Origin of the sequence: Lysobacter niastensis, from assembly GCF_015453285.1 — a bacterium.
In the GTDB taxonomy this organism is placed as follows: domain Bacteria; phylum Pseudomonadota; class Gammaproteobacteria; order Xanthomonadales; family Xanthomonadaceae; genus Lysobacter_J; species Lysobacter_J niastensis.
Map to the genome: position 1 here is coordinate 1 of NZ_JADLZT010000008.1, position 115343 is coordinate 115343.

93 protein-coding genes and 2 pseudogenes (1 of these 95 running past the window's edge) are annotated in these 115343 nt (G+C 68.0%); 45 read left to right on the plus strand and 50 right to left on the minus strand.

Translation table 11 applies throughout. The features are described from left to right. The 4 genes from IU514_RS14435 to IU514_RS14450 all read right to left on the minus strand — a co-directional run. Window positions 1–625 (minus strand): 2OG-Fe dioxygenase family protein (locus IU514_RS14435; RefSeq protein WP_425492010.1); only part of this gene is annotated, 625 nt, incomplete at its 3' end. Between the two features lie 21 nt (window positions 626–646). Continuing rightward, window positions 647–1051 carry an MAPEG family protein gene (locus tag IU514_RS14440; protein ID WP_228760757.1) on the minus strand — a complete coding sequence of 135 codons (405 nt, stop codon included), beginning with the start codon at window positions 1049–1051 and terminating at the stop codon, window positions 647–649. 105 nt (window positions 1052–1156) lie between these two features. Then, window positions 1157–2899, minus strand: coding sequence for a M28 family metallopeptidase (locus IU514_RS14445; RefSeq protein ID WP_194931846.1), 1743 nt, complete (start codon window positions 2897–2899; stop codon window positions 1157–1159). A gap of 98 nt (window positions 2900–2997) precedes the next feature. Further along, the gene (locus IU514_RS14450; protein ID WP_194931847.1) at window positions 2998–3663 is read right to left on the minus strand and encodes a hypothetical protein; all 666 of its coding nucleotides are present in this window, start codon (window positions 3661–3663) and stop codon (window positions 2998–3000) included. Window positions 3664–3841: 178 nt separating this feature from the next. On the opposite strand from IU514_RS14450, the gene gpmI reads away from it, so the two are divergent. The 3 genes and pseudogenes from gpmI to IU514_RS14465 all read left to right on the plus strand — a co-directional run. Next, a complete protein-coding gene (gene gpmI / locus IU514_RS14455) occupies window positions 3842–5410 on the plus strand; it encodes a 2,3-bisphosphoglycerate-independent phosphoglycerate mutase (RefSeq protein WP_324187849.1) in 1569 nt (522 codons plus the stop codon). Continuing rightward, the gene (locus IU514_RS14460) at window positions 5410–6633 is read left to right on the plus strand and encodes a murein hydrolase activator EnvC family protein (protein ID WP_228760758.1); all 1224 of its coding nucleotides are present in this window, start codon (window positions 5410–5412) and stop codon (window positions 6631–6633) included. The genes gpmI and IU514_RS14460 overlap by 1 nt, the downstream gene beginning before the upstream one ends. Window positions 6634–6800: 167 nt before the next feature. After that, a pseudogene (locus tag IU514_RS14465) lies at window positions 6801–8096 on the plus strand (S41 family peptidase); the annotation flags it as partial. A 165-nt stretch (window positions 8097–8261) separates the two neighbouring features. Here the strand turns inward: IU514_RS14465 and IU514_RS14470 are convergent. Together IU514_RS14470 and IU514_RS14475 are read right to left on the minus strand one after the other, a co-directional pair. Next, window positions 8262–8582, minus strand: coding sequence for a DUF1820 family protein (locus IU514_RS14470; protein ID WP_194931850.1), 321 nt, complete (start codon window positions 8580–8582; stop codon window positions 8262–8264). 70 nt (window positions 8583–8652) lie between these two features. Beyond that, window positions 8653–9345, minus strand: a complete 693-nt coding sequence (locus tag IU514_RS14475) for a rhomboid family intramembrane serine protease (RefSeq protein ID WP_194931851.1) — start codon at window positions 9343–9345, stop codon at window positions 8653–8655. Between the two features lie 267 nt (window positions 9346–9612). On the opposite strand from IU514_RS14475, the gene IU514_RS14480 reads away from it, so the two are divergent. Then, entirely contained in the window at window positions 9613–10956 is a 1344-nt protein-coding gene (locus IU514_RS14480) for an OmpP1/FadL family transporter (RefSeq protein ID WP_194931852.1), read from the plus strand. 103 nt (window positions 10957–11059) lie between these two features. Here IU514_RS14480 and IU514_RS14485 read toward each other — a convergent pair whose 3' ends face one another. Together IU514_RS14485 and putA are read right to left on the minus strand one after the other, a co-directional pair. After that, window positions 11060–12817: a GGDEF domain-containing protein gene (locus IU514_RS14485; RefSeq protein ID WP_194931853.1), complete on the minus strand. Its 1758-nt coding sequence runs from the start codon at window positions 12815–12817 to the stop codon at window positions 11060–11062. Window positions 12818–13064: 247 nt separating this feature from the next. Beyond that, window positions 13065–16280 carry a bifunctional proline dehydrogenase/L-glutamate gamma-semialdehyde dehydrogenase PutA gene (putA, locus tag IU514_RS14490; RefSeq protein ID WP_228760759.1) on the minus strand — a complete coding sequence of 1072 codons (3216 nt, stop codon included), beginning with the start codon at window positions 16278–16280 and terminating at the stop codon, window positions 13065–13067. 487 nt (window positions 16281–16767) lie between these two features. On the opposite strand from putA, the gene coxB reads away from it, so the two are divergent. The 5 genes from coxB to IU514_RS14510 are packed head-to-tail and all read left to right on the plus strand — an operon-like array spanning window position 16768 to window position 20959. Further along, window positions 16768–17652, plus strand: a complete 885-nt coding sequence (gene coxB / locus IU514_RS14495; protein ID WP_228760772.1) for a cytochrome c oxidase subunit II — start codon at window positions 16768–16770, stop codon at window positions 17650–17652. A gap of 28 nt (window positions 17653–17680) precedes the next feature. After that, window positions 17681–19294, plus strand: a complete 1614-nt coding sequence (gene ctaD / locus IU514_RS14500) for a cytochrome c oxidase subunit I (RefSeq protein WP_194931856.1) — start codon at window positions 17681–17683, stop codon at window positions 19292–19294. 18 nt (window positions 19295–19312) lie between these two features. Continuing rightward, complete coding sequence (locus IU514_RS19110) at window positions 19313–19447, plus strand: hypothetical protein (RefSeq protein ID WP_267464044.1); 135 nt, start codon at window positions 19313–19315, stop codon at window positions 19445–19447. After that, window positions 19444–20034, plus strand: coding sequence for a cytochrome c oxidase assembly protein (locus IU514_RS14505; protein ID WP_194931857.1), 591 nt, complete (start codon window positions 19444–19446; stop codon window positions 20032–20034). Before IU514_RS19110 ends, IU514_RS14505 begins: the two co-directional genes overlap by 4 nt. Before the next feature lie 46 nt (window positions 20035–20080). After that, complete coding sequence (locus IU514_RS14510; protein WP_194931858.1) at window positions 20081–20959, plus strand: cytochrome c oxidase subunit 3; 879 nt, start codon at window positions 20081–20083, stop codon at window positions 20957–20959. A gap of 98 nt (window positions 20960–21057) precedes the next feature. Here the strand turns inward: IU514_RS14510 and IU514_RS14515 are convergent, their stop codons facing one another. After that, the gene (locus IU514_RS14515; protein ID WP_194931859.1) at window positions 21058–21285 is read right to left on the minus strand and encodes a twin transmembrane helix small protein; all 228 of its coding nucleotides are present in this window, start codon (window positions 21283–21285) and stop codon (window positions 21058–21060) included. A gap of 66 nt (window positions 21286–21351) precedes the next feature. Between IU514_RS14515 and IU514_RS14520 the strand changes: the two genes are divergently transcribed. The 5 genes from IU514_RS14520 (at window position 21352) to IU514_RS14540 (ending at window position 26285) form a co-directional block, all read left to right on the plus strand. After that, on the plus strand, window positions 21352–22074 hold the full coding sequence (locus IU514_RS14520) for an SURF1 family protein (protein ID WP_194931860.1): 723 nt from the start codon (window positions 21352–21354) through the stop codon (window positions 22072–22074). A gap of 12 nt (window positions 22075–22086) precedes the next feature. Continuing rightward, window positions 22087–22677: a hypothetical protein gene (locus IU514_RS14525; protein WP_194931861.1), complete on the plus strand. Its 591-nt coding sequence runs from the start codon at window positions 22087–22089 to the stop codon at window positions 22675–22677. A 22-nt stretch (window positions 22678–22699) separates the two neighbouring features. After that, a complete protein-coding gene (locus IU514_RS14530) occupies window positions 22700–23884 on the plus strand; it encodes a COX15/CtaA family protein (RefSeq protein WP_194931862.1) in 1185 nt (394 codons plus the stop codon). Window positions 23885–23894: 10 nt separating this feature from the next. Further along, on the plus strand, window positions 23895–24827 hold the full coding sequence (gene cyoE / locus IU514_RS14535; RefSeq protein WP_194931863.1) for a heme o synthase: 933 nt from the start codon (window positions 23895–23897) through the stop codon (window positions 24825–24827). Between the two features lie 120 nt (window positions 24828–24947). Beyond that, window positions 24948–26285, plus strand: coding sequence for a Xaa-Pro dipeptidase (locus IU514_RS14540; RefSeq protein WP_324187850.1), 1338 nt, complete (start codon window positions 24948–24950; stop codon window positions 26283–26285). On the opposite strand, the gene IU514_RS14545 is transcribed toward IU514_RS14540, so the two are convergent. The 6 genes from IU514_RS14545 to rpsU all read right to left on the minus strand — a co-directional run bounded on the left by IU514_RS14545 (window position 26260) and on the right by rpsU (window position 32302). Next, complete coding sequence (locus IU514_RS14545) at window positions 26260–26700, minus strand: hypothetical protein (protein WP_194931864.1); 441 nt, start codon at window positions 26698–26700, stop codon at window positions 26260–26262. The two genes, IU514_RS14540 and IU514_RS14545, sit on opposite strands and share 26 nt — an antisense overlap. A gap of 35 nt (window positions 26701–26735) precedes the next feature. Further along, window positions 26736–27440: a GNAT family N-acetyltransferase gene (locus IU514_RS14550; protein ID WP_194931865.1), complete on the minus strand. Its 705-nt coding sequence runs from the start codon at window positions 27438–27440 to the stop codon at window positions 26736–26738. A gap of 15 nt (window positions 27441–27455) precedes the next feature. Beyond that, on the minus strand, window positions 27456–29447 hold the full coding sequence (locus IU514_RS14555) for a S9 family peptidase (protein ID WP_194931866.1): 1992 nt from the start codon (window positions 29445–29447) through the stop codon (window positions 27456–27458). Between the two features lie 169 nt (window positions 29448–29616). Next, window positions 29617–31407, minus strand: a complete 1791-nt coding sequence (dnaG, locus tag IU514_RS14560; protein WP_194931867.1) for a DNA primase — start codon at window positions 31405–31407, stop codon at window positions 29617–29619. A gap of 64 nt (window positions 31408–31471) precedes the next feature. Beyond that, complete coding sequence (locus tag IU514_RS14565; RefSeq protein ID WP_194931868.1) at window positions 31472–31918, minus strand: GatB/YqeY domain-containing protein; 447 nt, start codon at window positions 31916–31918, stop codon at window positions 31472–31474. Window positions 31919–32086: 168 nt separating this feature from the next. After that, a complete protein-coding gene (rpsU, locus tag IU514_RS14570; protein WP_031371286.1) occupies window positions 32087–32302 on the minus strand; it encodes a 30S ribosomal protein S21 in 216 nt (71 codons plus the stop codon). Between the two features lie 172 nt (window positions 32303–32474). Between rpsU and tsaD the strand changes: the two genes are divergently transcribed. From tsaD to IU514_RS14590, 4 genes are all read left to right on the plus strand, one after another. After that, on the plus strand, window positions 32475–33503 hold the full coding sequence (tsaD, locus tag IU514_RS14575) for a tRNA (adenosine(37)-N6)-threonylcarbamoyltransferase complex transferase subunit TsaD (protein ID WP_194931869.1): 1029 nt from the start codon (window positions 32475–32477) through the stop codon (window positions 33501–33503). A 94-nt stretch (window positions 33504–33597) separates the two neighbouring features. Beyond that, the gene (gene folB, locus IU514_RS14580; protein ID WP_194931870.1) at window positions 33598–33951 is read left to right on the plus strand and encodes a dihydroneopterin aldolase; all 354 of its coding nucleotides are present in this window, start codon (window positions 33598–33600) and stop codon (window positions 33949–33951) included. Between the two features lie 16 nt (window positions 33952–33967). Further along, on the plus strand, window positions 33968–34450 hold the full coding sequence (gene folK, locus IU514_RS14585) for a 2-amino-4-hydroxy-6-hydroxymethyldihydropteridine diphosphokinase (protein WP_194931871.1): 483 nt from the start codon (window positions 33968–33970) through the stop codon (window positions 34448–34450). Between the two features lie 123 nt (window positions 34451–34573). Beyond that, the gene (locus tag IU514_RS14590; RefSeq protein WP_194931872.1) at window positions 34574–35401 is read left to right on the plus strand and encodes a DUF6159 family protein; all 828 of its coding nucleotides are present in this window, start codon (window positions 34574–34576) and stop codon (window positions 35399–35401) included. A 48-nt stretch (window positions 35402–35449) separates the two neighbouring features. On the opposite strand, the gene IU514_RS14595 is transcribed toward IU514_RS14590, so the two are convergent. Beyond that, the gene (locus tag IU514_RS14595) at window positions 35450–36196 is read right to left on the minus strand and encodes a pteridine reductase (RefSeq protein WP_194931873.1); all 747 of its coding nucleotides are present in this window, start codon (window positions 36194–36196) and stop codon (window positions 35450–35452) included. A gap of 59 nt (window positions 36197–36255) precedes the next feature. Between IU514_RS14595 and IU514_RS14600 the strand changes: the two genes are divergently transcribed. From IU514_RS14600 to IU514_RS14615, 4 genes are all read left to right on the plus strand, one after another. After that, window positions 36256–37482, plus strand: coding sequence for a class I SAM-dependent methyltransferase (locus tag IU514_RS14600; RefSeq protein ID WP_194931874.1), 1227 nt, complete (start codon window positions 36256–36258; stop codon window positions 37480–37482). Further along, entirely contained in the window at window positions 37479–37877 is a 399-nt protein-coding gene (locus IU514_RS14605) for a VanZ family protein (RefSeq protein WP_324187851.1), read from the plus strand. Before IU514_RS14600 ends, IU514_RS14605 begins: the two co-directional genes overlap by 4 nt. Window positions 37878–38020: 143 nt before the next feature. Then, window positions 38021–40690 carry a TonB-dependent receptor plug domain-containing protein gene (locus IU514_RS14610; protein ID WP_194931875.1) on the plus strand — a complete coding sequence of 890 codons (2670 nt, stop codon included), beginning with the start codon at window positions 38021–38023 and terminating at the stop codon, window positions 40688–40690. Window positions 40691–40823: 133 nt separating this feature from the next. Continuing rightward, on the plus strand, window positions 40824–41006 hold the full coding sequence (locus IU514_RS14615) for a hypothetical protein (protein ID WP_194931876.1): 183 nt from the start codon (window positions 40824–40826) through the stop codon (window positions 41004–41006). Window positions 41007–41015: 9 nt separating this feature from the next. Here the strand turns inward: IU514_RS14615 and IU514_RS14620 are convergent, their stop codons facing one another. The 4 genes from IU514_RS14620 to IU514_RS14635 all read right to left on the minus strand — a co-directional run bounded on the left by IU514_RS14620 (window position 41016) and on the right by IU514_RS14635 (window position 45774). Beyond that, entirely contained in the window at window positions 41016–42254 is a 1239-nt protein-coding gene (locus IU514_RS14620; protein ID WP_194931877.1) for a multifunctional CCA addition/repair protein, read from the minus strand. 91 nt (window positions 42255–42345) lie between these two features. Then, window positions 42346–42654, minus strand: coding sequence for a hypothetical protein (locus IU514_RS14625; RefSeq protein WP_194931878.1), 309 nt, complete (start codon window positions 42652–42654; stop codon window positions 42346–42348). A gap of 108 nt (window positions 42655–42762) precedes the next feature. Then, a complete protein-coding gene (locus IU514_RS14630; protein ID WP_194931879.1) occupies window positions 42763–43680 on the minus strand; it encodes a complex I NDUFA9 subunit family protein in 918 nt (305 codons plus the stop codon). A 27-nt stretch (window positions 43681–43707) separates the two neighbouring features. Next, complete coding sequence (locus IU514_RS14635) at window positions 43708–45774, minus strand: lytic transglycosylase domain-containing protein (RefSeq protein ID WP_194931880.1); 2067 nt, start codon at window positions 45772–45774, stop codon at window positions 43708–43710. Window positions 45775–45933: 159 nt separating this feature from the next. On the opposite strand from IU514_RS14635, the gene IU514_RS14640 reads away from it, so the two are divergent. From IU514_RS14640 to IU514_RS14650, 3 genes are all read left to right on the plus strand, one after another. Beyond that, the gene (locus IU514_RS14640; RefSeq protein ID WP_194931881.1) at window positions 45934–46737 is read left to right on the plus strand and encodes a sulfite exporter TauE/SafE family protein; all 804 of its coding nucleotides are present in this window, start codon (window positions 45934–45936) and stop codon (window positions 46735–46737) included. Between the two features lie 231 nt (window positions 46738–46968). Then, the gene (locus IU514_RS14645) at window positions 46969–49893 is read left to right on the plus strand and encodes a TonB-dependent receptor plug domain-containing protein (protein ID WP_194931882.1); all 2925 of its coding nucleotides are present in this window, start codon (window positions 46969–46971) and stop codon (window positions 49891–49893) included. A 145-nt stretch (window positions 49894–50038) separates the two neighbouring features. Continuing rightward, window positions 50039–50488, plus strand: coding sequence for a hypothetical protein (locus IU514_RS14650; protein WP_194931883.1), 450 nt, complete (start codon window positions 50039–50041; stop codon window positions 50486–50488). 24 nt (window positions 50489–50512) lie between these two features. Here IU514_RS14650 and IU514_RS14655 read toward each other — a convergent pair whose 3' ends face one another. The 3 genes from IU514_RS14655 to kduI all read right to left on the minus strand — a co-directional run bounded on the left by IU514_RS14655 (window position 50513) and on the right by kduI (window position 52645). Continuing rightward, window positions 50513–50956, minus strand: a complete 444-nt coding sequence (locus IU514_RS14655; RefSeq protein ID WP_194931884.1) for a cupin domain-containing protein — start codon at window positions 50954–50956, stop codon at window positions 50513–50515. 18 nt (window positions 50957–50974) lie between these two features. Continuing rightward, window positions 50975–51730 carry a 2-dehydro-3-deoxy-D-gluconate 5-dehydrogenase KduD gene (kduD, locus tag IU514_RS14660; RefSeq protein WP_194931885.1) on the minus strand — a complete coding sequence of 252 codons (756 nt, stop codon included), beginning with the start codon at window positions 51728–51730 and terminating at the stop codon, window positions 50975–50977. A 69-nt stretch (window positions 51731–51799) separates the two neighbouring features. Further along, complete coding sequence (kduI, locus tag IU514_RS14665; protein ID WP_194931886.1) at window positions 51800–52645, minus strand: 5-dehydro-4-deoxy-D-glucuronate isomerase; 846 nt, start codon at window positions 52643–52645, stop codon at window positions 51800–51802. A 232-nt stretch (window positions 52646–52877) separates the two neighbouring features. On the opposite strand from kduI, the gene IU514_RS14670 reads away from it, so the two are divergent. Both IU514_RS14670 and sigJ read left to right on the plus strand, forming a co-directional pair. Beyond that, window positions 52878–53339 carry a carboxymuconolactone decarboxylase family protein gene (locus IU514_RS14670; RefSeq protein WP_194931887.1) on the plus strand — a complete coding sequence of 154 codons (462 nt, stop codon included), beginning with the start codon at window positions 52878–52880 and terminating at the stop codon, window positions 53337–53339. Window positions 53340–53355: 16 nt separating this feature from the next. Then, window positions 53356–54240: an RNA polymerase sigma factor SigJ gene (gene sigJ, locus IU514_RS14675; protein ID WP_194931888.1), complete on the plus strand. Its 885-nt coding sequence runs from the start codon at window positions 53356–53358 to the stop codon at window positions 54238–54240. 6 nt (window positions 54241–54246) lie between these two features. Here sigJ and IU514_RS14680 read toward each other — a convergent pair whose 3' ends face one another. From IU514_RS14680 to IU514_RS14700, 5 genes are all read right to left on the minus strand, one after another. After that, window positions 54247–55356 carry a LacI family DNA-binding transcriptional regulator gene (locus tag IU514_RS14680; RefSeq protein WP_194931889.1) on the minus strand — a complete coding sequence of 370 codons (1110 nt, stop codon included), beginning with the start codon at window positions 55354–55356 and terminating at the stop codon, window positions 54247–54249. A 62-nt stretch (window positions 55357–55418) separates the two neighbouring features. After that, window positions 55419–56699 (minus strand): TRAP transporter large permease, encoded by a 1281-nt coding sequence (locus IU514_RS14685; protein ID WP_194931890.1) that lies wholly within the window; start codon window positions 56697–56699, stop codon window positions 55419–55421. 1 nt (window position 56700) lies between these two features. Beyond that, window positions 56701–57219: a TRAP transporter small permease gene (locus IU514_RS14690; protein WP_194931891.1), complete on the minus strand. Its 519-nt coding sequence runs from the start codon at window positions 57217–57219 to the stop codon at window positions 56701–56703. Window positions 57220–57226: 7 nt separating this feature from the next. Further along, window positions 57227–58225 carry a TRAP transporter substrate-binding protein gene (locus tag IU514_RS14695; protein WP_194931892.1) on the minus strand — a complete coding sequence of 333 codons (999 nt, stop codon included), beginning with the start codon at window positions 58223–58225 and terminating at the stop codon, window positions 57227–57229. After that, window positions 58222–59061 (minus strand): 2-keto-4-pentenoate hydratase, encoded by an 840-nt coding sequence (locus tag IU514_RS14700; protein ID WP_194931999.1) that lies wholly within the window; start codon window positions 59059–59061, stop codon window positions 58222–58224. Before IU514_RS14700 ends, IU514_RS14695 begins: the two co-directional genes overlap by 4 nt. A 101-nt stretch (window positions 59062–59162) precedes the next feature. Between IU514_RS14700 and IU514_RS14705 the strand changes: the two genes are divergently transcribed. Continuing rightward, window positions 59163–60539, plus strand: a complete 1377-nt coding sequence (locus IU514_RS14705) for a pectate lyase family protein (protein WP_194931893.1) — start codon at window positions 59163–59165, stop codon at window positions 60537–60539. 21 nt (window positions 60540–60560) lie between these two features. On the opposite strand, the gene IU514_RS14710 is transcribed toward IU514_RS14705, so the two are convergent. The 3 genes from IU514_RS14710 to IU514_RS14720 form a co-directional block, all read right to left on the minus strand. Then, the gene (locus IU514_RS14710; RefSeq protein WP_194931894.1) at window positions 60561–61310 is read right to left on the minus strand and encodes a rhamnogalacturonan acetylesterase; all 750 of its coding nucleotides are present in this window, start codon (window positions 61308–61310) and stop codon (window positions 60561–60563) included. 15 nt (window positions 61311–61325) lie between these two features. Beyond that, on the minus strand, window positions 61326–62474 hold the full coding sequence (locus tag IU514_RS14715) for a pectinesterase family protein (RefSeq protein WP_194931895.1): 1149 nt from the start codon (window positions 62472–62474) through the stop codon (window positions 61326–61328). Window positions 62475–62568: 94 nt separating this feature from the next. Continuing rightward, window positions 62569–65427 (minus strand): TonB-dependent receptor, encoded by a 2859-nt coding sequence (locus tag IU514_RS14720; protein ID WP_194931896.1) that lies wholly within the window; start codon window positions 65425–65427, stop codon window positions 62569–62571. A 209-nt stretch (window positions 65428–65636) separates the two neighbouring features. On the opposite strand from IU514_RS14720, the gene IU514_RS14725 reads away from it, so the two are divergent. Together IU514_RS14725 and IU514_RS14730 are read left to right on the plus strand one after the other, a co-directional pair. Further along, window positions 65637–66647: a sugar kinase gene (locus IU514_RS14725; RefSeq protein WP_194931897.1), complete on the plus strand. Its 1011-nt coding sequence runs from the start codon at window positions 65637–65639 to the stop codon at window positions 66645–66647. Then, complete coding sequence (locus IU514_RS14730) at window positions 66634–67260, plus strand: bifunctional 4-hydroxy-2-oxoglutarate aldolase/2-dehydro-3-deoxy-phosphogluconate aldolase (RefSeq protein WP_194931898.1); 627 nt, start codon at window positions 66634–66636, stop codon at window positions 67258–67260. The genes IU514_RS14725 and IU514_RS14730 overlap by 14 nt, the downstream gene beginning before the upstream one ends. 8 nt (window positions 67261–67268) lie before the next feature. Here the strand turns inward: IU514_RS14730 and IU514_RS14735 are convergent, their stop codons facing one another. The 4 genes and pseudogenes from IU514_RS14735 to IU514_RS14750 form a co-directional block, all read right to left on the minus strand. Beyond that, entirely contained in the window at window positions 67269–68027 is a 759-nt protein-coding gene (locus IU514_RS14735) for an endonuclease/exonuclease/phosphatase family protein (RefSeq protein WP_194931899.1), read from the minus strand. A 25-nt stretch (window positions 68028–68052) separates the two neighbouring features. Continuing rightward, the gene (locus tag IU514_RS14740) at window positions 68053–68877 is read right to left on the minus strand and encodes a thiol:disulfide interchange protein DsbA/DsbL (RefSeq protein WP_228760762.1); all 825 of its coding nucleotides are present in this window, start codon (window positions 68875–68877) and stop codon (window positions 68053–68055) included. Window positions 68878–68999: 122 nt separating this feature from the next. After that, window positions 69000–69659 carry a thiol:disulfide interchange protein DsbA/DsbL gene (locus IU514_RS14745; RefSeq protein WP_194931900.1) on the minus strand — a complete coding sequence of 220 codons (660 nt, stop codon included), beginning with the start codon at window positions 69657–69659 and terminating at the stop codon, window positions 69000–69002. 268 nt (window positions 69660–69927) lie between these two features. Next, window positions 69928–70716, minus strand: a pseudogene (locus IU514_RS14750) (c-type cytochrome); the annotation flags it as partial. Window positions 70717–70903: 187 nt separating this feature from the next. On the opposite strand from IU514_RS14750, the gene yihA reads away from it, so the two are divergent. Together yihA and IU514_RS14760 are read left to right on the plus strand one after the other, a co-directional pair. Further along, window positions 70904–71524 (plus strand): ribosome biogenesis GTP-binding protein YihA/YsxC, encoded by a 621-nt coding sequence (yihA, locus tag IU514_RS14755; RefSeq protein ID WP_194931902.1) that lies wholly within the window; start codon window positions 70904–70906, stop codon window positions 71522–71524. A 123-nt stretch (window positions 71525–71647) separates the two neighbouring features. Then, window positions 71648–72850, plus strand: a complete 1203-nt coding sequence (locus IU514_RS14760) for a glycosyltransferase (RefSeq protein ID WP_194931903.1) — start codon at window positions 71648–71650, stop codon at window positions 72848–72850. 51 nt (window positions 72851–72901) lie between these two features. On the opposite strand, the gene IU514_RS14765 is transcribed toward IU514_RS14760, so the two are convergent. Further along, window positions 72902–75661, minus strand: coding sequence for a TonB-dependent receptor (locus IU514_RS14765; protein ID WP_194931904.1), 2760 nt, complete (start codon window positions 75659–75661; stop codon window positions 72902–72904). 270 nt (window positions 75662–75931) lie between these two features. On the opposite strand from IU514_RS14765, the gene IU514_RS14770 reads away from it, so the two are divergent. Further along, window positions 75932–78544 (plus strand): alpha-amylase family glycosyl hydrolase, encoded by a 2613-nt coding sequence (locus IU514_RS14770; protein ID WP_194931905.1) that lies wholly within the window; start codon window positions 75932–75934, stop codon window positions 78542–78544. Between the two features lie 89 nt (window positions 78545–78633). Further along, window positions 78634–80187: a phospholipase D family protein gene (locus IU514_RS14775; protein WP_194931906.1), complete on the plus strand. Its 1554-nt coding sequence runs from the start codon at window positions 78634–78636 to the stop codon at window positions 80185–80187. An 11-nt stretch (window positions 80188–80198) separates the two neighbouring features. On the opposite strand, the gene IU514_RS14780 is transcribed toward IU514_RS14775, so the two are convergent. Genes IU514_RS14780 through IU514_RS14790 form a run of 3 tightly spaced genes read right to left on the minus strand, consistent with a single transcriptional unit; the run spans window position 80199 to window position 86429 of the window. Beyond that, window positions 80199–82037 (minus strand): alpha/beta hydrolase-fold protein, encoded by a 1839-nt coding sequence (locus IU514_RS14780; protein WP_194931907.1) that lies wholly within the window; start codon window positions 82035–82037, stop codon window positions 80199–80201. A gap of 23 nt (window positions 82038–82060) precedes the next feature. Further along, window positions 82061–84787 (minus strand): alpha-1,6-glucosidase domain-containing protein, encoded by a 2727-nt coding sequence (locus IU514_RS14785; RefSeq protein ID WP_194931908.1) that lies wholly within the window; start codon window positions 84785–84787, stop codon window positions 82061–82063. A gap of 19 nt (window positions 84788–84806) precedes the next feature. Next, window positions 84807–86429 carry an alpha-glucosidase family protein gene (locus tag IU514_RS14790; RefSeq protein WP_194931909.1) on the minus strand — a complete coding sequence of 541 codons (1623 nt, stop codon included), beginning with the start codon at window positions 86427–86429 and terminating at the stop codon, window positions 84807–84809. A gap of 319 nt (window positions 86430–86748) precedes the next feature. On the opposite strand from IU514_RS14790, the gene IU514_RS14795 reads away from it, so the two are divergent. Genes IU514_RS14795 through IU514_RS14805 form a run of 3 tightly spaced genes read left to right on the plus strand, consistent with a single transcriptional unit; the run spans window position 86749 to window position 92238 of the window. Continuing rightward, window positions 86749–89031, plus strand: coding sequence for a glucosidase family protein (locus IU514_RS14795; protein ID WP_386760315.1), 2283 nt, complete (start codon window positions 86749–86751; stop codon window positions 89029–89031). Continuing rightward, complete coding sequence (locus IU514_RS14800; protein WP_194931911.1) at window positions 89028–90521, plus strand: MFS transporter; 1494 nt, start codon at window positions 89028–89030, stop codon at window positions 90519–90521. The genes IU514_RS14795 and IU514_RS14800 overlap by 4 nt, the downstream gene beginning before the upstream one ends. Before the next feature lie 25 nt (window positions 90522–90546). Continuing rightward, the gene (locus tag IU514_RS14805; RefSeq protein ID WP_386760564.1) at window positions 90547–92238 is read left to right on the plus strand and encodes an alpha-amylase family glycosyl hydrolase; all 1692 of its coding nucleotides are present in this window, start codon (window positions 90547–90549) and stop codon (window positions 92236–92238) included. Window positions 92239–92428: 190 nt separating this feature from the next. On the opposite strand, the gene IU514_RS14810 is transcribed toward IU514_RS14805, so the two are convergent. Next, entirely contained in the window at window positions 92429–93463 is a 1035-nt protein-coding gene (locus tag IU514_RS14810) for a LacI family DNA-binding transcriptional regulator (protein WP_194931912.1), read from the minus strand. Window positions 93464–93586: 123 nt separating this feature from the next. After that, window positions 93587–94282 carry a VIT1/CCC1 transporter family protein gene (locus tag IU514_RS14815; RefSeq protein ID WP_194931913.1) on the minus strand — a complete coding sequence of 232 codons (696 nt, stop codon included), beginning with the start codon at window positions 94280–94282 and terminating at the stop codon, window positions 93587–93589. A gap of 205 nt (window positions 94283–94487) precedes the next feature. Between IU514_RS14815 and IU514_RS14820 the strand changes: the two genes are divergently transcribed. Further along, a complete protein-coding gene (locus tag IU514_RS14820; protein ID WP_194931914.1) occupies window positions 94488–95864 on the plus strand; it encodes a glutamate--cysteine ligase in 1377 nt (458 codons plus the stop codon). Between the two features lie 21 nt (window positions 95865–95885). Here IU514_RS14820 and IU514_RS14825 read toward each other — a convergent pair whose 3' ends face one another. Both IU514_RS14825 and IU514_RS14830 read right to left on the minus strand, forming a co-directional pair. Continuing rightward, window positions 95886–96575 (minus strand): Dph6-related ATP pyrophosphatase, encoded by a 690-nt coding sequence (locus IU514_RS14825; protein WP_228760763.1) that lies wholly within the window; start codon window positions 96573–96575, stop codon window positions 95886–95888. A gap of 306 nt (window positions 96576–96881) precedes the next feature. After that, a complete protein-coding gene (locus tag IU514_RS14830; RefSeq protein WP_194931915.1) occupies window positions 96882–98537 on the minus strand; it encodes a hypothetical protein in 1656 nt (551 codons plus the stop codon). 151 nt (window positions 98538–98688) lie between these two features. Between IU514_RS14830 and ppc the strand changes: the two genes are divergently transcribed. The 6 genes from ppc (at window position 98689) to IU514_RS14860 (ending at window position 106959) form a co-directional block, all read left to right on the plus strand. Further along, window positions 98689–101451, plus strand: coding sequence for a phosphoenolpyruvate carboxylase (ppc, locus tag IU514_RS14835; RefSeq protein WP_194931916.1), 2763 nt, complete (start codon window positions 98689–98691; stop codon window positions 101449–101451). Window positions 101452–101470: 19 nt separating this feature from the next. Then, a complete protein-coding gene (locus IU514_RS14840; RefSeq protein ID WP_194931917.1) occupies window positions 101471–101845 on the plus strand; it encodes a hypothetical protein in 375 nt (124 codons plus the stop codon). 94 nt (window positions 101846–101939) lie between these two features. Then, window positions 101940–103049, plus strand: a complete 1110-nt coding sequence (locus IU514_RS14845) for an S-(hydroxymethyl)glutathione dehydrogenase/class III alcohol dehydrogenase (RefSeq protein WP_194931918.1) — start codon at window positions 101940–101942, stop codon at window positions 103047–103049. Between the two features lie 61 nt (window positions 103050–103110). Continuing rightward, window positions 103111–103683, plus strand: coding sequence for an S-(hydroxymethyl)glutathione synthase (gfa, locus tag IU514_RS14850; protein WP_194931919.1), 573 nt, complete (start codon window positions 103111–103113; stop codon window positions 103681–103683). A 22-nt stretch (window positions 103684–103705) separates the two neighbouring features. After that, window positions 103706–104536, plus strand: a complete 831-nt coding sequence (fghA, locus tag IU514_RS14855) for an S-formylglutathione hydrolase (RefSeq protein WP_194931920.1) — start codon at window positions 103706–103708, stop codon at window positions 104534–104536. Window positions 104537–105207: 671 nt separating this feature from the next. Then, window positions 105208–106959: an NEW3 domain-containing protein gene (locus IU514_RS14860; protein WP_194931921.1), complete on the plus strand. Its 1752-nt coding sequence runs from the start codon at window positions 105208–105210 to the stop codon at window positions 106957–106959. 100 nt (window positions 106960–107059) lie between these two features. Here IU514_RS14860 and IU514_RS14865 read toward each other — a convergent pair whose 3' ends face one another. Continuing rightward, complete coding sequence (locus tag IU514_RS14865; protein ID WP_194931922.1) at window positions 107060–108925, minus strand: hypothetical protein; 1866 nt, start codon at window positions 108923–108925, stop codon at window positions 107060–107062. Window positions 108926–109144: 219 nt separating this feature from the next. On the opposite strand from IU514_RS14865, the gene IU514_RS14870 reads away from it, so the two are divergent. Further along, entirely contained in the window at window positions 109145–109876 is a 732-nt protein-coding gene (locus IU514_RS14870) for a LuxR family transcriptional regulator (RefSeq protein WP_194931923.1), read from the plus strand. Here the strand turns inward: IU514_RS14870 and IU514_RS14875 are convergent. From IU514_RS14875 to IU514_RS14900, 6 genes are all read right to left on the minus strand, one after another. Continuing rightward, window positions 109853–110197: a hypothetical protein gene (locus IU514_RS14875; protein ID WP_194931924.1), complete on the minus strand. Its 345-nt coding sequence runs from the start codon at window positions 110195–110197 to the stop codon at window positions 109853–109855. The genes IU514_RS14870 and IU514_RS14875 overlap by 24 nt on opposite strands. A 120-nt stretch (window positions 110198–110317) precedes the next feature. After that, window positions 110318–111265: a DegV family protein gene (locus IU514_RS14880; RefSeq protein ID WP_194931925.1), complete on the minus strand. Its 948-nt coding sequence runs from the start codon at window positions 111263–111265 to the stop codon at window positions 110318–110320. A gap of 94 nt (window positions 111266–111359) precedes the next feature. Beyond that, window positions 111360–111983 (minus strand): 2-hydroxychromene-2-carboxylate isomerase, encoded by a 624-nt coding sequence (locus IU514_RS14885; RefSeq protein ID WP_194931926.1) that lies wholly within the window; start codon window positions 111981–111983, stop codon window positions 111360–111362. A gap of 11 nt (window positions 111984–111994) precedes the next feature. Beyond that, entirely contained in the window at window positions 111995–112402 is a 408-nt protein-coding gene (locus IU514_RS14890; RefSeq protein ID WP_194931927.1) for a DUF1761 domain-containing protein, read from the minus strand. Between the two features lie 213 nt (window positions 112403–112615). Further along, the gene (locus tag IU514_RS14895; protein WP_194931928.1) at window positions 112616–113926 is read right to left on the minus strand and encodes an amidohydrolase family protein; all 1311 of its coding nucleotides are present in this window, start codon (window positions 113924–113926) and stop codon (window positions 112616–112618) included. Next, window positions 113926–115343: the 3' portion of an amidohydrolase gene (locus tag IU514_RS14900; RefSeq protein WP_194931929.1), read on the minus strand. The gene runs 37 nt beyond the window's last position; 1418 of the gene's 1455 nt are visible here — the last part of the coding sequence; its start codon lies beyond the right edge, outside the window; its stop codon occupies window positions 113926–113928. The genes IU514_RS14895 and IU514_RS14900 overlap by 1 nt, the downstream gene beginning before the upstream one ends.

Here is a 115343-nt window from a genome sequence, read left to right on the forward strand (position 1 = left end):
CGACCAGCGCCGCATCCAGCGCCTGCGTCAGCGTGAAGCTGCCCAGTTGCCGCCCCTGATCATCGTGGATCGTCGTCGTGCCGCTGAGAATGTTGGACCGGTCGATCAGCAGGACCAGGACGTAGTCGACGCCATCGCGATGCACGCCTTCGGGCGTCGGCATGCCGGGCTCACCCGGACGCGCTTCGATGCGGAACTGATGCACCTCGACGTGCCACTGGCTCGTCTCAGGTGCCAAGCGGCCGAACAGGTCGCGGGTGAACTCGAGGATCGCGCGAAGGCAGACGCTGTTCCCGACGTCGGCTTCGATCGGTTCGAACCAGCGTTCGATGTCGCCCTGCAGCGGGTTGTACTTCAGGCTCTGGTAATGCGGCTGATGTGGTTCCAGAACCATCGGCCCGGCGCGTTCTGCAGAAAACACGGCGTGGCGGCGCCGGCGATGGCGGCCGACCTGGGCCAGGTACGCATCCGGTTCGAGCCGGTCCCAACTGGCGGCGAACTCCGGCCAGTCATCCAGTGCCTGATGCTGCTCGAGCAGTGGTCGTAGCGCATCGCCATCGACGAAGCGAAAGCCTTCGTGTTTCAGGGTATCGGCCAAACCGGCCAGGCTTTGTTCGATATTCACGGCATCACGCGATCTGAGCATTCAAGGGGCGGCGGTCGCCACGCCGAGCATTGCCATCACCAGCAAAGCCAGCACGCAGGCAAGCGCCAGGGTCCAGACGAGACTGCGCAGCAGGTGACGGTTGCCGACATAGAGCAGCCCGTATGCGACGCGCAGCACGACGAATGCGACGGACAAGACGGCGATGCGTTCGGCCGGTACCTGCGCCAGTTGCGCCATGATCACGCCTGCAGCGAAGGGCGCAAACGCTTCAAAGCTGTTGAGGTGCGCCGCATTGGCACGGTTGCAAACCGGGCTCTCCTGACGCGCTTGCCAGGCTCGCGGATCCCGGTTGTTGTAGCGCTGGCCGCTGGTCTTGGCGACGACGACCCAGATGTAGGGCAGCAGTGCGGCGATCAACACACAACCGTAGGCAATGGCCAGCATCGTCGTTGTTCCTGCCTGGAATGGCGCACAGCCTAGCCGAAAACGACGACGGCGCCCGAAGGCGCCGTCGTCATGGCCTCATGCCTGGCGGTCATCCCGCCTGCATCACTTGGCCGATGTCGGCCGCAGTTTCTGCTGAGCGGCGCGGAAGGCGTTGCTTTCGTACCACGTCGGCCACTGTTCGTTTCCGGCGAGGTCGCGCCCGACGCCATACAGCGCTTCCAGGTCCTGCACGACGCCGTCCATCTTCCAGCCTGCGTCGTACTCATCTCCGGGCTTGTGATAGCGGTGGTCGCGGTAGTCCATCTGCGCCTGGCGGCCGGCGTTAGTGCCGCCGTCAATCAGGTCGTCGCCGCCCTTGGCGTACAGCGCGGGCACGCCGGCCTTGGCGAAGTTGAAGTGGTCGGAGCGGAAGTAGAAGCCGTCCTGCGGCGTGGCTTCCGGATGCAGCACGCGGCCCTGGCTGTCGGCGAAACGCTTGAGGATGTCTTCCAGCTGCGAACTGCCATAGCCGACCACGGTCATGTCGCGCGCCTTGCCGATCACCGGCATCGCGTCGAGATTGATCACGGCCACGGTCTTGTCCAGCGGCACGGACGGGTGCGCGACGTAGTACTTGGATCCGAGCAGGCCCGATTCCTCCAGCGTGACCGCGAGGAACAGCAGCGAGCGGTCCGGCGGCGGCGTCTGCTTGCTGAAGGCTTCGGCGATTTCGAGGATGCCGGCCACGCCGGTCGCGTTGTCGATCGCGCCGTTGTAGATCGTGTCGGTCTCGGTGCCGGTGGATGCCGCGCCGTGTTCGTCGGCCTCGTGGGCGTGGTTGCCGAGGTGATCCCAGTGCGCCATGTAGACGATCGCCTCGTCGGGGCGCTTGGCACCCGGCAGCATCGCGACGACGTTGCGCGACGATTTCTCGCTGATCGTGCTCTTCAGGTCCACCGACAGCTTGGCCGGCAACGCAATGGCCTTGAAGCCGGGCTTGTTGGCCGCCTGGTAGAGCTTGTCCAGGTCCTGGCCGAGATCGGCCAGCAGGCGTCGCGCGGCGTCGCCGGTCAGCCAGCCCTGCACCGGCAGGCGCGGATCCGGATCGTCCTTGGCCGGCAGGTCGAACTGCGCGCCCGACCAGGAGTTCTTGACCACGTCCCAACCGTAGGACGCGCCTTCGTTGTCGTGGATGATCAGCGCGGCGGCGGCGCCTTGGCGCGCGGCCTCTTCGAACTTGTAGGTCCAGCGGCCGTAGTAGGTCATCCGCTTGCCTTCGAACAGCTTCTCGTCCTGGCTGTGGAAGCCGGGATCGTTGACGAACATCACGACCGTCTTGCCCTTCACGTCGACGCCGGCGTAGTCGTTCCAGTGCTGCTCGGGCGCGTTGACGCCGTAGCCGACAAAGACGAGGTCGCTGCCGTCCACCTTCACTTCCGACTTGCCGGTGCGCGTGCCGACGACCATGTCGGTACCGAACTTCAGCTCGCGCGGCTGGCCCTTCACGTCGAGCTTCAGCGCGGTGGTTTCGTCGGCGGTGGTTTCCACCATCGGCACGGTCTGGAAATAGCTGCCGTTGTTGCCGGGCTTCAGGCCAAGGCGCTCGAACTGCGCCTTGATGTATTCCACGCTCTTGTCCTCGCCCGGGCTGCCAGGCGCGCGGCCTTCGAACTCGTCCGATGCCAGGCGGCTGACCAGTTCGCCGAAATCGGCGGCGTTGATCGAGGCGTCGAAGGCATGCGGGGCTGCGGGAGCGCCTGCCGGTGCCGGGGCCGTGGCGGCCTGGCTGGGCGGTGCGGACGGCTGCGAACAGGCGGTCAGTACGACCAGGCCCGCGAGCGCGGTAAGACGGGTGGAACGAGACATGGGCCCTCCGGTTCGGAATCTCGCCGGTGCCGGCGACGGGCCATTCTATGTCCGTAAACGCGCGCCGCACCGTGCCGGCGCGCGCCTTGGGATGTGCCTTATTCGGCGGGAGGCAGGGCGCCGGTGTAGCTGACCGCCGTGGCACCGGTCACCGCGCCGACGCGGGCGGTGTTGTGCACGTACAGCGTGACCTTGCGCTCGAACACCAGCGGGCCGTCGACGCGGGCGTTCGGGCCGATCACGACGCGCGGGTCGCGGTTGCTCGTCGAGAACAACTGGCGGCTGGGCTTGGAGTAGTGCAGGCCGCCCTTCACGTGGGAATCGGCGCCAACCGTGACGTCGCCGTTGACGGTGTCGATGCCCCCGCCCACCTGCGTGCCGACCAGGCCGATGGCGCCGTTGACGGTTTCGACACCGCCGCCGATGACGCCGCCGCGATCGACGTAGATGCCGCCATTGACGGTCTCCACGCCGTGGCTGACGCGGCCGTTGGTGCCGACCTTGATGCTGCCGTTGACCGTGGACAGGCCGCCGGCCTGCACGTCGTCGGCGACGGTGATACTGCCGTTGACGGTCTCGGCATCGCCGGTACGGGCGCCGGCGCCGATCCGGATGCTGCCATTGACGGTGTCGAGGTCACCGGCTTCCTGGCCGGCGTCGACGGTGATGCTGCCATTGACCTTGTCGATGTCCTGGGCGGCGAAGGCGGCCGGTGCGGCCAGGGCCAGGGCGAGCGAAACGGCGAGTACGGAGCGGATGCGCATCGTTTGGGGTTTCCGATTTGGGGCGGGCCGAATGGGTCGGGCTTGTGGTGTGGGCTTTGTATCCATGGATGCAGCCAGGGCGGCATCGGTTTACACCGCTTCGCTACAATCGCAGCCAATGCCGGTCCGGGCGCCTGCCCGAAGTCACGTCATCCCCACTGTAACTGGAATCCCTCTCGTGCCCGTTTCCTCCGTGCGTCCCAAGCCCGTTGTCCTGCTGATCCTCGACGGCTGGGGCCATCGTGAAGACCCGACCGACAACGCCCTGGCCCAGGCCAACCTGCCCAACTGGCATGCGCTGCTCGGTCGCGCGCCGCATACGCTGATCCATACTGAAGGCCGCCATGTCGGCCTGCCCGACGGGCAGATGGGCAACTCCGAGGTCGGTCACATGAACCTCGGTGCCGGCCGCATCGTCTACCAGGACCTGACCCGGATCGATGCCGCGATCGAAGACGGCAGCTTCTTCGCGAATGCCGAGCTCCGCGCCGCCTGCGCCGACGCCAAGGCCACCGGTGGCACGCTGCACCTGATGGGGCTGATGTCGCCGGGCGGCGTGCACAGCCACGAGAACCACATCTTCGCGATGATCGATCTTGCTCGCCGCGAAGGCGTGGGCCAGGTCGCCGTGCATGCCTTCCTCGACGGCCGCGACATGCCGCCCAAGTCGGCCGAGCCGAGCCTGGTGCGCCTGCAGCAGGCCTGCGACCGGGCCGGCAACGCCCACATCGCCAGCGTCAGCGGCCGTTATTACGCGATGGACCGCGACCAGCGGTGGGACCGCATGCGCCGCGCCTGGGACGCGATCGTCGACGCGCAGAGCCCGCATGTCGCGGCCGATGCGCTCACCGCATTGCACGAAGCCTATGCGCGCGGCGAGACCGACGAGTTCGTCGCCCCGACCGTCATCGCCGGCAGCACGCCGATGCGCGATGGCGATGCCGTGGTGTTCATGAACTTCCGCGCCGACCGTGCGCGCCAGCTGACGGCTGCGTTCGTCGCGCCGAACTTCGCCGGCTTCGGCCATCCCGACGAGGGCGGCGTGCGCCGTCCGGCGCTGTCGCGCTTCGTCTGCCTGACCGAGTACGACGCCAAGCTGCCGGCGCCGCTGGCGTTCGCCCCCGACGACCTGCGCAACACGCTCGGTGAAGTGCTCGCCGAAAAGGGCCTGAAGCAGCTGCGCATCGCCGAAACCGAGAAGTACGCGCACGTGACGTTCTTCTTCAGCGGCGGCCGCGAGGAGCCGTACGACGGCGAGACCCGAATCCTCGTGCCGAGCCCGCGGGTCGCGACCTACGACCTGCAGCCGGAAATGAGCTGTCCCGAGGTCACCGAAAAACTGACTGCGGCGATCCGCTCCGGCGATATCGACGTGGCGATCTGCAATATCGCCAACCCCGACATGGTTGGGCACACCGGCGACATCGCCGCGGCGATCAAGGCCGCCGAAGCAGTGGACATCGCCATTGGCGCGGTCGCGCAGGCTGTGCACGACACCGGCGGCGCATTGCTGATCACCGCCGACCACGGCAATCTGGAGATGATGCGCGATCCCCAGACCGGACAGCCCCACACCGCTCACACCGTGGGCCCGGTGCCGTTCGTCTACTACGGTCCGCGTCCCGCGACGCTGCGCAGCGGTGGCGCCCTGCGCGACGTCGCGCCGACCATCCTCGACCTGCTCGGCGTGCCGCAACCCGCGGAGATGAGCGGATCGAGCCTGCTGGAAGCGACGCATACCGCCTGATGCCGACACCGAGCGCGCCAGTTGCGACGATGGGCCTGGCCATGGCGCTGGTCCTGTCACTGGCGTCGCCGGTCGCCGCACAGAACAGTCGCGACGCCGAGCGTCGGCTGGAGAAGGTGCAGCGCGAGCTCAACGAAGTCGCGGCCGAGCGCCGCAGGATCGAAGGCCAGCGCGGCGAGGCTACGCGGCAGTTGCGCGAGGCCGACGAACAGGTCGGCCGGTCCAGCCGCGGCTTGCGCAGCGTCGAGCAGCGCATCGCCAGCGAGCAGGCCTCGCTCGCGCAGTTGCAGGCGCAGCGCCAGCAGATGGAAGCGCGCCTGGGAGCGCAACGAGAGGAACTGGCGCGCCTGCTGCGTGCGGCCTACCAGCAGGGCGAGGACGCGCCCCTGAAGGTGATGCTGGCGCAGGATCGTGTCGCCGACAGCGGTCGGCTCCTGACGTATCACCGCTACCTGCAGGCCGACCGTGCCCAGCGCATCGCCACGCTGACCGCGGATCTCGAGAACCTCAGCGCCGTCGAGCGCGAGATCGCGGCCCGCCAGGAGGCCTTGCAGAGCACGCGCGCCGACCAGCGCCGTCAGCTCAACCAACTCGAAAGCGATCGCAAGACGCGCGCGCGCCTGGTGTCAAAACTCGACACGCGCTACCAGGACAGCAGCACCCGCGAGCGCGAACTCGGCCGGGATGCGGAGGGCCTGCAGCAATTGCTCAAGCGCCTGCGCGATACCGCCGCACGCGCCGAAGCGCAGCGCAAGGCCGCCGCCGCCAAGATCGAGCGGCAACCGGCCGGCGCCGGCAAGGCCACCGCACCGCGCGCGCCGGCGGTAGTCGCCGCGGCGCCGCAGGTGGGCGGTCTGGGGTGGCCGTTGTCGGGTTCGCTGCTGGCCGGCTACGGCGCGCGGCTGCCGGACGGCCGCGGCAGCGAAGGGTTGCTGATCGCAGCGCCCGCTGGCGCTCCGGTCAAGGCGGTCGCCGACGGCCAGGTCGTCTACGCCGAATGGATGACCGGCTATGGCCTGCTGCTGATCGTCGACCACGGCAACGGCTACATGAGCCTGTACGCGCATAACGATGCGCTGCTCAAGGACGTGGGCGATGCGGTCCGGCGTGGCGACACCGTGTCCACGGTCGGAAGTTCCGGCGGAAGCGGCCGGCCGGCGCTGTATTTCGAATTGCGCCGCAACGGCCAGCCGGTCAATCCCGGCACCTGGCTGCGCCGCTGACGTCAGCGCGCGCTTTCCCGCACTCTGTCCTGTCGGGTGCTGAATGCGGTCACGGTCTTAACGAAACTTGTGCCGGCGCCGCACGGGTTGTGTCCATAATCGGAACCACGATGGCCGCACGCGGTCCATCGTGCGTTATCCATCAAGTGATACCCGCGGAGAGCTGCATGTCCAAGCGTCTACTGGCTCCCTTGCTGTTCGGCGTCGCCACGCTCGCGACGCTCCCGGCGCTGGCGCAGGAACTTCCCGCGGCAGCGGCCGTGCGGGCCAGGGAGGCTGCCGTGGACGATGAGTCCTCGAAGGTGCCGCTGGACGAGATCCGCCGCTACGTCTCGGTCTACAACGCGGTCAAGCAGGCCTACGTCGAGCCGGTCGAAGACCGCAAGCTGATGCACTCGGCGATCCGCGGCCTGCTGTTCGATCTCGACCCGCACAGCGTCTACCTGGAAAAGAGCGACGCCGAGAACTTCGAGGAACAGTCGCGCGGTGCCTACGACGGCATCGGCGTCGAACTGCTGCGCCAACCCGACGGCAGCCTGCGCGTCATCGCGCCGATCGACGAAACCCCGGCGGCGCGCGCGGGCATCAAGGCCGGCGACGTGATCACCGCGATCGACGGCAAGCCGTTCAAGGCCGACGAGGGCGACAGCTCCGGGCCGCTGCGTGGCGCGGCGGGTACCAAAGTCACGCTGACCATCGTGCGCGAAGGCCGCGACAAGCCCTTTGACATCACCGTGCAGCGCGAGACGATCCGCATCGCCAGTGTCCGCAGCCGGATGCTCGAACCCGGCTACGGCTACGTCCGGGTGAGCGCCTTCCAGGCCGATACCGCCGCGGACTTCGAACGCCAGCTCGACAAGCTCGAAGCACAGGCCGGCGGCAAGCTGCGCGGCCTCGTGATCGACCTGCGAAGCAACCCCGGCGGCCTGCTGACCGCCGCCGTGCAGATCGCCGACGACCTGCTGGACTCCGGAAAGATCGTCAGCACCCGTGGCCGCATCGCCATCAGCGACGCCGAGTTCGGCGCAACGCCCGGCGACAAGCTCGATGGCGCGCCGCTGGTGGTGCTGGTCGATGCCGGTTCGGCGAGCGCGTCGGAAGTCCTCGCCGGCGCGCTGCGCGACAACAACCGCGCCCGCATCGTCGGCAGCCGCACGTTCGGCAAGGGGTCTGTGCAGACGGTACTGCCGCTCGACAACGGCGACTCGGTGAAGCTGACCACGGCGCGTTACTACACGCCCAGCGGCAAGTCGATCCAGGCGCTGGGCATCGCGCCCGATGTCGTGCTGCACCCGGGCAAGGACGAAGCCGAGCGCGTGCGCAACCTGTCCGAGGCGAGCCTGCCCGGCCACCTGCGTGGCGACGGCGAGGACCTGCCCGGCGCCAATGCCGGCGACGTGCTCGACGGCGATGCGCCGATCACCGCTGCGCTGGCCGAGCTGAAAAAGCCGCCGGTGGCGAGCGCGCCGAAGCCGTCGACCAGCCGCTAAGAAATTGCGCTTCCCCTAGCCCCCTAAGTTAGGGGGCGGTTCGCGCCGTAGGCGCGAAAGGGCGGGGTGTGGAAGCGTACTGGCCGGGGCCCGAAGTTCGCGCTGCGAACTTTGGGGGTGACCCAGGCGCAGCCTAGGTCACCGCGGCTTCGCCGGCAGCGGGAACGGCGTGACCACTCTCTCGCCGGTGGCGGCATCGCGGATGGCCGACTGGCCCTTACGCTCGACTTCCTCTATGCGCACGATGCTCTGCATCGGCAGGTGCAGGACGCGGGTGTTGCCGAACTCGTCGCGCAGGCGCTCCTCGGTCGGATCGATCACCACGCCGTCGTGCACGTCGAACACCAGTTCGCCGACCTCGGTGAAGCCCCACAGCGCGCCGGATCCGACGTGGCGGGCATAGAGCTCATAGATCTTGCCGGCGTTGAAAAAGGTGACCTTGTAGAGCGTCTTGGCCATTGCGGACGGAGGATGTCGTGCGGGAACAGCATCGCAATGGGGGCGGGCACACCGCGCTGCAAGTGGCTGGTCAGAACCCGCGACTGCGCCGCAGCCGGCGCGCGATGCCTGCGCGCGCGGCCAGTGCGAAGAGACCGCCGAATGCGAAGCCGGCCAAGTGCGCGGACCACGCCACCGCACCGAAGGCCGGGCCGATGTAGGTAAACACCAGCTGCAGCGCCGCCCAGATGCCGATCAGCAGCGCGGCCGGCACTTTGACGAACTGCAGGAACAACCCCAGCGGCACCACCACGCCCAGTTTCGCGCCCGGAAAAAGCGCCAGGTAGGCGCCGATCAACGCCGACACCGCGCCGCTGGCCCCGATGATCAGGCGGTCGGGCGTGCCGATCATGATCGCGGCGGCCAGGTTGGCGACGGCTCCGCCCAGCAGGAACAGGGCCAGGAAGCGCAACGGACCCATCGCGCGTTCGGCGGGCAGGCCGAAGATCAGCAGGAACACCAGGTTGCCCAGCAGGTGAGCCCAGTCGGCATGGAGGAACAGCGCGGTGACCAGGCGCAGCACGCGGCCGCTGCGGATCGCAGGCCACCAGTCGGCGGGGTCGGTGAGGCCGCCCGACAGCGTGCCCCAGTCCAGCATCAACCGGCGCTGCTCGGGGTCCGGCAGCACGGCCGACCCGATGAAGCAGAGCCACAGCGCCATGAACAGCAATGGCGTGGCCCAGCGGAGCGGCGCTTTCTCGCGGGACGGGATCGCGACGAACACGGTCAGGCACCCGCCGTGGCGAGGCAGGAAGCGGACCGGGACCGATGGCAGGGGCGTGGCGTCATGGGGGGACGGTAGCTTGCGGGCCGTCCGCCTATTGTTAGCGTTGGGTTAACCCCCGCGCTATAGTGCATACGGCGTCGTACGTCGGGAGGGGTTTCCGGCGCGCGCCGGTTCCACGTTGATGGGCATGCCAGGCCCGCATCAGGGGGCCGGGCGGACGCGCCGCGCAAGACCATAACTATTAGTTCATCGGAGAGTACACGCATGCAGCAGCACCGCTTCACGCGCCTGACGGCGCTTGCGCTCGGCATCGCCGGCGCGCTGACCCTGGGCCAGGTCCACGCTTCGGGTTTCCAGCTCAAGGAAAACAGCGTCAAGGGCATGGGTGCCGCGTTCGCCGGTGCCGGCGTCAACGAGACCGACGGCTCCGTGGTCGTGAACAACGCCGCGACGATGGCCCGCTTTGAAGGCACCACCTTCCAGGTCGACGCGACCGCAATCGACCTCAGCTACGAATTCCAGGGCACGGGCACCGACGCGCTCGGCCGCCCGCTGACCGGTGGCAACGGCGGCGACGCCGGCGACATCTCGGCCGTGCCGGCGATGTCGGTGATCCACAAGCTCGACAACGGCCTGGCCTTCGGCGCGATGATCAGCGCCCCGTTCGGCCTGAAGACCGAGTACGACGACGGCTGGCAGGGCCGCTATTTTGCCCACACCTCCGACGTGAAGATCGTCGACCTGACCCTGGCCGCCGCGATCGACATCGTGCCGGACCGCTTCTCGGTCGGCCTCGGCATGATCTACTCGCACGCCGACGTGACCCTGTCCAAGTCGGTCGACTTCGGCACGCTGCTGTTCTCCAACCCGGCCACGCGTCCGCTGCCGTTCGCCCGCCCGCAGGCGGCTGACGGCTTCGCCAATGTGCAGGGCGACGACAACGGCTTCGGCTGGACCGTCGGTGCCAACTTCAGCCCGACCGACAAGCTGGCCATCGGCCTGAGCTACCGCTCCGAGATCGACTACGAGCTGCAGGGCACCGTCGACTGGACCGTGCCGGGCAACGTCGCCGCCGTATTCAGTGCCAGCCCGACCACGCGCCCGCTGTTCCAGGACGGCGCCGTGACCGCCAAGCTGACCACCCCGTCGGTCACCAGCGTCGACATCCGTTACGACTTCACCGACCGCTTCGCGATGATGGCGACGTGGGCCGAGACCGGCTGGGAATCGCTGCGCGAAGTGCGCATCGACTTCCAGAACCCGGACCCGGATTCGGTCGAGCCGTTCGAGTGGCGCGACACCGAGTTCATGTCGCTGGGCGGCGAGTTCAAGTTCAACGACGCGTGGACCTTCCGCGCCGGCGTCGCTTACGACGAAACCCCGACCCACATCGAAACCCGCACGCCGCGCCTGCCCGACGACGACCGCACCTGGTACTCGATCGGCGCCAGCTGGCAGGCCACCGAAGCGCTGGAGCTGAACTTCGGCTACACCCGCATCGAGCCGGATTCGCCGGAAGTCGACATCACCGCCAGCGGCTCGCACCTGGTCGGTCCGTTCGACGGTCATGCCAACCTGTACGGCCTGTCGGCCCAGTACAAGTTCTGATCGAGCGCAACACCGCAACACGAAAAAGCCCCGCTTCGGCGGGGCTTTTTTTGTGCGCTCCCGTTGCGAAGCAGGAGAACCATCGCGCCGTTCCGGTGCCGATTCACATCGGTGCTGGCACGTCTTGCCTGGACGCAATGGCTTCCGGATAAAGCGCAGCCAAATCGTCGCGCTCGCGTCTGTCGCGCGCGTGATCGGCTTGCGCCAGTATCCGCTCGAAGTCATAGCCGGATTCGGCTGAGCTGGTGCAACCGAAGCTCGCGGAAACGGTGAGGTGCGCGCCGAGTGCCGTCGTGTCTATCGCGGCCAGGCTCTCGTGGCACTGCTCGGCGACGAGCCGGGTGGCGGCGAGGTCGCGGCCGAGCAGGATCATGCCGAACTCCGTACCGCCCAGCCGGCCGAAGCAGTCGCTCGGGCGGCAGTGTGTGAGGCAGGCCTTCGCAACCTGCTGCAGCACGTGATCGCCACCGGTGTGGCCGAGGTGGTCGTTGATGGCCTTCAAGTCGTCCAGGTCGAACACGATCGCGCCTACCGGCTCGCCACGTGCCTGGCATTGCGCCAGCATCGCCATCGCGTGCTGGCGGAAGTGGCCGCGGTTGCTGATGCCGGTTACGGCATCGGCATGCGCCAGGCGACGCAGCGCACTGTGCGCACGCTTGACCCTGTAGACCCAGAAGCCCACGGATGCGAGCACGACTGCCAGAAGCGCCAGCAGCAGCCGCGAGTTCTGTGCGTTCCGCTTCTCCACTTCCTGCTGCAGCCTGAGCACTTCGTTCTGCTGGCTCAGCAGCGCGATGGCCTGGTTTTTCTGCTGCAACTCGTGGCGGCTCACCTGGAAGGCGAACTCGCGCGCCTTCACGTCGTCCAGGCGGGCCTTGTCGGTGTCGGCGTACTGGCGATATTCGTCCAGGGCGGTCGCCAGGTCGCCGCGCCGGAGGGCGGATGCATAGAGCACCTTGTGCGCGGTGACCAGCGGAAGCGTATAGGTGCCGTTGCCGCCTTTCGCCAGTGCCTGGCGGGCATGGGCTTCGGCGGCTGCGATGCGGCCAGCCGACAGGTTGTACTCGGCCAGCAGGCCATGGACCTCACCGATGAGGCGCGGATAACCGGTGGCTTCGACCTCGGGCAGGTGCGCCTCGAGAAGGTCGATCGCCTTCACCGTCTGCCCCTGCGACGCCAGATGACGTGCCAGGTAACCGCGCAGCAGATTGGAGGCGATCGGCTCCTGCTGGGCATTGCAGTTCGCGATCGCCGTGAGGAACTCTTCGCTGCGCACCGGCGCCTTCAGGCCCAGCATCGCCTCGATCCGCAAGTGCTGGGCGATGCAGCGGTTCCTGGGAGAGGGCGCCTGCGCGAGGATCAGTTCCGCATAGTGGCGGCCGAGCGTGAACTGTCCGTACTGGTTGTACAGGATCGCGGCCACGGCGAATCCGGCCTGTCGCACGTCGCGGTCGTCGATCCGGTCCTGCAGTGCAAGTGCGCCTTCCAGGTAACGCAGGCCGAGCGTCGAGTCCCGGGTGATGGCGGCGCTGTTGGCCACGAGCAGCGCGGCACGGAACTTCAGTGCCGCTTCCGGGGCCTCCGCGTACAGCGCACGGGCGTCGCGAATGGCCTTGTCGTATTGACCGGTGAGGGCCTGTTGATACGCGCGGAGCAATTGCAGTTGCCGCTGCTGGGCCGGAGTCGCCGTGTGCTGGAGGCGTTCGAGCCGATGCATGTCTGCCGCGAACGCATTCGGATCGGTGCCGCGCGCCCGGTCCGCGTGCAGCAACAGCTGCTCGACTTCGGTTGCAGGCGCTGCGATCGCGGGCATCGGCGTGACCGCAGCCAACATGGCTGCCAGTGCGAACCGGCGCATCATTCCCTTTGCCACGACCTTCCCCTGTGCGATATCGACTCCGAAGCGGACTCACGTGCCGCATCCGAAGACTCGAACGAACTTACCCGTCCCGCGTGATATTGCAACGCGATCAGGAGCGACGCGTCATTGCGTCAGCATGAACAGCGCCGCGTCCGCCATGCCGCTTCCGGGACTGTGCGCGCCGGCACAAAAAAGCCCCGCGTCAGGCGGGGCTTTTTCGTGCTGTCTACGCGAACAGTCCGCGCCGTCAGTCGCCTAGCGTCAGCAGCGAGGCGTTACCGCCTGCGGCCGTCGTGTTGACGGTGACAGTCTTCTCGGTGGTGAACCGAGGCAGGTAATGCGGGCCGCCGGCCTTGGGGCCGGTGCCGGACAGGTTCTGGCCGCCGAACGGCTGCACGCCGACGACCGCACCGATCTGGTTGCGGTTGACGTAGCAGTTGCCGACCTTGATGCGCGAGGCGATCTTCTCGACGGTCTCGTCGATCCGCGAGTGGATGCCCAGCGTCAGCCCATAGCCGGTGGCGTTGATTGCATCGATCACGCTGTCGAGCTGGTCGGCCTTCCAGCGGACCACGTGCAGCACCGGCCCGAAGATCTCCTTGTGCAACTGGTCCAGCGACTTCAGCGCGTAGGCACGTGGTGCGAAGAAGCTGCCGTGCGCGGCGTCGCCGTCCAGCGCGACTTCGGCGATCTTCGTGGCCTCCTTGTCCATGCGCGCGGCATGTTCCTTCAGCATCGCCAGCGCGTCCTCGTCGATCACCGGGCCGACGTCGGTCGACAGCAGGCCCGGGTCGCCGACCTTCAGCTCGGCCATCGCGCCGCCCAGCATCGAGGTGACCTTGTCGGCGATGTCGTCCTGCACGAACAGCACGCGCGCGGCCGAGCAGCGCTGGCCGGCGGAGGTGAACGCCGACGCGATCGCGTCCTTCACGACCTGCTCCGGCAGCGACGACGAATCGGCGATCAGCGCGTTCTGGCCGCCGGTCTCGGCGATCAGCACGCCGATCGCGGCGTCGCGCGCGGCCAGCGCACGGTTGATCGCGCGCGCGGTATCGGTGGAGCCGGTGAACGCGACGCCGGCGATGCGCGGATCGCGCGTCAACGCGGCGCCGACGGTGGCGCCGTCGCCGGGCAGGAACTGCAGCACGGCTTCCGGAATGCCGGCTTCGTGCAGCAGCTTCACCGCGTAATAGCCGATCAGGTTGGTCTGCTCGGCCGGCTTGGCGATCACCGCGTTGCCGGCGGCGAGCGCGGCCGAGACCTGGCCGAGGAAGATCGCCAGCGGGAAGTTCCACGGGCTGATGCAGACGAACACGCCGCGGCCGGACATCTGCAGCGTGTTGGATTCGCCGGTCGGGCCCGGCAATGCTTCCGGCGCGAACAGCTTGCGCGCCTGCGCGCCGTAGTAGCGCAGGAAGTCGACCGCCTCGCGCACTTCGGCGACGCCGTCGGACATCGTTTTGCCGGCCTCCTTGGTGCACATCGCGATGTACTGCGGCATGCGGTCCTCGAGCATCTTGGCGGCATGCTCCAGGATCGCGGCGCGGCTGGCGGCCGGCGTCGCGTTCCAGGCGTCCTGCGCGGCAACGGCGTTCTTCAGCGCCAGTTCGACGGTGGCGCTGTCGGCGGCCTGCCACTGGCCCACGGTCTCGCGGCGGTCAGCCGGGTTGGTGACGGCGATGCTCGGGCCGGTCAGGTTCGCGCCCGGCACCAGCGGCGCGGCGCGCCAGTCGTTGCGGGAGGCGGCGTTGACCTGCTCGGCGAGTGCGCGCAGTTGGTCGTCGTTGGCGAGGTTGATGCCCATGGAATTGGTCCTGTCGATGCCGAAGCTGCGGTACAGGTCGACCGGCAGCGGAATACGCGGATGCGGAATGGATTCGAATGCCGACACGGTCGCGACCGGGTCGTGGATGAGTTCGTCGATGGCGACGTCTTCGTCGGTGATCCGGTTGACGAAGCTGGAGTTGGCGCCGTTCTCGAGCAGACGGCGCACCAGGTACGGCAGCAGGTCCTCGTGGCTGCCGACCGGTGCGTACACGCGGCACGGAGCGTTGAGGCGGCTGGCCGGGATGACTTCGGCGTACAGGTCGTCACCCATGCCGTGCAGCTTCTGGAACTCGAAATGCTTCTCGCGGCCCATCGCCTTCGCGCGCTGGTGAATCGTCGCGATCGTCTGCGCGTTGTGGGTGGCGAACATCGGGTAGATCGCGTCCGACGCTTCGAGCATGCGACGCGCATTGGCGAGGTAGCTGACGTCGGTGTTCGGCTTGCGCGTGAACACCGGATAGCCGAGCTGGCCGTCGACCTGCGCGCGCTTGACCTCGCTGTCCCAGTACGCGCCCTTGACCAGGCGCACCGGGATGCGGCGGCCGTGCTTGCGGGCGAGGTCGGCGATGAAGTCGATCACTTCCGGCGCGCGCTTCTGGTAGGCCTGGATGGCCAGGCCGTAGCCTTCCCAGCCGTCGAGCGAGGCATCGCTGTAGGCGGCGGCGATCACGTCGAGCGAGAGTTCGAGGCGGTCGGCCTCTTCGGCGTCGATGGTGAAGCCGATGCCGTAGGACTTGGCCAGCTGCGCCAGTTCCAGCACGCGTGGCGACAGTTCGGCGAGCACGCGGGCGCGCTTGGCGTGTTCGTAGCGCGGGTGCAGTGCGGAGAGCTTCACCGAGATCGACGGCACGCCGAAGACCTCCTTGCCCTTGAAGGCGCCGCTCTTGCCGATCGCGTGGATCGCATCGCGGTAGGCCTGCAGGTAGCGCAATGCGTCCTTGGTGGTCAGCGCGCCTTCGCCGAGCATGTCGAACGAGTAGCGGTAGTTGGCGTTGTCGCCCTTCTGCGACCGTGCCAGCGCCTCGCCGATGGTGCGGCCCATGACGAACTGGTGGCCCATGATCTTCATCGCCTGGCGCACGGCCAGGCGGATCACCGGCTCGCCGACGCGGCCGAGCATGCGCTTGAAGGCGCTGTGCACGTCGCGCTTGGTCTCGTCATTCAGGTCGACCAGGTGGCCGGTCAGCATCAGGCCCCAGGTCGAGGCATTGACCAGGATCGAGTCCGACTGGCCCATGTGCTTCTTCCAGTCGGCATCGCCCAGCTTGTCGCGGATCAGCTTGTCGGCCGTCTCCTCGTCGGGGATGCGCAGCAGCGCCTCGGCCACGCACATCAGCAGCACCCCTTCCTCGCTGCCCAGGTCGTACTGGCGCATGAAGGCCTCGATCGCGCCCTGGTCCTTGGCGCGGGCGCGGACCCGGCTCACCAGGTCCGCGGCGGTGGCCTGCGCGGCGGCACGGTCTGCGTCGCCCAGGCGGGCCTGCTCGAGCAGGTGGCGGACGTGGGCGGCCTCGTCGCGGACCCAGCCGGCGGTGATCGCCGAGCGCGGGCCGCCCGGGGACGGGGGAAGTTCGGGGCTGAGCATCGTTCGCGCCGGCGAAAGCTCGCGGGCGGCGGGAGAAGCAATGGTGGTCATCGGGCCCATCAGGACTGCCGGGGGAAGCCCGCTAGTTTAGAGCCTCAACCGGCTTCCGGCCCGCGCCCGGGCGTTTCAGCGGGCATCCCGCCGGATTCAGTGCCCTCCAGGGATCAGGGCAGGCCCGAATGCGGGCCGTGTTGTCGCGCCGGAACGGGGCCCGGCCGGGGTTTTCAGCTGTTTTTGCAAGGCGTACCCCATCGGTTCCTGCATCGCGCGGGTTGCCGCCCGCCGGGGTCGCAGCTACCATTTCGCGGTTATCCGTAGCGTCCAAGGGCAGGATTGCCCTGACGTGTTGGGCCCCCTCGCTGTCAGGGGCTCGCCAGCCACCTCCCTCGGACGGTCCCCGCGTGTCGGCGCGGCCGGTGCCGGGAAAGGCAGCCCGCGGAGCGCGACAAAGCAACTCAATCGTTTATCTAGCTGATTTTTGGGGCTCGAACTGATGAAAGTCGGTCGTTTCAAGCAGTGGGCAGCGGGCATCGCCGCAATGGCGCTGCCGGTCCTTGCGTTCGCGCAGGCGGCCGATCCGAAGCCGTGGCAGTTGAACATGGGCAGGGGCGTCACCGCCCAGTCCGCCAACGCCTATGAGGCGCACATGTTCGCGCTGTGGGTTTGCGTGATCATCGGCATCCTGGTGTTCGGTGCGATGGCCGTCGCCATGTTCAAGTTCCGCCACTCCAAGGGCGCGGTGCCGGACAAGGACTTCACCCACAGCACCAAGCTGGAGGTGATCTGGACCGTCGTGCCGGTGGTGTTGCTGGTGCTGATGGCGTTCCCGGCCACCAGCAAGCTGATCAAGATGTACGACACCCGCAACTCCGAGATGACCGTGAAAGTCACCGCCTTCCAGTGGATGTGGAAGTACGACTATCTCGGCGAGAACGTGGGCTTCACCAGCCGCCTGGACCGCAAGAGCGACGAGATCCGCCAGAGCGGCGTCGACGCGCGCGACGCCAACCACCCGCATTACCTGCTCGACGTCGACAACGTCCTGGTGCTGCCGACCGACACCAAGATCCGTTTCGTCATCACCGCCGACGACGTGATCCACGCGTGGTGGGTGCCGGCGCTGGGCTGGAAGCAGGACGCCATCCCGGGCATCGTCAACGAGGCCTGGACGGAAATTAAGCAGCCGGGCATCTACCGTGGCCAGTGCGCCGAGCTGTGTGGCAAGGACCATGGCTTCATGCCGATCGTGGTCAAGGCCGTGCCGAAGGCCGAGTACCAGCAGTGGCTGGCCGCCGAGAAGGCGAAGAACGCCCCGGCCCCGGCCGCCGCTCCGGCTGCTGCTCCTGCCGAGGCCGCTCCGGCCGAAACTCCGAACACCGACGCACCGGCTGCCGCTCCCGAGCAGGCAGCGGTCGCCGGTTGATCGTCACGCATTACTTCTGAGGTAGGCCATGGCCGTCACCCACGCTGACCACCACCACGATGACCACGCCCACAAGCAGGGCTTCATCGAGCGTTGGTTCTTCTCGACCAACCACAAAGACATCGGAACGCTGTACCTGATCTTCAGCTTCATGATGTTCATCATCGGCGCCGCCATGTCGGTGGTGATCCGTGCCGAGCTGATGAAGCCCGGCCTGCAGTTCGTCGAGCCGATGTTCTTCAACCAGATGACCACCGTGCATGCGCTGGTGATGATCTTCGGTGGCGTGATGCCGGCCTTCGTCGGCCTCGCCAACTGGATGATCCCGCTGCAGATCGGCGCGCCGGACATGGCGCTGCCGCGCATGAACAACTGGTCGTTCTGGATCCTGCCGTTCGCCTTCACGATGCTGCTGCTGACGCTGTTCCTGCCGGGCGGCGCTCCGGCCGGCGGCTGGACGCTGTATCCGCCGCTGTCGCTGCAGGGCGGTTCCAACGTGGCGTTTGCTATCTTCGCCATCCACATGATGGGCATCAGCTCGATCATGGGCGCGATCAACGTCATCGCGACCATCCTCAACATGCGCGCCCCGGGCGTGGACCTGCTGAAGATGCCGATCTTCTGCTGGACCTGGCTGATCACCGCGTTCCTGCTGATCGCCGTGATGCCGGTGCTCGCCGGCGCCGTGACGATGCTGCTGACCGACAAGTTCTTCGCCACCTCGTTCTTCAACGCGGCCGGCGGCGGCGACCCGGTGATGTTCCAGCACATCTTCTGGTTCTTCGGTCACCCCGAGGTCTACATCATGATCCTGCCGGCCTTCGGCGTGGTCTCGGAGATCATCCCGACCTTCAGCCGCAAGCCGCTGTTCGGCTACCAGGCGATGGTGTACGCGACCGCCTCGATCGCCTTTCTCTCGTTCATCGTGTGGGCGCACCACATGTTCACCGTCGGCATGCCGCTCGGTGGCGAGATCTACTTCATGTTCGCGACGATGCTGATCGCGGTGCCGACCGGCGTGAAGGTGTTCAACTGGGTCACCACGATGTGGCGCGGCTCGATCTCGTTCGAGGCGCCGATGCTGTGGGCGCTGTCGTTCGTCATCCTGTTCACCATCGGCGGCTTCTCGGGCCTGATGCTCGCCATCGTCCCGGCCGACTTCCAGTACCACGACACCTACTTCGTGGTGGCGCATTTCCACTACGTGCTGGTGACCGGCGCGCTGTTCTCGATCATCGCCGCCGTCTACTACTGGTGGCCGAAGTGGACCGGCCGCATGTACAACGAAGGCATGGCGAAGTTCCACTTCTGGTGGACGATGATCTTCGTCAACCTGCTGTTCTTCCCGCAGCACTTCCTGGGCCTGGCCGGCATGCCGCGCCGCATCCCGGACTACAACATCGTGTTCGCGGACTGGAACCTGGTGAGCTCGATCGGCGCGTTCGGCATGTTCGTCACGCCGTTCATGATGGCCTTCATCCTGTGGCGCTCGAAGGCTGCCGGCGTGCAGGCCGAAGCCCGCGCGTGGCCGACCGCCAGGGGCCTGGAGTGGACCGTGCCGAGCCCGGCTCCGCACCACACCTTCAGCACCCCGCCGGTCATCAAGGACGGCGACCTGGCCCACGGCGACATCACGCACTGATTGCGTGACGAGACTGGCATGAACCCGACCATCGACCCCCGCAACGACGATGCAGCGCGCCGCAAGGCGGCGCGACGCACCGCGCTGTGGGTGGCGGTGGTCGCGGTGGCCATCTACGTGATCTTCATTACCAGCGGGATCCTCTCGAAATGAGCGGCCCGTCCGACGCACGCAAGAGTGCCGGCCTCGCCAAGATGGTCGGCGTCGCGATCGGCGCATTCGCGCTGACCTTCGCGCTGGTGCCGCTGTACCGGATCGCCTGCGAGAAGGTCTTCGGCATCCGCCTGGAACGCACCGCCGCCGAAGGCGTCGGCGAGGCCCGGGCCACGGCGGCGAAGCGCCTGATCACCGTGCAGTTCGACGGTGGCGTCAACTCCAAGCTGCCGTGGGAGTTCACTCCCAACAAGGTCACGATGCAGGTCGTGCCGGGCGAGCAGTACGAGGCGACCTACCACGCCCGCAACACGTCCGACCGCACCATCGTCGGCAGCGCGGTTCCGTCGGTCGCTCCGGCGCGCGCGTCGGGCTTCTTCAACAAGACCGAATGTTTCTGCTTCACCGCGCAGACGCTCAAGGCCGGTGAGGTCCGCGACATGCCGGTGCGTTTCATCGTCGATCCGAACCTGCCGGCCGACGTGAACACGATTACCCTGTCGTACACCTTCTTCAAGAACGACGTGTTGACCGCTCAGCAGCAGGGCACGGCCAAGCCGGCCGCCTCGCCGCTATCGGCACCGTGATACCGAACATTTCCTAGCAATCGCAGCACTCATACGGAACGCCGCCATGGCCCAAGCTCATTCGCCAGACGCCAACATCTACTACGTGCCGCACAGCAGCCGTTGGCCGTTCCTCGGCTCGATCGCGCTGTTCACGACGATGGTCGGCATCGCCAGCTGGTTCAACGAGGCGACCTGGGGCAAGCCGGTGTTCTTCTTCGGCATCGCGCTGCTGGTCGGCGTGCTGTTCGGCTGGTTCGGCGACGTCGTGCGCGAGTCGGTGCGCGGCAACTACAACAAGCAGGTGGACACGTCGTTCCGCATGGGAATGATCTGGTTCATCTTCTCCGAGGTCATGTTCTTCGGCGCCTTCTTCGGCGCGCTGTTCTACGCCCGCCAGTACGCGATGCCGTGGCTCGGCGGCGAAGGCGACGGCGTGATGACCAACAGCCTGCTGTGGCCGGGCTTCAGCGCTGCGTGGCCGAGCAACGGCCCGGGCTCGATCGGTGGCGTCTACCAGACGATCCCGGCGTGGGGCCTGCCGCTGCTCAACACCCTGATCCTGCTGACTTCGGGCGTGACCGTCACCATCGCGCACCACGCGCTGAAGGCCGGCCATCGCAAGCAGCTGCTGGTGTTCCTGGGCCTGACCGTCCTACTGGGTTCGCTGTTCCTGTTCTTCCAGGCCGAGGAGTACATCCACGCCTACAAGGAACTGAACCTGACGCTGGGCTCGGGCATCTACGGTTCGACCTTCTTCATGCTCACCGGCTTCCACGGCGCGCACGTCACGCTCGGCACGATCATGCTGGCGGTGATCTGGTTCCGCTGCCTGAAGGGTCACTTCGACAAGGACCACCACTTCGCGTTCGAAGCCGTGGCCTGGTACTGGCACTTCGTCGACGTGGTGTGGCTGGGCCTGTTCCTGTTCGTCTACGTCCTGTAAGCGACGGCAAAAACGATGCGCAGCGGGCCGGCACTGCCGGCCCGTCGCGTCTCTGGCGGAAGCAATGACGCGGCGATGACGGCTCGCCGCAGGCGGTATCAGCGAGGGTTGGAACCGATGCCGTGCGGCGTGATCCAGCCCATCTTGATCGCCAGGACCACCAGCAGGATCAAGGCGACAGACAGCGCGATGCGCCGCGTCAGCGCGTTCACCGTGCGCTTGCTCTCGCCCTTGTCGACGAGCATGTAGTAGAGGCCGGCGCCCAGGTTCCAGACGATGACGATCAGGAAAGCGATGACCAGCAGGGTTTTCAGCGAGTCGTTCATGGCGGCCTCCGAAAGGCTCCATGGCGGGGCGTTGGCTGGATTATCGCAGCCGGGGACGAGGAAGTCGTGAGCCGCAGGCGCAACCTTGTCGTCGGCTGGACGCTCGCGGTGCTCGCGATCGTCCTGTTCGCCAACCTCGGCCTGTGGCAGTCGCGCCGCGCGGTCGAGAAGCAGGCGATGCTCGATGCCGCCGCGAAAGTGATGACGGCGCGGACGCCGCAGGCGCTGTCATTGGCGGCCGATCCGTCACGCGAGCGTGGTTACGACTGGGCCAGCGGCAGCGGCGAGTTCACCGACAGCGCACCGCTGCTGCTCGACAACCAGCAGCGCAACGGCCGTGCCGGCATTCGCGTCTACCGCATCTTCCGGCCGGAGCAGGGCGCGGCCCTGCTGGTCGACCTCGGCTGGCTGCCCCTCGCCGGCGATCGCCGTCTGCCGGAGATACCGCGTCCGGCCGGACGTGTCGCGGTGCAGGGCCTACTGGTACCGCCGCCATCGGCTGGCCTTGCGATGGGCCCGGCCATGGGCAGGCAGGGCGATGCATGGCTGATGACCCGTGTCGACCTGGCTGCGATCCAGCGCGAGGCCGCGCTGGCCGCCCCGCTGGCTCCGCGCGTGCTGCGCCTGGATCCGAAGCTGCCGCTGGGCTACGAGCGCGACCTGGAACTGCTGCCCAACACCTTGCCGCCCGACCAGCACCGCGGCTACGCGCTGCAGTGGTTCGCGCTGGCGCTGGCGGTGCTCGCCACCGCGCTGATCCTCACCTTCCGCAAGTCGCGTCGCGGATAAGGAGTCCATCGCATGACCACCGAACATACCGACCACCATCCCGACCGCAAGCGCAACCGCACCCTGTTGCTGCTGTTGCTGGTGATGTTCTTCGGCAGCATGCTGGCCGCCGGCCTGCTGCGTTTCTCGGGCTGGCGCCCGCAGGGCATGAAGAACCACGGCGAACTGCTGCAGCCCCCCGGCGATCTGCGCGAAGTGGCGCCGCTGCAGGTCGACGGCGCCGCCTATCCCTGGAATCCCGCCGAGCGCACCTGGCGTATCGCGCTGGCGCCCCCGGCCGACTGCGGCGCGCAGTGCGCCAAGCTGGCGCACGACATCGACACCGTCTGGCAGCTGTTCGGCAAGGACGCCAGCGATGTCGACGTGCTGTGGATCTGCCCGCAGGCCAGTTGCGACCTGCCGCCCGGTGCGCCACGCCCGTCGACGCTGCACGTGCTGCGGGGAAATCCCGCACTGCGCGCAGCGCTGCCGAGGGTCGACGACCCGCGCGGCGTACCGGTCTACGTGATCGACCCCTATGGCTTCGTCATACTGCGCTACCCTCCGGGCTTCGATCCGGCCGGACTGCGCACCGACCTGTCCCGCCTGCTCAAGCTGAAGTGACGAAGGCGCGAGAAATCCCTGCATGTCCAAACCCGCTGCATCCAAGTCCGCCGGCCACAGGCCCGCTGCCTACAGGCCGGCTGTCTATAGGCACTTCCATCGCATCGCCTGGCTCGCGGTCGCCCTCGCGTTCGGCGTGATCGTGTTCGGCGCGTTCGTGCGCCTGTCCAACGCCGGACTGAGCTGCCCCGACTGGCCGACCTGCTACGGACGTGCCGCGTGGCCGACCGCCGCGAGCCAGGTCGTAGACCACGTCGCGACGGAGATCCGCCCGGTCGAAGTGCACAAGGCGTGGCGTGAACAGTTCCACCGCATGATCGCCGGCACGCTCGGCCTGCTGGTGCTGGGATTGGCCCTGCTGGCCGCACGCAAGCGCCGCCATGGCGTGCTGCAGCTGCTCGCCGCTTCCGCGCTGGTCGCCATCGCCATTCCGCTGTACATGCAGGGGCAGCACGTCGCGTCTTCGGTGCTGGCGATCGTGGCCGAGGCGATCCTGCTGTTCGCCGCGTTGCGCTGGAGCAATGTCGACCTGGCGCGCAACTCGACGCTGACGCTGGCGGTGATCATCTTCCAGGCCCTGCTGGGCATGTGGACGGTGACCTGGCTGCTCAAGCCGATCGTCGTGATGGGACATCTGCTCGGCGGCCTGCTGACGTTCTCCTTGCTGCTGTGGGGCGCGTGGCGTGCGACTGCCCTGCCGATCCGCCTGGCCGAAGCGCATGTGCTTCGCAAGTTCGTGATCATCGGCCTCGTGCTGCTGGGCGTGCAGATCGCGCTCGGTGGCTGGACCAGCGCCAACTACGCCGCGCTGGCCTGCGGCAACGACTTCCCGACCTGCGTGGGCCGCTGGTGGCCGCCGCACGACTTCCGCGAGGGCTTCGTGCTCTGGCGCGGCATCGGCGTCGACTACGAGGGCGGCATCCTCGATGGCGAGGCGCGCATCGCCATCCAGCTGGCGCACCGAATGATGGCCCTGGTCGTGTTCGTCTACCTGCTGTGGTTCGCCCTGAAGCTGCTGCGCACGCCGGGCATGCGTGGTTGGGCGACGCTGCTGGGACTGCTGACGCTGGCGCAGGTCGCGCTGGGCATCGCCAACGTGAAGCTGGGCCTGCCGCTGACCGTGGCAGTGCTGCACAACGCCGGCGCCGTGCTGCTGCTGTTCGTGCTGGTGTCGCTGCTGGCGCGCCTGTGCCCGCCCGAGCATTGAGGAAGTTGCCGTGAGCCATGCCACGTTCCGCCAGTACTGGGACCTGACCAAGCCGCGCGTCGTTGCGCTGATCGTGTTCACCGCGCTGGTCGGCATGTTCCTGGCGGTCGAAGGGCTGCCGACCGCGGAGGAGACCCGGCGCGGCGTGCTCGGCTTCATCGGCATCTGGCTGGCCGCGTCCAGTGCGGCTGCGATCAACCAGCTGCTGGACTCCCGCATCGACGCCAAGATGGCGCGCACGTCGTGGCGCCCGATCGTCGCCGGACAGATCACGCCGGCGCAGGCGCTGGTGTTCGCGCTGATCCTCGCCGCGCTGTCGATGCTGATCCTGGTGTTGTGGGTCAACGCGATCACCGCCGTGCTGACGTTCGCCTCGCTGATCGGCTACGCGGTCGTCTACACCGTGTTCCTCAAGCGCGCGACGCCGCAGAACATCGTCATCGGCGGCATCGCCGGCGCGGCGCCGCCGCTGCTGGGCTGGGCCTCGATCACCGGCATGCAGGGCGAGTGGGACTGGCCGCACGCGCTGCTGCTGGTGCTGATCATCTTCGTTTGGACGCCGCCGCACTTCTGGGCGCTGGCGATCTTCCGCCGAGCGGATTACGCGCGGGCGATGGTGCCGATGCTGCCGGTCACGCACGGCGTTGAATACACGCGCTGGCAGATTCTGTTCTACACGGTGCTGCTGGTGGCAGTGACGGTGCTGCCGTGGGTGGCCGGCATGAGCGGGCTGTTCTACCTCGGCGGCGCGCTGGTGCTGGGCGTGGTGTTCCTGGGCTACGCCTGGAAGCTGATGAACCCGCCCGACGAGCTGTACGCGATGAAGGTGTTCAACTACTCCATCGTGTACCTGATGGCGCTGTTCGCCTTCCTGCTGCTCGACCACTGGATGCTGCCCTGGTTCCAGCCGGCCCCGGCGTTCATGCTGCAACCGGCGGCCTGACCTCGCACGCACCTCGCGGCCACTGCCGCGTTCCGCCCAACCAGGCATCGTTCCGCACTGGCGGCGGAGCGTTGCGGCGTGCCTATACTCGCGGCCACTTCGCCAACCAGCGCCTCGATCATGGCCCATCGTTCCGCCCGTCAGCCGTCCGTCCGCCGTCTTTCCCGCGCCCTCAAGGTCGCTGTGTGCGGCGCCATGCTCGGCCTTGCGGGCACCGCCATGGCCGCGGAGGGGGGCAGTGCCGTCGTCACCGCCAAGCGCATGCTCGATGTGCGCACGGGCAAGATGCTGCATGACGTCACCGTGCTGGTGCAGGACGGGCGCATCAAGGACATCGAGACCGGGCCCGGACTCAAGTTCGTCACCACCGACATGCCGCACTACGACTTGGGCGACATGACGCTGCTGCCCGGCCTGATCGACATGCACGTGCACCTGGACTCGGATCCCACCTACAGCGGGTACACCGGACTGCAGTTCAACGACCGTTTCTGGTCGGCGCTTTCGGTCGTGCATGCGCAGCGCACGCTGCAAGCCGGATTCACCACGGTACGCAACGTTGGATCCTCCGACTGGAACGACGTCGGCCTGCGCCAGGCGATCGACGAGGGCAAGCTCACGGGGCCGCGGATCGTCACTGCGGCGTACTCGTTCGGCGCCACGGGCGGCCATTGCGACTCGACCTACTTCCCGCCGTCGATGGACGAACACAATCCCTACAACGCCGATACGCCCGACCAGGCGCGTCACAGCGTGCGCGAGGTTCGCAAGTACGGCGCCCAGGTCATCAAGATCTGCGCGACCGGCGGCGTGTTCTCGCGCAACACCGAGCCCGGCCAGCAGCAGATGAGCCTGGCGGAAATGAAGGCGGTGGCGGACGAGGCGCACCAGTGGGGTCTGCGCGTGGCAGCACACGCGCACGGCGCTGCCGGCATCAAGGACGCCATCCGCGCCGGTGTCGACACCATCGAACACGCCAGCCTGATCGACGACGAGGGCATCAAGCTCGCCAAACAGCGCGGCGCGTGGCTGTCGATGGACATCTACAACACCGAGTACACGCAGTCCGAAGGCAAGAAGAACGGCGTGCTCGAGGACAACCTGCGCAAGGACCGTGAGGTCGCCGACATCCAGCGCGAAAACTTCCGCAAGGCCCACGCGGCCGGCGCGAAGATGGTCTACGGCACCGATGCCGGCGTCTATCCACACGGCGACAACGGCAAGCAGTTCGCGGTGATGGTGCGCTACGGCATGACGCCGGTGGAGGCGATCCAGGCCGCCACGATCACCGCCTCCGAGGCACTGGGCCGCAAGGACGTCGGCGAGATTGCGCAGGGTCGCTGGGCCGACCTGGTCGCCGTTCCGGGCGATCCGACCCAGGACGTGGCGTTGCTGGAATCGGTCCCGTTCGTGATGAAGGGTGGCGACGTGGTCAAGGACGCGCGGAACGCGCGCTGAGGTTCCTTGTCGTCGATGTCATGGCCGGGAAAAGTCCCGGCCACCCGGTTTCCGGCCGGTTGATCTGCACGAACCAGGCCGCGTTGCGGGCAAAGCATTGCCCGCTGAGATTCGTGAAATCGCCATCACTGCGCGGATGTTCGGTGTAGGCGACAACATCGTCGCCTTCGACGAACAGCAACAACGCAATGCCGTCGTCCCGCTCGATATTGGTGCGCGACTCGGCATCCCAGTCGAACCCAAGTGCCTGCCGGGCGACGGTGTTGGTCGAGTACGGCCCGAGCACGCAGACCCGGCTCCACGGACCCGGGACAGCATCGGCAAGGTCGATGGACTTGCGGCCAGAGGCGTTGAACCGGTCGCTGATCGATGAGGAGATGGCGCGACTGTCGCTGCAGCCGGCAGCCATCGCCATGGCGAGGAACAGAACCCCAACGCGAGCGGCGTTGATCATCGCGCGTCCTGATCCAGTGCGACCACGCGCACCACGACCTCACGGTAGATCCGGAAGCCCATCCGCTCGTACATGCCGCGTGCGGTGTCGTTGCGGCTCATCACATGCAGGAACGGCGTCTCGCCGCGCTGCATCTCGCGGCGGATCAGCTTGGTCATCAGCCGGCGCGCAAGGCCGCGTCCCTGGTAATCGGGATGCGTGCACACGCCGCTGATCTCGCGCAGGCCGAGTGCGCAGGAGCGCTCGCCCGCCATCGCCATCAGCCGCCCGCCTTCTGCATGTGCGTCGTCGAAGTAGCCGAAGTAGTCGCCCAGTTCGATCGTTCGCGGGCCGAACGGCCCGGGATTGGTCAGCGTCGCCAGCGCTACTGCCTGCTCGACGTGCAACGCGCCGAGCGGAACCGCATCGGGCGCCTCGTCGGCCGCCGGCATCGGAGCATCCCAGATCATCTTCAGCATCGTCGACTCGACGAGCACGCGCCAGCCGGCGGGCACCGGCCCCGACCAGCCATCGCAGTAGAAGCGCTCGCCGGGCTCGCAGTACGGCGCCAGCGAATCGAAGTCGGGCTGCTCCGGATCGGCGAAACCGACGATCGGCGAGAAGCCCGGCGCGTAGCGGCGCGCCGTGCCGGTGCCGGTGGACAGGTGCGCCTGTGGTCCGGACAGGGCGTGCCAGAAGATGTTGTCGAGCAGGTTCGTCATGTCGTGAGCTCTTCGTCAGCGCGCATCCCCGATCAGGTGCTGTTGCCAGAACAGCATCGTCGCCGCGGTGAAGTAGTCGACATTGCTCTTCTTGCGGAAGCCATGTCCCTCGTCGCTGTAGAGCAGGTACCACACCGGCTGGCCGTTGCCGCGCACCGCCTTCACGATCTGCTCGGCCTCGGTGTAGGGCACGCGCGGATCGTTCCGGCCCTGCGCCACGAACAGCCTGGAGCGGATCCGGTCGGCATGGTTCAGCGGAGAGATCCGGTCGAACACCGCTGCCATTTCCGGTACGCGCTCATCACCGTACTCGGCGCGACGCAGGTCCTGGCGATAGACCTCGGTGTTCTTCAGGAACGTGCCGAAGTGCGAGATGCCGACGATGTCGACGCCGGCACGGATGCGATCGCTGTAATGCATCAGCGAGGCCAGCACCATGTAGCCGCCGTAGCTGCCGCCATAGACGCCGACGCGCTTCACATCGAGTTCCGGCTGCAGGGCGATCCAGTCGAGCAGGGCGCCGATGTCCTTGACCGAGTCCTCGCGCTTTTCGGCATTGTCCAGGCCGAGGTAGGTCTTGCCGTAACCGCTCGAGCCGCGCACGTTCGGCACCAGCATCGCCACGCCGAGTTCGTTGGCCAGGAACTGCGCGGTCGGATTGAACGTCGGCAACGACTGGCCCTCGGGACCGCCATGGATGTTGATCACCACCGGCAGTTTGCGGCCCGCCGGTACGTTCGCTGGGCGGTAGTAGAACGCCGGGATCGTGCGAGGCTTGCCATCGACCTGGTCGAACGTCGGGAAGTGGACCAGCGTCGGTGCGACGAACTTCGACGGATCCAGGCCGCCGACCTCGCTCTGCGTCCAGCGTGTGAGCTTCGTGTTGCCCAGCTCGATCACGTAGACGTCGCTGGGCGAGGTGGCGGAGTTCATCGTCACCGCCAGGCGCTTGCCGTCCGGCGAGAAGCCGACGTTGACGACCAGGCCCACCGGCAGTTCCGGAAGTTTCACCGGATTGTGCGAGGGCAGCGCCAGCACGTGCAGTTTGTAGATGCCGCCTTCGTTGGTGGTGTAGGCGAGGTGCTTGCCGTCATCCGAGATCTCGAGGTCCTCGACGTCCCACGGCGTGGCGTTGGTCAGTACCTCGAACTTGCCGGTGGCCGGGTCGTGGTAGCGCAGCGTGTGGAATTCCTGCGCCTTGCCATCGATCGGTTCGTCGGAGATGAAGTAGACCGCACGGCCATCCGGCGCGAAGCGGAAGCCGTTGAATGAGGCCTTGCCGCCATCGACCGGGAACATCTCCAGCTTGCCGCTGTCGACCTCGACCGCTCCCGGATACGACTCGGCGGCCGAGACGTACTTCATCACCAGCAGGCGCTTGCCGTCAGGCGAGAAGTCCATCGGCGTCCACTGCCCGCCGTCGGTCACCAGCGTGCGCGGCGTGCCTCCGGCGAAGTCCTTCACCCAGATGTCGGTGTCCTTGCCGTTGCGCGCCGTGCTGCTCCACGCAAAGCGCTTGCCGTCGTGCGAGAACAGCGGGCTCTGGTTGCGCGCCTTGCCGTCGGTCAGCAGCGTCGTCGCGCGCGTCTGCAGGTCGAACCAGTGCAACTGCCAGAACTCGTTGCCGCCCACGTCCTTGCCGAACACGAAGCCATCCAGCTTCGAGGCGGCCGGCGCGGCTTCGATCGTGGCGAGCGGCTCGGGATAGAACGTCAGCTGCTCGCGCATGCCCATCGGCTGGCAGACGCGATGCGCCTGCGCGGTTTCCGCGAAGCGCGTGCTGATCAGCATGCACCCGCCGCTGGTCCAGCCTGCGAACGTGGCGCCGCGCGTGTTCTGGTAGCGGTTGAGCTGTTCGACCAGCGCCGGCGGAATCGCCGGGATGTTCTCGCTGATGCGATTGCCGACTTCCTCGCGCACGACGGGGGTCGCCGGTGGTGCGGCGCCGGCCGACAGGCTGGCCATCGTCAGCAGTGACAGCGCGAGGCTGCGGTGCAGTGGCGTCATCGTGCGCTCCCCGGGAGATTCGAAATCGGATGCGCCGAGCTTAGCTTGCAAACGGCAGGCCTGTCGGGCCGGAAGTCGCCGCCGGGCGTGACCACTCACCGTTCGTCCTGAGCGTAGCGCAGCGGAGTCGAAGGATGGACGGGCGGGAATCTGACGGCCGGTTCGCGGGCTATTGACGACGACTGGGGCGCAGAAGGCTCAGCAGTTCGCGCAACTCATGCTTCTCGGCTTCGTCCAGCGTAGACAAGCGAGGCTGCAGGATGTCGATGCGCTGCTGGATGGCCTGCGCCTCCAGCCGGGAGATCGCATCGAGGAAAGTCTGCTGGCGCTTGTCGGCATCGTCCAGTACGCGCGAGTCCAGCGGCGTGGCAGCGGTGGTCTCGACCGCGCGCGCGGTCGCCAGCTTGGTCAGCGCGGCCGCTTCGCTGCGGTCGCCGAAATGCTCGAGGATCAGGCCCGTGGAAATGTCGGGGCGCTGGTGCACCAGCTCGATCAGTTCGACCAGCAGGCCGACGCCGGGCTGATCGAGCGAGGCGAAGTGCAGCGACGAGGGCAGGGCCAGTGCGACGCCCGGCTGCTGCAGCAGCACCGTGATCGCGCTGCGCACCAGCGACGGCTTGGTCGCCGGTCCGGCTGTCGCGCCAGCGCGCGCGCGCTGCGACGCCGCCTGCGTTTCGGTCGGCGCGGGACGCGCGCCGACGCCGGTCAGCTCGGTCAGGCGCTGCTTCATCAGGTCGCCGAAGGCGCCATCGGGGATCTGTGCGAGCAGTGGCTTGGCGCGTTCGGCCAGGCGGCCCCGACCTTCGAGCGTGCCGAGGTTGACGTCGGTCGACAGCGAGTCGAAGAAGAACTGCGACAGCGGCGTCGCCTGCTGCAGGCGCGCGTCGAAACCTTCGCGGCCTTCCTTGCGCACCAGCGAATCCGGATCCTCGCCGTCGGGCAGGAACAGGAAGAACGCCTGGCGCCCGTCCTTCATGCGCGGCAGTACCGACTCGACCGCCTTCCACGCGGCGCCGCGGCCGGCACGGTCGCCGTCGAAGCAGAAGAACACGTCCGGCGCGTTGCGGAACAGCAGCTCCGCGTGATCGGGCGTGGTCGCGGTGCCGAGCGTCGCGACGGCCGTGTCGACGCCGTTCTGGAACAGCGCGATCACGTCCATGTAGCCCTCGACCACGATCAGTCGCGGGATCTTGTTGTGCGCCTGCCGCACCTGCCACAGGCCGTAGAGCTCGCGGCCCTTGTGGAACAGCTCGGTCTCGGGCGAGTTTAGGTACTTCGGCCCTGCATCCTTGCCGTCCTTCGATGCGCCGAGCACGCGGCCGCCGAACGCGATCGTGCGGCCGCGCCGGTCCAGGATCGGGAACATCACGCGGTCGCGGAACTTGTCGTACACGTGGCCGCGATCGTTCTTGGAGAACATGCCGCCGCGTTCGAGCAGTTTCATGCGGCGTGGGTCGGTGCCCAGCGCATCGCGCAGCGCGTTGAAGCTGTCGGGCGCATAGCCCAGGGCGAAACGTTCGCGCGTGTCGGCATCGACGCCACGGCTGTCGAAGTAGCCCAGCGCGCGGCCGTCCTGCGCCAGCTGCTTGCGGAAGAACTTCGCCGCAGCCTCCATCGCCGAATAGAGGTCCAGGCTGTCGGGATTGGCGTTGCGCTGCAGTGTGTCGCGCGGGACTTCGATGCCGACGCGCTTGGCCAGTTCCTCGACCGCGTCGAGGAACTCGAGGCGGTCGTAATTCATCAGGAAGCTGATCGCGGTGCCGTGCGCGCCGCAGCCGAAGCAGTGATAGAACTGCTTGGTCGGCGACACCGTGAAGCTGGGCGAGCGCTCGTCGTGGAACGGGCACCGCGCCGAATACTCCTTGCCCTGGCGCTTCAGCGGCACGCGTGCGCCGATCACCTCGACGATGTCGGAGCGTGACAATAGATCGTCAATGAAGGCGTCAGGGATGCGGGCCACAGTTACCTAGGATGCCAGAAACGAAAACGCCGCCCGCAGGCGGCGTCTCGCGAGAAGGTGTGGCTCAGCCGGCCAGGCGCTGCTTCACCAGTGCCGACACCTGGCCCATGTCGGCCTGTCCGGCGAGCTTGGCCTTCAACGGCCCCATCAGCTTGCCCATGTCGGCCGGGCCGGTTGCACCGGTCTCGGCGATCGCGGCGTCGATTGCGGCCAGGATCTCGGCCTCGCCCATCTTGGCGGGGATGTAGCGCTCGATCACGACGATTTCGTCCTGCTCGATCTTGGCCAGGTCGTCGCGGCCGGCGGCCTGGTACTGGGTGACCGAGTCCTTGCGCTGCTTGACCATCTTGTCGAGCACGGCGATCACCGCGGCGTCATCCAGCTCGATGCGCTCGTCGACTTCCTTCTGCTTGATCGCGGCGTTGATCAGGCGGATCACGCCGAGGCCGTGCTTGTCGCCGCTCTTCATCGCGGCCTTCATGTCGTCGGTGAGGCGCTGCTTGAGGCTCATCGGGATGCTCCTTGGCATGGCGGTCGGGCGGCGGGCGCGCGACGCAGATCAGGGTTGAGGTGAACGCGGAACGCCGGGAACACAAAAAGCCGGCTGCGCTGAGGCGCGGCCGGCTTCTCGATGGCGTTCAGAAGCAGTCCGCGCGATGCGCGGGCCTGCCGGACGCGATCAGTACAGGCGCTGACGCTTGGTCACGTCGCGCGAGGCGCGGCGCGCCTGACGCTTCACCGCTGCGGCGGCCTTGCGCTTGCGTTCCTGGGTCGGCTTCTCGTAGAACTCGCGCTTGCGGGTCTCGGCCAGGACACCGGCCTTTTCGCAGGTGCGCTTGAAGCGACGCAGAGCAAACTCAAACGGCTCGTTTTCGCGGACTTTGACGCTGGGCATACTTGATCTCGATTTCGGTAACCAGCCCGGTCGGGGCCGGGGAAGAGCCGCGCATTATAGCGACGGGCTACTTGAAGGTGCAACATAGGGCCACATCCATGCCGCAGGCCCAGTGGGCACGGGCGTTTGCGCCCTGCGGCACGGCCATTGTCCCACCTTTCGCGGAACCGCTTTGAAAGTCCTAGGCATTGAAACCAGCTGCGATGAGACCGGTGTGGCCGTCTACGACACTGACGCCGGACTGCGCGCGCACGCGCTCTATAGTCAGATCGCCCTCCATGCCGAATACGGCGGGGTCGTCCCTGAGCTGGCCAGCCGCGACCATGTGCGCAAGCTGCTGCCGCTGGTCCGCCAGACCCTGGCCGAGGCTGGCTTGAGCACGTCCGACCTCGATGGCGTCGCCTATACGGCGGGACCCGGCCTGGTCGGGGCCCTGCTGGTCGGGGCCGGCGTCGCGCGCTCGATGGCCTGGGCCCTGGACGTCCCGGCCGTAGCGGTGCACCACATGGAGGGCCACCTGCTGGCGCCGCTGCTGGAGGACGACCCCGTCCGTGGCCGCCCGGAGCCGCCGTTCGTGGCGCTGCTGGTGTCCGGTGGCCATACCCAGCTCGTGCATGTCGAGACGATCGGCCAGTACCGCCTGCTCGGCGAGACGCTGGACGACGCCGCCGGTGAGGCTTTCGACAAGACCGCCAAGCTGATGGGCCTGCCGTATCCCGGTGGCCCGCAACTGGCGGCGCTGGCTGAACAGGGCAATCCGGGCGTGTTCAGGTTCGCCCGGCCCATGACGGACCGGCCGGGGCTCGATTTCAGCTTCAGCGGCCTGAAGACCCAGGTGCTGCTGGCCTGGCAGAACAGCGACCGTGCCGACCAGACCCGCGCCGACATCGCGCGCGGCTTCGAGGATGCGGTGGTGGAGACGCTGGCGATCAAGTGCGAACGCGCGTTGGACGCGGCCGGCTGCGACACGCTGGTCGTCGCCGGCGGCGTCGGCGCGAACAAGCGACTGCGCGCCCGCCTCGAGGAGACCGCCCGCAAGCGTGGCGGCCGGGTCAGCTTCCCGCGTCCGCAGTTCTGCACGGACAACGGCGCGATGATCGCCTTCGCCGGTGCGCTGCGCCTGCAGGCCGGGCAGCACGAGGACGCCTCGGTGAAGGTAACGCCGCGCTGGGACATGGCCAGCCTGGCGCCGGTGGGCTAGTCGGCCCTTTGTTTTTGCCCCCTCCCGCACGCGGGAGAGGGGAATGCCTCCGAAAGCTTTACGATTCTCCGTTCCTCCGGCTCCGCCCTTTCCCATGGACCACGTCTTCATCGAAGGCCTCGAGATCGAGGCGCTGATCGGCATCTACGACTGGGAACGGCGCATCCGCCAGACGCTGGTGTTCGACATCGAGATGGCCTTCGACAACCGCATCCCGGCGGCGAGCGATGCGATCGAGGACACGCTCAACTACAAGGCGGTCAGCAAGCGCATCGTCGAGTACGTCTCGTCGTCGGACTTCGGCCTGGTCGAAACGCTGGCCGAGCGCGTCGCTGCGATCATCCTCGACGAGTTCGGCGTGCGCCGGGTGAAACTCAAGCTGAGCAAGCCGGGCGCGGTGCGCGGCGCGCGCGCCGTCGGCGTGACGATCGAGCGCTCGGCACCCTGATTCCCAGCCGCATCGCATGAGTCGCGCCTACCTCAGTCTCGGCAGCAACATCGACGCCGTCCTCCACCTGCGCATCGCCATCGACGCGCTGCGCGAGCGATTCGGCGCGGTGACGGTCTCGAAGGTGTACCGCACGCGAGCGGTCGGCTTCGATGGCCCCGATTTCCACAACGCCGCGGCGATGATCGACACCGATCTCGACCCGCACGCGCTCAACGCCTGGCTGCATGCGCTCGAGGATGCGTGGGGCCGCGACCGCAGCGGGCCGCGTTACGGCGACCGCACGCTCGACATCGACATCGTGCTGTTCGACGACGAGGTCATCGAAGGCCCGGGCAACCTGCGAATTCCGCGGCCGGAGCTGAAGCACGCGTTCGTGCTGCGGCCGCTGGCGGAAATCGCGCCGGACATAGAGGTGCCCGGCACCGGGCGCACGCTCGCCGATCTGTGGGCCGTGCATCCGGACCACGACGCCGGGCTGGAGTCGCTCGAGCTCTGACGTTGCCGATCTGCGACGAAGGTCGCGGTGAATGGCGCCGGACGGCGCGCAAACCGCTTGCAGGCGGGCACCGGCTGGCCGGACGATGCGGCCTTGGCCCATGGGGTGGCCGGGGATAAGCCGATGATCGAGAAGTTCTCGCGCAGTTGGGAGCTGGTCAAGGCGAGCGCCGCGGTGCTGCGCTCCGACAAGGAACTGATGCTGTTTCCGCTGATCTCGGGCGCGGCCACGCTGCTGGTGCTGGCGACGTTCGTGTCGACCGTCGTCGGCTGGCGCGTGTTCGAGCACGGCTTCGGCGTGTCCGGCGTGGTCTGGATGTTCCTGTTCTACTTCTGCCAGTACAGCGTGATCGTGTTCTTCAACTGCGCGCTGGTCGGCGCGGCGATGATCCGCCTCGAAGGCGGTGATCCGACGCTGGCCGACGGTTTCGGCGCGGCCAAGTCGCGCCTGCCGGCGATCCTCGGCTATGCCGCGATCGCCGCCACGGTCGGCCTGGTTCTCAAGCGCCTGAAGGACGACAACCACGTCCTGTTGCGTCTGCTCGGCGGAGGCCTGGGCACCGCGTGGACGCTGGCCACCTTCCTGGTGGTGCCGGTGCTGGTCAGCCAGGCGGTCACGCCGGTCGAGGCGCTCAAGCGCAGCATGCGGCTGCTCAAGCGCACGTGGGGCGAGAACGCCATCGGCAACGTCGGCATGGGCCTGGCATTCGGCCTGATCGCCTTCGCGGTGATCGCGGTGGGCGTGTTGTTCGTCTGGGTTGCCGCGCACTTCTCGCCGATGGCGGCGGTGACGATCGGCGTCTTGTTCGCCGGCGCGCTGCTGTTGATGGGTGTGTACCAGGCGGCACTCAGCGGCATCTACTCGGCGGCGCTGTATCGCTATGCCACCGAGCACGAGACGCCGCCGGGGTTCGAGGCGCTGGGGCTGGAGAGCGCGTTCCAGGCCAGGTGAAGCTGGTGGTTCCCGGTCATGGATGAGCGTTGACCGGGAACCGGGGCCTCAGGCAGTCAGCATCCTTCCGCCATCCAGGTGCAGCACCTGTCCGGTGCTGTAGTGCGCATCCTGAAGCAGCCAGCGCACCGCTTCGGCGACTTCTTCCGGCGTGCCGGTGCGTCCGAGTGGCGTACGCGCCAGCATCGCCTGCTGCGCGGCGGTGTCGCTGCTGTCCTGCGGCCACAGGATGGCTCCGGGCGAGACGGCGTTGACGCGCACGCCGGGGCCGAGTTCCAGCGCCAGCGAGCGCGTCATCATCAGCAGCGCGGCCTTGGCCATGCAGTAGACCGCGTGGTCGCGCAGCGGGCGCTCGCCGTAGATGTCGGTGATGTTGACGATCGCGCCGCGTCGCGCCTGCAGGTGGGGCATGGCCGCCTGCGCAAGGAAGAACGGAGCGCGGGCGTTGCTCGCCAGTACCTCGTCCCACAGCGCCGGCGTGGTCGTGCCCAATGGCGAGGTGACGAAGGTGGAGGCATTGTTGACCAGCGCATCGAGGCGGCCGAAGCGGCCGACGGTGTGCGCGATCAGCTCCGGGATGCGGTCGAACTCGACCAGGTCTGCCTGCAGCAGCAGCGTGCTGCCGGCGCGGCGCGCTTCCAGTTCATCGGCCAGCGCCTGTGCATCGCGCTCCGAATGGCGGTGATGCAGCGCGATGTCGTATCCGGCGCCGTGCAGGGTGCGCGCGATCGCCGCACCGATGCGCCTGGCGGCACCGGTGACCAGCACGACGGGATGGGACGAAGCGGCGGGCATGACGGGACTCTCCGGGACGTGCCGTATCCTGAGCATCCAGTGTCCCACGCAGTTGCCCCATGTCCACCGATTCGCCGCCCCCCAGCGCCCATGACCGCCGCCGAGAGGCGCAGTCGCTGCCCGTCCCCGATGCCGATGCGCTGGAGCACAGCGGAAAGCTGCAGGCGCTGATTCGCGCGCAGATCGCCGGCAACGGCGGCGCGATCCCGTTCTCCCGCTTCATGGAGCTGGCGCTGTATGCGCCGGGTCTGGGGTACTACAGCGCCGGTGCGAGCAAGTTCGGCGAGAGCGGCGACTTCATCACCGCGCCCGAGATCGGACCGATCTTCGCCGCCTGCGTGGCCGAAAGCCTGGCGCCGGTATTGCAGCAGGTCGGACCCGATGCACGATTCCTTGAAATCGGCGGCGGCACCGGTGCGTTCGCCGAAGTCGCGCTCAAGCGGTTGATGGAGCTGGACGCGCTGCCGGATCGTTACGCGATCCTCGAACCGAGCGCGCAGTTGCGCCAGCGCCAGCGTGAGCGGCTGCAGCAACGCCTGGCGCCGCCATTGTTCGAACTGGTCGAGTGGCTCGACGGCCCGTTCGCCGACGACTGGGACGGCGTGCTGTTCGCCAACGAGGTCATCGACGCCTTGCCGACGCCACGCTTCGCGATCGAAGCGGGCGAGGTGTACGAGGAGCACGTCGCCATCGAAGGCGATGCGCTGGTGCGGGTACTGCGCCCGGCCGACGCCTTCCTGTCCAACGCCGTGCGTCATGTCGAGCGCCAGCTCGGACATGCCTTCGAGCATGGCTACCGTTCTGAAGTGCTGCCGCACCTACCGTACTGGCTGCAGGCCGTGTCCGGTGGCATGCGCCGAGGCGCGATGCTGTTCGTCGACTACGGCCATGCACGCGGCGAGTACTACCTGCCCGAGCGCAGCGACGGCACGCTGCGCGCGTACTACCGACACCGCATGCACGACCAACCGCTGCTGTGGCCGGGCCTGCAGGACCTCACCTCGTCGGTGGATTTCACCGCGCTGGCCGAGGCGGGCGTCGGCGCCGGCTTCGAGTTCGCCGGCTACTGTTCGCAGGCCAGCTTCCTGCTCGGCAATGGACTGGCCGGCGTGCTCGAGCGCATCGAGCACATCGCCGACGACGGCGAGCGCCTGCGCCGCACGCAGGAGGTCAAGCGCCTGACCCTGCCCAGCGAGATGGGCGAGCGCTTCCAGGCGATGGGCTTCCAGAAGGACGTCGAGTTCGGCGCGGCGTTCCTCGCCGGCGACCTGAGTTTCCGGCTGTGACGACGGCGATGCGCGAGTTCCGGCGTCCGCATCTGTGGCTGGCGATCTGGCTGCTGATGCTGGCGGCGGTGGTCGTCACGTCGCTGCTGCCGGCGCGCGACCTGCCGCCGGCGCCGTTCGACGGTGTCGACAAGCTCGAACACTTCCTCGCCTACGCGCTGTTGTCGGCCTACGCGGTGATGTTGTTCGCGCGGGTGCGAGCGCAGGCGCTGGCGGCGGCCGGGCTGATCGCGCTGGGCGTCGCGCTGGAGTTCGCGCAGGGTGCGCTGACCGACTCCCGCCAGGCCGACTCGGCCGATGCCCTGGCCAATGCGCTGGGTGCGCTGGCCGGATTGATGCTGGCGCCCGCGCCATGGGCTTCGGTCCTGCTGCGGCTGGACCGGGGTCACAGCTGAGCGCGAACGGCCATCCCATTGGCGGAAAAACCGCCATGAAAGCCGATTCTGCAAATGATTCGGTGGGATTGCGCAAAGGTTAAAGGTTGGTTAAACCTAGGCGGTGGGGCTCAAGGGGAGCCCACCTGCCCAAGGAACCGCAGATGCCTTCCATCGCTCGCAGTCGCTTGACCCTGGCCGTTGTCTCCGCGCTGATCGCCAGCGCTTCCATGCCCAGCCTCGCGCAGGAGGCCGCTCCGGCACCCGCGCCCGCCCAGGCACCGGCAGCCGCTCCGGCGGCGCCCGCCGCCGCCAAGTCGCCCGTCGAACTGGACACGCTGGTCGTGACCGGTACGCGCGTCCAGGGACGCTCGCCGACCGAGACGCTGTCGCCGGTCGACGTGTTCCGTCCGGCCGACCTCGAGAAGCAGGCCTCGGCCGACTTCACCGACCAGCTGTCCGTGATCGCGCCGTCGTTCAACACGCAGCGCTTCCCGATCGCCGACGGCACCGCGTTCGTGCGCCCGGCCAACCTGCGCAACCTGCCGCCCGACCAGACGCTGGTGCTGATCAACGGCAAGCGCCGCCACCGTTCCGCGCTGGTGAACCTGCAGGTCGAGCCGTTCGGCACGGTCAACCAGGGCTCGCAGGCCGTCGACTACAGCCTGATTCCGTCGGCCGCGATCCAGCGTGTGGAAGTGCTGCGCGACGGCTCCTCGGCGCAGTACGGTTCCGACGCCATCGCCGGCGTGATCAACGTCATGCTCAACGACTACTCCGAAGGCGTGCGCATCGACGGCCAGTACGGCTCGACCTACGAGGGCGACGGCGACAAGTGGCGCACGTCGATCAACTTCGGCGCGCCGCTGTCGGAAGACGGCTTCTTCAACATGACCTTCGAGTACTTCGACAGCGACCACACCTCGCGCGGCATCCCGCGCGCCGACGCTGCCCAGGTGGGCGCGTTCGTCGGCAACGACCTGGTTCCGTTCGAAGGCCTGGGCCAGCGCTGGGGCGACCCCGACGGCAAGGGCCTGCGTTCGTTCTTGAACGGCGAATACAAGATCAACGACAGCGTCAGCCTGTACGGCTTCGGCAGCTACGCTGAAACCGAGTACGAGTCGAGCTTCTTCTACCGCACGCCGGTAGGCGTGCCGGGCGTCACCCCGCGCAACACGCTGTTCGTCGACAGCGTCAACAACGCGACCGGCGCGGCCGGCGCCGACGGACTGCCGGATCCGGTCGCGCAGTCCCTCATCAACGACATCCGCGCGCGCGGCCTCAACCCGGCCGACTACGTGACCGCGAGCGCGACGAGCCCGTCCGGTTTCGTCGCCCTCAACCCGATCTTCTCCCGCTTCCCGGGTGGCTACACGCCGACCTTCGGCGCCGACGTGGATGACTACGAAGGCGTGTTCGGCGCCAGGGGCGAACTCGGTAGCGGCTTGACCTGGGATGTCAGCCTGCGCCAGGGCGAGAACAACATGATTTACACCATGGTGAACTCGATCAACCCAAGCCTCGGCGTCACCAGTCCGACCAGCTTCAAGCCGGGCGACCTCACGCAGTTCGAACGTGGTGCCAACGCCGACTTCGTCTATCCGTGGCAGAACGACTTCTTTGCATCGCCGATCAACGTCGCCTTCGGCGCCGAGTGGCGCGAGGAAACCTACAAGATCAAGCCCGGTGATCCGGCGTCGTTCGAGAACGGCCCGACCGGCGTGCTGTTCGGCTTCGGCTCCGACGGCTTCCAGGGCGACTCGCCGGAAGCGTCCGGCGAGTTCAGCCAGTACAGCCGGGCCGCCTACATCGACCTGGAGTCGGACGTGGTCGAGCGGCTGAGCATGGGCCTGGCCGGTCGCTATGAGGATTCGTCGGGCTTCGACAGCACGCTCGACTGGAAGCTGTCGTCGCGTTTCGAAGCCACCGATGCCCTGGCGTTCCGCGCCACGGTCAACACCGGTTTCCGCACGCCGACACCGGGCCAGCTCAACACCCTCGACGTGACCACGACGGCGGATTCCACCGGCGCGCTGGTGCCGCTGGGCACCTTCCCGGTCAACCATCCCGCCGCGATCGCGCTGGGCTCGCAGCCGCTGGATGCCGAGGAATCGTTCGCCTATTCGGCTGGCCTGGTGTACGCGCCGAACGAGAAGTTCAGCTTCACCATCGACTACTACAACATCGAAGTCGAGGATCGCATCGCGCTGCAGACGATCAACATCGTGCCGGGCTCGCCGGAGCAGCAGGCGCTGATCGATGCAGGCGTGCCGGGCGCGGCACTGCTGGGCCAGGTGTCGTACTTCGTCAACGGCTTCGACAGTACGGTCCAGGGTGTTGATCTGGTGGCGGTGTACCGCGCCGACTTCGCCGACTGGGGCACCGGCGTGTTCGACTTCCGCCACAGTTACAACAAGCAGGAAATCGACAGCGTCGCGATCGTTCCCGGCACGACCCGGCCGGTCATCGACGCCGAGCGCGTCGCCGACCTGGAAAACCAGCTGCCGAACAACCGCAGCGTGATCACCTTCGACTGGCGCACGCCGTGGAACTTCACCGTGACCTCGCGCGCGAACTACTACGACAGCTGGGAGGACTTCACCTTCGGTGAGAAGGGCGAGTTCGGCTCGGAGTGGCTGTTCGACCTGGCCGTGACCGTGGACCTGTTCGACGGCAAGGGCCACTTCACCGTCGGCGGCAGCAACATCTTCGACAACTACCCGGACAAGGAAACCAACGGCACGCTCAACTTCCTGGGCGCGCAGTACCCGCTGTCCTCGCCGTTCGGCTTCAACGGCGGCGAGTGGTACGTGAAGATGAGCTACGAGTTCTGATCTCGGCGCTCAAGGCGTGATCTGCGACGGGCGGCCTTGGGCCGCCCGTTGTCCTTCCCGGCGGGCGTTTTGCGGACGAGGCCGGGGTGTATGCTTGCGCGGGGCCCCGGGGCGGCGACAAGGCAAGGAAGGAATGAAAGCCTTCACCAAATGGCTGCTGGCCATGGCGGTGGCGCTCGTGTGCGTCGCGGCCGCCTTTGCGATCAACCGGTTCTTCCTGTCCGGCCATTGGTTCTATGACGCCGCCAGTGTCGCGATCTTCGTCGCGGTGATCCTCTACATCCTCACCGGAATCAAGGAACGTCCCGAGGGCTGACTTTCGCCCTCAGTCCTTCCCGGTGGCCTGCGCGATCGCGGCGATCCGCGCCCGCCTGAGCGCTTCCCCTATCGCGGCGCCCTGCGGTTCGTTCCCCTGGGAATCTTTCGGCAGGTCGGTGGCGCGCACCGCCATCGCGGCTGCGTGCGCCGCGACCAGCGCCCGGCCCGGCGGATAGTCGTCGTCGGCATGGCCGGTGCGGCCGCGCTTGTCGGCCTCGCAGGCCAATGCGATCTGCGCGATACGCTCTGGCTTGCGAAATCCATCGCAGCGCGCGATCAGTTCATGCACCGTCTGCGCGCGCAGTTCGTCGAAACGGTGCACGTTGAGATGTTCGCGGCACACGGCCTCGGCGAGCTGGCGATGTTCGCCGGGGACTTTCAGCCGTTCGCACAGCGCGCGCAGCGGTGCGACTCCGGCCTGTTCGTGGCCGACGTGGCGCGGCAGCACATCGGCAGGCGTGAGCGCCTTGCCCAGGTCGTGGGTGAGCGCGGCGAAGCCGATCAGGTCGTCGCCGGGCGCGAGCCGCGCGGCCACGTCGCAGACCAGTTCGACGTGCACCCCGGTATCGACCTCGGGATGGAACTCCGCGCGCTGGGGCACGCCGTACAGCGCTTCGACCTCCGGCAGTACCACCTGCAACGCGCCGGCGTCGTGCAGCGTGCGAAGGAACGCCGAAGGCGAAGGGCTTGCCAGTGCGCGGCGCAGCTCCTGCCAGACGCGCTCGGGCGTCAGTTCGGCGAGTTCGCCCGAAGCGGTCATCTCCCGCATCAGCGCCATCGTCTCCGGCGCAATCGTGAACCCCAGCGAGGCGAAGCGCGCCATGAAGCGCGCCGCGCGCAGCACGCGCAGCGGGTCCTCGGCGAAGGCCGGCCCGACGTGGCGCAGCACGCGCGCCTGCAAGTCGGCGACGCCGCCATACGGATCGATCAGTTCGCCGTCCTCGTGCTGCGCGATCGCATTGATCGTGAAATCGCGACGACCGAGATCCTGTTCCAGCGTCACCGACGGGTCGGCGTCGACGACAAAGCCGCGATAGCCGCGCCCGGACTTGCGTTCGGTGCGCGCAAGCGCGTATTCCTCGCCGGTCTGCGGATGCAGGAACACCGGGAAGTCGCGGCCCACTGCCTTGAAGCCGGCCGCTTCCATCGACGGCTGTGTCTCGCCGACCACGACGAAATCGCGATCGCCCGCCGGCAGCCCCAGCAGGCGGTCGCGGACGGCGCCGCCGACCAGGTAGGTTTTCATGGGCACCTCGTTCGCGCACACGATCTGAGTGACGCGATCTTAGAGCCTCGGCGGCAAGGACGGGGCGGCCCGTGCCGCCGCCGTCATGAGGTCAGTCGCCGCGCAGCGTATTGATGCCCCTGCCGTTCTGCAGGGTATCGCGCGCCTGCTGCGTGTCCTGCTTGCGCTGGGCAGCGGTCTTGCAGACGCGCGTGATCATTTTGCTGCCGACCGCGCGTTCGTTGCGGCAGGTGACCTTTTCGTCCGCGTCGGCGGTACGTACGGTCTCCGCGGCATGGCGAGCGGCGGGAGTGGGCGGCACTTCGGTGGTGGTCGTTTCCGCTGCTGTCGCTTCCGCGGCGGTGCCGGATTGGCCGGCGAGCAGGGTGGCAAATGCCAGGGCGATGAAGGTGTGGGGCATGGTCTGCTTCCTTTCAGTGCGCGGCGACCCTCGCCGTTCGCGAACCTCCACGCTATCGAACCGGCGCGATGCAGGCTTTGCCGGAAACCGACGTTGGACGGCCGGCGCTCAGCAACCGGCGAGAATTTCGCCGAGCTTCGGTTCGATCGCAGTCGCGGTGATGCCGAGCCTGCGCAGGCCGTCCTCGAAGCTGACCGAATCCAGTTGCAGCGAGCGCCAGTTGTCGCGGCTGATCGGCTTGCCGGGCAGGAATTCGCCAACGTCGGCTTGCAGCTTGCCCAGCGCTTGAGGCAATGGCAGCACCGCGCGCACGCGACCGCGTGCCTTCGCGGTCATCCGCACGATCTGCGCCAGCGTCATCACGTCCGGTCCGACCAGATCGTAGGACTGGTGAATGGTGTCGGCCTGGTCGAGCGCGCGTGCGAAGGCTTCGGCGACATCGCCGACCCACACCGGCTGGAACTTCGCGTCGGCGCGCCCGATCGGCAGCGCGGGCGCCAGCCGCAGCAACTGGTCGAAGCGGCAGAACAGGCCGTCGCCCGGGCCCGCGATCACCGACGGCCGGAACAGCGTCCACTCCAGGCCGCTGCCGCGCACGTGCTGCTCGGCGCGGCCGCGCGACTGCAGGTAGTGGCTGTCGCCGCGGCCGGCGTTGAGTGCGCTCATCTGCAGCAGGCGCGCCACGCGCATGCGTTTCATCGCCCGGGTCAACGCATCGGTGATGCCGACGAACACGGCCTCGAAGCCGTCGCCGCGGTCGCCCTTTTCGTTGAGGATGCCGACCAGGTTCACCACCGCGTCGGCATCGTCGAGCACCGCTGCCAGGAAGTCGCTATCGCTGACATCGCCTTCGATCAGGCTGGCCTCGCGCGGCAGCAGCGCGCGCTTGGCGCGGTATGCGGCTTCGTCGTTGCCGCGCCCGCGCCCGATCACGGTGACGCGGTCGCCGCCGCGCAGCAGGCGTGCGGCCAGATGCCGGCCAACGAAGCCGGTGCCTCCCAATACGACGATGTGTCGGCGTGCCATCCGCCAAGTGTATGGCCGCCTCGCCTTTCAGCGCTGTGACGAAGCCCTCTGTGGCGCGTTCTTCCGCGACGCCGATTCGTCCTTCGGCGGCGGTGCCTGCAGCGGGCAGGTGAAACGCTTGCGCGGACCGTCGAGGCGGCCGCGCATGCGGTCGCTCAGTGCCAGCGCGTCACCGCTGAGGCGCCAGTCGTAGATCACGCTGAAGGCGAGTACCCGAGCGACGTAGTCGCGCGTTTCCTTGTAGCTGATCGTCTCGATCCAGAAGTCCGGATCCATGCCCGGTCGCTGCGACTGCCAGCGCGCCAGCGGCGTCGGCCCGGCGTTGTAGCCGGCGATGGCCTGGTAGGGCTGGCCGCCGTACTTGTCGAGCAATTGCCGCAGGTAGGCGGTGCCGAGGACGATGTTGGTGTCCGAGTCGTACAGGCTCTCGGCGCCGCCCCACGGCAGTCCGAGTTCGCCGGACACGGCAGCGCCCGTGGTTGGCAACACCTGCATCAGGCCCATGGCATTGGCCGAGGAGCGCGCGCGCGGATAGAACACGCTTTCGGCGCGGATCTCCGCCGCCACCCAGGCCGGATCGAGGCGGTTCTTCTCCGCTTCGCGCCGGATAGTCTCGTCGTGGTGCAGCGGGAAGCGCAGGTTGTACAGACGCAGTTCGTCGGGGTTGCGGCCCAGCGCGAACACCGCGCGGTCGAACCAGCCGTAACTTTGCGCGACCTCGACCGCGATCCGGCGCTGGTCGTCGTTGAAGCGCGACAACGCGTCTTCCCACTCGCGCGTCGCCCAGCCCGTGCGGTCGATGCGGAACAGGCCCATCGCGCGGACGATCGCCGGATCGCGCGCGATGGCGGTCTTGGAGGCAGCGTTGTCGCTCGGCAGCCACGGACACAGCGCATACGGAGCGCCGATGCGGTCGGCGGCGAGGAAGCCATGGAACTCCGGCTTGCGCGCGGCCTCGCGGTACAGCGTGTCGGCGGCGGCGCGGCTGCCCGCGCGTTCCTGCAGCCGGGCCTGGAAGTATTGCCAGCGCGAATCGCCACGCTGCTTGTCGCCCATCTTCTGGATCGCGGCGAGCGCGGCGCGCCAGTCCGAGCGCGCCAGCGCCTCGCGTGCGCGCCACTCGTGCAGGCGATCGTCGTAGGCGGAGGCGGGCACCGCGGCCAGCCGCTGCGCCGATTCCGGTTTGTACGATGCGACGGTCCACAGCGCGATCTGGTACAGCACGCGGCCGCGATCGGCTTCGGTGAATGCCAGCGCCTCGGCGTACTTCGGCAACTGGGCTTCGGCTGCGTCGGGATCGTCCTTGCCCAGCATGGCCAGCCCCTGCGAGGCGACACGGCGGCTGCGTTCGGTCTTCGGCCAGGACAGCGCGCGCTCGTGCGGCGCGTCCAGGAAGGCGGCGTAGTCGTTGGCGAGATCACGTTCCTCGGGCGCAAGCCCGCCCGCGGCGACGCGGATCACCGATGGTTGCCCTTCGTCTATCGCCAGGTCGATGCGTTGCCAGCGCAGCTCCGGTGTCAGGCCACCGCGGTCGGCCAGCGTCTGCATCGGTGCCTCGCACTCGCTGGGCAACGGCTTTCCAGTGCGCCAGATCGCCTGTGCGTCGGCGGTCCACTGCGCATCGGCGCGTCCCAGCGACTGCCGTGCGTTCAATTCACCGCAGCGCAGCGGCAGGTTCTTGCCGAGTTTGTTCGACGGCAGCGGTTCCCAGGCCGACAGGTAGCCTGCCCAGTCCTGGCGTTTGGACAACGCCGGCAGCCAGATTTCGCGGAACGCCTCGGCCACCGGCTGGCCGCGATAGCGCGACAGGAAACCCTCCGCCTGCGAGTTCGACAGCGTGTCGATGTTGCGGCGCAGGGTCGCGTACTCGATCCATCCATACAGCGGATGGCGCGTGAGGTCGGCGTACTGGCTGGCGTCGTACTGGCCGAGCTCGGCCGCTTCGATGGCGGCGCGCACGCGCGGGAGTTGTGGATCGTTGACGGCGGCCACTGACGCCGTCGCCGCCGATGCGGGAGACTGGGCGCAGGCCGGAGTGATGAAAACACTCGCCAACACGGCGATTACGATGGTCAGGCGTCGGGGGAGGCGCATGGCGGGGACTATAGCCCAGCGATGTGAAGCATCGTTTGACGATTGCATCGCGCGTTGCCGCGATGGTTCATGTTTGCGTTGCATGCGATGTCGCAATCGCGATGATGGCATGCGTGATGGGGGCAATCGTTTCCATGCGGTCCCGGGAGAGGCATTGAAGTGATCACTGCGGTCGTAGCGTTCCTCGCATTGGGTGCGGTCGCCGGCGTGCTGGCGGGCCTGTTGGGCGTGGGCGGCGGGCTCGTGCTGGTCGCCGCGCTCGCATGGCTGCTGCCGGCATTGGGCATTCCGCAGGAAGCGGCGATGCACGCGGCACTCGCCAGTTCACTCGCGAGCATCGTGCTGACGGCGGCCGCATCGGCACGCGCGCATTCCATGCGCGGCAGCGTGATGTGGCCGACGGTGGCGTGGATGGTGCCGGGCCTGCTGCTGGGCGGATGGCTCGGCAGTGGCATCGCGGTGCGCATCGACGACAGCGTGTTGCGCTACATCGTCGCGGGCTACTGCTTCCTCGCTGCGTTGCAGTTGATGCTGGGCGGGTCGCGCAAGGGCGCCGCGGGCGATGCGGCACCGCCACCGCAGGGTGCGCGGATGACGGTGGCCGGCACGGTCATCGGAGCGGTGTCGGCGGTGGTGGGCATCGGCGGTGGCAGCATGACGGTGCCGCTGCTGGTATGGCGCGGGATCGCGCCGGTGCGGGCAGTGGGTACGTCATCGGCCTGCGGCGTGGCCATCGGCCTGGCCAGCGCGGTCGGTTATGCCCTGCATGCGCCGCCGGGCGCCCTGCCGTCGCACGCCCTCGGCTACGTCTACCTGCCTGCCGCGGCAGGTGTGGCGGCCGCATCGGTACTGGCCGCCCCGTATGGCACCCGCCTCGCGCATCGCCTGCACGGCGACACCCTCAAGCGGGTCTTCGCCCTGTTCCTGGTCGTGGTCGGTTCGAGCCTGCTGCTCGGCGCCTGACACCGGTTGTCCCCGCGTGCTGGCCGGTCCGGGGGGCGGGTTTCGTTCTAGCCGCGGGTTCCGTCCCGGCACGCCTGATGCCCGGGTTTCGCCACTGTGCCGAAAGTGACCGTGCACTTTGCCGACTTGTGGCGGATAAACGAATTGTTTACAACTCTTGCCACGCCGGGCGACTGGGGAGCGCGGCGCGCCTTCCGCTGTTTTTCATTATTCGTCATGGAGAGAGAGTCGATGAAAGCCTTGCGCCGTCAGTCCCTGGCGAAAGCCATACAGCTTTCGCTGCTCATAAGCCTGCCCGGCCTTGCCGCCGCGCAGGAAACCACCCCGCCGGCTGCGCAGCAGTCGGCCACCACGCTCGACACGGTCACGGTGACCGGCTCGCGCATCAAGCAGACCAATGCGGTCACCGCGCAGCCGGTGTTCGTGATCGACAAGGCCAAGCTCGACAAGAGCGGCGTGAAGACCGTAGGCGACCTGCTGCAGCAGCTCACCGCCAGCGGCAAGGCGCTCAACGCCAAGTTCAACTCCTCGGGCAACTTCGGCTATCCGCCGGACGGCGGCGGCATCGGCGCCGGTTCGGCCCAGGTCGACCTGCGCAACCTCGGTTCGCAGCGCACCCTGGTCCTCGTCGACGGCGTGCGTTGGGTCAATGAATCGTCCGCCTCGGGCGTCAGCGGCAGCGCCGACCTCAACACGATCCCGATGGCGATCGTCGAACGCGTCGAAGTGCTGGAAGACGGCGCCTCGGCGATCTACGGCTCCGACGCCATCGCCGGCGTGATCAACATCATCACCCGCCGCACCTTCGACGGTGCCGAAGCGCACCTCTATTACGGCGAGTACGAAGACGGCGGTGAGACCACCGAGGGCAGCCTGACCCTGGGCGGCAGCGGCGAGCGCTGGTCGGCGATCTTCACCGCCAGCTACTTCGAGCAGGAAGAGATCAGCTCGGGTTCGTGGGAGCAGTCGGCGGTGCCGGAACCCGGCGCAGGCCTGTCGGCCGGCAGCTCGGGCGTGCCGCAGGGCCGCTTCGTGTTCTGCGATCCGCGCCAGGCGGTGGGTGCCCCGGGCTTCTGCGGCGACGCCACCAACGACGCCTCGTTCTACAGCGTGACGCTCAACAACGGCACCACCGTGCCGGTGTGGAATCCGAACAATCCCAACGGCGGCACCTACCACCAGTTCACCGGCGCCGACCGCTTCAACTTCGCGCCGTTCAACCTGCTGCTGACGCCGAGCAAGCGCAAGTCGCTGTTCACCAACATCTTCTACGACATCACCGACAACACCCGCCTGCACGTCAAGGGCCTGTACAACAACCGCACCTCGACCAACCAGGCCGCGCCGGAACCGATCTTCGTAGGTCCGGACGCCGGCACCGGCGGCATCGCCGACACGATCTCGGTCTCGGCGCTCAATCCGTACAACCCGTTCGGCATCGACCTGGACGCCGGCAGCAACTTCAGCTTCATCGGCCGCCGCCCGCTGGAAGTCGGTCCGCGTATCTTCACGCAGGACGTCGACACGGTTTACTTCAACATCGGCCTTGATGGCGTGTTCGACATCGGCAGCCGCAACTTCGGCTGGGATGCCAACTACGCGCACGCCGAGAACAAGGCCGACCAGGTCTTCCTCAATGGCTATAACGTCGCCAAGATCAAGACCGCGCTAGGCGACCCGGCAGTCTGCGCACAGGTGCAGGGCTGCGTGCCGCTCGACCTGTTCGGCGGCCAGGCCCGCCCGATGACGCAGGACCAGATCGACTGGATCCGTACGCGCCAGATCGACTCGAGCGAGCAGAAGCTCGACCTGTACCAGGCCAACGTCACCGGCGACATGTTCAACATCGGCGACCGCGTCGCCGGTTTCGCCGCGGGCCTCGAGCACCGCCGCTACCGCGGCGATTTCAATCCGGATCCGCTGCGCCAGAGCGGCGAGTCGCAGGACTCGCAGGCGTTCCCGGTGTCGGCCAGCTACGACGTGGACGAGGTCTATACCGAGTTCAACTTCCCGATCCTGGCCAGCCTGGAAGTGTCGGCCGCGCTACGCTACTCGGATTACTCGACCTTCGGCAGCGCCACCACGGGCAAGGTCGGCTTCCGCTGGCAGCCGATCGAGGACCTGGTGTTCCGCGGTACGTACTCGGAAGGCTTCCGCGCCCCGAACCTGGGTGAGCTGTACGGCCTGACCCAGTTCGGTGCGACGCTGACCGACCCGTGCGGCCCGACCGGTTCGCCGGTGGTCAATACCGCCAACGGCATTTCGCCGGGCCTGGAAGCGGCGTGCGTCGGCGCCGGCGTGCCGAATGGCTTCGAGCAGGCCAACACCCAGATCATCACCTTCACGGGTGGTAATCCGGACCTCGATGCCGAAGAGTCGGAGAACTTCACCGTCGGTGCGGTGTACAGCCCGAGCTGGGCCGAGAACCAGTCCTGGTCCAACCGCCTCGACTTTGAAGTCAGCTACTACAACTACAAGGTCGACGGCGCCATCCAGGCGGCCGACATCCAGGCACTGCTCGACAAGTGCTACGAGGAGCAGGGCGGTACGGGCCCGGCGTGCGCGCCGTTCACCCGCAACTTCACCGGCAACCTATTCCCGCCGCAGAACCGCCTGGCCAACCTCGGCACCATCGAAACCGACGGTGCCGACTTCAAGGCCAACTGGTTGAGCCCGGAGTGGGGCTTCGGCCACGTGAGCGCGTCGCTGCAGTCGACCTGGGTCAACGACTACGAGGCGGTCGACCAGGACGGCAACGTGGCGCAGCGCGCGGTCGGCATCGAGGTCAACGACAGCGCCATCCCGGAATGGCAGACCAACGTGCAGCTCGGCTGGGGCAAGGGCAACTGGGACGCGAACTGGAACATCCGCTACATCAGTTCGGTCGACGAGGACTGCACCAACGCCACCATCGCCGAAGTGCCGGGCTGCTTGAACCCGGAACAGGTCAACACGCTGGGTTCGGTCACGTACCACGACGTCCAGGTCTCCTGGAAGGAAGCCTTCACCGAGGGCCTGAAGCTGTCGGTGGGCGTGAACAACCTGTTCGGCAAGGAACCGCCGGTCTGCGTGACCTGCTCGCTCAACGGTTATGACGCGGGCACCTACGACCTGCCGGGTGCGTTCTGGTACGTCAGCGCCGACTACCGCTTCTGATGCGCTGAACTGCAAGGAAAGCGAAACGGCCGGTGGTTCTCCACCGGCCGTTTTTCTTTACGGGTGCTGATGGCCGGTTGACCGCTTGCCGCTCCCGGCCGCGTCTAATCGCGATGTGACCGGCCGTCGCGGAGACAGGACGTTGATGAACACCCATGTCGAGCCCGACCGGGGTCCTGCCCGCGGAAACAGCGTCGCGGCGAACGCCGGCGAACCCCTGGCGATCTCCATGCATCCGCATCCCGGTGGGTTGCGTGTCGAGGTCGACGGCGAGGGGACGCTCGCCAACACGATCGCCTACTGGGAACTGATCGTCGACCACGTGCGCCGGCATGAGGCGAAATTCGTGCTGCTGATTGACCGCATGACCGGCCCGGCGTTGACCGCCGAGCAGTGGCGCGCGCTGGTGCAGGCGATGGAAGGGCAGGGGCTGGAGGGCGTGCGCATCGCGCACGTCAAACCGCACGGCTTGCAGGAGGTCGAGTACTGCGAGATCTACGCGCTGGAAGCGGGGATCGACGCGATGGTGTTCGAGGACGAGCACCTGGGCGACCTTTGGTTGCGGCACCCGGAGCATCGCCAGCACCGGCGATAGGGGCGGAACAGGAACCGCCGCGAATCAGGGCTTGCCCGGTTCGCCCGCCTGCGCGCGCTTGCGGTAGACGACGATGATCACGAGGTCTTCCTCGCCGCGCTGCTGCAGCGCGTGCGTGCTGCCGTCGCGGGTGAGAATGGCATCGCCGGCGCCGACGTCGCGGCGCTTCCCGTCCAGGGTGAGCTCGCCGCGGCCGGACAGCACGTAGTAGATCTCGTCCTTGTCGTTGCGGTGCTCGCCGATCGTCGCGCCGCGATGCAGCGCGCGCTGCCGGAACACGATGTCGAAGCCCTGCGCATCCTCGAAGAACGGGTAGGCCGTGGTGGTGCCACGGCCCTCGTGCGGACCCGGCTGCTGCACGGCGATGTCGCGCGCCTGTTCGACGTACGAATCGCGGCGCGGCTCGCCGGCGTGGACCGCCGTCGAAGCGAGGATCGCGATGCACGGAAGCAGCGATGCCATGCGCATGTGCGTCTCCGATGAACGTCAGCGCGCCAGCCAGCCGCCGTCGACCGGGATGACCGCGCCGTTGACGTAATCCGACGCGCGCGAGGCCAGGAACACCGCGGCGCCGCCCAGGTCGGAAGGATCGCCCCAGCGTCCGGCGGGAATGCGGCCGAGGATCTCGCTGCTGCGCTTCTCGTCGGCACGCAGCATCGCGGTGTTGTCGGTGGCCATGTAGCCGGGCGCGATCGCGTTGATGTTGATGCCCTTGCTGGCCCATTCGTTGGCGAGCAGGCGCGTGATGCCGGCGATGCCGCTCTTGCTTGCGGTGTACGACGGCACGCGGATGCCGCCCTGGAACGACAGCATCGAGGCGATGTTGATGATCTTGCCGTAGCCATTCGCGATCATGTGCCGGCCGGCGGCCTGCGCCATGAAGAAGGCCCCCTTTATGTTGACGTTCATGACGTCGTCCCAGTCCTTCTCGGTGAAATCCACCGCGTCGGCGCGGCGGATCAGGCCGGCGTTGTTGACCAGGATGTCGAGGCCGCCGAGTCCGTCGATGGTGCCGCGAACGACGCGGTCGATCGGTTCCAGGCTCGACAGGTCGGCCTCGATCGCGACGAAGCGGCGGCCCAGCGCACGCACCTTCTGTTCGGTTTCGGTCGGCGCCGAGATGCCGGCGGCGGCGATGTCGGCACCCGCTTCGGCCAGCGCCAACGCGATGCCCTGGCCGAGGCCGGTGTTGGCGCCCGTAACCAGCGCGACCTTGCCCTGCAGGTTGAACGAATGGGTCATTGGGTTTCCCTGATGGCTTACGTTTCGTCATCCGCCATTCCCGCCTTCGCGGGAATGACGATGGGAGGGCTACTTCAGCTGACAGATGTCGAGCTGGTTCATGTCGGTGTAGTCGAGGTTCTCGCCACCCATGGCCCAGATGAAGCAGTAGTTCTTCGTGCCCGAGCCCATGTGGATCGACCATGGCGGCGACACCACCGCTTCGTCGTTGGCGATGACGAGGTGGCGCATGTCGGCCGGGTCGCCCATGAAGTGCATGACGCGCTGGTCGGCGAGGTCGAAGTAGAAGTAGACCTCGGAGCGGCGGTCGTGCAGGTGCGGCGGCATCGTGTTCCAGACGCTGCCCGGCTTGAGGATGGTCAGGCCCAGCAGCAGCTGGCACGACTTCACCGTGGCCGGGACGATGTACTGGTAGATCGTGCGTTCGTTCGACGTCTCCAGGGCGCCGCGCTCCAGCGGCACGGCCTGGGCGATCGAGATGTGCTTCGCCTCGAAGCGCGCATGCGCCGGCGTCGAGGCGAGGTAGAACTTGGCCGGGTCGGCGGCGTCGTTCGAGGCGAACTCGACCTGCGCGCTGCCCATCGGCACATACAGGCCGTCCTTCGGGGCGAGCGTGTAGGCGGTGCCGTCGACCGTGACGGTGCCCGTGCCGGAACCGACATTGACCACGCCCAGCTCGCGACGCTCCAGGAACGGCTTGCCCGCGGCCGAGGCCGGCTCGGTCTGCACCGGCAGCGACACCGGCGCGGTGGTCGGGGCGGCGCCGCCGATGACGAAGCGCTCGTTGTGCGAGTAGTTCAGCGTGACCTGGCCGGCCGCGAACAGGTCGGTGATCAGGTAGCGCTCGCGGAGCTGGTCGTTGCTGGCGCCGGCCATCATGTCGGGATGGGTGGCGTGGTAGGTCTTGCGGAACATCGGGCCTCCGTCAGGCTGGGCTCGGCCGGCGCCCGTGCGCGCGGCGGGATGGCGGTCATCATAGCGAGCTTTTGGTAACCGGTGTCAATAACGAGACGGGCGGCGTCGGCCAAAGCTCTTTCGCGTCAGGGAAACGCGCCCGGGACGCGTGCTCCGGGCGACGTCACAGCCCGGGGATCTGGATCGTCATACCTGTGAACGACGGATTTCCCGTCCCCCAGGAAGCAGATCCATGAGCACCACCACCCAGTCCGAACGTACCCCTGCTGCCAGCCGCCCGGTCCGCTATGAGACCGTCATCGGCGACGTGTTCCAATCCTTGGCTGGCGTTCACCCGGTGATCAACGGCCACGGCCTCGATGAAGGCCTGCGCCATCTCGTCCACCTGCGCGCCTCGCAGATCAACGCCTGCGCGTTCTGCATCCGCATGCACCTGCGCGAAGCGCGCGAGCACGGCGAGACCCAGGAGCGCCTGGACCGCCTGAGCGTGTGGCGCCACACCGGCGACTTCAGCGCCGGCGAGCAGGCCGCGCTGGCCTGGACCGAAGCCCTGACCGTGCTCGATGAACGCAACGATCTGGGTGCATTGCGGGCCGGTCTGCGGCAGCATTTCAGCGAGGAACAGATCGGCGCGCTGACCGCGGAGGTCGCGATGATCAATCTGTGGAACCGAATCCAGGTCTCCAGCCACTGAGGCGCGTCCCCACGACATGCACGAAGCCGATGCCAGCGCCGTCTTCGAAACCCATCGCTCGCTGCTGATGGGGCTGGCCTATCGCATCCTCGGTTCGCGCGCCGACGCCGAGGATGCGGTGCAGGACACCTTCATCAAGTGGAACGAGGCGGGCCACCAGGCGATCGAGAACCCGGTCGCGTGGCTGACGACGGCCTGCACGCGCCGCTGCATCGACCTGTTGCGCTCGGCGCATCGCAGTCGTGTCGACTACGTGGGCTCCTGGCTGCCCGAACCGATCCACACCGCGGTGGAAGACATGCAGGCCGACCATGCCGAACTGGCGTCGTCGCTGGGCACGGCGTTCATGCTGATGCTCGAACGGCTGACACCGAAGGAGCGCGCGGCCTACCTGCTGCACGAGATCTTCGATCGCCCGTACGCGGAAATCGCCGAGATTCTCGAGATGCAGGAACCCGCTTGCCGCAAGCTCGTATCGCGCGCGAAGGAGAGCATCGAGCAGAACCGCGTCCGCCACGTCACGCCACGTCCGCAGCAGGAGAAACTGCTGGCGGCGTTCGAGACCGCGGTGCTCAGTGGCGACACCCGCGGACTCGCCGGCCTGCTCGCCGAGGACATCGAGTTGCGTGCGGATGGTGGCGGCAAGGCCACGGCCGTGCGCGAGACGCTTCATGGCAGGCAGCGCGTGTTGGACTTCCTCACGGTCATGCAGCGCTACTGGAGCGATCTGCGCTGGGTGTTCATGGAAATCAACGGCAGCCGCGGCCTGGCGCTGGAGCAGGACGGCGAAGCAGTGGCGTCGGTGTCGTTCGCCTACGACGAGGCAGGCCGCGTCAGCGACATCTTCATCATGCGCAATCCCGACAAACTCGGCCGGCTGCAGGCGCAGCCGATCCAGTAGCGTCGATCAGGTCCTGGGCCGCTGGCTCGAATCGCGCACGACCAGGTGCGGCGTGACGTTGCGCGAGGCGGAAGCGCCTTCCTCGTCCGGCGCGCGCTCGTCGGCCAGCAGCATCTGCGCCGCACGGCGGCCGAGGTCGCGGATCGGCAGGTGGATCGTCGTCAACGCCGGCCACAGCTGCGAGGCGAGCGGGCTGTCGTCGTAGCCGACCACCGACAGGTCGCCGGGGATCGACAGGCCGCGACGCATCGCCGCCTTGTACACGCCAGCCGCCATCTCGTCGTTGCAGGCGAAGATCGCGGTCGGACGCGGCGATTTGGCAAGCAGGTATTCGGCGCCGGCCACGCCGGAATCGAACGTGTAGCCGCCTTCGTAGACGTAATCGGGCGCAAGCTCGATGCCGCGTTCGGCCAGTCCTTCGACGAAGCCGCCGCCGCGCTCGATCGTGGAACGGTAGCGGCGCGGGCCGGTGATCAGGCCGACCGTGCGGTGGCCGAGCGATTCCAGGTAGTTCGCGGCCTCGGTGCCGGCCTGACGGTCGTGGGTGACGACCATGTTCGACGCCGCATCCAGCGGGATCGAAGCGATGCGCACGTAGCGAACGCCGATCTCGCGCAGCGCGGCGGCCAGCTGCTCGTCCTCGGACACGCGCGGGATCAGGATCACGCCGTGCAGCTTCTGCTGCAGGGCGAATCGGCGCACGGCCTCGATGTAGTCCTCGCGCGTGCTGTCGCAGGGATGCACGACCAGCTCGTAGCCGGAATCGCGCAGCGCGTCGAGCGCGCCGTACTGCATGTTGACGATGTACTGCGCGGTCGGGTTGTCGTAGACCATCCCGATCAGGAACGAACGGCGGAACGCCAGTCCGCGTGCCTGCGGATCGGGCGTGTAGCCGAGCTGCTTCATTAGCGCGAGGATCTTCTCGCGCGTTTCCGGGTGCACCAGCGGCGAGTCGTTGATGACGCGCGACACGGTCTTCTTCGACACGCCGGTCAGGCGCGCGATGTCGTTGATCGTGGCTTTTCCGGGCAGCACCGCGGGTTCGGTGGCACCCGCCGCGGTGGACGCGGCCGCGGTGCGGGAACGGCGGCGTGGGCGCAGGCTGGAGTCGGTCATGGGCGTCCCGGGGGTTGGCCCATTCTAGCCTTCGGCCATGCGGTTTCGGCGGCGCAGGCGGATCATTTCAGCAGCGCCGGCAACCACAGCGACAACGCCGGCACGAAGGCCACCACCAGCAGCACGGCCAGGCCGGCCAGCCAGAACGGCCAGATCGTGCGCATGCTCTGACCGATGCTGATCTTGCCGATCGCGGTGCCCACGAACAGCACCGATCCCAATGGCGGGCTGATCAGGCTCAGGCCGCCCTTCAGCACCAGGATGACGCCGAAGTGCACGGGGTCGATGCCGATCGCCTTGGCGACCGGCAGGAAGATCGGCGTGCAGATCAGGATCATCGGCGCCAGGTCCAGGAACGTGCCCAGCACCAGCAGCACCAGGATCATCAGCAACAGCATCAGGTTGCGGTCGCTGGTGAGCCCGGTCAGGAACTCGACCGACGCCGACGGCACCTGGAGGTAGGCGAGCAGCCAGCCGAACACCGCGGCGGCGGCGATTACGAACAGGATCGCGCCGGCACTACGCGCGGCATGCACGATGGTGCCGAGGAACTCGCGCCAACGCAGCTGCCGATACAGCACGCTGGTGACCAGCAGCGCGTAGACGACCGCGATCGCCGCGCTCTCCACCGCGGTGAAGATGCCGGCGCGGATGCCGACGAAGATCAGCGCCACCAGGCCGAGGCCGGGCAGTGCCGACACCAGCCGCAGCAGCACCGCGCTCCAGCCCGGGAAAATCTCGACGCCATAGCCGCGATGGCGGGCGACCGCGTAGCAGGTGACCATCAGCACCAGCGTCATCAAAAGCGCGGGCAGGATGCCGGCTGCGAACAGGTCGGCGATGGACAGGCCGCCGCCGGCGGCTGCCGAATACAGGATCAGGTTGTGCGAGGGCGGCACCAGCAACGCGACCAGCGCCGCGGTGATGCAGACGTTGACGGCGAAATCGCGGTCGTAGCCGCGCTGCACCATCTGCGGAATCATCGTGCCGCCGACGGCCGAGACGTCGGCGAGCGCCGAGCCGGACACGCCGCCGAAGAACAGCGACGAGAGGATGCTCACCTGGCCGAGGCCGCCGCGCATGCGCCCGACCAGCGACGAGGCCAGGCCGATCAGCCGCTCCGAGATACCGCCGCGCAGCATGATCTCGCCGGCGAAGATGAAGAGCGGGATCGCGATCAGGCTGGCCGAACCCGCGCCGGCCGACACCTGCTGGACCATCACGATCGACGGCACGTCGAGGAAGAGCAGCGTCGCCAGCGATGCCGCAGCGAGGGAAAACGCGACCGGCACGCCCAGCACCAGCATCAGGGCGAAGACGCAGAACAGGATGGTGATCGCCATGTCAGTCCCCTTCCGGTGCGGCGGGTACGGGCGCCGTCGTCTTCATCTGTGCGAATGCGAACAGCGCCATCAGCGCGCCGGAGATCGCCAGCGGCAGGTACTCGATGCTTTCCGGCATCGGCGCGCCAGCGGTGGGAATGTGCACACCATCGACGAACAGCACCGCGCCCCAGTACATCAGCACCAGTCCGATGAGGGCGATCACCGCGGACTGCAGCACGTGCGCCGCATGCCGCGCACGCGGGGCCAGCGCCTCGGCCAGCAACGAAAAGCTGAAATGCCGGCGCGTGTGCACGCCGGCGGCGGCGCCCATGCTCATCGCGGTGCTGAGCAGCAGCAGCGTGACCGGCTCGGTCCAGCTCGGCGAATCGTTGAGCACGTAGCGCGCGATCACCTGCCAGCCCTGGACCAGCACCAGCCCGATCAGGGCGACGGCGGCGATGGCGATGGCCAGATCGGCGATGCGATCGATCGCGCGCTGCAGTCTGGAAGTCGTATAGGGGATCCCGGTATCCGCCATGGAAGCCTCAGGCAAGTTCACGGATGCTCCGATGCAGTGCGTTGATGGCCGGGTCGCGGTGGTACTCGGCGAGCAGCGGCTGCGCCGCCTTGCGGAACGCCGCGATGTCGACATCGTTGAAGCGCACGCCGGACTCGACGACCGTGCGGCGCGCGGCGGCTTCCTGCTCCGCCCACAGGCGGCGCATGACCTGCACCGACTCACGGGCGAGGTCGACCACCAGCGACTGCTCGCGCGGCGCCAACGCATCGAAGCTGCGGCGCGACATCAGCAGCACGTCGGGCGCATAGGAGTGCTCGCTCTGCGACCAGTAGCGCGCGGCCTCGAAGTGGCGGCTCGACTGGAAGCTGCGGATGTTGTTCTCGGCGCCGTCGATCATGTGCGTCTCCATGCCGGAGAACACCTCGCCCAGCGCCAGCGGCGTGGGATTGGCGCCGAACAGGCGCAGCATGCGGATGAAGATGTCGGACACCGGCACGCGGATCTTCAGGCCGTGCAGGTCGCGCGGTTCGTGGATCGGATGCTTGATGTTGTAGAAGCAACGCGGACCGCTGTCGTAGATCGCCAGGCCGACCAGGCCGCGCGCCTCGAAGCCACGCAGCACCTGCGCGCCGACCTCGCCATCGAGCGCGCGGCGCAGGTGCGGAACCGAGTCGAACACGTACGGCAGGCACAGCGCCCGCGTCAGCGGGAAAGCGTTGTTGAGCGCACCCGAATAGACACGGGTGATGTCGATGGCGCCGAAACGCGCCATGTCGATGGCTTCGGATTCACGGCCGAGCTGCCCGGAGTGGTACTGGCGCAGCTTCACGCGGCCGCCTGTCTCGCGTTCCAGTTGCTCGCCGATCCAGCGCACCGCCTGCACGGTCGGATAGTCGCTGACGTGCACGTCGGTCGCGGTCAGCACGCGCGCTGCATCGGGCGATGCGGCGCGAAGCACGCCCGGCATCGCGCCGGTGGCGCAGGCGGCGGCGAGTCCGGTCAGGAAGGTGCGGCGCGAGGTCATGCCGGAGTGTCTCCGGAAACCGGCACGGCGGCGACGGTTTCGCACAGGATCTCGCCCCATTCGCCGAAGCTGACGCGCGCACGCTGACCGGCGACGATGTCGTGGATGCCGGTGGCCGCGCCGGTGGTGACCAGCATGCCCGCCTTCAGCGGGTAGCCGCGGCTGGCGCAGCGCGACAGTGCGAACGCCAGCGCCGACAGCAGCCCGCCGCTGATCGAGGCCGCGCTGCCGAGGCCGACGCTGACGCCGTCGATGAAGGTCTCGCAGAGCAGGGCCGCCTCGTCGCGGCCGCGCCAGTCCCGGATCTCCGCGCCGAGGATCATGCCGGCGTTGTTGCCGAAGTCCGAGACCACGATCGGCGGACCCAGCACGTTGATCAGCGGCAATGGACTGCCGGCCAGTTCGACGCCGACCAGCAGCACGTCGACCAGCGCAGCGGCTTCGTCGGTCGTGTACCGCGTCTTGTCCGGCGGCGCGTCGGCGCCCAGGCGGAACACGAACTCGGCTTCCACCGCGGCGAATCCGCCCGGAATCACGGCGAACCGTCCGCCGCTGCCGGTGCCCGGCTGCTGCACGGCGCCCTCGAAGACCGGGCCGACCAGCCGTTCCTCGCCCAGCTTCGCTTCCCAGTCGGCCGGGATGCGGCCGACCTTCCAGCCCACGACCGGCCGTCCCCACAGCGCGATCGCGGCGTCCTGGCAGGCGTAGCCCTCGTCGAGGGTCCGCGGCAGCATGCCGGGATACTCAGGAAGCGCCTGCGCCTGGCGCCGGGCGGTCACCAGCCGGCGCGCGATCGAAGCGCTCGCCGAAGCTGCGTCGGACGCGTCGTTGTCCATGCGGTCTTTCATCCCCTGTCCTCTTCGAGGGTGTTGTATAGGAAACCGGTGTCATTGACAATCGGGTCGTTAGACTTGGATCGGTCCGGGGAGGGGCAGGCATGGCGAAGTCTTGGTTTGGGCGCGGCATTTCAGGGGCCGGCGTGATGTTCGCCGCGGGATTGCTGGCCTGCCTGGCGGTCGGACCGGCTGCCGCAGTGCAGCAGACGGGAACGGCAGCCGTGTCCCCGGGGACAGCGCCGCTGGCCTTCCCGGGCGCCCAGGGCTGGGCAGCGCAGACGCCGGGTGGCCGTGGTGGCCAGGTGCTGCGGGTGACCACGCTGGCGGCCAGCGGGCCGGGCTCGTTCGCCGAGGCCATCGCCACGCCGGGACCGCGCATCGTCGTGTTCGAGGTCGGCGGCGTCATCGACCTGGACATGAAAGAACTGCGCATCACCGAGCCGTTCCTGACCATCGCCGGCCAGACCGCGCCGCAGCCGGGCATCACCTTCATCAAGGGCGGCCTGACCATCGCCACACACGACGTCGTCGTCCGCCACATCCGCATGCGGCCCGGCGACGGTGGCAAGCCGAAGTGGTCCGGCGACATCGACGCGATCACCACGGTGCGCGGCGCGTACGACGTCATCGTCGACCATTGCTCGCTGACGTGGGCGACCGACGAGAACCTGTCGGCGTCGAGCACGCGCTTCTTCGGCGAGAGCGAGAAGGACTGGATGGCGGCGGCGTCGCGCCGCATCACCTACAGCAACAACATCATCGCGGAAGGCCTGGCCAACGCCACGCACGCCAAGGGCGAGCATTCCAAGGGTTCGCTGATCCACGACCACGTCAATGACGTGCTGATCGTCGGCAACCTCTACGCGCACAACTACGAACGCAACCCGCTGTTCAAGGGTGGTGCGCGCGGTCAGGTCATCAACAACCTGATCTACGACCCGGGCCAGCGCGCGGTGCACTACAACCTGATCGCAGAGGAATGGCTCGGCCATCCGTACTCGCGCGGACAGGTCGTCGCGCGCGGCAACGTCATGCGCGCCGGCATCTCGACCGAGGAGCTTGCGTTCTTCAGCGCAGGTGGCTCGGGCGATCTCGACGTTTACCTGGACGACAACCTCGCCGTCGATCGCATCGGCAATCCGCTGCCGCAGCAGGGCCGTTACACCACCACGCCGATTCGCATCGACGCGTTGCGCAAGGTGCCCGCGTTGCCGTCCGGCGTGACGCTGCTGCCGTCGGCGAAGGTGCAGGACGCGGTCATCGCCAACGCCGGCGCGCGTCCGTGGGATCGCGACGACGTCGACCGCCGCATCCTGGCCGACACGATCGAGGGCCGCGGCCGCATCATCGACAGCCAGGAGCAGGTCGGCGGTTATCCGAAGCAGGAGGCGACGCGCCAGGCCTTCGTGCCCGCCGACTGGGACATGGACACGATGGAGCCGCTGAAGCCGCTGCCGAGGCGTGCGCCGCTGAAGTGAGCGTGATGCAGTCGCTCGACGCTACGGCTTGAGCGACTGCTTCAGCGGCAGGTCCGTCCCGCGCAGTGCCGAGGCGAACTCCTCCGCGATGCGTTGTGCACCCCCGGGCGAGAAGTGCGTGTTGTCCTGCACGCCGTTCGGGTAGTTCGCATTCGCGCCCGGTGCCAGCCACAGGAACAGGCGCATGCTCGCGTCAGCACCGGATTCCTGAAGCACCGCTTCGCTGCGCCGCTGCAGGTCGACCAGTGCGACGCGTTCGCGAGCGGCCAGTGCACGAACGATGGCCGGATACTCGCCATGACTGTCGAGCAGCCGCCCGGCGTCGTCGAACCGGCGCCGCGCGACCGGCGTCAGCAGCACCGGCGTGGCCCCGCGCGCGCGTACGTCGTGGACGAAGCGTTCCAGGTTGCGCGCGTAATCGGCAGGAGGCGTGTAGCGGTCGGGTTTCTCGACCGATTCGTCGTTGTGGCCGAACTGGATCAGCACGACGTCGTCCGGCTTCGTCGCATCGAGCAGCGCCTGCCAGCGGCTCTCCTCGATGAACGTGCGCGTGCTGCGCCCATTCTTCGCGCGGTTGTCGACCGTGACAGTGCCCGGCTTGAACTGCGCGGCGAGGAACTCGCCCCATCCGGTTTCAGGCCGCTTCTCCGGCAGCTTCTCGGCCATCGTCGAGTCGCCGGCCAGGTGGATCGTGACCGGTGCTGCATGCGCGACCTGCGGCGCGAGCGCCACGCACATGGCCAGGCCGCAAAGGGAGCGGGCGATTCCCATCGTATGTCTCCTGCCTCAGGAAGGCGGATGCCAGCCGCCGAGAATTCGATCTCGCGCATACGCGGCCAGCGCGTCGCGATCGAGTTGGCGTCGCGTCGGTGAGCGATGCGCCCCGGGGCCGCGGCTGTCGTGTTCGAACAGGCGCGCCGCTTCCGGCGGCAGCATCACGCGTGCTCCATCGCGCGCGGTGTAGCCCATCGCATCCCAGCCTTGCGGGTCGATGTGCGCATCCATCCGACACGACAGGTACGTCGCCGCGCCAACCGCATCGGGATCTCCATACTTGCCGTCGGGAAACGTGCGGCCGGGCCGCCACGCGCGCCCGAGTGCGACGCTGGCATCGGGCACCTGCGTCTCGCGCGTGAGCCGGCATCGCATGAACGTCAGCCCGTAAGCCTGCGCGGAAGGCGTGCACGGCACGGCGACATAGCCCTGCCGCTCCTTGCCGGGACGGAAGCGCGAGTGCAGCTCGCAGTCCTCGAACAGCGCATTGCCTCCGCCGAAAATGAAGTCGACACTGCCGGTGATGCGGCAGCGCGAGAACAGGCTGCGGCCGGCATCGGCGAACAGCGTGTCCTGATGCCCATGCAGGTCGACATCCTGCAGGAAGGTGCGTTCCGAGCCGGCGTCGAGCATCAGCGCCACGGCTTGTGCGCCGTTCGGTCCGATCGGTTCGAACTTCGGTGCCAGCAGGTTGCCGACATAGTCGAAGCTGTTCTCGATGGTGAGGTTGCGCGCATGGAAATCCGGCGCGCGCACGATGACGCTGGCGCAGCCCCAGGTGCCCCAGGGTTCGCCGTCGGGACGCGCCATGCCGGCGGCGGCGTCGAAGCCCAGCACGCTGCCGGTGCGGTCCTCACCGATCAGTTGCACGTGCGGACGGTCGACGACCAGCTTCTCATGCCAGCGGCCACGGGCAATGAGGATGCGGAAGGGCGTGTTGCCTTGCACCGGCGCCGAAGCGATCGCCGCCGCAACGGTGGCATGCACTGGCACACCGGGGAAATCGGCGCGCGGCTGCAACGAGACCACGGCATCCGGTTTGACGCGGGACTTCGCCCACAACGGCGAGGTCAGCAGTCCTGCGCCGGCCAGCAACGACATCTGCAACAGGCGCCGGCGTTGCGGGTCAAGAGTGCGATCGGCGATTGGCCCTGTCCTCATGCAGCACCTCACGCCAATCATCGTCGTTGGCAAAAAAAAAAGCGCCGCGGTCAGCCGCGCGCATCTTGCTGCGCACGGCTGCCGCGGCCGAGGGTTAGAACTTGTAGCGAGCGCCGAGGAAGTACTGGCGGCCGGTGTGGTGGTAGACCGAGGCGCGATCGCCGATCGAATCCACCCACTGGTCCTGGTACTCGTCGGTCAGGTTCAGGCCTTCGAGGGTGAGCTCGAAGTGCTCGTTGAACGAGTACGAGGCCGACATGTCGATCGTCAGCGTCTCCGCCGTGCCCTCCACGTCGTTGCCGTTGCGGCCCGGTACGGTGGTCAGGTAGTCGTCGCGATACGCAGCCGACACGCGGGCGCCGAACTTCTCGCCTTCGTAGTAGAGCGTGGCGTTGTAGGCGTTCTTCGACAGGCCGGTCAGGTCGGTGCGCAGCGACGGCGCGCCGGTGGAGGTGACGTACTGGATCTTCGAATCGACGTAGGTGTAGTTCAGCTGCACGCCGAAGTCGCTCCAGAAGCTGGGCAGGAACGTGAAGGGCTGCTGGTAGGTGAACTCCAGGCCCTTGAGCGGACCGCCCTTGCTGTTGACCGGGACGTTGAACTGGAAGTCATCGGTCGGCAGCGCGCCGGTGCCGGCGAGCAGTTCCGGCGGCAGGCCCGAGGTGTTGTACGGACGCGTCTCGCGCGAGGTCAGCACGAAGCTGTCGATGTCCTTGTAAAACAGGCCCAGCGCCAGCAGCGATTCCTCTGCGAAGTACCACTCGAAACTCAGGTCACCGGTCGTGGCGCGGAACGGGTCCAGTGCCGGGTTGCCGCCGGTCACGACGCGGTTGCCGCCGCTGACGTTCACCGTGACACCCGGCGTCAGGTTGCCCAGGCCCGGGCGTGCCATCACCTTCGACGCTGCCACACGGATGAGAAAGTCGGGCGTGATGTCGGCGACGAGGTTGAACGACGGCAACGTGTCGTCATAGCTGCGCTTGACCGTGACCTGCTGCGGCGTGGTGGTGCCGACCGTGGAGAAACCGGTCGATGTCTGTGTCGTGCTGACCTGGCGCACGCCGATGTTGCCGCTCAGCGGAAGGCTGCCGATCTGCGTGGTGAAGTCGCCCTGCAGGTAGAAGCCCTGGTCGCGTTCCTCGACGCTGCGGTTGTTGCCCAGCACGGCCGCAACCTGGTCGCTGACCGTGAAGATGCCGCTGTCGCTGTAGATATTGAACGCACGGTTGAATGCATCGATGTCCGGAATCAGCCAGACGCTGTCGCCGACGCCGCTGATGTCTTCCAGCCCGATGCGCTTGGTCAGGTCGGCCAGCGTCATGCCTGCCGGAAGCGTCGGCACGACCAGCTCGGACGCGCGGCGCTCTTCCCGCGTCTCGAAGTTGTATTCCTTGAACTGGCCACCGGCCTTCAGGCGGAACCCGTCGGTCAGCTGCCACGACATCCCGAGCTGGCCGTTGTCGATCGTGTTCTCCGCGAATTGCGGACGCAGGCGGATTTCCGAGCCCGGGTTCTGGGCATTGCCGCTGATGAAGCGCCATTGCGACGGATCGGTGACGTCGAACCCGGCGGTGATCACCGGCAGGCGGTTGTCGCCGCGGTAGTCATAGACGTAGTTCTGCGCGTTGAGCCGGTCGATCGTGATGGTGGTCTGGATCGGGTTCTCGAACTCGGACTTCGCGCGGCCCGCCTGGAAGTTCACGCTGAAGTCGTCGGTGATCTTGTGGTCGGCGTAGAAATTGAACTGCGTGAACTTGGTCTCCAGTTCGTCGTAGCGCGCTTCCGAACGCACGTCGACGTTGTTGAAGCGGCCGTAGACGAGGTTGCCGCGAGCGTCGACCTCGCTTTCCAGGACCACCGTCTCCGGCTTGCCGCCGGCGCCGGCGGCGCGGCAGGCATTGCCGGCGGTGCCGGCAACACAGGCGCCACGGCTGAAGGACAGGCCGTTGAGGAAGTTCTCGGTGCGCGTGGCATCGAGGTCCGCGTACATCATGTCCAGGCCCATCGACGTGTTGGCGGTGGGGTCGAACTGCAGCGACGCGGTGATGCCCAGGCGTTCCTGCTCGTGCTCGAGCACGCCGTAACGCGGAATGCGCGGATGGAACACCGTGGCGCTTTCAGCGGCGGGCGTGCCCGCGAATCCGCCGCTGCTGGTGCCAGTGTCCCAGCGCACCGTGCTGTGGCCTTCCTCGACCAGACGGCGCTTGGTGTAGGCCACCGACATCAGGGCGCCGAACTTGTTGTCCGCCCAGGTGTTGCTGATCAGCATCGTCGCGCGCGGGTCGAGATCGCCGGCCAGGTCGTTGTAGCCCATCTGCGCGCCGGTGACGAAGGTGAAGCCGTCGTAGTCGAACGGACGCGCGGTCTGCAGGTCGACGGTGGCGCCCAGCGCGCCTTCCTCGACGTCGGCCGATGCGGTCTTGCGCACGGTGATGCTGTTGAACAGTTCCGAGGCGAACACGTTGAAGTCGAAGCCGCGGCCGCGGTTCGCGCCGCCGGAGCTGTCGGTGCCGCCGGTGGTGGTCAGCGCCTCCATGCCGTTGATGCGCACGCGGGTGAACTGGCTGTCGAGGCCGCGCACCGAGATCTGGCGGCCCTCGCCGGCATCGCGCGCGATCGACACGCCCGGGATGCGCTGCAGCGACTCGGCGAGGTTCAGGTCCGGAAAGTCCGCGATGTCCTCGGCAACGATGGCGTCGACGACGCCGGTCTCGCTGCGTTTCTTGTCGAGCGCCTTCTCCAGCGCGCCGCGGAATCCGGTCACGGTGACCGCGTCGAGGTTGGTGGCGTCGTCGGCCTGTGGTGCCGCGGCCGTTGCGGCAGCGCCGCTCGCGGCCGGCGTCGAGGCGGCTTGCTGGGCCAGGACGGGCAGGGCGGCCATCTGCAGGGCCAGGCCGATCGAGGCCGCCAACAAGGTAACCGGTGTCTTTTTGATTGAGCTATGCAATTTCATTGGGCTCCCCTCCCGTATGACTGACAGCTTGTATGGTGCTTATTGACTGGCTTGCTTCGCTTGCTATCGTGTCGCGGCGGTGCAAATGACACCGATGGTCAAAACCCTAGCAAAAGGATCTTCCCACCGCATGCTGCGGTGCGGCAAAAAATCCGACGGGGCCCCATCGGTCATGATCACACCGACGTTTTCGGCCCAGGGGAGTGGGGATGAACCAACGGATCGTCTGTTTCGGGGAACTGCTACTGCGGCTGTCCGCGCCCGGACACCAGCGTCTGCTGCAGACGCCGGGGCTGGAAGTGCACGTGGGCGGCGCGGAGGCCAACGTGGCCGTTTCGCTGGCCTGCCTCGGCCATGACGCGGCGGTGGTGAGCACCGTCGCCGACAACGCCCTCGGCGAGGCCGCAGTCGGCGAACTGCGGCGCCATGGCGTGGATACGCGGCGGATACGCGCGGTGCCCGGGCGGATGGGGCTGTACTTCCTGTCCCACGGTGCCCTGCAGCGGCCGAGCGAGGTGCTTTACGACCGCGCCGACTCCGCCTTTGCCCGCACCCGCGACTACGACTGGGATGCGCTGCTGGCAGGCGCGGCCTGGCTGCACCTGTCCGGCGTCAGTCCGGCGCTGGGCGAGGCCACCGCGCAGGCGACGATCGACGCCGCCCGCGCCGCGCGCCGGCTCGGTGTGAGCGTGTCGTTCGACGGCAACTTCCGAGGCAAGCTCTGGCAGGCCTGGAACGGCGACGCGGCGGCGATCCTGCGCCAGATCTTCGCCGAGGCCGACCTGCTGTTCGCCGATCACCGCGACATCGCCGTCGTGCTGGGCGAAGGCACCACGGCCGAAGGCGAGGACGCGGTGGCCGACGCCGCACGCCATGCGTTCGCCGCGTTCCCGCACCTGCGCTGGCTGGCAAGCACGCTGCGCACGCAGCACAGCGTCGACCGGCACACGCTGTCGGCGGTGCTGGTGGAGCGCGACGGCAAGCGGCACCGCGCGCCCGCTTACGAACTGGAAGCGATCGTCGATCGCATCGGCACCGGCGACGCGTTCGCGGCCGGCGTGCTGCACGGCCTGATCGAAGGCATGGACGCCGGTGCGATGCTGCATTTCGGCCTCGGTGCGGCCTGCCTGAAGCATTCGCTGCCGGGCGACTTCAACCTGGTCTCGCGTGGCGACATCGAGGCGCTGGTCGCGCAGGCGGGCTTTCATGTCCGCCGTTGATGCCGAAGCCGCGCTGCGCGGCCATCGTGTCATCCCCGTCTACACGCCGGTCAGCGAGGACGAGGCGGTCGCCGTGGCGCGCGCCCTGTCGCGTGGCGGCATCGGCGCCATCGAGGTGACGCTGCGCACGCCGAAGGCGATCGATGCCATCGCCGCCATCGCCCGCGACGTGCCCGAGATGATTGTCGGCGCCGGCACCGTGCTGGAGGTCGCGCAACTGCACGATGCGCAACGCGCCGGTGCGAAGTTCGCCGTGTCGCCTGGCAGCCTGGACGACTTGCTGGCGGCGGCGCGCGACAGCGGCATGCCCTACCTGCCCGGCGTGGCCACCGGCAGCGAGGTGATGAAGTCGCTGCAGGCGGGCTTTCGCCTGCTCAAGGTGTTTCCGGCGGAAGCGATCAACGCGCGCGCGCTGATCGCTGCCTGGCAGGGGCCGTTCCCGCAGGTGCGTTTCTGTCCGACCGGCGGCATCGACGCGGAGCGCGCGCGCGACTACCTCGCGTTGCCGAACGTCGCCTGCCTGGGCGGTTCGTGGCTCACGCCGAAGGGGATGCTCGAACGCGGCGACTGGGCGCACATCGAGGTGCTGGCGCGCGCGGCCGCGAGGCTCTGACGAGCTGCTTATCGCAGGGCTTTTTCGGGGACTTCCAGGTCGAGCGACAGCGCAAGGTGGTCCGAAAGGGCCGCTGGCAACGCGCGTTCGTTGGACGTGCGCAGGCCGTCGCCGACCAGGATGTGGTCGATCGCGCGCTGCGGGCGCCAGCTGGGAAAGGTGGGCACGATGCCGTTGGGCGGCTGCAGCCGCGTGTTTCGGAACAGTGCCTTCATCTCGGGGCGGTCGGCCGAGCAGTTGAAGTCGCCCATCAGCACGGCGTGCGGATGGTCGTGGAGCAGTTCTGAAATGAACGCCAGCTGCGAGGCCCGCGAGTTCGCGCCGAGCGACAGGTGCGCGACCGCAATCACCAGCGAATCGTCGCCATCGCCGAAACGCGCCAGCAGCACGCCGCGCCCGGAAATGCGCCCGGGCAGCGGATGGTCGGTGACCTCGCGCGGCTCCAGTTTGCTCAGCAATCCGTTGGCGCTGGAGGCGACGCCGCCGACGCGGCGGTTCGGCTGGTGGCTCCAGTAGTCGAAGCCACCGCGCTGGGCAAGGTAGTGCGTCTGGTTGGTGAAACCCGAGCGCAGGCTGCCAGGATCGCTTTCGTTGAGGCCGACGATGTCGTGCGAACCGGCGAGCTGCGCGATCGTGTCGAGGCTGTTGCGCTTGTTGCCCGCCGGCAGCACGTGCGACCAGCTGCGCGCGACGTAGTCGTGATAGCCGCGCGTGCTGGACCCCGCCTGGATGTTCGCACTCAGCAGGCGGAGCCTACGTGTCGACATGGCGCTGGCGGGGCCGTGTTCCGTATCAGCCGCCCGCGGGCGTACCGGTCTTGGCACGCTCCTGCGCGACCAGGTGGTCGGTGATGCGCAGCATGTCCTCGAAGCTCTTGCCGACCACGCGGTACTTGCCGGCGACGACGAGCGTCGGAGTGGACTCGACGCCGCTGCGCTGGATGAACTGCGTGGCGCGCTTCACCTTGGCATCGATGGCGAAGCTCGACATCGTGCTGGCGAAGGTCTTCGCGTCGGTGCCGTACTTGGCGTAGAACTCGCCGATCTGCTCGTTGGTCGGCAGCGGCTGCACCGGCAGGCTGCGATCGACGTGGACGGCGTTGAACATCGCCGCATGCGTGCGATCGACCAGGCCCAGCGACTGCGCGGTGTAGAAGGCCTTGGCGTACGGCGTCCAGTAGCCGCCGAACGGCGCCGCGACCGGCGTGAACTGCACGTCGGCCGGCTGCTTGGCCTTCCACGGCTCGATCACGGTCTCGAACTGCGCGCAGTGCGGGCAGGTGTAGCCGAACACCTCGACCACTTCGATCTTGCCCGCGGTCGGCTGGTACGGCTGGCCGCCCGGGATTTCGATGTAGTCGGTGCCGGCCACCGGCGCCGGACCCTGCGGCGGCACGACCGGATTGTTGTTGGGCGCGGCGGGAGCGGCTTCGGCCGGGGCGGCCGTCGTCGCAGGAGCCGTGGCGGTGGCCGGAGCGGCGGTTTCCGCCGGAGCGGTCGCGGCGGCGGCCGGCGTTTCAGCCGGGGCGGGGGCCTGCTGCTGCGAACAGGCGGCGAGTGCGAGCAGGGCAGCGCCCATCAGGGGCGCGCGGAACGACAGGGGCAGACGCGAAATCATCGAACGAATCTCCGCAGCGGGGAGGCACGCGGGGTGCCGGTGGGGAAGGCGCCCGGCAGGGGCGCCGTCACGGTTCAGAGGATGGCAAAGGATAGCGGGGGCTGCGCTGAACAGGGAGGCGCTCAGTGCTTGCCGGCTTGCTTCTTCTCAAGTGCGACCAGTGCATCGGCGACCTGCAGGGCCTCGTCGAGCGACGAATTGATGATGCGGTACTTGCCGTTGATCACCAGCGTCGGCGTGCCGTCGACGCCGCTGGTCATGATGAAGTCGCGGGCGCGCTCCATCTTCGCTTCGATCGTGGCGCCGTCGAACAGCTGCGTGAAGCGCGCCGGGTCGACACCGTAGCCTGCATAGAACGTGGCCAGCTCGTCGGCGGTGGCGCCGTTTTTGGGCAGCAGTCCGTCCTCGTGCACGGCCTTGAACACCGCGGCGTGGGTGCGGTTGGCCACGCCCAGTTCCTGTGCGGTGTAGAACGCCTTCGCGTACGGCATCCAGTAACCGCCGAACGGTGCGGCGAGCGGCACGAAGTTCACGTCCTTCGCGTGGCTGGCCTTCCAGGCCGAGATCTTCGGTTCGAAATGGGCGCAGTGCGGACAGGTGTAGCCGAACACCTCCACCACCTCGACCTTGCCCTTCACCGGCGCGAACGGCTTGCCGTCCGGAATCACGACGTAGTTCACGCCTTCGGCGACGGGGATCGGTGCGTTCGCCGCCAGCGCGGGCGCAAGCAGGAAAGCGGATGCGGTGGCGAGGGCGGCGGCGAGAAAAGTGCGTCGGCTCATGCGGGTCTCGGTGGCGTGGTGCCTGGAGGGTGTGCGATGCAGGGACTGGAAACGAAAACGCCGGCCGCGGAGACCACGGCCGGCGTAACCGGTACATCTATGAGGCTTCGGCTCTGACCGGAGTCAGTCGCAAAAGTTCGCCTCGGTATTGGCTGGATCAGGCGCCGGTCTTCGGAGCGGCCGGGGCCGGCTCCTCGGCCGGGGTTGCCGGGGCAGCGGCCGGAGCCGTCGCCGGAGCAGCCGGAGCGGCAGCGGGTGCCGCCGGGGCGGCCGGAGCGGCCGCCGGAGCCGGCGAAGCGGCCGCGGCGAAGTCCTCGGCGCGCGCATGCAGGCCCTGCAGGTAGCTCGACACTGAGCCGATTTCCTCGTCGGTCAGCTGCTTGGCGACGGTCGCCATGACGTTGAACAGATGCGCGTCCTTCTGTGTCGTCGTGCCGGCGCGGTATTCCTCCAGGCGACGCTGCGTGTAGGCGGCCTGTTGGCCGGCGACGTGCGGATAGGCCGGGCCCGGGTTGCCGGCGCCGTCGGGGCCGTGGCACGCCATGCACGCCGGGATGCCGCGCGACTTGTCGCCGCTCAGGAACAGCTGCTGGCCGACTTCGAAGAACTTCTTGCCCGAGTTCGGGCCCGCGGCGATGACCGTGTCGTCGGCAACGCCGGCACCGGCCTTCTGCGTGGCGAAGTACGCGCCGATGTCGCGCGCGTCCTGGGCGCTGAGGGCGTCGGCGAACGGCTTCATCACCGCGGCCATGCCGGTATTGCGCTCGCCGGTCTTGAACAGGGCGATCTGGTGCGCGATGTAGCGCTCGCTCTGGCCGGCCAGGCGCGGGTACTGCGGATCGGTCGGGTTGCCGTCGAGGCCGTGGCAGGCCGCGCAGGTGCCGGCCTTGGCGGCGCCCGCCTTGGCATCGCCCCACACGGCCTTCTCCGGGGTCAGCGGCGCGGTCTGGACCGGCGCGTTCGACGGGACGGGGGTGACCGTGGTCTGGGCGTAGGCAACGGCGGCAACCGTAAGGGCGGCGACGCCGAGGATGCCTAGGACGCGGGCTTGGCTCATGTAGCGGGGCTCCGAAACACTGGGATGGCGTACCGTTCAGCGGACGCCGGAACCGCGGAATTATCGTCGCGGGCGCGGGGCCGGGTCAACGCGGAACTGGGCGTTGCGAGGCCTCTTTGTGGACCGGAGGGGCCGTTTTACGTCCCGCAGGGCCGGGAGACGCGGCCGGACATGCGATCCTATGGGCATGTCCAATCCCCTTGCCCGCGCCCGCTACATGCTGGCGGCACACAATCACAAACAGCTTCCGCCCGACGGCGGCTATGAGGTCGCCTTCGCCGGCCGCTCCAATGCCGGCAAGTCCAGCGCCCTGAACGCGCTGTGCCAGCAGAACGCCCTGGCGCGCGTGTCCAAGACCCCGGGCCGCACCCAGCAGCTGGTCTTCTTCGACGTCACCCCGCCTGGCACGCCCATGACCGAGGGACGCTTCCTGGTCGACCTGCCGGGTTATGGCTACGCCAAGGTGCCGCACGACCTGCAGGCGCACTGGCAGGCCTTTCTCGACAGCTACTTCGGTTCGCGCATGGCGCTGCGCGGCCTCGTGGTGGTGATGGACATCCGCCACCCGCTGAAGGACTACGACCGCCAGATGCTGGGCTACGCCGTCTCGCGCGGCCTGCCTGCGCACGCGTTGCTGACCAAGGCCGACAAGCTCGGCCGTGGCCAGCAGGCGCAGCAGTTGCAGGCGGTGCGCCGCGAACTGTCGAGCGCATTCGGCGACACGGTCAGCGTGCAGACGTTCTCCGGCGAATCGAAGCAGGGCGTCGACGAGGCGCGTGCGGTCGTGGGCGGCTGGCTGGAGCTGTAACCGCACTGCCGCACTGACCGCGTTCGAGGACAGAACGCCGCGGCCCGCCGCGCGCTTCGTGAGTCCTTTGCGAGACGGCCGGATGACAGCAGCTGTCATATGCCGTGAATAAGGTGTCCGGCCATGGACATCCTGATGCTGTCGGACGTGTATTTCCCCCGGGTCAATGGAGTTTCGACTTCGATCCGCACCTACGCGAAGGCACTGGTGGCGCTGGGGCATCGCGTGACGCTGGTAGCCCCCGACTACGGCGAGGCGTTCGACCGTCACGCCACCGAGTTCGGCGAAGGCTTCGAACTGGTCCGGCTGCCGGCGCGGCAGATTTTCTTCGACCCGGAGGACCGGTTGATCCGGGCATCGGCCATGCGCGGAACGGTGCGCGAGCTGGCGCAGCGCGACTGGGATGTCGTCCATGTGCACACGCCGTTCCGCGCGCACCAGATCGGCGTGCGCGTCGGTGAGCGCTGCAACGTGCCGGTGGTCGAGACGTGCCACACGCACTTCGAGGAGTACGCGGCGCACTACCTGCCATGGTTTCCCGCGGGCCTGCTGCGCGCGCTGGCACGCGGCGCGACGCGCCGTCTGTGCCATGCGGTGGACCACCTGATTGTTCCGACCGCGGAAATGGAGCAGGTCCTGCGAGGCTATGGCGTCGCCACGCCATCGACCGTGCTGCCCACCGGCATCGACCTCGCGGAGTTCGCCGGTGGCGATGGCGATGCTTTCCGCAGCAAGCACGGCATACGCCAGGAGCGGCCGGTGCTGGCGACCGTCAGCCGTCTGGCGGTGGAGAAGAACATCGAGTTCCTGCTGCGGGTGGTGCAACGGTTGGTGGCGGAGTTCCCGGCGTTGCTGTTCGTCATCGCCGGCGAGGGGCCGGATGCGGCGAGGCTGCACGCGCTTTGCATCGAGCTGGGGCTGGAAGCCCATGTGCGCTTCTTCGGAAATCTCGACCGGCGCGGGGAACTGCTCGACTGCTACCGCGCCGCCGATGCGTTCGTGTTCGCTTCGGCGACGGAAACACAGGGGCTGGTGTTGATCGAGGCGCTCGCGCTGGGTGTGCCGGTGGTTTCGACGGCCATCCTCGGGACGGCCACGGTGCTGCGCGGCAGCCACGGCGCAGTGACCGCCCCAATGGATGAAGCGGTGTTCGCCGGCACGGTCGCGCAGGTCCTGCGCGATCCGCAGCTCCGGCATTCGCTGGCGCAAGCCGGTCCGATGGATGCGCGGGCATGGAGCAATGACGTGCTGATCGGGCGGGTGGTCGATCTGTACGCGGGCGCGCGCCCTGCTGGCCCTCTGCATCCGGCAGGCGCCGGGCAATAAAAAACCCCGCCGGCGAACCGGCGGGGTCGTGTAGCGGCACTGCGTTGTCGCTTAGAACTTGTAGCTCACGCCCACCAGGTAGGTGCTGCCCCACTTGATGTACTCGAGCGGGCGGTCCTTGGTCTGGGCGTAGGTCTGGTACGCCGAGTTGTCCAGGTTCTGCGCCTGCAGCAGCAGGCTCAGGCCGGACAGCGCGCTGTTCTCGCCGAAGGTGTAGCTGACCTGCGCGTCGATGATGTCCTCGCCGACCACGTAACGCAGCGTGCGGTTGCCGGCGAAGTTGCCGATCTCGCCGATGAAGTCCGAACGCTTGCGCTGGCTGATGCGCGCTTCGAAGCCGTTACGCTCGAAATAGGCCGTCAGGTTGTACACCTCGTCCGACAGGCCCGGCAGGTCGATCGGGTCGCTGCCGACGCTGGACGCGCTGTCCGGGTCGACGATCTCGATGTCGCTGTCGTTGAAGCTGGCGCTGGCGATGATGCCGAAGCCCTGCAGCGGCTCCCAGAACATATCCAGCGGCAGCGACGCACTCAGCTCCAGGCCCTGCAGCATGCCACCCTGGCCGTTATACGGCGCGGTGAAGTTGCCGGTGGTCTGGGCCGGAGGCTGGCCCGGCTGCGGCGTGTAGCCGGCGACGAAGCTGGAGAAGTCGTAGTTGTCGTTGGTCTGCGTGTAGATGTAGCTGCGCAGGTCCTTGTAGAAGTAGGCGGCAGCCACGTAGGCCTTGGTGCCGAAGTACTTCTCGTAGGAGATGTCGAACGCATTGGCCTTCCACGGATCCAGGTTCGGGTTGCCGCCGGAGCCGCCGGGCTTGCCGGTGGCCGAGTCGACGCCGAATTCCAGCGAAGCGCGAAGCTGGTCGACGCGGGCACGGGCCAGCTGGCGGGCCAGGGCGACGCGCAGCGTCTGGTCGTGATCGAACGAGAACGCCAGGTTCAGGCTTGGCAGCACGTCGGTATAGGTCTTGCCGTCTTCGAACGGTTTGACGTTGCTGCCCGCCGGTGCGGTGCCGTCCCAGTAGTTCGCCTTCGACGACTGGTCGGTGTATTGCACCTGCACGCCAACGTTGCCGCGGACGCCGACCGAACCCCATTCGGTGTCGATGTCGGCCTGCGCGTAAGCGGTGGTGATGCCCTCGTAGACCGTCCATGCCTTGGAAACCAGGTACGACGCATCCGAGTTCGGCGCGAAGGTCATGTAGCGGGCCACGGCGGCCGGCACGTTCCACGACGGGATCTTGCCAACGCCTGCGAAGCCGAGGTCGACCAGGCCGTACTGCAGGTCCGAGGCGATCGCCGTTACGCCCTGCGAGCCGAGGTTGATGTTGCCCTCGGGCTGCGTCTTGTACTTCTCGCGGTCGGTGTAGTTCAGGCCGAACTCGAGGTCCGAGAACCAGCTCAGGGCTTCCGGTGCCGGCAGCGAGGCCACCAGCTTGTAGGACTTCAGCTCGTCCTCGACCTGCGGGACCTTGCCGTAGCCGGAGCCGTAGATCGTGTTGGCCAGGAACAGGTTGTTCGGGTTGGAATAATCCAGGCCCGGCACCATCCACGAGAAGCCGTTGCTGACGTAGTTCAGGTGCAGCGTGTCGAGCTGCGGCGACGGGAAGAGCTGGGTGTTGTTCTCCAGGCTGACTTCATCGCGATTGGCCTTGGAGTAGCCGATGTCGGCGGTGATGCGCGCCTGGCCCCAGTTGAACTCGTTGAGCCAGCCGAACGCCTTGATCTCGTCTTCGCGCTTGTTGTACATGCCGCGCACCAGCGGGTAGAGGCCGCTGGCGGTGCCGCCGGTGAAGGTGCCGTTGTCGTTCACCTGCGCGCCGGTGATGTTGAGGCCAGGCGCGAAACCGCCGTTGTAGTTGCCGAGGTTGACCTCGAACTGGTTGGCGGTGTCGATCTGCTCGGCTTCCGAGTAGAACAGGTCGAGGGTGCTGGTCCAGTCGTTCGACGGACGGTACTGCACCGTGGCCAGCACGCCGTCGCGCTCGACGTCACCGGTGCGGAACAGCGCCTTGATGCCGTCGGAGTAGTAGCTGCCGCCCGGCACGCCCGGACGCTCGTTGGCGTTGGGGCCCGGGTTGTTGACCGTCTTCCACGGCTCGTAGAGGCCGACCTGCTTCTCCAGGATCGGGGTCTCGGTGTGCGAGTAGCCGATCGAGAAGCCGATCGTGTTGTTGGCGAACTGGCCGATGTAGCTGGCGTTGAAGCGGTTGCCGTCGTCGTCGGTGTTGGCCGCCGAGCCCAGCGAGTTCTCCTGGTAGCGGCCGCTGACCGCGACCACCGGCTCGCTGTAGTCCAGCGGGCGCACGGTGCGCATGTCGATGGTGCCGGACAGGCCCTGGCCGACCAGCGAGGCGTCGGGGGTCTTGTAGATCACGACGCCATTGAACAGCTCGGCGGGGTACTGGTCGAACTCGACGCTGCGGTTGTCGCCGGTGCTGACCATCTCTCGGCCGTTGAGCAGCGTGGTGGCGAAGTCGGGCGACAGGCCGCGGACGCTGATGACCTGGGCGCGGCCGGCGACGCGCTGCGCCGAGATGCCGGGCAGGCGCGCGATCGATTCAGCGATGCTGATGTCGGGCAGCTTGCCGATGTCTTCTGCGGAGATGGCTTCGACGATCGAGGTCGATTCCTTCTTCGTGTCGATCGCGCTCTCGATGCCGGCGCGGATGCCGGTGACCGTGACGGTGTCGAGCGTCTTGGCGTCACTGGTGGACGCCGCTTGTTCGGTGCTTTGCGCTTGCGCGCCCGTTGCGATGAGCATCGTCGCCGACGCCAAAGCAACGCTCAGCAGGTTGCGCTTGAGTTGCAACATCTCCCCCCCTCCACTGCATTCGGATTTTGTAGACGGCCCAGGTCCGTCGCGCAGGCGATCGTCGCGGGTCCGGTGCGTGCGGGACGCAGGTCCTGCAACGTAGGCCGATGGTAGACGTAGCCATCGCTGCAAAACTTTCTTTGCATACGTATTCATGGCGGTGGGCCGCCCAGCCGTGACTTTGCAGTCGACGGGCGCGTGGAATAGTGGCCGCCAGCCGCGGCCCGAGCCGCGATCCAGGCCATGGGGAGGCAGGCAATGCAGGCGAACATGACGGGTATCCCCGGGCGGCGCGGGCTGCATGCGCTGGCGCTGGCCTCGCTCTTCGCGACGGCGGGCACGGCGTGCGCGGCCACGCCCGGGCCGCTGCACGTTCCGTCCCCGGACTGGCGCGATCAGGTCATCTACTTCGTGATGACCGACCGCTTCGCCGACGGCGATCCCCGCAACAACGACCAGGGTGCCGGCGAGTACGACCCGTCCAGCAATGCCAAGTACAACGGTGGCGACCTGCGCGGCGTCGAACAGCGCCTGGACTATATCCGCGGCCTTGGCGTCACCGCGGTCTGGGTGACGCCTCCGGTCGCCAACGAGTGGTGGAGTACGCGCAGCCAGTACGGCGGTTACCACGGCTACTGGGCCGAGAACCTGATGGCCGTCGATGCGCACAACGGCAGCCTCGACGACTATCGCTCGCTGTCGCGCAGCCTGCATGGCCGCGGCATGTACCTGGTGCAGGACGTGGTCGTTAACCACATGGGCAACTACTTCACCTATGACGGCGGGTGGAGTGCCGACGATCCGGCCGCGCATTTCCGCCTGAATGCCGATTCCCGCGGACGCACGGCGCCGACGCAGTCTCCGTTCGACCGCAACGATGCGCGCGATCCCGCCCAGCGCACGGAAGCGATCTACCACTGGACGCCGGCCATCACCGACTACAACGATCCGCGCCAGGTGCACGACTACCAGCTGGCGGATCTCGACGATCTGAACACCGAGAACCCGCGCGTACGCGAAGCGTTGCGCCGTTCGTATGGCTACTGGATCCGTGAAGCGGGTGTCGACGCGTTCCGTGTCGACACCGCGTTCTATGTGGCGCCGGAGTACTTCGACGACTTCCTGCATGCCGACGATCCCGCGGCGCCCGGCATCGCACGTGTGGCGGCGAAGACGGGGCGCAGGCAGTTCCATGTGTTCGGCGAAGGCTTCGGGCTCGATCCTGCATTCCAGGACGGCCAGATGCGGCGCATCGATGGCTACATGCGCGACGCTGTCGGGCGTGAGCTGCTGCCGGGCATGATCAATTTCCCGCTGTACGGGAGCTTCGGCGACGTGTTCGCGCGGGGACGGCCGACCGCGGAACTGGGCTGGCGCATCGAGCGCACGATGCAGCTGCATCGCGAGCCGCACCTGATGCCGACCTTCGTCGACAACCACGATGTCGACCGTTTTCTCGCCGGCGGAGACGAAGCCGGATTGCGGCAGGCGCTGCTGGCGATGCTGACGCTGCCCGGCATCCCGACGATCTACTACGGCACCGAGCAGGGCCTGCGCGAACAGCGCGCCGCGATGTTCGCGGCCGGCTACGGCTCCGGAGGACGCGACCATTACGACACGCAGGCACCGCTGTACCGCTACCTGCAACGGGCGATCGCATTGCGTCGCGAGCATCGTGTGTTCTCGCGCGGCACGCCACGCGTTGTCGCACAGGAAGCCACCGGCCCAGGCGCGCTCGCCTGGACCATGCGTCGTGAAGGCGAGACCGCGCTGGTCGCGTTGAACACTGCATCGCACACGGCCCTGCTCGAACCCGTCGATACCGGGCTCGCACCTGGCACGGTGCTGCGTGGCGCGTTCGCGATCGAAGGCAACGCGCCGGAACTGGTCGTCGACGCGCACGGGCGCGTGTCGCTGCCGTTGCCGGCACGGTCCGGATACGCATGGCTTCCCACGCCGGAACGCCGCACCGCCACGGCGCCAGCCAGGGTCGCGCTCGATGCAGCGCTGCCGCGCGACGTGCGCGGCGATTTTGCCGTGAGCGGAGCCGTGCAAGGCGCATCGGTGGTGAAGCTGGTCGTGGACGGCGACATCGATCGCGCCCGCGAGGTGCGTGCCGATGCGCAGGGCCGTTGGCAGGCGCAGGTCGACACCACCGGGATGACCGACGCCGACGTGCCGCACCGTGTCGTCGCGTGGGACCCTTCGAGCGGCGCGGTCTCGGCACCACATGCATTCCGCGTAGCGCGCGAATGGAAGGTGCTGGCCGACGTGAAGGACCCCGATGACGACGACCGCGGCCCTTCCGGCCGCTACGTCTATCCGGCCGCGCCGGAGTGGCACGAGCAGCGGCCGCTGGACCTGAGCCGGATCCGCGTGCTCGGTGCCGGCGGCGCGATGAAGGTCGAGGTCACCACGCGCAGCCGCCTCGCAACCTGGAACCCGCCGAACGGCTTCGACCACATCGCCTACACGCTGTTCGTCGGACTGCCGGACCGCGAGGACGGCGCCACGGTGATGCCGCAGCAGAACGGCACGCTGCCTGATGGCATGCGCTGGCAGCTGCGTGCGCGCGCGCACGGCTGGACCAACGCGCTGTTCGTCCACCGCGGCGCTACCGCGACGGCCGACGGCACCGCGATCACCCCGGCCGCGTCGATCGCGCTGGGGCCCGGCGAGGACACCGTCACCTTCACCTTCCCGGCCAGCGTGCTGGGATCGCGTCGATCGTTATCGGGCGTGCGCGTGGTCGTGAATACCTGGGACTACGACGGCGGCTATCGCGGCCTTACGCCACAGGCCGGTCCGCACACGATCGGAGGCGGCGACGGCAGCCGCGACCCGCTGTGGATGGACGACAGCGGCGTGATCACGCTGCCCTGAGCGGCAGCGCCCTGGGCCTTCGCGCGATGCCGCCACGGCCGCGCTAGAGTGCGCCATGCCCGCCTGCCTGGCGGGGGAGGGGATGGGCCGTGACCGCTTCCCGCCACTTCACTGCGCTGCTGCTGGCCACGGTGCTGGCGCTGCTGGCCGCCGGCTGCGCCCGCCTGCCCCCACGCGGCGAACTGCCGCCGGAGCACGCGTTGCCGGTGACGGAAGGCGCGGCTCTCGATCGCGCCTTCGCACCCGCGCTGCAGCAGCATCCGGGCGAATCCGGGTTCCGGCTGGTGCCCGACGGCGTCGAGGCGTTCGCGCTGCGTGGGCTGTCGGCGCGCGCCGCCGAGCGCAGCCTCGACGTGCAGTACTACATCTGGCACGACGACATCACCGGCTGGGTGCTCGCGCGCGAACTGGTACGCGCGGCTGACCGCGGCGTGCGCGTGCGCCTGCTGCTGGACGACATGGATGCGCGCGCCAACAACTTCGCACTGGCCGGCCTGGATGCGCACCCGAACATCGAGGTGCGGTTGTTCAACCCGTTCGCATCGCGGAAGGGCGCGGCCCGCAAGGGCTGGGAGCTGATGACCGGCTTCTCCCGCATCAATCACCGCATGCACAACAAGGCTTGGATCGCCGACAACCGCCTAGCCGTCACCGGCGGACGCAACATCGGCGACGAGTACTTCTCGGCGAGCGATGAGGTCAACTTCGTCGACACGGATTTCGCCGTCGCCGGTCCTGCGGTGGCCGAACTCAGCGCCGCCTTCGACCGGTACTGGAACTCCGCCGCGGTGTGGCCCGTCGCCGCACTGAGTCCCGAACTGGTCACGCCGGAAACGCTGGCCACGCTGCGTGCACGCGGCGAGGACCATGCGCGGGAGGTCGCCGCGTCGCCGTGGGTGCAGTCGCTGGGAGACAACGAGGCGTTCCAGCGCGTGCGCGAAGGCCGGCTGGAGTTCCAGTGGACGCCGCGCTGGCAGGTGTGGGCCGACGACCCGTTGAAGGCGATGAAGGCGCCCGATCCGATGGCGCGCTCGACGGTGCTGCGCGGCTTCACCCAGGCCATGCAGGAAACCCGTTCGAAGATCACGCTGATCTCGCCGTATTTCGTACCGGGACCGGCGGGCTCCGATGGGCTCGTCGGCGCGGTCCGGCAGGGGCGTCGCGTCTCGATCCTGACCAACTCGCTGGCCGCCAACGACGTCGCGGCCGTGCACGGCGGCTATTCGAAGTACCGCGAGCGGCTGGTCGATGGCGGCGTCGCGTTGTGGGAACTCAAGCCCAGCCCGGCGCAGAGCGCCGACCACAGCCTGTTCGGATCATCCGGCGCGAGCCTGCACACCAAGGCGGCGGTGCTGGACGAGGACACCGTGTTCGTCGGCTCGTTCAACCTCGACCCGCGCTCGGTGTCGCTGAACTGCGAGCAGGGCGTGCTCGCCACGCACCCGGCGCTGGCGACTGAGCTGTCGGCATTGTTCGCCCGCATGACAGACGGCGAGCACGCGTGGCGCGTCGGTCGCGACGCCAACGGCAAGCTGCAATGGAGCGACGGCACGCGCACCGAGCACAGGGACCCGGACGCGAGCACGTCGCGTCGCTTCACTGCCTGGCTGCTGCGCTGGCTGCCGTTCGATGCGCAGTTGTAGGGGCGCGGGCGCTACTTCGACGCGGACGTCCCGAGCAGGAACTGCAGCGGCACCTCGAGCCGGTCGCGCCAGGCGCGTTCGTTGTGCTCGGCGCCCTCAAAGCGGCGGGTGATCCAGTTCCTGCCTTCGACGTAACCGTGCTCGCGCATCACCGCGTCCATGCGCGCCTGGTACGGCGCATAGGCGGCATCCAGCGTGGCGGTGCCGAAGTCGTAGTAGAGGCGATGCGTGGCAGGGTCGGGCAGGTGACCGTCCAGCCAGCCGATCATCAGGCCGTCGCCGACGGGCCAGTGCGTCGACACCGCGCCGACGCCGCCGAACACCTCGGGATACTCCGCTGCAGCGTACAGCGAGATCAGCCCGCCCATGCTCGAACCCATCACGAAGGTGTCGTCGCGGCCGGGCCGGGTCGCATAGGTCGCGTCGATGAAGGGCTTCAGCTCTTCGACGAGGAAGCGCAGGTAAGCATCGGAGCGGATGTCGTCGACCGGCATCGGAGGCACGTTCGCCACGCCTGACGGCAATGCGCTGCCGGGGATCGGCTTGCGCGGCATGTATTCCTGGAACCGCAGCGGCGTGTTCCAGATGCCGACCACGATCGCCTCGCGCACGCGGCCCTCGCCGATCAGTCGCGTCATCGTGCCGTCCACGTCCCAGTCGATGCCGGTGTAGGACAGCGACGGGTCGAACAGATTCTGGCCGTCGTGCATGTAGAGCACCGGATAGCGGCGTGCCGGCACCTTGCCGTAGCTGGGCGGCAGCCACACGTCGACGTTGCGCGCGGCGACATGGCGCGATGGCATGTCCTGCCAGCTCTCGGTGCGCCCGGTGGCGTTGAGTGCCGGGGCGTGCACCGCATAGGCCCAGGTCAGGAACACCGGCAGCATGCGCGCCCAGCCGGCCTGGTTGTGCTCGCCACCCTTGAGTTCGTAGAACGCGACATCGGCGCGCGCAGGACGTGAGCCGTAGTGCAGATCGACGCTGTAGTTCTGCTGGCGCAGTCCCTTCATGCCGCCGCTCTGGCCCACGCGCCAGCCTTCGATCAGGTCGCAGGTGTCGTCGAGCGCATCGTTGATGCCGTCGCCATCGCGATCATCCTTGTCTTCGGCCGTGCCGACCGCGAAGAACCAGCGCGCGCCGTTGCGCGGTTCGCTGCCGTCGACCATGCGCTGCGCCAGCCGCGTGCGCTGCGCGGCATCGGCATCGCTGCGGTCGGACGACAGCCAGAACGACGGCGAGAATGCGCCGGCGCGGCCGAACAGCTCGGGATACTGCCAGCCGAGGTTGAAGGCATTGAGCGCACCCAGCGACCAGCCAAGGATCGCGCGTGCGTCCGGCGTGGTGCGGGTGCGATAGCGCGCATCGACGGCCGGCACCAGCGTGTGCGCGACCCACTCGGAATAGGCCTGTGCCTGCGTACCGACCGGTCCGTACTTCGTCTGCGCCACGATCGCGTGGCCGGCCTTGCGGTCGGACAGACCGTAGGCGCCCATGCGGTCCTTGGGCATGTCGATCGCGACCACGATCGGCGGCCGGATCGTGCCGGAGGCTGTCAGGCGATCCAGCGTGCCGGCCAGGTCCACTGCCTCGCGGTCCTGGCCGTCATTGAGGTACAGCACCGGATAGCGCTGGTCGCCCTGCGCGTAATCCGGCGGGAGGTACACGGTCGCGCGCATGCCTTCGGGTGCGAATGCGGTCGCCGCGAAGGTCATCGCCTCGGTGCGATAGGCGGCAGGCGATTCCTTCGCCGCAGGTGTCGCGGCGGCGGGAGTGGACGCATGCACCGTCGTGCCCGCGAACAGCGCGGCCGTCAGCAGCGGGGCGGTGAACAAGAAGCGAGCGCGGTTCATCCGGTTTCCTGTGTGTGGTGCAGTCACTCGACGACAAATACGACCGCGGTGCGCGCCGGCACGGTGAAACGGCCGGCGCCTGGTTCGTAACGGGCCTCGCGCGCGCGCCGGTCGGCACCCTCGCGCAGCGCAGGATGCAGTTCGTAGTGCTTGCCCGCCTGTGCAGGAAGGGACAGTGACTGCGGGGTCGTGCCGGCGTTGATCAGGTAGATCGCTTCCCGATACACGGCGTCGGGCATGCCGCTGCCGTCGAGGTGTCCGGCGATCATCACCGGATTCTGGCCCGGGCCAGCGTCGGGGAAGCTCAAACGTTGCCGGATCTCCTCGGCGGTGCCCAGGCGGAACAGCGGCGAACTGGCGCGGATGCGCAGCCAGTCGCGAAAGCCGTCGCGCATGAAGGCGATCTCGCGCGGCGATGGCTTGATCGACGCGTCGGCCAGGCGCGGCTTGATCAGCGCGTAGTCCGCGGCGTTGTCGGTGCGCGGCGGCGCGCCGGTGCCGAAGTGGTTGTCGCGGTAGCTCCAGTCGAGCCGGTTGAACCAGTCGCCGGAGTCGTAGCTGTTGCGGTCCATCGACTTGGAGCGCAGCGTGTCGATGCCGGCGTGGAAGTAGGCGATGCCCTGGCTCAACGCGGTGACGGCCGCGCCCAGCAACTGCACGCGCGCGCGATCCTCGCGGCTCGTGTCCGGCGGGAGCTTGAAGGCATTAAGGTCGAACAGCGTCTGGTTGTCGTGGTTCTCGACGTAGTTGACGACCTCCGACGGCTGGCTTGCGTAGCCCGCCGGCTGGCCCTTGTAGTCGACCGCCGACAGCGGCAAGGTGCGGTCGTCGCTGGCCGTCATCGTGTAGTCGCGCAACGTGCCCGCCAATCCCACGCGCACGAGGTCGGCGGCGTGCATCCGTTCGCTGGCCGGCCGCACGGACTCGGCCAGACCGTTGAGCCAGCCCTGCGCGGATACCAGTGCATCGCCGTGGTCGCCCGGGCTGCCGCCGCGCAACGCATCACGCGCACGGTCGCTGAACGTGCCGATGCCGCTGCCGTTCAACGAGGCCTGCGAGGCCTGGACGAAGCGTGCGCCGTCGGCGACCTCGCCGAAGTTCCAGCCCTCGCCGATCAGTTGCACGTCGCGGTCCGTCGCGGCGTCCACGGCACGGTCCAGCGCCTCCATCACCGCACGCGGCTGGTGGCCCATCAGATCGAAGCGGAACGAGTCGATGCCGTACTCGCGTGCCCACAGCACGGTCGAGTCGATCATCAGCTTGCCCATCATCGCGTGTTCGGTCGCGGTGTTAGCGCAGCAGGTCGAGCGCTCGACCGCGCCGCGTGCGTCCAGCCGGTGGTAGTAGCCGGGGACGATGCGGTCCAGCACCGACCACGGATGGCGGCCAGATGCGGTCATGTGGTTGTAGACCACGTCCATGCCCACGCGCAGACCCGTCTGGTGCAACGCCATCACCATCTTGCGGAACTCGATGACGCGGCGCGCGCCATCGGACGCGTCGCTTGCGTAGCTGCCTTCCGGCGCGTTGAAGTGGAACGGCTCGTAGCCCCAGTTGAAGCAGTCCCGCGCCGCCACCGCCATCACCGCGTCCTGCTGCGCCTCGCTGTCGGCGGCGGTGCGGGGCATGTCGGGCACGGCGCAACCGGTCTCGGGCACGCCCGCGAAATCGAACACCGGCAGCAGGTGTACGTCGGTCAGTCCGGCCTGCGCGAGCGCGCGCAGATGGCGCATGCCCGCCGAATCGCGCTCGGCAAAGGCGAGATACTTGCCGCGGTTGGCGGCGCTGACGGTCGCGTCGTCGCGCGAGAAGTCGCGCACATGCAGTTCGTAGATGACGGCATCGGTCGGCTTGCGCTCCGTGCCCGGCGCGTGGTCCGTATCCCAGCCTTCGGGCTTCAGCGCGGCGCTGGACAGATCGCCAACGTAGCTGCGCGCCGAATCGGTGGTCAGGCTGATCGAGTACGGATCGGTGACGCGGTTGCGGACGATGCCGGCGCCGGGCGCGTACACATCGACCAGGTAAGCGTAGTAGCGGCCGGACAAGTCGAGCGGCCTCGAGGCCGACCACGCGCCGGTGTCGTCGTCGCGCTGCAGTGGAATCCGGGCCGATGCCACGCCTGCGTCACCGCGCTCGAACAGGCACACTGACACGTCCTGCGCCGTCGGTGCCCACAAGCGGAACGTGGTGCGGTCGGCGGTCACCGTCGCGCCGAGGTCGTCGATGCCGGAAGCATCGGCGTAGAGATCGTCCAGCGCGCCGGGCAGCTGTGTCGCCGTGGCATCGAGCACGCGGCCCGCGGCGTCCTCGTGGACCAGCACCAGCTGGCCGGTGAGCAGCGATGGCAATCGCGCGACGCCGGCTTCATCCAGGGAGAGCACGGGGCCCGGTGCGACGAAACGGAAACGTTCGGCCAGCGCCTTCGGCAAGTCGCCGGCATGCGGCCGCAGCGTCAGTGCACCGTCGGCGCCGGCCACGCGCTGGCCGGGTTGGGCCATGATCTTGCCGATGGCCGAGTGGTACAGGCGATAACGGCCCGACGGATGTGAACCCTGCGGCTGCGGCCACTGCAGCAGGCTCCGGTCGAGCCAGTAGGCGCGCGCATCCTGCGGCGTGGCCTCTGCCGGCGCAGCGTGCAGGACCGTCTGGTAGTCGCCCTCGCACGCCTTGAGATTCTCAGCGTCGCCTGCCTGCGCCGAGAGCGACGCGACGAACAATACGAGCGGAGCGGCGCGAGCGAGGCGATGCATCACAGGCACCGGCCGGCCATTATCCGAGCCTGGCGTAGAACACCGCGTGCGCCGGCAGCTGCAATGCGTTACCGGTGATCTCGCCGGAGACCAGGCCGTGATCGGTCAGTGGCGAGACCGCAGGCAGCTCCGACGGCAGCGTCCACCGCACCGGCTGCGCCGACAGGTTGAACACGGCCAGCAGCGTTTCGTCGCGCTCGCTGCGGACGAACGCCAGCACCGGTTCGGGTGCGTCGAGGAAGCGGATGTTGCCCAGCACCAGCGCTGGATGCTGCTTGCGCCAGCGCAGCAGGTGGCGCACACCATTGAGCACCGAATCCGGCTGCGCATCCTGCACGTGCACGCTGAGCGCCTGGTGCGACTCCGCGACCGGCAGCCACGGCGTGCCGCTGCTGAAGCCCGACTGCGCGTCGCCGCTCCACGGCATCGGCGTGCGGCAGCCGTCGCGGCCCTTGAAGTTCGGCCAGAACGCGATGCCATACGGGTCCTGCAGCGCTTCGAACGGGACGTCGGCCTCGGGCAGCCCGAGTTCCTCGCCCTGGTATAGGCATACCGAGCCACGCAGCGAGCACACCAGCGCGACCAGCTGCCTGGCCAGGCTTTCCGCATTCGCCGCATCGCTGCCCCAGCGCGTCACCGCGCGGCGCACGTCGTGGTTGGAGATCGCCCAGCACGGCCAGCCGGCCGTCATCTTCGCTTCGAGGTCCTCGACCGTGCCGCGGATGTAGGCTGCGCTGCGGTCGTCGGTCAGCAGCTCGAAGCTGTAGCCCATGTGCAGGCGCTGGTCGTTGACGTACTCGGCCATCGTCGCCAGCGAATCCTCCGAGGAGATCTCGCCGAGCGTGGTGGCATCGGGATAGCGGTCCAGCAGCGCGCGCAGGTCCTCGAGGAACGCCAGGTTCTCGGGCTGCGTGTTGTTGTGGTGGTGGTATTGGAACGCGTACGGGTTGTCGGCGCTGAAGCCGCGCCCGGTGCGCAGTTCCGCAGGCTTGGGCGGGTTGTCGCGCAGCTGCGCGTCGTGGAAGCAGAAGTTGATCGCGTCCAGGCGCAGGCCATCGACGCCACGGTCCAGCCAGAACTTCACGTTGTCCAGCGTCGCCTCGCGCACGGCCGGGTTGTGGAAGTTCAGGTCCGGCTGCGAAGCGAGGAAGTTGTGCAGGAAGTACTGGCCGCGGCGCGGCTCCCACTGCCAGGCCACGCCGCCGAAGATCGACAGCCAGTTGTTGGGCGGCGTGCCGTCGTCGCGCGCATCGGCCCACACGTACCAGTCGGCCTTGTCGTTCTCGCGGCTCTCGCGGCTTTCCTTGAACCAGGCGTGGTCGATCGACGTATGGCTCAGCACCTGGTCGATCATCACGCGGATGCCGAGCGAGTGCGCCTTGGCGAGCAGGCGGTCGAAGTCGTCCAGCGTGCCGAACAGCGGGTCGACGTCGCGGTAGTCGGCGATGTCGTAGCCGAAGTCGGCCATCGGCGACTTGAAGAACGGCGAGATCCAGATGGCGTCCACGCCGAGACTGGCGACGTAGTCGAGCCGGGCGATGATGCCGGGCAGGTCGCCGACGCCGTCGCCGTTGGTATCCAGGAAGCTGCGCGGATAGATCTGGTAGATCACCGCACCACGCCACCACCGAGCCATCGTCATCCTGTCCCCGCATCACGCCAGTCGTGTGGGCGCCGCTCCGGCGCGCCACGAGGGCGCCACTATTCCACGTCGCACCGCCGCCGCACATTGCCCGTCCGGGGTGGCTGGCGATGAATACGTATGCAGCCGAAATTGTGCAACCGCACCGCCGACTACCATGACGGCTCGTCGCAGGGGTGGGGGCTTCATGCAGGTGAGCCAGGCCGAGCGGCCGACGAGCAGTCCCGCCGGCGGCGGGTGCGGCGGCCCGGCACATGCATCGCTATCGGCCTCGGGAGCACCCGGGGTGGCGTCCCGGCGTCCCGTCATCGTGTTGGCGATGTCCTGCGCATTGGCCTGCGCGCAGTTTATTTCCGTCGCGCGGGCGGCAGGCCCGGCGCCCGCATGGCAGCACTCGCTGGAATGGCGCGGCCAGACCGCCCGCATGGACGAGCTGCCGGACGGTGGCTACCGGTTGCAGCATCCGGGCGGCGAGCGCCGGATCGCGGCGCAGCCGCTGGCCAGCGACACCGCCAGCGTGATGTTCGACGGCCTGTTCGCAGTGGCGCAGGCGGAACTGGACGAGGCCCGGGTCGCATCGATCACCGACGGTGCGTTCGACAGCGGCCAGCCGATCCCGTGCCCGTGTTTCGAGACCGGCGAGAAATGGCGCTACGTCTGGACGCGCGACGTGTCCTACGCGATCGACCTCGCGCTGGCGCGGCTCGACCCGCAACGCGCCCGCGCCTCGCTGCGTTTCAAGCTGTCGGAAACGCGCGCGGGGACGAAGGGCCTGTACGTCGCGCAGGACACCGGTTCCGGCGGCAGCTGGCCGATCAGCAGCGACCGCGTGGTCTGGTTCCTGGCCGCGCAGCACCTGATCGATGGCAACGACGACGACAGCCGCCGCTTCGCCGGCGAGGTCTGGCGCGCGCTGACCGACACGCTGGCACAGGACCGCCGCTACGTCTTCGACGAGGCGATGGGCCTCTATCGCGGCGAGACCTCGTTCCTCGACTGGCGCGAACAGTCGTATCCACGCTGGACCGCGAACGATGTCGGCTTCATCGCGCAGTCGTTCGCGCTGTCCACCAACGTGCTGCAGTACCGCGCGCTGCGGCTGGCCGAGCGGCTCGCCCGCGAACGCGGTGATGCCCGGGCGGAGCAGTACGCGAAGCAGGCGCAGGACCTGGGCGCGACAATCGAACGCCGCTTCTGGCGCGAGGACCGCGGCCTGTACATGAGCTACATCGGAACGGCTGCGCATCCGGTGCCGTTCGAGGCCTACGACCTGCTCGGCCTGTCGCTGCTGGTCGACAGCGGCATCGCCCCGCGCGAACGCGCGCTTCGGGCGCTGTCGCGCTATCCGGCGCTCGACAGCGGCAGCCCGGTGATCTGGCCACAGCAGCCCGATACCGCGATCTACCACAACCGCGCAAGCTGGCCGTTCGTCAGCGCCTATTCGCTGCGGGCGGCGCGTGCGACCGGACATGCGCCGCGCATCGCACACGAGATCCGCGCGTTGATGCGCGGTGCCGCGCTGGCCGGCTCGAACATGGAAAACTTCGAGTTGACCACGCAGGCGGTGCACGTCGACGACGGCGCGCTCAGTGGTCCGGTAGTCAATTCGCCGCGCCAGCTGTGGTCGGTAGCCGGTTACCTCGACATGGTCATCGAGGGCGTATTCGGGGTGATGCCGGACGGCCGCATCGAGCCGAAGCTGCCGGTCGAGCTGGTGCCGGTGCTGTTCGGCGATCGCGAAACCATTTCGCTGCAATTGGCGAACCGGCGCATCACGCTGCGGCGTCCGCGCGAACTGTCGGGCGACCTGCTGGTGGCGAAGTCGATGCACACCGAAGGCGACAGCACGGCGGTGCAGCTCGTCGCCGCCAGGAGCGCCGACGGTACGCTGGCGAGCGACGCGGCCGCGTTCGCGCCGGCCTCGCCCGAAGCGCCGCGCGTCGACGCGGACGGCGCGCAGTGGAAGATCGCGCTGCCGGCGCGGACACGCCTGTACGTGGACGGCGCGCGCCAGGCCGATGCCGGCGAGGCGAGAACGGTGGAGGTGCCGCGAGGCGACGTCGAGCAGTGCTTCAGCCTGACGCGCGTCGATGCGAACGGGCTGGAGTCGCTGCACGGCCCCACGCGGTGCACCGGTGATGAAATCACCGTCGCTGGCGAGTGGCCGCGCCGCTGGATCGCGCCGCACGACGGCCGCTACGCCGTGCGCGCGGACTTCCTCAACCCGCATGGGCCGATCAACACCGGCATCACCGCCGCGGTGAAGTGGCTGGACGTGCAGTGCACCGGCCAGCCCGCGCAGGGCGGCGTGCTGGTGATGCCGCACGGACAGGCGCGGCAACGCTCCAGCGCGGTCACCTTCCGTGCCGCCGCAGGCGCAGAATGCCGGTTCGGGCTGCGCGACGGATTCAACATGAGCTACCTCAGCCACAACGCCCATTACACCGGCGGCAGCGGCGGCCAGTCGGGACCGCTGAACGCGGCCGACGTGGGCGCGCTGCACGTGGTGGCGCTCGCCCCGACCCCAGACACTCCGTCCGACACCCTCGCGAAGGACGCAAGCAAGCAAACCGCAACCCTCGCGGAGAACCGCACGCAATGAGCACCACCAAACCGACGCTGTCGTTCTGGCAGATCTGGAACATGTGTTTCGGCTTCCTCGGCATCCAGTTCGGATTCGCCCTGCAGAACGCCAATGTCAGCCGCATCTTTCAGACGCTCGGCGCGAGCATGGACGACATCCCGGTACTGTGGATCGCCGCGCCGCTGACCGGCCTGATCGTGCAGCCGATCGTCGGTTACCTGTCCGACCGCACGTGGACGGGCCTCGGCCGGCGTCGTCCGTATTTCCTGGTCGGCGCGGTGCTCGCCACGCTGGCGCTGTTCGCGATGCCGAACTCGCCGACGCTGTGGATCGCCGCCGGCCTGCTGTGGGTGCTCGACGCCTCGATCAACATCTCGATGGAACCGTTCCGCGCCTTCGTCGGCGACCAGCTGCCGACCCAGCAGCGCGCCAGCGGCTACGCGATGCAGAGTTTCTTCATCGGCGTCGGCTCGGTGATTGCGAGCCTGCTGCCATGGCTGCTGGCCAAGGCCGGCGTCGGCAACACCGCCGGTCCGGGCGAAGTGCCCGACACGGTGCGCTACGCGTTCTATTTTGGCGGTGCGGTGCTGCTCGGCGCGGTCGGCTGGACCGTGCTGCGCACGCGCGAATATCCGCCCGAAGTCCTGCGCGCCCACGACACGCTGCCGCGTGCGCCGCAGCGTCCGCTCGACGTGGCGCGTGCCCGCCGCAACGGCCTTGTCTGGCTGGCGGCCGGCGCGGCCGGTGCGTTCGCGGTGATGCAACTCGGCCTCGACAAGCAGCTCTACATCCTCGCCGGCCTGCTGGCGGCCTACGGCCTGGCGCTGGTCGTGGTCGGCTGGGTGCGTCGCGACAGCGCGTTCGCCCACATCATCAACGACCTGCACGACATGCCGGCCGAGATGCGCAAGCTGGCGGTGGTGCAGTTCTTCTCGTGGTTCGCGCTGTTCGCGATGTGGATCTACACCACCGCGGCGGTGACCGAAGTGCACTTCCGCAGCACCGACACCTCATCGGCCGCCTACAACGACGGTGCCAACTGGGTCGGCGTCCTGTTCGCCGCGTATAACGGCTTCGCCGCGCTGGCGGCGATCGTGATCCCGTGGATGGTGCGTCGCATCGGCCTGCGCATGAGCCACCTGGTCAATGCCACGCTCGGTGGCCTCGGCCTGCTGTCGTTCCTGCTGATCCGCGACCCGCAGTGGCTGCTGCTGTCGATGGTCGGCGTCGGCTTCGCGTGGGCGTCGATCCTGTCGCTGCCGTACGCGCTGCTGTCGGACAGCGTTCCGGCGGAGAAGATGGGCGTTTTCATGGGCATCTTCAATTTCTTCATCGTGATCCCGCAGCTGGTCGCGGCCAGCCTGCTCGGCTTCCTGCTGAAGACGTTCTTCGGCGGCCATCCGATCCAGGCGCTGGCGATCGGCGGCATCAGCCTGATAGTCGCCGGCCTGTGCGTGCTGCGCGTGCGCGAGCCGGGCGCGGCCGTCGCCACGTCGGCGGTACATTGAGGAGCCGGCCATGATGCGATCGAACATGGCCCGCGCCATCCGCGTGTCGCTGGCTTCCGTGCCCCTGCTCGTGGCGACCACGGCGCAGGCCGCCACGCCGGACATCTACGGCACGCTCGAACCCTTCGCCAGCGAAGCGGTGTACTTCGTCGTCACCGACCGCTTCGTCAATGGCGATACGTCCAACGACCAGCGCGAGCAGGGCGGAGCGGATCCGGCGCGTCGTACGTTCGACCGCCGCATTCCGGGGCCCAACGGCGAGAGCGACAACATCGGCTACCTCGGTGGCGATTTCAAAGGCGTGCTCGACAACGCCGGCTACATCCGCGGCATGGGCTTCACGTCGGTGTGGGTCACGCCGATCGTCGATCAGCCCGATGAAGCCTTCACCGGCGGCAAGCCCGCCAGCTGGGGCAGCTTCTGGACCGACCAGGGCAAGACCGGTTACCACGGCTACTGGGGCGTCAATTTCTACAAGCTCGACGAACACCTTCCGAGCCCGGGCCTGGACTTCGGCGGGTTCACGAAGGCGATGCAGGGGCAGGGCCTTAAGGTCGTGCTCGACATCGTCGGCAACCACGGCTCGCCGTCGTTCACGATGCCGGTGGATCAGCCGAAGTTCGGTGAGGTCTACGACGCGAACGGGGCGCTGCTCGCCGATCACCAGAACCTGCCGCCGGACCAACTCGATCCCCAGCACAACCCGCTGCACGCGTTCTTCCACACCACGCCCGAGATCGCCGAGCTGTCGAACTTCGACGACACCAATCCGGCGGTGATGGACTACCTGGCCGGCGCCTACGCGCAATGGCTGGACCAGGGCGCTGCCGCGCTGCGCATCGACACCATCGGCTGGATGCCGCACGCATTCTGGAAGGAGTTCGCGCGCCGCATGCGCGAACGCCGTCCGGGCCTTTTCATGTTCGGCGAGAACTTCGACTACCACCCCGACAAGATCGCGCCGCACACCTGGGCGGAGAACGGCGGCATCAGCGTGCTCGACTTCCCGCTGAAGGAGCGCATGGGCGAGGTGTTCGGGCGCGGCAAGGACGGCAAGCAGGCTGGCTACGAACGCCTGGAAGGCCGTCTCTACCTGCGCGGCGGCCCGTACGCCAATCCGTACGACCTGATGACCTTCTACGACAACCATGACATGCCGCGCCTGGATGCCAGCGACGCCGGCTTCATCGACGCGCACAACTGGTTGTTCACCGCGCGCGGCATCCCGGTGGTCTATTACGGCTCCGAAGTCGGCTTCATGCGTGGCCGCGCCGAGCATGCCGGCAACCGCAACTACTTCGGCCAGGAGCGCGTCGACGGCGCTGCCGGAAACCCGATCCACGACAGCCTGGCGCGTATCGCCAAGGTTCGTGCCGCGTCACCGGCGCTGCAGCGCGGCGTGCAGCTGGACGTGCTGATGAAGGGCGACCGCGCTGCGTTCTACCGCGTGTACCAGCACGACGGCGTCGCGCAGACCGCACTGGTGCTGCTCAACAAGGGCGATGCGCCGGCCGCGTTCGAAGTGAAGCGCTGGCTGCAGGCGGGCCAATGGCGCGCGGCGCTCGGTGGCGGCGAGATCGCCGTTGGCGAGAAGGGGCGCCTCGATGCGACCGTGCCGGCGCACGGCGTCGAGGTCTACTTGCTGGATGCGCCAGTGACGCGTGCCGACCTGCTGCGCGAGTCGAGCAAGTCGATGGCGGCGGGGCGGGGGCGCTGAAGGACTGCAGTAGTGTCACCCGTTCGCTCTGAGCGTAGGCCCAAAGGGCCGAAGTCGAAGGGGCGTACGGACCGATCGACGCCCGTTTAATCCTTCGACTCCGCGCTGCGCGCTACGCTCAGGACGAACGGTGATGGGGAGGGCGGAAGGGCGTGGCAATGAGAGGCGCGTTGAGCTGAAAAGGCGCTCATCAAGCCCCGCTCGAACGCCGCACCACTAGCGACGCCGGCAGCGTGATGCTCTCGGTCGCCTCGCCGTGCACCTGGCGCAGCAGCGTTTCCACGAGCAGTTCGCCGGCGCGCTTGGTGTCCTGGAACACGGTGGTCAGCGGCGGGCTCGCGAAGCGCGCCATCGGGATGTCGTCGAACCCGACTACGGCGATGTCTTCCGGCACGCGCAGGCCGGCTTCGGCGAACGCGCGCAGGGCGCCGATCGCGATCAGGTCGCTGGCGGCGAACACCGCATCGAACTCGCCGCCGCGCGCCAGCAGTTCGCGCGCCGCGGTGTAGCCGTCTTCCTCGAAGCTCTCGGCGTCGACCTGAAGGATTGCCTCCATCGCGCCGCCGACCTCGCGCAGCGCCGCGTCGCAGCCGCGGAAGCGGTCGAAGAACTCGGGGCAGTGGCTGGAAGCGCCGCCGAGGAAGGCGATGCGGCGACGCCCGAGGCTCACCAGGTGCTCGCCGGCCAGGCGGCCGCCGTTGAAGTTGTCGCAGCCGATCGACACGCCGGGCTGGTCCGACAACACCGCGCCCCAGCGCACGAAGCGCGTGCCCTGTTCGACCAGCTTCTCCAGCTTTCCCTCGTAAGCGAGGTAGTCGCCGTAGCCGAGCAGGATCAGGCCGTCGGCCTTCATGCTGTCCTCGTAGTCGGCATGCCAGTCGTCGGACAGCTGCTGGAACGAGATCAGCAGGTCCTGGCTTTCGCGCGCGCAGGCACGGGTGATCGAGCCCACCATCGACAGGAAGAACGGGTTGATGTGCGACTCGTCCGGCGTCGGGTCCTCGAACAGCAGCAGCGCCAGCGTGCCGGAGCGCTGCGTGCGCAGGCTGGACGCATGGCGGTCGACCTTGTAGTTGAGCTCGCGCACCAGCGCCTCGACCCGCTTGCGGGTTTCGGCGTTGACCAGCGGACTGCCCCGGAGCACGCGCGACACCGTGGCCTGCGAGACGCCCGCGCGGTGCGCGATGTCCATCGAGGTCGCCTTGAGTTTCTTGCGTGAGCGCATGCGGACTTGCGGAGCGGTAGACCGGGGCTGGCAGTGTAGTGAGCGCCTGCACGCCGCGCATGTGGCAGCGCCGCACAGGTGCGCATTCATCCGCGGCTGCGCATCCGCTTCAGAGCGGAAGGTTCAGGCCGGCAGCTGGAACAGGCGGCCGATCAGCGAGGCCGCGGCCATCGCCAGCGCGCCCCAGAACACCACCCGCAAGGCGCCGCGACCCACGGCCGCGCCGCCGGCCCGTGCCGCAAGCGCGCCCGAGAGGCACAGGCCCAGCAGCGTCGCGGCGATGGTCGTCGCCTCGACCCGCGCCGCCGGAGCCAGCACGGCGGCGGCCATCGGCAGCAGCGCGCCGGTGGCGAACGCGCCGGCCGATGCCAGCGCCGCCTGCACCGGGCGCGCACGCAGCGTGTCGGTGATGCCCAGCTCGTCTCGGGCATGGCTGCCCAGCGCGTCGTGCGCGGTGAGCTGCGCGGCAACCTGGCGCGCGAGGTCGGGGTCCAGGCCTCGGCGGACGTAGATGACGGTGAGCTCGAAGAGCTCGCTTTCCGGATCCTCGGCCAGCTCGCGCCGCTCCTTGGCGAGGTCGGCGTGCTCGGTGTCGGCCTGCGACTGCACCGACACGTACTCGCCCGCAGCCATCGACATCGCCCCGGCGACCAGGCCAGCGATGCCGCTGGTGAGCACCGCGCCCTGGCTGGCGCCGCTGGCGGCGACACCGACCACCAGGCCGGCGATCGACACGATGCCGTCATTGGCGCCGAGCACGGCAGCACGCAGCCAGCCCGCGCGATCGGATCGGTGGTGTTCGGCGTGCCGGCTTCGCATCGGTCCTTCCTGCTTTCGAACAAGGGGGTGCCGGTGTCGTCACGATTCCCGGTGCGGGCACCAGTAGCGCGGCCAGACTACAGCGTTGCAGCGTGGAGGTTGTTCGGAAACGGCCGGGGACTACACTGGACGGGTATTGCTATTGCAGGCGGCGGCCGCATATCGCAGACCGGCTTCCTCCTAGCCACTCCCCCACGAGGTGCGCGTGTCCGGTCCCAGTCAGGTCAAGGATGTCCCCATCACTGCCGGCGCCGAGGGGCGCGCGCAGCTGATCGATTTTCTCGGTTCCGGCGTGCGTGCGCCGCAGGACTGGAAGATCGGTACCGAGCACGAGAAGTTCGGATTCCGCACCGATGATCTGCGTCCGCCCACGTTCGACGGCGAGCGCGGCATCGAGGCGTTGCTCAAGGGCCTGACCCAGTTCGGCTGGGCGCCGGTCGAAGAGAACGGGAGAGTCATCGCGCTGAGCCGCGACAACGCCGCGGTCTCGCTGGAACCGGCCGGCCAGCTGGAACTGTCCGGCGCGCCGCTGGCGACGCTGCACGACACCTGCTGCGAGGCATCCACCCACCTGAAGGAAGTGCGCGCGGTCGCCGAACCGATGGGGCTGGGTTTCCTCGGCATGGGCTTCCAGCCCAAGTGGCGCCGCGACGAGATGCCGTGGATGCCCAAGGGCCGCTACAAGATCATGCGCGAGTACATGCCGAAGGTCGGCTCGCTCGGCCTGGACATGATGACCCGCACCAGCACTGTGCAGGTCAATCTCGATGTCGCTTCCGAAGCCGACATGGTCAAGAAGTTTCGCGTGTCGCTGGCCCTGCAGTCGGTCGCGACGGCGCTGTTCGCCGATTCGCCGTTCACCGAGGGCGAGCCCAACGGCTTCCTCAGCTACCGGTCGCACATCTGGACCGACACCGATCCGAACCGCACCGGCCTGCTCGACTTCGTGTTCGAGGACGGCTTCGGCTACGAGCGTTACGTCGATTACCTGCTCGACGTGCCGATGTACTTCGTCTACCGCGACGGAAAGTACATCGACGCCAGCGGCCAGTCGTTCCGCGCTTTCCTCGACGGCAAGCTGCCGGCCTATCCGGACCAGCTGCCGTCGATCAAGGACTGGGCCGACCACAGCACCACCGCGTTCCCGGAAGTGCGGCTGAAGAAGTACCTGGAAATGCGCGGCGCCGACTCCGGCCCGTGGAACCGCATCTGCGCGCTGTCGGCGTTCTGGGTGGGCCTGCTGTACGACCAGACCGCGCTGGATGCGGCATGGGACCTGGTCAAGGACTTCTCGCTGGAGGAATTGCACGCGCTGCGCAACGGCGTGCCGCGGCAGGCGCTGAAGCTGCCGTTCCGCAACGGCACCGTGCTCGACATCGCGCGCCGCGCGCTGGAGATCTCCGCGCATGGCCTCAAGGCCCGCGACCGTCGCAACCGCAACGGCGCCGACGAGTCGATTTACCTGTCGCCACTGATGGAGTTCGCCGAAGCCGGCATCACCCCGGCCGAGCGCAAGCTGGAACTCTTCCACGGCACCTGGGGCGGCAGCGTCGATCCGGTGTTCACCGAGTACGCGTACTGACGGCGTGTCCGACGAGCCCGGTCAGTCGCCGATGAAGTCGGTATAGGCGAAGCGTCCGTCGCGCAGCACCGTCTCGCCGCGACGGACCTGGAGCGGTTCATTGAACATCGGGCCGGCGGCGGCGAGGGTGTGGAACTCGCCGCGCTCGCCGCAGGGGTCCACGCCGGCGGGCAGGTCGCGCAGCAGCGCCGCATCGAAGGCCCGTCCGGCGAACGCGTCGCCCAGCTGCGTGGTGTCGACGCAGCACAGCCAGGCGCGCAGGCCGCCGTCGATCATCTCGCGCGCCAGCTGTGTCGTGTCGGAGCCGAACAGCGGGTAGTGCGGCGTCCAGCCCAGCTGCGCGCAGAGTGCGTCGCGGTACGCCCGGATGTCCTCCAGGAACAGGTCGCCGAAGGCGATGTCGCGCAGGCCGGGGAATCGGCTGCGCGCGTCCTCCAGACCCTGGGCGAACACCCGCTCGTAGGTGTCGTTATCGGCGCGCTGCGGCATCCAGGCTTCGATCACGGGAATACCGGCGGCGCGGGCCTGTGCCTGCAGCACATCGCGACGGATGCCCTGCATCGCGACGCGGTCATAGCCTTCGGTGAGCGTGGTCAGCAGTCCGACGACTTCGACGTCGTCGCGCTGGCGCAGCGCGTGCAGGGTCCAGGCGGCGTCCTTGCCGCCGCTCCAGGAAAGCAGGATCGGGGTGCGTGTCATGGGAGGAAGCATGCGGCATTCCTCGGCACCCTGACAGAACTGTCGCGGCGACTGCCGTCACCTCCAGTCCACGCTCCGTCCATCCTTCGACTCCGCTTCGCTACGCTCAGGACGAACGGTGTTGGTTTCCGGACTCATCCCATGCGAAGCAGTGTCTATCCCCACCGTTCGTCCTGAGCGTAGGCGCGCAGCGCCGGAGTCGAAGGATGAATGGTCTGGAGTTCTTCAGTCACGTAAGGCTGTCTCCAAGTGTTTGAGCGAAGGGAAGTGAGAGGACGCGTAGCGACCCTCCTCTCATTCCCCACACTCGCTGCACCCTCAGAACCGCGACGCCGCCAGCTTCACGTCCGCCCACTGCCATGCAGCTGCCTGCCTGCGGTCGCTTTCCGCCGCGGCGTCGCTCTGCTTCATCGCGCGCTGCGCTTGTGCCTGCCCGTACAGCGACCAGCCGTTCTCGGGGTACTTGACGAGGTCTTCGGCGTAGACGGTTGCGGCTTCCTTGGCGCGGCCGGCGTCGAGCAGCGCGGCACCGAGGTATGGACGCACCGGCAACGGCCAGTCCGGCGGTTCGTTGTAACTGAGCAGGTCCTCGGCAGCGGCGGCCTTGCGCAGCGAGGCGATGCCGTCCTTGCGGTTGCCGCTGGCCAGCTGCAGTTCGCCGCGCAGCATTTCCTCGGCGACGTCGAGCACCTTGTCGGCGGTATTGATGTCGAAGAACGCCACCTTCTGCAGGCCCGGTTCGGTCGCGAGTTTGCGCAGCGCGTCGAGCTCGGCCTGCGCGTCCTTCGTCTTGCCGGTGCGCACGTAGGCCATGCCGCGCGCGAAGTGCCAGATCGCGGTCGGGTAGGGCTGCGGCGCCGGCGCCTGTTCCTGCGCGAGGATCGCGTCCCACTCGCCGAAGCGCGCCTGTGCGAACAGCGGCGCCACGACGAACTGCTGCATGAAGGCCATCTCGTCCAGTTTGGCCATGTCGGCGCGCTGCGCGGTCTGGCGCGCGGCCTCCAGCGCCAGCGTGCGTGAGCCGTGCAGGGCGGCGGTCATCGCCGCGAAGTGCCAGTTGTGCGGCACGTAGCCGAGCGGATAGACGCCGTTGCTGCCGCGGCACACGGCGAGGAAGTCCTTGTCGGCCGTGCTCGCTGCGAAATTGGTCAGCGTGGCGTCGTGGTAGCGGCCGGTGCGGATGTAGATGTGCGCGGGCATGTGCACCAGGTGGCCGGAGCCCGGCGCGAGCGAGGCCAGCTTGTCGGCGTAGGGTTCGGCGCGCTGCGGCGTCTGCGACGCTTCCACCGCGTGGATGTAGTAATGCGCCGCGCCGATATGGTTGGGATTGCGTGCAAGCACGCGCTCAAGTGCCGCTACCAGCTCGTTGGTGTACTGCGTGGGCTGGCCGTCAGGCGTCCAGTACGCCCACGGCGACAGGTCCATCAGCGCTTCGGCGTAGAGCGTGGCGATGTCGTCGTCTTCGGGGAAACGCTTCGCGGCGTCCGCCATCGCCTTCGCGTAGGCCTCGTCCAGCGGCTTGCGATCCTCGGGAGCGGGCGTCGCATAGCGCTTGGCCAGCGCCTCGATCAGCGCACGGTCGGCAGGGCGCACCTTGCCGGAAAGCTGCATCGCGCGTGAGGCGAGCGAGGTGGCGTCGGCCGCGAGTTCCGGCGCCATCGGCAGGTTGATGTTGGGACCCAGCACCAGCGCCTCGCCCCAGGCGCACATCGCGCACTTGGGATCGAGTCGCGAGGCTTCCGCGAACGCGCGGCGGGCCGTCTCGTGGTTGAAGCCGTACGCAAGCCGCAGCCCCTGGTCGAAATAACGCTGCGCGGCCGGCACGTCGGTATCGATCTCGCGATGCAGGTTGCCGAAGGTCTCGAACAGCGGCGGGCCGGGCGTGGCGGTCGCCTCTTCGCGGACCGGCGCGGCGGAATCGCAGGAAGACAACGCGAGGACCAGCATCAGGGGCAGCGTGAGCGGACGGAGCATGGCGGATTCCGATGGCGGTGGGCGGTGGCGGCCGGCGGGGAGGGGAACGAAAGCCAAGGGGGTACAACGCCAAGCGTACCCCCGTCCGGTCGCGTGATCGTTGCTCCTGTAACCGTCGCCGGAAAATGTTGCAGTGCGGTAGGCTCGCGGAATGAGCGCCCCCCGCGAGCCCGCCGTAGAGCCTGCCGAAGAACCGTTGCGCGTGGTCGAGTTCGCGCCGACCGACGCGTTGTTGCGCGAGGACGTCAAGGCCGTAGGTGCCCTCGTCGGCGAGATCCTGGCCGAACAGCGCGGGCCGCAATTCCTCGAAGCCGTCGAGCGCCTGCGCCGCGCCGCGATCCGGCGCCGCGAGAGCGACGCACCGGCATCGGAACTGGCGCAGGCACTGGCCGGCATCGAACTGGAGCAGGCCGGCGACCTGGTGCGCGCGTTCGCGACCTATTTCCAGGCGGTCAACGTCGCCGAGCGCGTGCACCGCATCCGCCGACGCCGCGACTACGAGCGCAGCGGCGCCGGCGCACAGCCGGGCAGCCTGCGCGAGGTGCTGGCGACGCTGGTCACGCAGGGCGTGAGCCTGGAAGAACTGGCGACGCTGCTGCCGCGGCTGCGCATCGAGCCGGTGTTCACCGCGCACCCGACCGAAGCGGTGCGGCGCGCGCTGCTCGACAAGGAACGGCAGATCGTCACCTGCCTGATCGAGGACATCGATCGCGGCCGCACGCCGTACGAGCGCCGCGCCGACCACGAGCGCATCCGCCTGGCGCTGACCGCGAGCTGGCAGACCGCCGAGGCCTCGCCAGTGAAGCCAAGCGTCGCCGACGAGTTCGAGCACGTCAGCTATTACCTGTCGGAAGTGCTGTACCGCGTGCTGCCGGTGTTCTACGAGTTGTTCGAGGACGCGTTGCAGCAGGCGTACGGCGAAGCCGCCGCGGTGCCGGCCGTGCTCGGCTTCGGCACCTGGGTCGGCGGCGACATGGACGGCAATCCGAACGTCGGTGCCGACACGATCGCCGCGACGCTGGCCGGCCAGCGCGCGCTGGTGCTGGCGGCGTACCGGCGCGACATCGCCTCGCTCGGCGAACTGCTGAGCCAGTCGGTGAATCGCGTCGGCGTGTCGGACGAAGTACTCGCGCGCATCGAGGAATACCGCTACCTGCTGCCGCGTGCCGCTTCGACGCTGAAGCCGCGCCACGCCGACATGCCCTATCGCAATCTGTTGACGCTCATCGCCGCCCGCCTGCAGGCCACGTCCGACGACCACGTCAACGGCTATCCGGATGCATCCGCCTTCCTCGCCGATGTGCTCGCGATCGAACGCAGCCTGGCCGCGCACCATGGCGAGCATGCGGGTGGCTTCGCCGTGCGGCGCCTGCGCCGGCGACTGGAGTGCTTCGGTTTCCACCTCGCCAGTCTCGACCTGCGCCAGGACTCGGGCACGCACGACGCGGCGCTGGCCGAACTGCTCGGCGATGCGCAATGGGACACCCGTAGTCACGAGGACCGCGCTGAACGCCTGCACGCGCTGCTCGACGGCAGCGCGCCGGCGCCGAGCACCGGCAACGGCACCGCACGGCCGACGCTCGACGTGTTCCGCGCGGTGTCGCGCCTGCGCATGCGTTACGGTGCGCGCGCCTTCGGCCCGTACATCGTCAGCATGAGCCGCAGCGCAGCGGACGCGCTGGCGGTGCTGGCGCTGGCGCGAATCGCCGGCTGCGTCGACGACGACGGCCGCGTGCCTCTGGACGTGGCGCCGCTGTTCGAGACCGTCGACGATCTCGACGCCGCCGTCGATTCGCTGCGCGCGCTGTTCGCCGATCCGGTCTATCGCCGCCACCTGGCCTCGCGCGGCGATCGCCAGGTCGTGATGCTCGGCTATTCCGACAGTGCCAAGGACGGCGGCCTCGTGGCCTCGCGCTGGGCGCTGCAGCAGACCCAGGTCGCGCTGACCCAGCTCGCCGCCGAAAGCGGCGTGCGCATCGCCTTCTTCCACGGCCGCGGCGGTTCGATCAGCCGCGGTGGCGGCAAGACCGAGCGCGCGGTGATCGCCGCGCCACGCGGCTCGGTCGACGGCTTCTTGCGCCTGACCGAGCAGGGCGAGGTGATCCACCGCAAGTACGGCATCCGCGCGATCGCGCTGCGCAACCTCGAGCAGTCCACCGGCGCGGTGCTGCGCGCGACGCTGCGACCGCGCCCGCCGGAAGTGCGCGAGGAGCGCTGGCGCGCGATCGCTGCCGAACTGGCCGCGCAGGCGCGCGCGCGCTACCGCGCACTGGTGCACGACCATCCGGATTTCCCCGCGTACTTCCGCGCCGCCACGCCCATCGACGTGATCGAGCGACTGCGCATCGGTTCCCGCCCAAGCAAGCGCGCCACCGATACGGGCCAGACCTCGTTGCCCGGAATCGGTTCGCTGCGCGCGATCCCGTGGGTGTTCGCGTGGGCGCAGAATCGCGCCGGTTTGACTGCGTGGTATGGCGTCGGCACCGCGCTGGAAGCCGCGCTGCAGCGCCACGGCCGCGACGCGCTGGCGGAAATGGCGCGCGACTGGGCGTTCTTCGGCACGCTGATCGACGACGTCGAGATGGTGCTGGCCAAGTCCGACCCGGGGATCTTCGAGCGCTACTCGCTGCTGGCGGGCGAACTGCACGAGCGCTTCCATCCGGGCATCGCCGCCGAGTTCGAACGCACGCGCGCCGCGGTGCTGGCGATCAAGGGCAGCGACGAACTGCTGGCCGGCGACTACCGCCTGCGCCAGTCGATCCGCCTGCGCAATCCGTACGTGGACCCGATCAGCCTGCTGCAGGTCGACCTGCTTGCCCGCTGGCGCGCCGCCGGCCGCCCCGACGACGCGCTGTTGCAGGCGCTGGTGGCGACGGTCAACGGCATTTCGGCGGGGATACAGAACACCGGTTGAGGGCGCATCATCGGCGCCGATGCTGATCCGATTCGCCACCCTGGACATGGACTCCGACTCCGGTCGCCCGAGTGGCGTGCTGGTGGCTGCCCATGCACTGCGTGACGAGGCCGATCTGGCTGCCCATGAGCACGAAGCGCTTTACTCGGCCTTGCGCTGGTTCAACGAACAGTTGCCAGTGCCCTCGGCGCTCGACGAGCCTGAGCATCGGCGTGCCATCTCGTGGTTCAAGCCCGCCGCCGTCGAGGCGATCCGGCGGATGTGGCATCTGAAGGACCTACTCGACCTCCACGGGCATCACGTCCAGGTGTTCCGAACGGCTGATCCGGGGACGGTCCTCTATGAGGACGAGTGGCAGGTGGTCGCCAAGCCACGGAGAGGCCAGCGCTTCTGAACCCACAGGCCGGAACGCGCAAACCTTCTCCCGCCCCGCTTAACGCTTCGCTGGCTACCATGCCCTCCTGTCCAGGGATCCGGGAGCCACCTCCGTGAAATCGCGTGCCGCCGTAGCGTTCGAAGCGGGCAAGCCGCTGCAGATCGTCGAGATCGATGTCGCCCCGCCGAAAGCCGGCGAAGTGCTGGTGAAGATCACCCACACCGGCGTCTGCCACACCGACGCTTTCACGCTCAGCGGCGACGACCCGGAAGGCCTGTTCCCGGCCGTGCTCGGCCATGAAGGTGGCGGCGTCGTCGTCGAGGTCGGCGAGGGCGTCACCAGCGTGAAGCCCGGCGACCACGTGATCCCGCTGTACACGGCCGAATGCGGCAAGTGCAAGTTCTGCCTGTCCGGCAAGACCAACCTGTGCCAGGCGGTGCGCGCCACCCAGGGCAAAGGAGTGATGCCCGACGGCACCTCGCGCTTCTCCTACAACGGCCAGCCGCTGTACCACTACATGGGCACCAGCACCTTCAGCGAGTACACCGTCGTCGCCGAGGTGTCGTTGGCGAAGATCAATCCGCAGGCGCCGCTGGAGAAGGTCTGCCTGCTCGGCTGCGGCGTGACCACCGGCATCGGCGCCACGCGCAACGCGGCCAAGGTGCAGGAAGGCGACAGCGTCGCCGTGTTCGGCCTCGGCGGCATCGGCCTGGCCGTCATCCAGGGCGCGCGCCAGGCCAAGGCGGGCCGGATCGTCGCCGTCGATACGAATCCGGGCAAGTTCGAGCTGGCGATGCAGATGGGCGCGACCGACTGCGTGAACCCCAAGGACCACGACAAGCCGGTCCAGGACGTCATCGTCGCGATGACCGACGGCGGCGTGGACTGGAGCTTCGAGTGCATCGGCAACGTCGAGGTCATGCGCTCGGCGCTGGAGTGCTGCCACAAGGGCTGGGGCGAGAGCGTGATCATCGGCGTCGCCGGCGCCGGCCAGGAAATCCGCACCAGACCATTTCAGCTGGTGACCGGCCGGGTCTGGCGCGGCACGGCGTTCGGTGGCGTGAAGGGACGCACGCAGCTGCCCGGGATGGTGGAACAGGCGATGTCCGGCGAGATCCAGCTCGATCCCTTCATCACCCACACGCTGCCACTGGAGCGTATCAACGAGGCCTTCGACCTGATGCACGAAGGCAAGTCGATCCGCACCGTGATCCATTTCTGAGTGGTCCATTTCTGAGCGCGGCGCCGGCCTCCGCCGGCCGTGCATCGACCGGAGGTGTGCGATGGCCATTGCGATTCATCCGTCCGTGGACAACGGCATCGCGCCTGGGCGCGACGATTTCGCAGGAGGCACGCTGTCGTGCAAATGCGCGCAGTCGCCGGTGAAGGTGAAATTGTCGGCGCAGACACTGCACAACCATGCCTGCGGCTGCACCAAGTGCTGGAAGCCGCCGGGTGCGCTGTTCGCGGTGATCGCGGTGGTGCCACGCGACAAGGTCGAGGTGGTCGAGAACGGCGACAAGCTCGCCATCGTCGACGACAAGGCGACGATCCAGCGCCACGCCTGCAAGGACTGCGGGGTGCACCTGTTCGGCCGCATCGAGAACAAGGATCACGCCTTCTACGGTCTCGACTTCGTGCACACGGAGTTGTCGAAGGAGGCGGGCTGGTCGCCGCCGGGTTTCGCCGCATTCGTCTCGTCGATCATCGAATCCGGAGCCGACCCGGCCAACATGGGCGCGGTCCGCTCGCGACTGCGCGAACTCGGGCTGGAACCATACGACTGCCTGTCGCCGACGCTGATGGACGCGATGTCCACGCACGCGGCGAAGCGGTCCGGCGTGCTGAAGGGCTGATGCAGGGCAAACAGGGATACTGATGGAGCGGATCGAGGAACACGCCTGCCATGGCGGGCGCCAGCAAGTGTGGAAGCACGCGTCGGAGACGCTGTCCTGCGAGATGCGCCTGGGCGTCTATCTGCCGCCGCAGACCGAACGTGCGGCCTGCGCGGTGCTGTACTGGCTGAGCGGGCTGACCTGCACCGAGCAGAACTTCATTACCAAGGCCGGCGCACAGCGTTACGCCGCCGAGCACGGCCTGATCCTGGTCGCGCCCGACACCAGTCCGCGCGGCCCGGGCGTGGCCGACGCCGAGGGCTACGACATCGGCCTCGGCGCGGGCTTCTATGTCGACGCGACGCAATCGCCGTGGTCGTTGCAATACCGGATGCACGAGTACGTGACGCAGGAACTGCCCGCGCTGGTCGAAACGTTCTTCCCCACGACGCAGACGCGCTCGATCAGCGGCCACTCGATGGGCGGTCACGGCGCGCTGGTCGCGGCATTGCGCAACCCGGGCCGTTACCGCAGCGTGTCGGCGTTCTCGCCGATCGTCGCGCCGTCGCAGGTGCCGTGGGGACAAAAGGCATTCACGCAGTATCTCGGCAGCGACACCGCTGCGTGGAAGGAGTGGGACACGGTCGAACTCGTGCGTGACGCATCCGAACGGCTGCCGCTGCTGATCGACCAGGGCGAGGCCGACGAGTTCCTCGACCCGCAGCTGCGTCCCGACCTCCTGCGCCGCGCCTGCGCCGATGCAGGACATCCGCTGCACCTGCGCATGCGCGCCGGCTACGACCACAGCTACTACTTCATCGCCAGCTTCATCGGCGAGCACATCGCCCACCACGCCGCGGCGCTGCGCGGCTGATTGCGGAGTTAGCGCCCATGACAGTTCTCCGGAGCGTCCTTGCAATTGCCTTCCTGACCGGCTCTTTCCGGGCGGCAGCCTGTCCCACTGAGCCTCCCAGCTTTGCGCAGGTTCAAACCGCAACGTTTGTTGCTTTCGGTCGTGCGGTTAGTAGTGACTGGGACAAGCCAACCGAACGCCTGTTGGTTCGAGTGGCCGTTACGGACGTTCGTAAAGGCAACGCGCTCGATATGTTGGTGGCGACGTCTCCGTGCCGGGTACCCATCAAAAAGGATGAGGCCGTTGTGGTCCTTCAGATCCAAAGCAAGTTTCTCGTATATCCGGCGGAGTTCTACACGAACGTGCTTGGCCACCCTTGAGCAGACGGCCGCTGACAGTTCAGCCGGAGCCGCGTCGCGGCTGCCAACGGGTTAACCCGTTGACGCAATCCCACATGAATTCACGAATCTGACTGCGCACGCGTTCGGTGTGCATGGCACGAACCGTGCCGCAGTCGACAGTTTCCACGCTCATCGCGCACCGATCATCGCGCCCTGCATCGGTTTCCACGCCGCTGCTCGCGATGCAGGGACGTGTCGACGGGTCATCCAGACCACGCCGCGGCTTCCCGAAAGGAAGGCCGGCGCCGGCCGGAGCGCCGGTTCCGACTCCTTCTTCGGTAGCCGCACTTCATGACTTCATCCCGCGCGTTCCGCCTTGCCGGGCGTCTGTCAGCTCGCATCGTCCTTTCCCTGCTGATCGCGTGCGCGACCGCGCAGGTGGCTCGTGCCCAGGTGCCGAGCACCGGCGAGCAGAAGACGGCCGTGCTGCTGGTCAACTTCCAGGACGATACTTCGCAAACGATCAGCCGGGACGCCGCGCATGCGCTGGTGTTCGGGCAGGTGAGCGACTTCTACTGGGAGGCCTCGTATCAGAAGGCCTTCCTCAGTGGCGATACGTACGGCTGGTACACGATTCCGGTCAGCAAGACGGTTTGCGATACCGACTTGTTTGCGCGCGAGGCCGACCGTGCCGCCGCTGCGGCCGGTGTGGACCTGTCCGGTTACGACCGTCTGATCTATTTGATGCCCGACAACGTCTGCACGATCGCCGGCTACAACTCGGGCCCGCTGGTGACGCCGACGCGCATCTGGATGCTCAGCAACAACCTGACCGCGCGCGTCATCGCACACGAACTCGGGCACACCTTCGGCGGCCTCGGGCATTCCATGTCGGTGGACTGCGGTGCCACTTCGATCGGCAGCGGCTGCAAGCTGGAAGAGTACGGCGACCCGGCCGACACGATGGGCGCAGGGACGACGCCGCATTTCAATGCCGTGCTGAAGGAAACACTGGGCTGGATCGGTGCCGCGGGCCAACCGGCGGTGACGACGGTGACCTCCAGCGGCAGCTACACATTGGCGCCGTTCGAGACCACCACGGGCATCAAGGCGCTGAAGATCCAGACCGGCGTGGATGCGTCGACCGGATATCCGAGCTATTACTACATCGAATATCGCCAACCGATCGGCTTCGATGCGGTGCTGGGGACGGTCGGCAACCTGACTTCGGGTGTGCAGGTGCGCACCGGCGGCACCGAGCAGGCTTCGGTAATGCTGGACATGACGCCGGACAGCGCACCGACGTCGTCGTACAACGACATCCGCGACGGTGCTCTGACCGTTGGCAGGAGCTTCACCGACACAGGCGCCGGTATCACCATGACGTTGCGCTCAGCCGACGCGAATGGAGCGGTGGTCGACGTTGCCCTCGCAGGCTCGCCCGGCCCTGGCACCTGCGTGCGCGCCGCGCCGGCGATGTCGTTGAGCGCGACTTCCGGCGCCGTCGCCGCGGGCACCACGAAGAACTACACGCTCAGCCTCTCCAACCGGGACAGCGGTGGCTGTACCGCAACGCGGTTCGACCTGGCGCGCAGCGTCCCGGCTGGCTGGACCGGTGCTCTCGCCGCCACCAGCTTGACGGTGAGCCCGGGGGCCAGCGCCACCACGACGCTGGCGGTGACCTCGGCGGCCACTGTGGCTGCAGGTGACTATGGCGTCGCTGCCGCCAGCGCCAGCAGCGTGGGCAGCGCGCATACCGCCAGTGCATCGGCGGTCTATACCGTGTCCGTGCCAGTTGCGCTGCCGCTCAGCGAAACCCTCGCCACCGACAAGAGCAGCTACGCCCGGGGCGAGTCCGTGCAGATGAGCGCGCGCGTCACGAGCAACGGCACCGCAGTGTCTGGTGCGACGGTCCGCTTCGTCGTGAAGTTGCCCGGTGGAGGCAGCAGCACGCTGACGGGCACCAGCGGCAGCGACGGCTACGCCCGTTCGGTCTTCAAGACCGGCAAGGGCAAGTCGTCTGCAGGCCAGTACCTGGTGCAGGCAGACGCCAGCTACAGCGGAGCCTCGACGACGGCAAGCGCCGCCTTCAGCGTCCGCTGAAGCCCGGAAAGGAAAAGGCGGCGGAAATTGGTTTCCGCCGCCTCTGCTGTCCGCCGGGGGTGGCCCGGCGGACAGCGGGTGGAGCATCGAAGTTGTTTTACTACGGATCGCAGTCCGGGCAGGTCGGGCACAGCTTGCACGTGGCGCTCGCCGGGAGGGCATTAGCCGTCGCGTTGTTCTGCTTGCCGTGGCCAGAAGCAGTGACGGTGTCCGTGTAGGTGACCAGGCCCGGTTCGGTCTCGTCATTGTCCGGAGCCGTCGGTGTGTAGCACCTGGACACGACATACGAACCCAGCGGGTCAAGGGTCAGGCCACCGGCAGGCAGCAGACTGCCCATCTGGTCGTCATCCCAACTGTCGATCACCATCTTCTGGTTGCTCGTGGTGCTGCTGATGGTGACATCGACGCACACCTGCGGAGCGAACCCGTTGTTCGGATCCAGTACGACCGAGTCGTCGCCTGGCTCGAATTCCGTGTTCGGATTCTCATTCGTGCCCGGGTCGCCCTGGCAGAACTTCGTCAGCTTCAGCCCGGTGTCGAACTCCGCTAGACAGACATTGGCCTGTGCTTGCGTCTCCAGGTCGGTGTCGACGACGTCGGTGTCGCCCCCGTCGGTCGCGCTTGATTCGACTGTCACTCCGTTGACGAACGCATTCACGTCGGTGATGCATAGCATCGTGATCGTCATCGAATCATGGGCGTCCAGCCGATCTGCCACGGCAACGAACGTCTCGTTGTCCGGGAACAGGATTCCGGTTCCCACGGTCGGGGTCCCAACGCCATCACCGGTGATCGCGGTGATCGAGCAGACCTTGTCGGTGTCGACCTTGTCATCACGCAGCGCGACGTCGTAAAGGGTGCCAAAGCCATCGTTGGTGATGGTGACCGTGTGCTTGGTCTGGAAGGTCTCGTCGTCGGGGTCGAACACCGGGCTGACGCCAGCCTCGGCATTGCAGACCTTCTCAACGTCGACCGAGCACAGGTCGAAGTCGCCGAGAGCGAAGTCCTTCAGTTCCGCGGTTTCCGAGTGCGAGCTGCGGGTTTCGGCCATGAAGCTGGAGAAGCATACCTCGCCGACCAGCGCGGTGACATCGATGCCGGCCTCGAAGAAGCTCTCGTTCGGGAAGTTGTTGTTGGTTCCCGACTTCGGCGTGTAAGCCCACGGAGACGGCTGAGTCGACTCGTTGGTGATCGCGCAGGCCGTGTCGTCGTCGGTGCAGACTTCAGCGCCGTTCGAGGAGTCGAACTTGATTTCCTCCAGGGCACCGAAATCGCCACCGCTGCCGACCCACTTGAAGATCTGCACCTCGCTGCTGGAGCCGCCTGAGACGAAGTCCACCTGCACCAGGATGTCGCCCTCCTCGTGTTCGCCTGAGAAAGTGCCTACTCCTCCGGCGCCAGGCGCTTTCAAGCCGACGTTGCTCTTGAAGAACCAGAAGCCCAATGCGGCGTCGCCGTTGTTGGCGAAGCGGTCCGCACCGAAATAGATGACCAGGTGACTGTGCGTGCCTGCCGGATGGTTCGGGAAGTCGCCTCCAGGGAAACCGGGCACTTCGTACGCCTTGGCGTAGGCGTTGGTGATGTTGTCCTTGTCCGGCGTGACCTTGGAGGCCTTGTACTCCCATGTACCGATCAGGTCGATGTCCTTGTTGCTGCCTTGCCAGGCAGATAGCTCCTTGCCGCCCGCTAGAGTTGCGCCGTCTGCGACGAAGGTTTCGCCGTCACCGGCCACGGGTGTGCCGCGGGTGGTGGGATAAGGCGTGGGTAGATTGAAGACATTGTTCCAGTCGTCATCGCTGGTGGTCTTGGTCGGATCGCCGTCAAGTTCGAATGGGGACGCGGGTTGTTCGTGAACGGCCAATGCAGTGGACAACAGGGCGCTGGCACCGATGACGGCACCCAGGGCTGTGCCCAGGGCGGCGACGGGCCAATTGGCGCGCTTTCGAGGTTCCTTTTCGATTGCCATGGCTGTGCTCCAAAGGGGGAGGGATGCGCACAGCCGGTGGGCAGGCGGTCTGCGGCGCCGCAAGCGTGCGCCCGGTTCAGGGATGTCGAAATCGCTCGGAAGGGGCGGTGGCCCCGGGGGGGGTGACTTTTGGCCGGGTGAGGCGGGGTGATCCGTTTCAGTCAACAGCGGCGTTATCAGGGGCGCCGGTAACAGGCCTTGACTGAGGGGTGCCCCACCATGACCACGATGCCGGTGCTGGCTATCGGCAGCGACCGCAACTGGAGAGCCCGACTCGACCGGATCCTGTCCGGCCGGGGCGAGGTGTCATGGCTCGGGTCCCGCGGGCCCGGCGAGCCAGGGCGCGGGCCCAATCCTTCATTGCTGTTGCTGGACGGAGACGACCCGCGGGTGGAGCGGGAACTGCAGCGGCTGCACGTGCCGATGCCGCAGCGGCTCTACTTCTTCCATCAGCCGGACGTCGCGTCGCTGCGCGACTGCGTCCATGCCGGCGCCGCCGGCTGCCTGGACAAGGAAGCCTCGCCCGAGACCGTGCTGCGCGCGATCCGTTCGGTCGGCTCCGGCCTGTTCGCGGTCGATCCGGCACTGCTGATGCAGGCGATGTCGGGGCCGCAGGAGCCCGAACCGGCCGCGCCCGAGAATCCGCCGGGCAACTGGTCGCAACTGACCGAACGGCAGCGCGAGATCGTGCGCTGGGCGGCGCAGGGCCTGAGCAACAAGCAGATCGCCCGTCATCTCGGCATCAGCCCGGAAACGGTCAAGAGCCACCTGCACCACGTGTTCGAGCGTGCCGGCGTCAGCGGTCGCATGGCGCTGCTGGCGATGCGCTGGGCCGAGGAGGCCGGGCACGACCACCTCGACGCGCACGAGGGCAATGGTGGCGAGTCGTCGGGCAACGGCGCCAATGGAGCGAACGGAAGCGGCGGCTCAGGCCGACGTGACGTCGCGTAATTCCCAGGCACTGCCTGCCAGCAGGCGCAGGCGCTGCTTGAGGACGTTGCCGGGGATGCTGGTGGTCACCACCAGGTCGATGTGCAGGTCTTTCTGCGCGCCTTGAACCGTGGCGCCCGGATCGGTCGCGCCCAGCGTGGGATCGACCGCGTCGGGATCGTCCTGCATCGCGCGCCAGCGCTCGAACAGCGCGGTGCCCTGCAATGCGTCTTCCAGCTGCTCGGCGAATCCTTCCGCACTGACCGCGGTGAACGACAGCGACGGCTCGCTGCCGCGCGCGCGTTTCGCATCGGGAAGGCTGATGTAGAAGCGGGTGGCCATGGCGGGGACTCGTGGTCGGATGGGCTGGAGTCTAGGCGCGGCGGCATCGGGCTGTCGTGAAGCGGCCCGGAGGCTTTCAGGGCCCGCTCATCCTTCCGATGCGCGAGCGGACAAGGCCCCTTACGCCGAGAACTTCTGCCCTTCCGCGGCGAAGCCCACCACCAGCGCGCCTTTGCCGACGTTGACCATGCCGGTCAGGCTCATCACGCTTTCGAACAGCTCGATGTTGTGCGCCTGGCAGGTCGCGCGCAGTGCGTCGTAGCCGGGCAGCGCGCGCATCGAGGCGAGTTCGCCGCCATAGCTCAGGCACAGCGTCGGTGTCAGCAGCTCGCCACGGGTGATGCGCTGCGCGACGTGGCCGAACAGCTTCTCGACGGCCGGGTTGAAGCCCTTGATCTTCGCCACCGGGCCGGTCTCGCCGCGGTTGCAGTGCAGGACCGGCTTGATGTCCAGCGCGCTGCCCAGCGCGGCGCTGAGAAAACCGACGCTGCGGTCGCCCTTGGCGCGGCCGCGGTTGCGGATGTAGTAGAGGTCCGGTGGCACCAGGTAACCGTGCGTATGCAGGGCCAGGTGCTCCAGCCGCGCGCGGATCTTCGGCGCGCCTTCGCCGGCGGCGCGCAGGCGGATCGCTTCCACGGCGGTGACGCCCTGTGCGGCGAACAGGTTCTGCGTATCGACCACGCGCAGCGCGAACGGCGTGTCATGGCCCGCGGCGGCGCGCACCGGGCGGTAGTCGTTGAGGATCGAGAAGCTGGCCTGGGTGGCGTTGTCGTGGATCGGACTGCGCGTCTTCGTGATCGTCATGCAGAACACGTAGTCGTAGTCGATCACCAGCCGTCCCAGGAACAGATCGTGGATCTGCTGCACGGTGAAGGGCATGGTCTCGGCTTCGTGGCCGCGCTCGGCGACGTGCGAGTTGAGGAACTCCAGCGTCGCCTGCTCGTCGCGGTGGTCGGCCAGGACGGCATCGCCGATGCGCACCGTGATCGGCAGGATCGTCACCTCGTGCTGCTGCAGGTATTCCAGCGGCAGGTCGCACGCCGAGTCGGCGACTAGTCCAATGCGCATGTATCCCCCCCGGGTTCTGGCGCTGAAGCGTCTTTTGTGACGGGGAGCATACCTTCCCGCGCCTTGCGGCGTGCGCTGCAGCGCAGCGAAACGTTCAGCCGCGGCGCTGCAGGCCTACCGGCAGCTGCGATGCGTGCTGCATGCCGGGGTCGTCCAGCAGGCTGGGATCGCGCAGCGCCGCGAGCGCGAACTCATGCGCGTCGTTGCCCCAGAACATCTGCCCGTCGAAGGCCAGCGTCGGCACGCCGTACACGCCGGCGGCGATCGCTGCGTCGGTGTTTTCGCGCAGCGCGGCCTTGGTCTCCGGTGCGACCAGCGCTTCGGCCGGGACGTTCAAGGCCACCAGCAGCGGTGCCAGCGCCTCGATGCTGTCGCCGGCGCGGCCCTGCGCCCAGATCCAGTCGAACACCGAGTCCACCGCTTCGACGGTGCTGCCGGCGGCAATCGCCAGGCGCAGTGCCGCCAGCGGATTGAACGGATGCGCCGGCGGGAAGCGCAGCGTCACGCCTTCCTGCCGGGCCTGCCACAGCACGTGGCGGTAGGTGAACTCGCGCTTGCCCGGGATCTCGGCCGGTCCTTTCTGCCCGACCGCATCGAGCACGCCGGCGAACACGACCGGCACCAGCGTGATGTCATGGTCGGGCAGCAGCGCCTTCACCTTCTGCCAGTGCAGATAGGAGAACGGCGAGATGAAATCGAAGTACCAGGTCAGGTGCATCGCCCCGCCCATCAATGCCAGGCGCCGAGGATCAGGCCGTACAGGCAGAACTGCAGGATGTGGTAGCCGGCGTCGATCGTCCACAGCTTGAGGCTGCGCTGCGCGAACGCGTAGTTGATGCCGAAGCTGGTGGCGACGAAGAACAGGCCGACGGTGAAGCCGGCGCCGAAGCCGTCAGCAGCGGATGCCTCGCGACCGAGGAACACGGCGAAGATCAGCGCCGCCAGGAAGCTGCAGACGAACGCGGTGGCGAAGATGCGTGCCGGATGGCGCGGCGCGGTGTCGGGGTCGACACCGGCCTCCTGGCACCAGGCCTTCTTGAACAGCGGCCCGTACCAGATACCACCGAGCACGAATGCGGACACCGCGGCGGCGATCACCGCCAGCCAGTTAAGGTCGATCGGGGGCATGCTCAACATCGGGAAGAGGCTCCGGGCCTGGGCGCTGTGATGTGGGCCACATGGTGGCGGATTCGGCGGGGTGCGGTCGAGCCTTGCCTCGGGGGGCTTCGCAGGCCCCTCACTCTTCGACCTTCGACAGGCTCAGGACAGGGCCCGGCGCGCGCACCCAGAAACGACGATGCCGCCACCCGGAGGCGACGGCATCGTCATGGTGCGTCAGGTGCTGGCGTACTACCGCGCTGCTGGCACCGTGTACGCGCGCGGCAAGCCGCCGCTGCTTTCCGCCGCCGGCGCAGGCGACAGGTAGCGGTCGCGCAGTTCCGTCTGGCGGCTGCGCATCGGGATCGCGCGGCCATCCATCCACACCTGCAGTGCGACCGAGCTGACCTCGAGCGGATCGCCGCTCCACAACACCAGGTCGGCGCGCTTGCCCGGGGCGATGCTGCCGAAGCGGTCGGCGACGCCGAACGCCTCGGCCGGCACGCGGGTCAGGCCGGCCAGGCCGTCGGCCCACGGCAGGCCCGCAGCGACCGCGTTGCCGGCCAGCTGGCGCACCTTGCGCGCGTTGTGCGAGGCGTCGCCCGACTGAGTGAAGCCGACCTGCACGCCGGCGGCACGCAGCCGTGCGGCGTTCTCCATGGTCGAGCCGATGCGGTCGAAATCGCCCGGGAGGTTGGACAGCGGATCGACGAACACCGGCACCTTCGCCTGCGCCAGCTGCGGTGCCAGCTGCCAGGCCTCGGCGCCGCCCGCGATCGCGATGCGCACGTTGTGGCGCGCCGACCAGCGCAGCAGCTGGCGGATGTCGGCGGCACGATGCACCGACACCACCACGCGGCTGCCACCGCCCAGGTACTTCGCCAGCGCGGCACGGCCGGCCGGCGTCAGCAGCGCGGCGTGCGAGTCCGGCGCGATGCGGCCACGCACCTCGTCGATCAGCTGGTCGAGGATCATCCACTGCGCCGCACGCGAGTTGCCGGTCAGGCCGGCGGCGTCGCTGCCGAGCTTGATGAAGAGCTCGCGCGGGCCGACCGGATCGGCGCTGCCGTCCAGCCGCACCACGCCGCCCTGGCCGGCGACGATCGAGCCGCCACTGCCGCTGTCGGCGCCGAGCAGGGTCCAGCCGATGCCTTCGATGCGCGTCACCGGAATCAGCACCGACGCCGGGTTGTAGGCGAGGGTCACGTCGAACTCGGGACGGACCGTCATCTCCTTGGTACTGGCGCCGAGCGTCAGCGATTCATCGACGGTGGCCTTCTCGCCGGACACTTCCTCCAGGCCGATCTCGGTGATGCCGCCGAACAGCGTCGGCGTCAGCGCGCGGCCCTGCGCGTCGACGACCTGCGCGTTGGCGGGCGCGGACAGGCCGGTGCCGACCGCGCGGATGGTGCCGCCGCTGACCAGCACGTCGGCGTTCTGCAGCGTGCCCTGCGCGCCGGCGGTGTGGACCGTGGCATTGCGGATCAGCAGCTCCTGGGCGTTGGCGCCGAGGGCGAGCAGCGATAGCGTCGCCGCGGCAAGACGGGTGAGGACGGGGCGCATCACAGCACACCTCCCTGCGCCGCGGCTTCCTGGCCGAGCATGAAGTCCGACACCGGCTGGTGCGTGCGGTCGTTGCGGTCGAACACCAATGCGCCGTCGACGTACACGCGTTCGGCCTTGGCGTAGACGCTGAAGGGCGTGCCGTTCCACATCACCACGTCGGCCATCTTGCCGGGCTCCAGCGTGCCGGTGCGGTCGAGGATGCCCAGCGCCTTGGCCGGGTTCTGCGTCAGCCAGCGGATCGCGCGTTCCGGCGGAATGTCGATGCCGGCGAGCTTCGAATGCGCCATCACCTTCGCCGCCTCCTGGTTGAGGCGCTGGATGCCCTCCTCCGAATCCGAATGCACGATCGCGCAGCTGTTGGCGGGACGATCGACGATGGCGATGTTCTCCTGGATGCCGTCGAAGGCCTCCATCTTGAAGCCCCACCAGTCGGCCCACAGCGCGCCGCACACGCCGTCGGCGGCCAGGCGGTCGGCGATCTTGTAGGCCTCCACGCCGTGGTGGAACGCGGCGACCTTGAAGCCGAACTCCTTGGCGAGGTCGAGCATCGTCGTCATCTCGTCGGCGCGGTAGCAGTGGATGTGCACCTGGATGTCGCCGTTGATCGCGCCGGCCAGCGTGTCGAGCTTGAGGTCGCGCTTGCCGCCGGTGTCCTTTTCGCTGTCGGCGCCGTTGCCGCTCGACGAGCCCTGCCACCAGCGTTTCTTCTTGGGCTGCTGGTTCTTCGGAGCGTTCTTGCGGATGTACTCGCTGGCGTCGATGAACGCCGCGCGGTAGCCGGCGACGTTTGCCATGCGCGTCGACGGGCCGCCCTTCTGGCCGTACACGCGCTTGGGGTTCTCGCCGCAGGCCATCTTCAGGCCCCACGGCGCACCCGGGAACTTCATCGCCTGATAGCTCGTCGCCGGCACGTTCTTGAGCGTCACGCCGCGGCCGCCGATCAGGTTGGCCGAGCCGGGCAGGATCTGCAGCGTGGTGATGCCACCGGCCATCGCCGCGGCGAAGCCCGGGTCCTGCGGCCACACCGAATGTTCGGCCCACACGTTCGGCGTGGTCGGCGCGGTCGATTCGTTGCCGTCGCTGTGCGCGCTGACGCCCGGGCTCGGATACACGCCCAGATGCGAATGCACGTCGATGATGCCCGGCGTGACCCACTTGCCGGTGCCGTCGACGCGGGTGGCGTTGGCCGGCGCCTGCAGGGCGCTGCCGACCGCGACAACCTTGCCGTCCTGCAACAGCACGTCGGCATCGTCCAGGCGCTGGCCGGTGCCGGTCAGCACGGTGGCGTGCTGGATCAGCACGGGCGCGGAGGCGAGCGGACGGTAGGTGCTGGGGTAAGGGTCCTGCACGAAGCGGGACCGCGCGGTCGTGCCGGAATCTTCCGGCGTGGCGGCCTGGGCAAGGCCGATGGACA

What these genes read in the sequence shown, in the direction of transcription:
- IU514_RS14895 (WP_194931928.1), bottom strand. Translation starts at nt 113,926, where the DNA reads ATGCGCCCCGTCCTCACCCGTCTTGCCGCGGCGACGCTATCGCTGCTC.
- IU514_RS14655 (WP_194931884.1), bottom strand. Translation starts at nt 50,956, where the DNA reads ATGCGCATGGCATCGCTGCTTCCGTGCATCGCGATCCTCGCTTCGACG.
- IU514_RS14510 (WP_194931858.1), top strand. Translation starts at nt 20,081, where the DNA reads ATGGCCCAAGCTCATTCGCCAGACGCCAACATCTACTACGTGCCGCAC.
- IU514_RS14825 (WP_228760763.1), bottom strand. Translation starts at nt 96,575, where the DNA reads ATGCTTCCTCCCATGACACGCACCCCGATCCTGCTTTCCTGGAGCGGC.
- IU514_RS14480 (WP_194931852.1), top strand. Translation starts at nt 9,613, where the DNA reads ATGCAGCAGCACCGCTTCACGCGCCTGACGGCGCTTGCGCTCGGCATC.
- IU514_RS14805 (WP_386760564.1), top strand. Translation starts at nt 90,547, where the DNA reads ATGGCCCGCGCCATCCGCGTGTCGCTGGCTTCCGTGCCCCTGCTCGTG.
- IU514_RS14600 (WP_194931874.1), top strand. Translation starts at nt 36,256, where the DNA reads ATGTCCACCGATTCGCCGCCCCCCAGCGCCCATGACCGCCGCCGAGAG.
- putA (WP_228760759.1), bottom strand. Translation starts at nt 16,280, where the DNA reads ATGACCACCATTGCTTCTCCCGCCGCCCGCGAGCTTTCGCCGGCGCGA.
- IU514_RS14770 (WP_194931905.1), top strand. Translation starts at nt 75,932, where the DNA reads ATGACGGGTATCCCCGGGCGGCGCGGGCTGCATGCGCTGGCGCTGGCC.
- folK (WP_194931871.1), top strand. Translation starts at nt 33,968, where the DNA reads ATGAGTCGCGCCTACCTCAGTCTCGGCAGCAACATCGACGCCGTCCTC.
- IU514_RS14625 (WP_194931878.1), bottom strand. Translation starts at nt 42,654, where the DNA reads ATGCCCCACACCTTCATCGCCCTGGCATTTGCCACCCTGCTCGCCGGC.
- IU514_RS14785 (WP_194931908.1), bottom strand. Translation starts at nt 84,787, where the DNA reads ATGCATCGCCTCGCTCGCGCCGCTCCGCTCGTATTGTTCGTCGCGTCG.
- IU514_RS14780 (WP_194931907.1), bottom strand. Translation starts at nt 82,037, where the DNA reads ATGAACCGCGCTCGCTTCTTGTTCACCGCCCCGCTGCTGACGGCCGCG.
- IU514_RS14710 (WP_194931894.1), bottom strand. Translation starts at nt 61,310, where the DNA reads ATGGGAATCGCCCGCTCCCTTTGCGGCCTGGCCATGTGCGTGGCGCTC.
- ctaD (WP_194931856.1), top strand. Translation starts at nt 17,681, where the DNA reads ATGGCCGTCACCCACGCTGACCACCACCACGATGACCACGCCCACAAG.
- IU514_RS14555 (WP_194931866.1), bottom strand. Translation starts at nt 29,447, where the DNA reads ATGACGCCACTGCACCGCAGCCTCGCGCTGTCACTGCTGACGATGGCC.
- IU514_RS14790 (WP_194931909.1), bottom strand. Translation starts at nt 86,429, where the DNA reads ATGACGATGGCTCGGTGGTGGCGTGGTGCGGTGATCTACCAGATCTAT.
- IU514_RS14685 (WP_194931890.1), bottom strand. Translation starts at nt 56,699, where the DNA reads ATGGCGATCACCATCCTGTTCTGCGTCTTCGCCCTGATGCTGGTGCTG.
- IU514_RS14765 (WP_194931904.1), bottom strand. Translation starts at nt 75,661, where the DNA reads ATGTTGCAACTCAAGCGCAACCTGCTGAGCGTTGCTTTGGCGTCGGCG.
- IU514_RS14610 (WP_194931875.1), top strand. Translation starts at nt 38,021, where the DNA reads ATGCCTTCCATCGCTCGCAGTCGCTTGACCCTGGCCGTTGTCTCCGCG.
- IU514_RS14485 (WP_194931853.1), bottom strand. Translation starts at nt 12,817, where the DNA reads ATGATGCGCCGGTTCGCACTGGCAGCCATGTTGGCTGCGGTCACGCCG.
- IU514_RS14615 (WP_194931876.1), top strand. Translation starts at nt 40,824, where the DNA reads ATGAAAGCCTTCACCAAATGGCTGCTGGCCATGGCGGTGGCGCTCGTG.
- ppc (WP_194931916.1), top strand. Translation starts at nt 98,689, where the DNA reads ATGAGCGCCCCCCGCGAGCCCGCCGTAGAGCCTGCCGAAGAACCGTTG.
- kduD (WP_194931885.1), bottom strand. Translation starts at nt 51,730, where the DNA reads ATGACCCATTCGTTCAACCTGCAGGGCAAGGTCGCGCTGGTTACGGGC.
- IU514_RS14505 (WP_194931857.1), top strand. Translation starts at nt 19,444, where the DNA reads ATGAGCGGCCCGTCCGACGCACGCAAGAGTGCCGGCCTCGCCAAGATG.
- IU514_RS14620 (WP_194931877.1), bottom strand. Translation starts at nt 42,254, where the DNA reads ATGAAAACCTACCTGGTCGGCGGCGCCGTCCGCGACCGCCTGCTGGGG.
- IU514_RS14700 (WP_194931999.1), bottom strand. Translation starts at nt 59,061, where the DNA reads ATGGACAACGACGCGTCCGACGCAGCTTCGGCGAGCGCTTCGATCGCG.
- gfa (WP_194931919.1), top strand. Translation starts at nt 103,111, where the DNA reads ATGGCCATTGCGATTCATCCGTCCGTGGACAACGGCATCGCGCCTGGG.
- IU514_RS14725 (WP_194931897.1), top strand. Translation starts at nt 65,637, where the DNA reads ATGAACCAACGGATCGTCTGTTTCGGGGAACTGCTACTGCGGCTGTCC.
- IU514_RS14530 (WP_194931862.1), top strand. Translation starts at nt 22,700, where the DNA reads ATGTCCAAACCCGCTGCATCCAAGTCCGCCGGCCACAGGCCCGCTGCC.
- IU514_RS14865 (WP_194931922.1), bottom strand. Translation starts at nt 108,925, where the DNA reads ATGGCAATCGAAAAGGAACCTCGAAAGCGCGCCAATTGGCCCGTCGCC.
- IU514_RS14645 (WP_194931882.1), top strand. Translation starts at nt 46,969, where the DNA reads ATGAAAGCCTTGCGCCGTCAGTCCCTGGCGAAAGCCATACAGCTTTCG.
- IU514_RS14545 (WP_194931864.1), bottom strand. Translation starts at nt 26,700, where the DNA reads ATGGCGATGGCTGCCGGCTGCAGCGACAGTCGCGCCATCTCCTCATCG.
- IU514_RS14875 (WP_194931924.1), bottom strand. Translation starts at nt 110,197, where the DNA reads ATGGCCACCCGCTTCTACATCAGCCTTCCCGATGCGAAACGCGCGCGC.
- IU514_RS14730 (WP_194931898.1), top strand. Translation starts at nt 66,634, where the DNA reads ATGTCCGCCGTTGATGCCGAAGCCGCGCTGCGCGGCCATCGTGTCATC.
- IU514_RS14720 (WP_194931896.1), bottom strand. Translation starts at nt 65,427, where the DNA reads ATGAAATTGCATAGCTCAATCAAAAAGACACCGGTTACCTTGTTGGCG.
- IU514_RS14525 (WP_194931861.1), top strand. Translation starts at nt 22,087, where the DNA reads ATGACCACCGAACATACCGACCACCATCCCGACCGCAAGCGCAACCGC.
- IU514_RS14800 (WP_194931911.1), top strand. Translation starts at nt 89,028, where the DNA reads ATGAGCACCACCAAACCGACGCTGTCGTTCTGGCAGATCTGGAACATG.
- IU514_RS14540 (WP_324187850.1), top strand. Translation starts at nt 24,948, where the DNA reads ATGGCCCATCGTTCCGCCCGTCAGCCGTCCGTCCGCCGTCTTTCCCGC.
- IU514_RS14590 (WP_194931872.1), top strand. Translation starts at nt 34,574, where the DNA reads ATGATCGAGAAGTTCTCGCGCAGTTGGGAGCTGGTCAAGGCGAGCGCC.
- IU514_RS14550 (WP_194931865.1), bottom strand. Translation starts at nt 27,440, where the DNA reads ATGACGAACCTGCTCGACAACATCTTCTGGCACGCCCTGTCCGGACCA.
- IU514_RS14650 (WP_194931883.1), top strand. Translation starts at nt 50,039, where the DNA reads ATGAACACCCATGTCGAGCCCGACCGGGGTCCTGCCCGCGGAAACAGC.
- IU514_RS14705 (WP_194931893.1), top strand. Translation starts at nt 59,163, where the DNA reads ATGGCGAAGTCTTGGTTTGGGCGCGGCATTTCAGGGGCCGGCGTGATG.
- IU514_RS14740 (WP_228760762.1), bottom strand. Translation starts at nt 68,877, where the DNA reads ATGATTTCGCGTCTGCCCCTGTCGTTCCGCGCGCCCCTGATGGGCGCT.
- IU514_RS14885 (WP_194931926.1), bottom strand. Translation starts at nt 111,983, where the DNA reads ATGCACCTGACCTGGTACTTCGATTTCATCTCGCCGTTCTCCTATCTG.
- IU514_RS14470 (WP_194931850.1), bottom strand. Translation starts at nt 8,582, where the DNA reads ATGGCCAAGACGCTCTACAAGGTCACCTTTTTCAACGCCGGCAAGATC.
- IU514_RS14450 (WP_194931847.1), bottom strand. Translation starts at nt 3,663, where the DNA reads ATGCGCATCCGCTCCGTACTCGCCGTTTCGCTCGCCCTGGCCCTGGCC.
- IU514_RS14445 (WP_194931846.1), bottom strand. Translation starts at nt 2,899, where the DNA reads ATGTCTCGTTCCACCCGTCTTACCGCGCTCGCGGGCCTGGTCGTACTG.
- IU514_RS14840 (WP_194931917.1), top strand. Translation starts at nt 101,471, where the DNA reads ATGCTGATCCGATTCGCCACCCTGGACATGGACTCCGACTCCGGTCGC.
- IU514_RS14670 (WP_194931887.1), top strand. Translation starts at nt 52,878, where the DNA reads ATGAGCACCACCACCCAGTCCGAACGTACCCCTGCTGCCAGCCGCCCG.
- fghA (WP_194931920.1), top strand. Translation starts at nt 103,706, where the DNA reads ATGGAGCGGATCGAGGAACACGCCTGCCATGGCGGGCGCCAGCAAGTG.
- IU514_RS14690 (WP_194931891.1), bottom strand. Translation starts at nt 57,219, where the DNA reads ATGGCGGATACCGGGATCCCCTATACGACTTCCAGACTGCAGCGCGCG.
- IU514_RS14745 (WP_194931900.1), bottom strand. Translation starts at nt 69,659, where the DNA reads ATGAGCCGACGCACTTTTCTCGCCGCCGCCCTCGCCACCGCATCCGCT.
- IU514_RS14595 (WP_194931873.1), bottom strand. Translation starts at nt 36,196, where the DNA reads ATGCCCGCCGCTTCGTCCCATCCCGTCGTGCTGGTCACCGGTGCCGCC.
- IU514_RS14715 (WP_194931895.1), bottom strand. Translation starts at nt 62,474, where the DNA reads ATGAGGACAGGGCCAATCGCCGATCGCACTCTTGACCCGCAACGCCGG.
- IU514_RS14760 (WP_194931903.1), top strand. Translation starts at nt 71,648, where the DNA reads ATGGACATCCTGATGCTGTCGGACGTGTATTTCCCCCGGGTCAATGGA.
- IU514_RS14890 (WP_194931927.1), bottom strand. Translation starts at nt 112,402, where the DNA reads ATGTTGAGCATGCCCCCGATCGACCTTAACTGGCTGGCGGTGATCGCC.
- IU514_RS14810 (WP_194931912.1), bottom strand. Translation starts at nt 93,463, where the DNA reads ATGCGCTCACGCAAGAAACTCAAGGCGACCTCGATGGACATCGCGCAC.
- IU514_RS14460 (WP_228760758.1), top strand. Translation starts at nt 5,410, where the DNA reads ATGCCGACACCGAGCGCGCCAGTTGCGACGATGGGCCTGGCCATGGCG.
- IU514_RS14880 (WP_194931925.1), bottom strand. Translation starts at nt 111,265, where the DNA reads ATGCGCATTGGACTAGTCGCCGACTCGGCGTGCGACCTGCCGCTGGAA.
- yihA (WP_194931902.1), top strand. Translation starts at nt 70,904, where the DNA reads ATGTCCAATCCCCTTGCCCGCGCCCGCTACATGCTGGCGGCACACAAT.
- IU514_RS14695 (WP_194931892.1), bottom strand. Translation starts at nt 58,225, where the DNA reads ATGACCTCGCGCCGCACCTTCCTGACCGGACTCGCCGCCGCCTGCGCC.
- IU514_RS14735 (WP_194931899.1), bottom strand. Translation starts at nt 68,027, where the DNA reads ATGTCGACACGTAGGCTCCGCCTGCTGAGTGCGAACATCCAGGCGGGG.
- IU514_RS14565 (WP_194931868.1), bottom strand. Translation starts at nt 31,918, where the DNA reads ATGAGCCTCAAGCAGCGCCTCACCGACGACATGAAGGCCGCGATGAAG.
- IU514_RS14635 (WP_194931880.1), bottom strand. Translation starts at nt 45,774, where the DNA reads ATGCGCCTCCCCCGACGCCTGACCATCGTAATCGCCGTGTTGGCGAGT.
- sigJ (WP_194931888.1), top strand. Translation starts at nt 53,356, where the DNA reads ATGCACGAAGCCGATGCCAGCGCCGTCTTCGAAACCCATCGCTCGCTG.
- IU514_RS14630 (WP_194931879.1), bottom strand. Translation starts at nt 43,680, where the DNA reads ATGGCACGCCGACACATCGTCGTATTGGGAGGCACCGGCTTCGTTGGC.
- kduI (WP_194931886.1), bottom strand. Translation starts at nt 52,645, where the DNA reads ATGTTCCGCAAGACCTACCACGCCACCCATCCCGACATGATGGCCGGC.
- folB (WP_194931870.1), top strand. Translation starts at nt 33,598, where the DNA reads ATGGACCACGTCTTCATCGAAGGCCTCGAGATCGAGGCGCTGATCGGC.
- IU514_RS14860 (WP_194931921.1), top strand. Translation starts at nt 105,208, where the DNA reads ATGACTTCATCCCGCGCGTTCCGCCTTGCCGGGCGTCTGTCAGCTCGC.
- IU514_RS14815 (WP_194931913.1), bottom strand. Translation starts at nt 94,282, where the DNA reads ATGCGAAGCCGGCACGCCGAACACCACCGATCCGATCGCGCGGGCTGG.
- rpsU (WP_031371286.1), bottom strand. Translation starts at nt 32,302, where the DNA reads ATGCCCAGCGTCAAAGTCCGCGAAAACGAGCCGTTTGAGTTTGCTCTG.
- IU514_RS14870 (WP_194931923.1), top strand. Translation starts at nt 109,145, where the DNA reads ATGACCACGATGCCGGTGCTGGCTATCGGCAGCGACCGCAACTGGAGA.
- coxB (WP_228760772.1), top strand. Translation starts at nt 16,768, where the DNA reads ATGGCGCTGCCGGTCCTTGCGTTCGCGCAGGCGGCCGATCCGAAGCCG.
- IU514_RS14515 (WP_194931859.1), bottom strand. Translation starts at nt 21,285, where the DNA reads ATGAACGACTCGCTGAAAACCCTGCTGGTCATCGCTTTCCTGATCGTC.
- IU514_RS19110 (WP_267464044.1), top strand. Translation starts at nt 19,313, where the DNA reads ATGAACCCGACCATCGACCCCCGCAACGACGATGCAGCGCGCCGCAAG.
- IU514_RS14680 (WP_194931889.1), bottom strand. Translation starts at nt 55,356, where the DNA reads ATGACCGACTCCAGCCTGCGCCCACGCCGCCGTTCCCGCACCGCGGCC.
- IU514_RS14830 (WP_194931915.1), bottom strand. Translation starts at nt 98,537, where the DNA reads ATGCTCCGTCCGCTCACGCTGCCCCTGATGCTGGTCCTCGCGTTGTCT.
- IU514_RS14440 (WP_228760757.1), bottom strand. Translation starts at nt 1,051, where the DNA reads ATGCTGGCCATTGCCTACGGTTGTGTGTTGATCGCCGCACTGCTGCCC.
- IU514_RS14795 (WP_386760315.1), top strand. Translation starts at nt 86,749, where the DNA reads ATGTCCTGCGCATTGGCCTGCGCGCAGTTTATTTCCGTCGCGCGGGCG.